Here is a 115,343-nt window from a genome sequence, read left to right on the forward strand (position 1 = left end):
AATAAACATCTTGATGTACAGTCTCGAAATCCTCATGTTCAGGATCTGTACAATATAATTTTAATTTTGCTTTTAAAGGAACACTATAAGTTAACCCCCTTTCAATACATTCTTCTATAGAATATCTGGGGGCATCGATAGAATATCCTTTAAATTCTAAAACGAAGGAGTTCCTCGCATCAGAAATAGGAAAATTCTCTGTAAAAGCTTTAAACAAACCTTCATTTTTTCGATTTTCTGGTTTTGTATCTAATTGAAAAAATTCCTTAAATGATTTTATTTGAATATCCAAGAAATCAGGATACTCTACTTGTTTTGCCACAGAGGCAAAAGTTATTCTTTCTGAGACATTTTCTGTGTTCACCAAATCTAACAGTAATTTTAACTTAAAAACAAAAAAATAAATTTTTATTTATCATTTCAATTCAACCTCAGCACCAATTTCTTCAAGTTTCTTTTTTAATTTTTCTGCTTCTTTCTTATCAACAGATTCTTTAATAACGTTTGGAACATTATCTACTAATTCCTTAGATTCTTTTAGTCCTTTTCCAGTGATCTCTTTAACTAATTTCACCACAGATAATTTAGAACTTCCTGATGATTTTAAGATTAAATTAAAAATATTTTTTTCTTCTTTTTCGGAAGACTCTTCCTTTTTTTTTGAAGAATCCATCACTAAAGTATTAGATGGTTCAATTCCATACTCATTTTTTAATAGATTAGATAATTCATTAACTTGTTGAACCGTCAAGTTCACCAATTGTTCTGCTAGCTTTTTTATCATTTTATTATTTATTGTTTTTTTTAGATATAGATAACGTTTTTAGAATTCTAAAAATTTGATTTTCTCCATATTTTATGGATAAAATAACCTGTTCAATAGGATATTGAAGCATTCTTAAAATATCTATTATGAGATCTTTTTTAGATTTAATATTAATTAATATATCTAAATCTTTATTCCCAAAATAAAAAGATTCTTCCATATATGCTCCTTTTAAATAAGGCTTTTCTACTTTTTCGTAAGAATGAAAATTTCTTATAATTTTTGACGGAATATTCCCTAAATCTGAATTGCAAGCTAAAACAGAAGTGTTTCCATTTAAAATAGAAAAAAAAGAATCTAATTTTTTATTTTTAATATTTTCTAAAGCTTTTTTCAATAAAGTATTTTTAACTACTTTCATTTGAATATTATATTCACAAAAATTCTTTCTTAGAATAGAAATTTGATTAGAATTTAAACCGGATATGTCAATTAAATATATTGTATCATTATCCGATAATATAGAAATTAATTTCGATAATTCTGTTCTTTTTTTTTCTTTCTTCATTTGTTTATAAAACTTTTATAATCGACTAAAAGACTACTACTCATAGTAGTCGATAAATAAATACTTTTTATATAAGATCCTTTAGATGAAGAAGGTTTACTACGAATAATTTGACTCATGAATGCTTTTGCATTATTCGATATATATTCATAATTAAAAGATACTTTTCCGATAGAAGCATGAATAATTCCATAACGATCCGCTTTAAAAGATATCTTTCCAGATTTAATTTCCTTAATAGAATTCCCTGGATTTGTAGAAACTGTATCCATTTGAGGATTTGGCATTAGCCCCCTTGGTCCTAATATTTTTGCTACAGAACTCAATTGAGTCATAACAGACGGCATAGCTACAATCACGTCAATATCTATCCATCCAGATTTAATTTTTTCTATATAATCTAGTCCTATATAATCCGCTCCAGCTTCTTTAGCTTCCAATTCTTTATCTTTTGTAACTAAAGCCAAAACATAAACATTTCTTCCTATTCCATGTGGTAATTGAACAGTTCCTCGTACCATTTGATTTGGAATACGTGTATCTATATTTAGATGAACAGAAATATCCACCGATGCGTCAAATTTAACAAAAGATATTTCTTTAAGAATAATAGATGCTTCATCAAGAGAATATTTCTTATGTTTATTAGTTTTTTCCAGAATTTTTTTTCTATTTCTTGTTAATTTATTTGACATAAGTATTTATTTATCAACTTCTATTCCCATAGAACGTGCAGTCCCAGCAATCATAGATATAGCAGAATCGATGGAAAAACAATTCATATCTTCCATTTTATTTTTTGCAATAATTCTAATTTGATCTAAACTTACTTTTCCAATTTTAGAACGATTTGGTTCTCTGGATCCTTTTTTTACTTTTATTATATTCATTAACTGAATAGATACCGGAGGTTTTTTAATTAAAAAAGAAAAAGATTTATCTTCATAAATAGTAATAATCACTGGACATATCTCTCCCTTCCATTTTTGAGTTCTAGAATTATATTGTTTACAGAATTCCATAATATTCACCCCTGAACTTCCTAAAATAGGACCAATAGGAGGTGCTGGATTGGCATTTCCTCCATTTATTTTTTGTATTTTGATTTTTTTTACTATTTTTTTTTGACTAACCATTATTCTATTTTAAATTTTTTCTATTTGTGTAAAATTCAATTCTAAAGGAGTTTTTCTTCCAAAAATCAAAACAGCTAATTCCAGTTTTCTTTTTTCTTCATTAATTTTTTCAATAGTTCCATTAAAACCACTAAAGGGACCATCTATGACTTTTATAGTTTCTCCAACCACAAAAGGAATGCTCAAATTTTCATAATTTTCGGATAGTTGATCTATTTTTCCTAACATTTTATTAACCTCTTCTTTTCTCATAGGAATGGCCGAACCACCTTTTCCTTCACTTAAAAAATTTATAACACCAGGAACATTCTTGATGGCATGGACGGCCTCTCCCTCAAGATGGGCTTCTATCATCACATATCCTGGAAAGTGAACTTTTTCCCTGTGGATTTTTTTCCCCTTCCTCATTTGTATAACTTTTTCAATGGGAACTAAAACCTTCCCTATATATTCTTGAAACCCATTATCTCTAATTTCATTCTCAATATAAGACTTTACCTTATTCTCTTGACCACTAATGGTTTTTAAAACATACCATTTTCTTTCCAAATCACTCATCGCTTTTATGTTTTATTTTAATGAAAATAATTTTTTAATAAAAAAAATAAAAAAAACATCTACTCCATATAGAAACAGAGATAAAAATATAGAAAAAAACGACACTACTATCGTAGTAACTTGTAAATCTCCCCACTTAGGCCAGGTTATGCAATAAACAAACTCATCGTAAATCTCCAAAAAAAAATTTCTTTTTTTCATGCTATATCTACGATTTTTGCACGGATGGTAAGAATCGAACTTACGACATTCGGTTTTGGAGACCGACGCTCTACCAACTGAGCTACATCCGTTTATTTTATGATTAATCCATAATATGAGTAACTTGCCCAGCACCTACAGTCTTTCCTCCTTCACGAATAGCAAAACGCAAATTTTCACTTAAAGCTACCGGCTGATGTAAATATACTTCCATAGAAATATTATCTCCAGGCATAACCATTTCTATTCCATCAGATAAATGAATTTCTCCTGTAACATCTGTCGTTCTCAAATAAAACTGTGGACGATATTTATCATGAAATGGTGTATGCCTTCCTCCTTCTTCTTTTGTAAGAATATATACTTCCGCTTTAAATTTCTTATGAGGTTTTATAGATCCTGGTTTTCCAATAACCATTCCACGTCGAATATCTTTTTTTTCTATTCCACGTAATAATAATCCTACATTATCTCCAGCCTGACCTTTATCTAGAATTTTACGAAACATTTCTACTCCTGTTACGGTAGACGATAATTTTTCTTCTCCCATCCCAATAATGTCAACTAAATCTCCTGTATGAATGATTCCACTTTCAATACGACCAGTAGCAACGGTCCCTCTTCCTGTAATTGTAAATACATCTTCTACAGGCATTAGAAATGCTTTATCCATTTCTCGAACAGGTTCTGGAATATATTCATCTAATACATCCATTAATTTTTGGATCTTTTCTACCCACTTTTTTTCTCCATTCAAAGCCCCTAAAGCAGATCCTTTAATCATAGGAATATTGTCTCCGTCATATTCATATTTAGAAAGCAACTCTCGGATTTCCATTTCTACCAATTCTAATAATTCTGGATCATCTACTTGATCTACTTTATTCATAAAAACGACTATTTTAGGAACCCCCACTTGACGTGCTAACAAAATATGCTCTCTTGTTTGAGGCATAGGTCCATCTGTAGCTGCAACTACTAAAATAGCTCCATCCATTTGAGCTGCTCCAGTAATCATATTTTTAATATAATCTGCATGTCCTGGACAATCTACATGAGCATAATGTCTTTTCACTGTTTCATATTCTACATGAGAAGTATTGATAGTTATCCCCCTAGCTTTTTCCTCTGGAGCATTATCAATTGCATCAAAACTTTTCTCTTCCGCCAATCCTATTTCTGATAATACTTTTGTTATGGCAGCTGTTAAAGTTGTTTTTCCATGATCAACGTGACCAGTTGTACCTATATTTAAATGTGGTTTGTCACGTTTAAATTTTTCTTTTGCCATGATGATAGTTTCTAAAATTTTTAATAATTCTTAATAAGAAAAAGCCAACGGCGGGAATTGAACCCGTGACCTCTTCCTTACCAAGGAAGTGCTCTACCTCTGAGCTACATTGGCCTTCATCCATAAGTAGAGCGGAAGACGGGATTCGAACCCGCGACATTCAACTTGGAAGGCTGATGCTCTACCAACTGAGCTACTTCCGCCTAAGATGCATAATAATATGGGGAGAGCAGGATTCGAACCTGCGAAGGCAAAGCCAACAGATTTACAGTCTGTCCTCGTTAACCAAACTTGAGTATCTCCCCAAAAGAAAGCCGGTGGAGGGATTCGAACCCACGACCCCGAGATTACAAATCACGTGCTCTAACCATCTGAGCTACACCGGCTGCTTTTGTCATATAGAATAAATAACTATTATTCACTAACTATGGAAATCAGGTAGGTACAAATCTATAGAGATTTTTATAAATCTCAAAAAAATAATGGGTATCAAAAAATTTTTGCATGTTTAATTTTATTTTTGAAAATAAACAATAAAACAACTCCAAGAAATATTACAAAATCAGATAAATTGAAAACTGGTTGAAAAAAATGAAAATGATCCCCACCAATAAATGGAATCCAAGTAGGAATATATGTATCTATTATGGGAAAATAAAACATGTCTACTACACATCCTTCCATGAAAGCGGCATATCCATTTGATAAATGAAAATTTATTTTAGATATTCCTGCATAAGATATCCATTTATGAGATTCTTTATCATAAATGGTTCCTGTATCAAATAACAATCCATATAATGCACTATCCAATAAATTACCTATAGCTCCCGATAAAATAAAAGTAGTAGGAATTATCAAATAATTAGAAGATTCTTTTTTGATCTTTTTGTAAATAAAAACAGATAGAAAAAAAACCAGAATAATACGAAAAACACTTAAAATAATTTTTCCTAAATATCCAGGAGCGAGATAAATGCCATAGGCCATCCCAGGATTTTCTACAAAAAAAATCCAAAAAAATGGAAATATATACACTCCGCTTCCCAATTCAAAATGAGTTTTTACATAAATTTTTAAAATTTGATCTACTAATAAAATAGAGAAAATACTTAAAAAAACTTTTTTCAAAAAATTAAAAATTTACTTTTTTTGTTCTTCAACTTGTCTTTTTCCTTCAATACTTAAAGTAGTATGTGGAACGGCCATTAAACGTGCTTTAGGAATCAATTTTTTTGTTATGCGACAAATTCCATAATCTTTGTTTTCAACTCTGATCAAAGCGGCATTCAAACTTCGTATAAATTTTTGTAAGTGTTCTATGATTTGAGCATTTTGTTCTTTACTAAGCGTTTCTGATCCTTCCTCAAAAGCTTTAAATGTAGGATACGTATCATCTGTTCCATTATTTTGATCATTAGCAAAGGATTCTTTAAGAATTAACAAATCTTTTTTTGCTTTTTCCAGTTTTTCAAGTATCAGTTTACGAAACTCATTCCTCTCTTCCATCGAATATCTTTGTTTTATTTTCATTTTTATATGTTTTCGACTTTCTGAATCAGTATATATATGGAATAATCTTCAAAATTAACCATTATTCCTTTTTTTTCTATATCTTCTTCTAACAAAAGATCTACAGCTAGAGTTTCTTGACAAATATAGTCTTTGTATTTCTGTATGAGAGATTTTATTTTTTGAATGGTATTTATATAGATTAATATCTTTTCTACAACTTCATAGTTGTACTTTTTTCTCAATTTCTGTATATACCTAATAAATTCTCTTATAAAGCCTTCTTCCCAAAGATAATTAGTAACACGAAGATCTAAAGCAATTGTCAATTCATTATCAAATATAATAGACCAATTTTTAATAATTTCAGTAGTAATTTTAACATCTTTTAAAAAAAGAACAACTTTTTCTCCTTCAAGAAAAAAAACATATTTTTTTTTAATTTCTATTTCTTGAATTTCCTCATGAGTGAATTTTTTAATGATTTCCGAAATTTTTTCAGTTTTATTTCCAAATCTAGGACCCAAAGATCTATAATTTGGTTGAATGCTCTTTTTCAATTCTAAAGATTTAGGAGAATCCGTATATTCAATTTCCTTTACATTAATTTCTTGTTTAAGAATTTCAGATATTTCTTGCAATCCGAAACGGATTTTCGGTTTTTTAACCAAAACAAGTAATTTTTGTAAAGGTTGACGAATTTTTATCCCATTTCTTTTTCTAATAGAAAAAACCATGGTAGTAATTTTTTGAACCATAACCATTCTTTCTTCCAATTCTTTATTTACAAAATTTGAATTATAAATTGGAAAATCCCCCAAATGAATACTCTCAAAATTTTCTTTTTTTGTAACGGAGTTTAAATCCATATATAATTTCTCTGAAAAAAATGGAGTAATAGGAGAAATTAATTTAGCAATTGTAATTAAACATTTATAAAGTATCTGATAGGCAGATATTTTATTTTTCGTATATTCTTCTTTCCAAAATCTTCTTCTACATAACCTAATATACCAATTACTTAACTTATTTAATACAAAAGAAAAAATAAAACGAGCGGCTTTAGTAGGATTATAATTTGAATAATGTTCATCTACTATTTTAATCATTGTATTTAATTCAGAAAGAATCCAAAAATCTAATTCTGTATTGTTTTTGTTTTCTAAATAACAATCTTCTTCTTTATAGGAAAACCTATCTATATTGGCATAGAGAACAAAGAAAGAATAAATATTGTAAAGGGTTCCAAAAAATTTATTGATCCCTATATGAATTTCTTTTATGTTAAATTTTAAATTATCCCAAGGTTCAGAATTAAATACAATATACCAACGAATAGCATCGGGTCCATAATTTTCTATCAAATTGAATGGATTTATGGTATTTCCTTTGCTTTTAGACATTTTATGTCCTTTTTCATCCAAAACTAAACCAGTAGATATAACATTTTTATATGCTGTAGAATTAAACAAAATAGAACTAATTACATGTAATGTAAAAAACCATCCTCTTGTTTGATCTATTCCTTCTGCAATAAAATCTGCGGGAAAAAACAATTTTTTATCTATAAAGTCTTTATTTTCAAATGGATAATGAAATTGAGCATATGGCATAGCTCCAGAATCAAACCACACATCTATTAAGTCAGGTTCTCGATTCATTGGTCTTCCTTGACCAGAAACTAATATTACATCATCTAAAAAATGTTTGTGTAAATCTATTTTTTCATAGTTTTCATCTGTCATATCACCTGGAGTAAAATGATTCCATGGTAGATGAGACATAAATCCATGTTCAATAGATTTCTGAATCTCTATAAATAATTCCTTAACAGATCCTATAACTATTTCTTCTTTTCCGTCTTTTGTTCTCCAAATGGGTAATGGAGTTCCCCAATATCTAGAACGTGATAAATTCCAATCTTTTACATTTTCTAGCCAAGATTCAAAACGTTTTTTTCCTATAAATTTTGGATGCCAATCGACTTTCTTATTTAAAAGAATCATCTTATTTTTTACTTTATTAGTATTTATAAACCATGAATCTAAAGGATAATAAAGTATAGGTTTTTCTGTTCTCCAACAATGTGGATAAAAATGTGTATACATTTCTACTTGAAAAACTTTTTTTTCTCTTTTAAGAAAAGAAACTATTTCTTGATCTACAGAAACTTTTTTTTTATTTTTTTTTGAATAAAAATCTTCTTTGACATATTTTCCACCAAATCCATGAGGAAAATTATTTAAAAATCTTCCTTGCGTATCTACTAGAGGAACTAGTTCTTTTTCTTGATTCAAGACTAACATAGATGGAATATCATGTTTTCTAGCTAATTTTAAATCTTCAATTCCAAATGTAGGAGCTACATGAACGATTCCTGTTCCTTCTATTGTATTTACATAACTTCCTTCTATAACTTGAAAGGCTTTTTCTTCTTCTTGATAAGGTTTAAACCATGGAAGTAATTGTTCATACCTACTTTGAATTAATTTTCTTCCTTTTAATTGATATTCAATAAAATAAGGTAATCTGTTTTTGTTTATTTTTATACGATCAAATTCACTAATATTTGAAACGGGATAGAATTTTTTTGGTAATAAAACTTTATGAATTAATTTTTTAGCAAAAATAATGTTTTCTTTTAAAAAAGTATATGGATTATAAATTCTTACTAAAAGATAATCTATGTTTGAACCTATAGCCAATGCAGTATTAGATGGAAGTGTCCAAGGTGTAGTCGTCCAAGATATAAAATAAATGTCTCCCAAAAAATTACGAATTTCTTTTGGAAGAGTTTCTTTTTTAGCTTTAAATTTTAAAGTAGGAGCTATTTGCTTTACTTCCTTATATGTTCCTGGCATGTTTAACTCATGATGACTTAATCCAGTTCCTGCAGCAGGGGAATATGGTTGAATTGTATAATCTTTATAAAGAATCTTTTTTTGATATAGTGTTTTGATTAACCACCATATACTTTCTATATATTTTGAATGATATGTGACGAATGGTTTTTTCATGTCTAACCAATATCCTATTTTGTCCGTAAATTTTATCCATTCTTTCATAGATTCGTTAACGAAACTTTCACAAATCCTATTATATTCTTCTACACTGATACTCTTTCCTATATTGTTTTTAGTGATTCCCATTTTTTTCTCTACATTCAGCTCAATAGGTAATCCATGAGTATCCCATCCTGCTTTTCTAATCACTTTTTTCCCTTTAATAGTATGATATCTACAAAATATATCTTTTATCGTTCTTGCTACCATATGGTGTAGTCCTGGACTTCCATTTAAAGAAGGCGGACCCTCATAAAAAATATAGGTAGATATTCTATTTCCAGATTGAAAACTTTTTTGAACAATATTGTTTTTTTTCCAATATTGATATATTTCTGCAGCGATCTTTTTAAGATCTAGGTTTTTATATTCTCTAAATATTTTTGACATAATGAATCAAAATTCAAAAAAAAAGGTTTTTATCCTTTCAATTAAACTTTTTTATAAAAAAATACCCTATTTTATTTAATTGCTACTCTTCAATATATTATGAAATTAATGACCGTTTTTTGAAAATAAAGCCCAAATTACTTTTATATATTATGAATAAAAACCAAAATTATAATTTTCAAAAGGAAGAAACTCCATTAGTCAAACAATATAATGATATAAAAGCTAAATATCCAGATACTATATTATTATTTCAAGTGGGAGATTTTTATGAAACTTTTGGAGAAGATGCTATAAAGTGTTCTAAAATATTAGATATAGCTTTAGCAAGAAGATCTAACAGTCATAAAAACAATCATTTAGCGGGATTCCCTTATCACTCTTTAAATACTTATTTGCCAAGACTAATACGCTCAGGACATCGTGTAGCTATTTGTGATCAATTAGAAGAACCAAAAAAAGGAAAAAATATTGTCAAGAGAGGAGTCATAGAACTAGTAACACCAGGAATAGCTATAGACGAAAATATTTTACAAACTAAATCCAATAATTTTTTAGCCTCTATTCATGCAGATAAAAAATACTTAGGATTAAGTTTTTTAGATATTTCCACAGGAGAATTTTTCATAGTAGAAGATGCCAAAGAAAATCTGATACACTATTTAAAACATTTTAATCCAAGTGAAATACTTTTTCAAAGAAGAGAAAAAAAGTATTTTGAGGAATTGTTTCAAAACAAGTATTATACCTTCATTATGGAAGATTGGATGTTTAATTATCCATTCGCATATGAAAAATTAATATCTCATTTTCAAACAAATTCTTTAAAAGGCTTTGGGATTGAAGATTTAAAATTAGGAATTATAGCATCCGGAGTTATATTAAGTTATTTATATGATACACAGCATTATAAAATAAAACACATTTCAAACATTAAAAGAATCAAAAAAGAGGAACACATGTGGATTGATGATTTTACTTTCCAAAACTTGGAAATATTTCATGGCCTGAATAAACAAGGAGTCTCCTTAATTGATATCATAGATCAAACCTTAACCCCTATGGGAAGTCGATTATTAAAACATTGGATTTATTTTCCTTTAATCAATATTGCTTCTATAAAAAAACGTCACCAAATAGTAGAAGAATTATTTTTGAATCTTTCAATTCTTGATTTTATCCAAAAAAAACTTAAAGAAGTCTATGATATCGAACGAATGATTTCAAAAATGGCCATTGGTAGAATTTCTCCACGTGAAATCATTACATTACATAAATCTTTGACAGCTATTTATGACATACAAAAAATTTTATTATCCAAACAATCTAAAATTCTCTCAGAAATAGGAAATTGCTTTCAAGATTGCCATATAATATCTAAAAAAATTACAGAAACTATCCACCTAGATCCTCCAAATCATATTGAAAAAGGAAATGTAATTGTAAAAGGATTTTCTCAAGAATTAGACAAGATTCGTTTTCTATGTTTTTCCAAAAAAGAATATCTCGAAAAACTCCGTTCTATTGAACAATTAAATACAGGGATTTCCAATTTAAAAATTGGTTATAATAACATTTTCGGATATTTTTTTGAAGTTAAAAGCACAAAAAAACACAAAGTTCCATCTCATTGGATACGAAAGCAAACATTGACTAATTCGGAAAGATATACTACTGAAGAATTAAAGAATTATGAATTGCAAATTCTAAATTCTGAACATAAAATTTTATCTCTTGAAAAAGAAATTTTCCATAATCTGATCAACCAACTATTAAAATATATAAAACCTTTACAGAAAAATGCAAAAATAATTGCAAAATTAGATGTGTTATGTTCATTTTCTATTTCTGCGTTAGAAAATAATTATATAAAACCGGAAATAACTCATTCTTTTAAACTATGTATAAAAAAAGGAAGACATCCGGTAATTGAAAGACAATTTATTTCTAAAATATCCTATATTCCTAATGATGTTTTTTTAGATAAAACAGATCAACAAATCATGATTATCACAGGACCGAATATGTCCGGAAAATCAGCTATTTTACGTCAAACAGCTATCATCATACTAATGGCTCACATTGGAAGTTTCGTTCCTGCTCAATATGCAAAAATTGGTTTAGTAGATAAAATGTTTAGCAGAGTTGGAGCCTCTGATAATATTTCTTTAGGAGAATCTACTTTTATGGTAGAAATGAATGAAACCGCAAACATATTAAACAATCTTTCTAAAAGAAGTTTTCTTATTTTAGATGAAATTGGACGAGGAACTAGTACATATGATGGAATATCTATTGCTTGGTCCATTGTTGAATTTTTACATGAAAACTCTTTTAGACCTTTAACTTTATTCGCTACTCATTATCATGAATTAAACAAGATGAGTTCTTTTTTCAAAAGAATTCAAAACTACCACATTTCTGTAAAGAAGATTAATGAAAATATTATTTTTATGCGAACATTGATTGATGGAGGTAGCGAACATAGCTTTGGAATTCATGTAGCAAAAATTTCAGGAATGCCTATAAAAGTCATCCACAGAGCGAAAGAAATATTAAAAACGTTAGATAAAAAAAATCAATTTTTTCAAGAAGAAAATCCTAAAATTTTCTTCAAGAAAAAAGCATTTGTTATCCTGAAAAAAATTATGAATTATTTCTTTAAAAGAAAATAAATTATTTGCGATATATATTAAAGTGTTTTTACCTTTATATAGTCATTTGTTTTTAACAAGCGAGAATAGCTCAGGTGGTAGAGTACGACCTTGCCAAGGTCGGGGTCGCGGGTTCGAATCCCGTTTCTCGCTTTTTTTTTACCACCCGGGTGGTGGAACTGGTAGACACACAGGACTTAAAATCCTGTGATCTGTAAGATCGTACGGGTTCGAATCCCGTCCCGGGTATTCTTTCTACTCTCCTATTTTTTTATAATTGAAATAATTTGGAGATTCCTTTGTAATGCTTACACTATGTGGATGATTTTCTTTTAATCCAGAATTAGTAATTGTTACAAATTTTCCCATTTCCATTAGTTCTGGAATAGTAGAAACTCCACAATATCCCATTCCCGAACGCAATCCTCCACAAATCTGATAAAGAACATCTTTCATTTTTCCTTGATAAGGAACTTTTGCTTCTATTCCTTCTGGAACAGATTTTTCATTAAATTGAAAATAACGATCTCTACTTCCTCTTTTCATAGCATCTAATGACCCCATTCCTACATAAGTTTTGAATTTTCTCCCTTGAAAAATTATTTCTTCACCTGGAGCCTCATCAGTTCCTGCAAACAAGCTACCAATCATTACAGAACTTGCTCCAGCAGCAATAGCTTTAACTACATCTCCAGAATACCTAATTCCTCCATCCGAAATGACATTTACATTTCTTTTTTTTGCATATTCACAAACATCTTGTATAGCAGTTATTTGTGGCATTCCTACTCCAGCAATAACTCTTGTTGTACAAATAGATCCGGAACCAATTCCAACTTTTAAAATAGTAGAACCAGCGTCTATTAAATCTTTAGCTGCTTCCATAGTAACTATATTTCCAGCTATTAAAACTATTTCTGGAAAACAAGTTCTGATGGATTTTATCATTTTTAACACACTGAGAGTATGACCATGAGCTGAATCTATGGAAATAAGATCTACTCCTACTTTTACTAAAGAATCTACCCGATCCAAAGTATTTTTGTCTATTCCTACAGCTGCTCCCACACGCAAACGTCCTCTAGAATCTTTGCAAGCATTGGGATATTCTATTAAATTATCTATATCTCTGATAGTAATTAGACCCACCAGTTTTTTCAAATCATCTACAATAGGTAGTTTTTCTATTCTTTCTTTCAAAAGAATATTTTTTGCCTCTTCTAAAGTTATGTTTCTTTTAGAAGTAATTAATTTTTCTTTGGTCATTACATCTTCAACTAAAGAATCTAAATCCATACGATATTTAATATCTCTATTAGTTATAATCCCTACTAAAACATGATCGTCATCAATTACAGGAAGTCCTGATATATGATACTTTTTCATAAGATATTGTGCATCTCTAAGTGTTGATTTCCTAGATAAAGTAATAGGATCATCTATCATTCCGCTTTCACTCCTTTTTACCTTGTAAACCTCTTCCGATTGGTTTTTTATATTCATATTTTTATGAATAATTCCCATACCACCTTCTCTAGCTATAGATATAGCTAGAGAAGATTCTGTTACAGTATCCATAGCCGCGCTCAATATGGGTATGTTAAGAGTTATATCAAATGTTAAGGAAGTCTTAAGAGATACTTCTGACGGAAGAATAGAAGAAAAGGATGGAACAAGTAATACATCATCAAAAGTTAATGCTTCCTTTAAAATTTTTTTATTTAAAGACATAATCTTGATTGTTTTTTTTAAAATATATGTAATTTTAAATAGTTAAGTGATTTAGGATGATCTAATATTCTTATTTTCAAACTAAATAAAAAAGAATAAGTTGGCATTCAATATGTCATTTTTCATTTTTTTTCAAAAAAAATCAAATAATGATATATTTTTTCATTCCAAATTTTTATATAAATTTGTCCAGAATATGTTATAACTGAAATACTATTGATTATGATGAAAAAATTAAGAATTACTGTAACCACAATTTTTTTAGCAATATTTTTATTTACAAGTAGTTGTAATAACAAATCTAAAAACGAAAATAGCAATCCTACTACAACAGAAGAGGAAAAAACAGCTAATACGAATGATAATACAACAAATTCTGCTCCTACTACTCCTCCTTCTACATCATCTAGTGAGGAAGAAACCTCCAATTCGAATTCAAAAAATGAAGATTCCACATCTAATAACAATAAAGAAAAAGACAAGGTAACTTCTGAAGAGAACGAAAAAAATAATAAATAAAAAAAAAACCAAAAGAGAGGAAAAGCTCAAGTTTTTTTCTCTTTTGGTTTTGCCGTTACCTACTTTTTACTCTTGCTTTCTTACCTCGAAGAAATCTAAAATAATAAATTTTTGATTTACGTACTTTTCCTTTTTTATTTATTACAATGCTTTTTATACTAGGTTGATTGAAAATAAATATACGTTCTATTCCTATTTCTCCACTCATTTTGCGAACAGTGAAAGTTTTTGTTAGTCCTTTTCCTTGTCTCTTAATAACCACTCCTTTAAAAGATTGAATTCTTTTTTTTTCTCCTTCTTTAATTTCAAAAAAAACAGTGATAGTATCTCCAGAACCAAATGGAGGGAAATAATTCTTTTGAATATATTTTTCTTCTATATATTTCACAAAATTTTCCTTTGACATTACGTTATAAAATTAATTATTATTTTTCATTTCATATAGAATCTGTTTTGTCAAAAAATCCGTTCTTTTTTTTGAGTAGCTTTCTATATGTAACCGAAGAATATTTTCGGTATTAGATTTTCTCACATGGATCCATTCATTATTTAGCAAATAAATCTTGATTCCATCTTCAAGATCCATATTTTTTCCTTTATATTTATCTTTCATTCTTTCTATAATTTCTCCAATTTTTTGATTGGAAGATAATCTAATTTTCCTTTTAGACATAAAGTAATTAGGATATCTTTTTTTTAATTTAGTTAACGATATTCTGGAAAGTTTAGCGACATGAGTTAAAAATAAAGCAATACCTACCAATGCATCTCTTCCATAACGTAAATCGGGGTAAATAACCCCTCCGTTACCTTCTCCTCCAATAATAGCTTTAACTTCTTTCATTTTCTTCACAACATGTACTTCTCCTACAGAAGTAGAATAATAGGGAGCTCCTTTATTGGTAGATAAATCTTTTAATGCATGAGAAGAAGATGAAGTAGAAACGATAGGTCCTATTTTATTTCCCAATAAATAATCTGCAATTGATACCAAAGTATATTCCTCTCCAAAGAAGTCTCCATTTTCACAAATAAATACCACTCTATCCACATCTGGATCTACAGAGATTCCTAAATCTGCTCTCATTTGTGGTACTTTTTTGCAAATTTCTTTTAAATTTTTCTCAATGGGTTCAGGATTATGAGTAAAATCTCCATGAGGATCACAATACATTTTTATTACTTTTACTCCCAAACATTTTAAAAGAATAGGAACTGCTATTCCTCCAGTAGAATTAATTCCATCCACAACAATTTTAAATCTAGCTTCTTTAATAATCTCTTTATCTACCAACGGTAAAGAAAGAATAGTATCTATATGTTTATGAATATAATTCTTTTTATATCGATGAGTACCTAATTTATTAAAAGAAACAAAATGGAAATACTCTTTTTCCACTATATGAAATACTTTTTGAAAGTCTTCTTCAGATAAAAATTCTCCTTGGGAATTAAACATCTTTAATCCATTCCAATTTTTTGGATTATGACTGGCTGTTAACATTATACCTCCATCTGCTTTTTCATTCATAACGGCTATCCCAACAGTAGGGGTTGTAGATAAACCAATGTCAATAACATCTACTCCAAGACTTTGAAAAGTTATAACCAAAAATCGTTGAAAAATGGAAGATGTCATACGTCCATCTCTGCCTAATACTATTAAATACTTATTTTTATTCTTATATTTCCTTTTCATCCAGGAAACATATCCCGCTGAAAATTTGATAATCTCTAGAGGAGAAAAACCTTCCCCTTTTTTTCCTCCCAGTGTACCTCTTATTCCAGATGAAGATTTTACAAGTGTCAAAAATTAATTGGATTTTTCTATATAACAAAAATACAAAATTAATTCTTGAAAATTACTCAAATTTAATCACTTTAATAGGAGGTATTTTATTAATAATAAATAAAGAAGGAAAAAAAACGGAAAAAAAACATACTGATATAATAGATATATTAACAAATAAAAAGTAATTTATATTTAAATGAATGGGAACAACATTGACATAATATTGTGTTTGATTTAATGATATCAATTGGAATTTTTGTTGTAGTATTAAAAACAAAAAACTAATACTATTTCCTATTATTAACGGAGGTATTAAAATATGTATAATATAATATAAAAATATTTTCTGTATGATTCTATTTCTAGCTCCTAAAGTTTTTAAAATACCTATGGTTTTCATTCTTTCTAAAAGAAGTATTAGAGAAAATACAATTATATTAAATATTATAGCTATAATAACAATAAAAATAATAACAAAAATATTAACATTAAAAACATTTAACCATTCCATAATATCTTTATGATATTGATCATATATAGTTTTAACTAGGAATTTATCAGAATATTTATGATCTATTTCTTTCTTTATAGATTCTATTCTATTAGGATCAATAGAAAATGTAAAAATTTCAAATCCTTCTACAAAATCATGTTTCCATCCATTAACACTCTGTATATGTCTCATATCGCCAATCAGATAAACATCATCAAATTCAGGAATTCCTGTTTCGTATAAACCACATACATAAAATTTTTTATAAAAAACAGAAGGTTTTCCATTTTTAATGGAAATAAAACCTATTAAAATAGAGGATCCTTTATTTAATCTCAATAAAATAGAATTTTTTTTGGATAAAAAAATTCCATAACTGGAAAACAAATTTTTCTTTGATCCTGATACTAAAAAATTTTTAAAAAAAACAGGATTATGATCTTTGGATATTCCTTTGAAAACAAATCTATCTATATCTTGTATTCCTTTATTTGTAGTACAAATTATTACTTCTTTTTCAGAAAAAGGAGAAATACAACTAACGGAATTAAAAAGAAACAAATTCTTCTTTTCTAAAGAAAGAAAACAGGTTTTTTTTTTCGGATTACTTGTGACAATAATTGGACCTTGAATATTTAAAAATTTCTCGTTGATTACTTTTTTAAACCCAAAACCTATAGAAAAAGTTAAAATACTTATAATTACACTAAATACTATAGTGTGTTGTGTCACTAAAACTATAGTACGTAATACTTTCTTTTTTCTGCAATCTTTCCAAATTGTTTTTCTGGAAAAAAACCATTCAAAATTCAATAAACTTTCATTTAAAATGAAAAAAAATCCTCATCTTTCAAAGAATCATTATTATAGTTAAAATTGTTTTCATGTTTGTCATTTTCTTCATTAGGAAGATATTCTATAAAACAATTTTCTTTTTCCAAAACATTTTTTTGATAATCTTCCTTCCATATTGGATTGTTCTCTTCCTTAAATTCCTCAAAATTCATAAATTTTGCTTGATCACTTATAAATTTTAAACGAAACCGATCCAGACCTCCATTTCTATGTTTAGCTATAATTATTTCTGCTTGACCTATACAAGACTCTTTATCCTCTGTATCCCAAGTATTAAATCCATAATATTCAGGTCTATAAATGAATAAAACGATATCTGCATCTTGTTCAATTGCCCCGGATTCACGTAAATCAGATAGCAATGGTCTTTTATTTCCACCTCTTATTTCTACTGCTCTAGACAACTGTGATAAAGCTATTATAGGAATGTCTAACTCTTTAGAAAGAGATTTTAAACTACGAGAAATTATGGATATTTCTTGTTCTCGATTTCTTAATTTTGAACCAGGATCACTAATACCCATTAATTGCATATAATCTATCATAACCAATTTTACTCCATGTTGAGAAATTAAACGACGACATTTTGCCCGTAAACTGAATATAGATAAAGATGGAGTATCGTCTATAAAAAGTGGAGCGTTTTTTAACTTTTTAGTTTTGTAAAATAAACGTTTCCAATCTAAATCAGAAAGACTAGCACTTTTAAGTTTTTCAGATGAAATACCAGTTTCTGAGGAAATTAATCTAGTGATTAATTGAATAGAAGACATTTCCAATGAAAAAATGACCACAGGAACTTTTTGTTGAATAACAATATTTCTAACCATAGATAACATAAAAGTAGTTTTTCCCATTCCAGGTCTAGAAGCAAGTATTATCAAATCTGAATTTTGCCATCCAGAAGTAACTTTATCCAAGTTGTGAAATCCAGATGGAATTCCACTCAAACCTTCTTTATTCTTTTCTATTTCTTTTATCCTATCAATAGCTTTTCTTATAAGACATTGAGTTGTTTCATACTTTTTTGTTCTTAAATATTTTTGATTTATTTCAAAAAGCTTGGATTCTGCTTTATCTAAAAGCTCGAAAACATCTGTACTATCTTCATAACAATGTTCTATAATATTTGAAGATATGCTAATTAATTTTCTTAGAATAAATTTTTGTTGTACAATCCGACTATGATATTCTATGTGAGCAGATGAAATAACTTTCTGTGTTAATTCTATCAAATAGAACTCTCCACCTGATTTTTCAAGTTGTCCATTTTTACGAAGTTGATTAGATACAGTATAAATATCTACAGGTTTAGAATTCTGATATAATTGCTGTATTGAACGAAATATTTCTTGATGTTCCTTTTTATAAAAGACTTCTGGAACAAGTATATCTATAATCTCATCTAATCCCTTTTTATCAATCATAACAGAACCTATAATCGCCTCTTCTAAATCCAATGCTTGAGGAGGTATTTTTCCATTTTTAATTTTCATAAAATTATGATTATGACAAGGGGTCCAATCTTGCTCTTGGATTATATCACTCATTGTTTTCATGATATATTTTTTACATTTATAGATAAGAGCGAATTGAAAAAAATTATTTTTTTTCTAATCATTAAAAACCCCTATGGAAATATACTTATTTTTTCGAACTATGATAAGTTCTTCTGTATCAATACAAGATAATTCTTTATGGTATTTTATTATTTTTTTTTTTATAGTTCTATAAGCTTGTTCTGGACGAAAATGCGCCCCTCCTAAGGGTTCCTTTATCACATCATCTATAAGATTTAATTTATGCATATCTTCTGCTGTTAGTTTTAATGCATCTGCAGATTTTTCCTTATTTTTCCAATTACCCCAAAGTATCGTAGAACAACTCTCAGGAGATATCACAGAATACCATGAATTTTCCATCATAGAAACTTTATCTCCTACTCCTATCCCCAATGCCCCACCACTAGCTCCTTCTCCTATAATTAGAACAATAATAGGAACTTTCATACACATCATTTCATAAATATTTTTTCCAATAGCCTCTCCTTGACCTCTTTTTTCTGCTTCTATTCCAGGATAAGCTCCTGGAGTATCTATAAATGTTACAATAGGTTTACGGAATTTTTCCGCTAATTTCATAAGACGCAGTGCTTTTCGATATCCTTCTGGATTAGGCATTCCGAATCTTCTATATTGTCTATCTTTCGTATTTTTTCCTTTTTGCGTTCCTATAAACATAAAAGTCTGATCTTCAATTTTTCCAAACCCACCTATCATAGCCTTATCATCTCCAATATAACGATCTCCATGCAATTCAATAAAAGACTCTTTTTTTGTAATAGACAATATATAATCTAAAGCATAAGGTCTATTAGGATGACGAGATAGTTGCACTCTTTGCCAAGGAGTTAAGTGGCTATGTAGTTTTTTTATAGTTTTTTCTAACTTATGTTGTAATTGATTACAGACTTCTTTCATATCCACACCACTCTTTTTTTCTATCATTAAACAATTAATATATTGATCATGAATTTCTTGTATGGGTTTTTCAAAATCTAAATATTCCATAATTATATAAAAGACTGAATATATTCTCTATTCATAAAAGAGATATTTTCTACAGAAATTCCTTTTGGACAATCAATTTCACAAGCTTGAGTATTAGTACAATTTCCAAAACCCTCTTCATCCATTTTTTTGACCATATTCAACACACGTTTTTTTCTTTCAATCTTTCCTTGAGGTAACAGAGCAAATTGTGCTACTTTTGCAGAAACAAATAACATGGCAGACCTATTTTTACATGTAGCTACACAAGCCCCGCAACCAATGCATACAGCTGCATCAAAAGCTTGATCTGCGTTTTCTTTTGGAATAAGTATCATATTTCCATCCACTGTCTTTCCAAAAGTATTTACAGAAATAAAACCACCTGATGTAATAATTCTATCGAAAGAAGATCTATCTACAACAAGATCCTTAATAATAGGAAAAGATTTAGCTCTCCAAGGTTCTATGTATATCGTTTCTCCATTATTAAAATGACGCATATGAAGTTGACATGTTGTAATCAAGTCTTGAGGTCCATGGGCTCTACCATTAATATATAAAGAACACATACCACAAATTCCTTCACGACAGTCATGATCAAATGAAATAGGGAGTTCTTTTTTTTTAGATAAAATTTGATTATTTAATAAATCTAACATCTCTAAAAAAGAACAATCAGGTGAAACATCATAAACTTTATAAGTTTTAAAATCACCTTTCTCTTTACTATTTTTTTGTCTCCATACTTTTAATACAAAATTGAGTAATCCTTTCATAATAATTTTTTCTATTTATAAGAACGCGATTGCGGTTGAACAAAACTAAAAGTTAAGTCTTCTTTATGCATAACTTCTTCACTAACAGATTTTCCTTTTTGATATTCCCATATAGAAACATATTTATAATGAATATCATCACGAAGAGCTTCTCCTTCTTTTGTTTGAAATTCTTCTCTGAAATGACTACCACAAGATTCTTTTCTATCTAGAGCATCCATTGCTATGAGTTCTCCCAATTCTAAAAAATCGGCTACACGTCCTGCTTTTTCCAATTCTGAATTAAATCCATCTTCAATATTTCCAGGAACAAAAACATTTATCCAAAATTCTTCACGAAGTTCTTGTATCTTTTTGATAGCCTCAGATAACCCCTTCTCATTTCTACTCATTCCAACATATTGCCACATAATATTTCCAAGTTTTTTATGGAAAAAATCAACAGATTCTTTTCCATTGGAATAAAAAAATTTTTTAATTCTTTCTTTTACATTCTTCTCGGATTTATCAAATTCTTTATGTTTTGTAGATATGTTTTTTGTCATATGTATATATCTAGACAAATAATCTGCTATGGTATAAGGTAAAATAAAATAACCATCAGCTAAACCTTGCATTAAAGCAGAAGCTCCAAGACGATTAGCACCATGATCGGAAAAATTTGCTTCTCCTATTATATAACATCCTGGAATAGAAGACATCAAGTTGTAATCAACCCATATACCTCCCATAGTATAATGAACAGCTGGATAAATCTTCATAGGAGTTTTATAAGGATTTTTATTTGTAATTTTTTCATACATGTGAAACAAATTCCCATATTTAGACTCTATAGATTCTTCTCCCCATTTTATAATTTCCATGTCATTTGAATTTTTTATTCCAAGTTCATTTGCCTTTTCTATTCCATATTTTTCTATGGAAGAATAAAAATCCAAAAAAACCCCTTCTTTTGTTTCATTATTTTCTATTCCAAAACCATTGTCACAACGTTCTTTAGCAGCTCTAGATGCTACATCTCTTGGAACAAGATTTCCAAATGAAGGATAACGTCTTTCAAGATAATAATCTCTTTCTTCTTCTCTAAGATCTTCAGGATTTTTTTTCCCATTTCGTATAGAAATAGCATCTTCTATTTTTTTTGGAACCCATATACGCCCATCATTTCTCAATGACTCTGACATTAATGTTAATTTAGATTGATAGTTGCCATGTACAGGAATACAAGTTGGATGGATTTGAGTATAACAAGGATTAGCAAAAAATCCTCCTTTTTTATGAACTTTCCATATAGCACTAGCATTAGATCCCATAGCATTAGTAGATAAAAAAAACACATTTCCATAACCTCCTGAGGCAATAACGACCGCATGAGCCGCATGGCGCTCAATTTCTCCAGTAATTAGATTTCTAGCAATAATGCCCCTAGCTAAACCTTCTATTACTACTAAATCTAACATTTCATGACGATTGTACATTTTTATCCTTCCTTTTCCTATTTGTCTAGACATGGCTGAATAGCAAGCAAGCAAAAGCTGTTGTCCTGTTTGTCCTTTTGCATAAAAAGTTCTTGAAACTTTAGTTCCACCAAAAGATCTATTTTCAAGATATCCTGCATAATCCCGAGCAAACGGAACCCCTTGTGCTACACATTGATCAATAATGTTGGAAGATATTTCTGACAAACGATAAACATTAGCCTCACGAGATCTATAATCTCCTCCTTTAATAGTATCATAAAAAAGTTGATAAACAGAATCATTATCTCCCTTATAATTTTTAGAAGCATTAATACCACCTTGAGCGGCTACAGAATGTGCTCTTCTTGGGGAATCTTGATAACAAAAAACTTTTACTTGATATCCTAATTCAGCTAGAGTAGCAGATGCTGATCCACCAGAAAGCCCTGTCCCAATTACAATAATCTCCATATTAGATCTGTTGTTTGGAGAAACTAATTCTAAAACAGATTTATGATTGATCCATTTATGAGTCAAAGGACCACTTGGAATTTTTGAATTTAATTTCAAAGAGTTTTTAGTCATTGAGATATATTAATTACCATTGAAAAAGAACCAAATAGCGATAATAGAAAAACCAGAACAAATAAACAAAAAATAAAAAAAACTAAACTTTCGTATCCAAAATAATTTCTTTTTATTAGATAACCCCAACGATTGAAAAGAAGATTGAAATCCATGATTTAAATGAAATCCTAAAACTAAGAAAGAAAAAACATAGATGAATGTATATACAGGATTTTTAAACAAAGAAGTAACCAAAATATAATCTGAAGCATGAGAATATTTCATGGGAATCATGAAATTCATTAAATGCAAGACTAAAAAACACAAGATTAAAACTCCTGTATGAATCATTGTACGACTACTAAATGTCGATATAGGTTTTTTCATTGCATAATCCATGTCTCCTTTTGATTTTTTATTCTTTGAATGTAATCTAATTCCAAAAATAATATGAATAATAAAACCTAAAGCAAGAACATATTCTAGCATTTTTACAAGAATATTTTTTCTCATAAAAGAGACAGCATTATTAAACGCTTCTTCCCCAGAAAAAAGAAAAAGATTAACACTTAAATGTAATAACAAAAAAGACATAAGGAAAACTCCCGTAGTTGCCATAACTACTTTTCTTCCAATAGAAGATTGAATAAAATGGGACTGAATCACTGATCAAATGTGTGAATTTTTATCTATCGTAAAGATATTTATTTTTTTTTAAAAAATTCTCAATTTTTTATTTTTTTAAAGGCTTCAATTAATAAATCGACATCTTTTTTTTCATTAAAAATTCCAAAAGAAATTCTTATAGGCATCATTTTTTTTAATAAATGTTTGCTGGCTATAGAAAGAATTACATGAGATACTTTTTTTAAATTTCTTGAGTGACAAGAACTTCCCTTAGAAATAGCTATTCCCATTAGATCTAAATGAAAATATAATAAATGATCTTTTTTTGGATAAAAAATATTTAATATATTAGGGATACTCTTATCCATAGATTCTGATAATCCATTAAAAATAATGTCTGGAATGATTTTTTTCAATTCGGAGATACAATATGATTTTAAATCCTTAATTTTTTCTATATGATTAGTAAAATCACAATAGGATAAATGTAAAGCTTCCGATAGTCCTACTATTCCATAAATATTTTCCGTTCCTGAACGAATGCCGTATTCTTGATAACCACCTGTAATAAATGATTTTATATTTTTTATAATTTTTTCTCTAATAAAAACAAAACCTATTCCTTTTGGTCCATAAAACTTATGTGCACTAGCAGTAGCAAAATCAAAAGGCAATTGTCTCATATTAACAGGTAAATTTCCGATGATTTGAATAGTGTCCGAATGAAAATAAGCTTTGTATTCTTTACAAAGAAATCCAACTTTTTCTACATCTAATAAATTTCCAATTTCATTGTTAGCGTACATTAAACTTACAAGTATTTTATTTGGATAATTTTTTTTTAATATTTTTTCAAGATGATTTAAGTCAATAACTCCTTTATCCTGTATTTGAATAAATTCTACAAAAACTTTATTTTTATGGACTAAATCTATAATAGTTTGTAATACAGAGTCATGTTCCAGTTGAGAAGTTAAAATATATTTGACTTTTAAATCAATAACAGAAGATCTCAAAACTATGTTGTTAGCTTCAGTACCACTAGATGTAAAAATTATCTCAGATGGAGAAGCATTTATATTCCTTGCTATACGTATTCTTGATTCTTCTATTATAGAACGTGCTAGCCTTCCATAACTATGTTGTGTGGAAGAAGGGTTTCCAAATGAATATTTTAATGTATTTACCATGACTTTGATCACTTCGCTCCTTATAGGAGTAGTAGCTGCATTATCCAAGTATGCTCTTTTCATGACAGAATTAAGTTGCATCGTTAGTCACAAAAATAGAAAATTATATCATAATTTATTCAAATTCCGTTGATTAATCAAATATACAAGAAAATGTACTCGTCATTAATTTTGTATATTTATCCTTGCTTAAAGTCTTTTTTTTATAAAACTTCTACTTATTATTTTTTGTTTTAAAAATGTTATTAAAATGTCTATTTTATTTTTATTTAAATTGAGTAAATATGAAAATAAATGTTGGATTTTCGGTTCTCATGGGGTTTATAATTGGAATTATTACATGTTATTTATTTGGAAAAAAAACCATCTTGAAAAGATATATTCATTTATTAGAAAAAGCTAAAATTCAAGCAAAAAAAATTATAAAACATGCAGAAAAGGAAGGAGAATCTATAAAAAAAAAGAAAATGCTTCAAGCAAAAGAAAAATTCATAGAACTGAAATATAAACATGAGAAAGATGTTCGTATTAGAGAAAAAAAAATAACGGATATAGAAAATAAAACAAGAGAAAAAGAATCTAGATTATCTAAAGAAATTGAAATTTATTTTAAAAGAAACAATCGTCTAGAAAATCAAATACATGATTATGAAAAAAAATTCAAAATTCTTCAAAAAAAACAAGAAGAATTTAAAAACATGCAGATAAAACAAGTAGAGATACTCGAAAAAATATCCAATTATTCTTCTGAAGAAGCTAAAAATGAATTAATTGAAATTTTTAAAGGAGAAGCTAAAGTAAAAGCACAAACACATATACAAAATATTATAGAAGAATCTCAACTGACTGCAAAAATAGAAGCAAGAAAAATAGTTATTCAAGCTATTCAAAGAATTGGGACAGAACAAGCAGTTGAGAATGCAGTTTCCGTCTTCAATATAGAATCAGATGACGTAAAAGGTCGAATCATTGGACGAGAAGGAAGAAATATAAGAGCTCTGGAAAAAGCTACAGGAGTAGAAATCATTGTAGATGATACTCCAGAAGCTATTCTGTTATCTTGTTTTAATCCTATACGTAGAGAAGTAGCAAGGTTATCGCTTCATAAGTTAGTAATAGATGGACGCATACATCCAGCAAGAATTGAAGAAATCGTAGCAAAAACTGAAAAACAAATTGAAGAAGAAATAGTAGAAATAGGAAAAAAAAACATAATCGATTTAGGAATTCATGGAATACATCCAGAATTAATTAGGATGATAGGGAGGATGAAATATCGTTCTTCTTATGGACAAAATCTATTACAACATTCCAGAGAAGTTGCTCATTTAGCAGCAATATTAGCTTCCGAATTAGGATTAAATGCAAAATTAGCTAAGCGTGCAGGTTTATTACATGATATAGGTAAAGTTCCTGAAACAGAATCCGAGCTTCCTCATGCTATTTTAGGAATGCAATGGGCTGAAAAATATGGAGAAAATATGGAAGTTTGTAATGCCATAGGGTCTCATCATGATGAAATAGAAATGAAAGTTCTAATATCTCCTATTGTGCAAGTATCGGATTCCATTAGTGGAGCTCGTCCTGGAGTAAGAAAAAATTCTTTTGAGTCTTATTCTAAAAGATTAAAAAATCTGGAAGATATCGCTTTAAGTTTTGATGGGGTAAATAAGGCATTTGCTATACAGGCAGGTAGAGAACTACGAGTTTTAGTAGAAAGCGAAAAAATAGATGATAAGAAAGCTTTTCAGTTATCTTGTGATATAACAGAGAAAATAAAAAACGAAATGACTTATCCTGGTCAAATAAAAGTTACAGTGATCCGAGAAACCAGAGCTGTACAAATAGCTAGATAAAATCTAATATCAACTATGAAAGATTCTATTACTTCATTCATTGAAAAATATTTTCTTCATTTTAATGCTCTAACTTTATCAGAAGCAGCTAAAGCTTATAAACATCACATTAAAAATAATGGAAAAATGATGATGACATTGGCAGGCGCCATGAGTACTGCAGAATTGGGAAAAATATTAGCGGAAATGATCCGAAAAGATAAAGTTCATATTATTTCTTGTACTGGTGCTAATTTAGAAGAAGATATAACGAATTTAATAGCTCATTCACATTATAAGAAAATTTCTAATTATAGAGATTTAACTCCTGATGAAGAAAAAAATTTTTTAAAAAAAGGATTTAACCGCGTTACAGATACTTGTATTCCAGAAGATAAAGCTTTTAAATTGCTACAAAAACATATTTTCAATATCTGGAAAAGAGCTAAGGAAAAATCTGAACGATATTTTCCACATGAATATATTTATCAATTATTATTAGAAAATATTTTAGAACCATATTATGATATCAATTCAAAAGATAGTTGGGTTTTGGCTGCTGCCAAAAAAAATTTACCCATGGTTGTTCCAGGTTGGGAAGACAGCACAATAGGAAATATCTTCGCTTCATATTGCATGAAAAAATTATTTCCACCAGTTCTTGTAAAAAATGGAATCGAATATATGATGTACTTAGCTAAATGGTATAAAAAAGAATCTGTAAAAAGTAAAATAGGATTTTTTCAGATAGGTGGAGGAATATCCGGTGACTTCCCTATTTGTGTAGTCCCCATGCTTTCCCAAGATATTGGATGGAACCGGACTCCTTTCTGGGCGTATTTTTGCCAAATTTCTGATTCTACTACTAGTTATGGATCCTATTCTGGAGCTATTCCTAATGAAAAAATAACTTGGGGGAAATTAGATAAGGACACTCCTAAGTTTATTATTGAGTCGGATGCTACTATTGTGGCACCATTAATTTTTGCTTATATATTAAATATGTAAATAAGCAGATTTGTATAACTTTATTAAATAAAATACTTTAATCATGAATAATTTATATGATCTTGTTGTTATAGGATCTGGTCCAGGAGGTTACATTTCCGCTATTCGTGCAAGTCAACTAGGACTTCAAACGGCTATTATAGAGAAATATGAAGATTTAGGCGGAACATGTTTAAATGTAGGTTGTATTCCTTCCAAATCTCTTTTATATTCTTCTAAATATTTTTTATTGGCCAAAAATCATCATCATTCCCATGGAATTATTTATGAGAAATTATCTTTAGATTTCGAAAAAATGATGAAAAGGAAAAATGAGATTGTGAAAAAAACAAATGAAGGAATAAAATATCTCATGAAAAAAAATAATATTGATTTATATAAAGGTATAGCTTCATTTAAAAAAAATAATGTGATTTCTATCACAGATAGAAAAACGTTAAAAAATATACAAGAAATACAATTTAAATATTGTATCATAGCTACAGGTTCTAAACCACTAAGTCTTCCATTATCAAATTTTGATATACGAAAAAAAATTATTTCCTCTACAGAGGCTCTTTCTATGGATGAAATTCCAAAAAAATTAATAATAATTGGAGGAGGAATAATCGGATTAGAATTAGCTTCTGTTTACCATAGGTTAGGAAGTAAAGTCACTATTATTGAAACCATGAATAGGATAATTGCAAATATGGATCGTTCTTTAAGTCAAGAGATTCAAAAAATATTAGAAAAATCTGGAATTCAAATAGAAACTTCCTTACTAATCCAGAATATAGTTCCATTAGATTCTAAGAAAATTTCAGTTTATGTGAAAAATAAAAATAATGGAAAAAAAATGAAATATATAGGGGATTATTGTCTCATATCAATTGGAAGAAAACCTTATACGGAAAATCTTGGATTAGAAAATATAGGAATTCAAAAAAATCAAAAAGGTTTCATTTTAGTTAATGATTTTTTACAAAGTTCTGTAGAAAATATCTATGCTATAGGAGATGTGATAGGCGGAAAAATGTTAGCACATAAAGCAGAGGAAGAAGGTTTATATGTAGCAGAACATCTAGCTGGACAAAAACCAAATAAAATAAACTATAATTTAGTCCCATCTGTCCTATATACTGATCCTGAAGTATCTAGTATTGGATTGACAGAACAAGAAATCCAAGAAAAAGGAATAGAATATAATATCGGTTTATTTCCTATGAGAATACTGGGAATATCTCGTGCTAGTGGATCTACAGAAGGTTTCGTAAAAATACTATCTCATCAAAAAACAGATGAAATATTAGGAGTTCATATGATGTGCGATCATGCTTCCGATATGATAATGGAAGCTGCTGTAGCTATGGAATTTCGTGCATCTTCAGAAGATATCTATAGAATTTGTCACCCACATCCTACTTTCAGCGAGTCTTTTAAAGAAGCTGCATTGTTGAGTTTTGAAAATAAAGCCATACATATGTAATTACCACATTATAGGTTTTTTTCCAATTTTTTTCAAAAACTGATTAGTTTTAAAAAAATGTTTAGATCCTAAAAAACCAAAATTTGCAGAAATAGGAGATGGATGTGATGTTTTTAATATATAATGATTATTAAAATTAATTATAGAAGCTTTTTTTTTGGCTAACTCTCCCCACAATAAAAAAACAATATGCTTTTTTTCATCCGAAATTATTTGAATAATTTTATCCGTAAAAATCTCCCAACCTTTATTTCTATGAGATCCAGGAAGTCCTTTCCTTACCGTTAAGACAGAATTAAGTAATAAAACACCTTGGTTTGCCCAAAAAATTAACGAACCACTAATAGGAAATGATTTTTTTTGAAAACAATTATTCACTTCTATAAAAATATTCTTTAAAGAAGGAGGAATCGCAATTCCATTCGGAACAGAAAAGGATAACCCATCAGCTTGATTTTCTTTATAATAAGGATCTTGCCCTAGAATAACTACTTTTAGTTTGGAAAAAGAACAATAATTGAAAGAAGAAAAAATATTCTTTTTTTCTGGAAAACAAACATAATTTTTATATTCCATCCTAAGGAATTTTAATAATTTTTGAAAATAAGGCTTATCCCATTCCTCTTTGATGAAAAAAAACCAATCATCATTTATGTTCAGAAATTTTTTTATTAATATTTCTTTTTTCATAAGATCTAAAACTTATCATTTTTTTATTTTCTTCATCCCAAAGTTTATATTTTGCGCATTTTAAACTTCCTGAAAAGTTCATTTTCGTTACATATTTATCGAAAATAGGATTTTGATTATGACAGTCAGGTAAATAATAAAATGGAATACTAGGAGCTAAATGATGGATGTGATGGTATCCAATATTTCCTGTGAACCAATGAATTATTTTAGGTAATTTGTAAAAAGAACTACCTTTTATAGCGGCTAGACAGTAATCCCAATTAGTTTTCCATTCTTTATAATTAGGATTGTGTTGATGTTGAACATAAAAAACCCATATAGCTACAATAGAAAAAAAAACAATAGTTGGAAATTGAATAAGTAATAATCTAAAAAAACCAATAAAACTCCCTATAAAAATATAAAAAAATAAAATACAAAAATTGCTGATCCAAAGATTTACTTTTGCTTTTTCCCAACCTTTTATATGAATTAATGGTAATCTATTGTGTATAAAAATATAATAGATAGGTCCTAAAAAAAACATGACGATGAAGGATCGATACATTCTATACTTGATTTTTTTCCAAAAATTCAATTTTTGATATTCCCTAACAGTTAAAATAGTTATATCACCTATATCTCTAAAATCTAATTGAGAATTATGTGCATGATGATAATTATGTGATTTAGCCCAATATTTAAACGGAATTAAAGTAAAAAGGCTACAAATAAAACCTATGATATTATTAATTTTTTTTGAAGATGTAAATGATTGATGTCCACAATCATGTTGAATAATGAATATTCTAATTAAAAAAAAGGAATTTAATATAGATAATAAAACTGTTAGACACTTTGAATAATTGAAAATACAACAGACTATTGTTATCCAAATGAAAATAAAAGGAAGAAAAGTATTTAAAATTTGAATAAAAGCTTTCCAATTATTTGGATAATAAAGTTTTGCTATATTTTTCCAATTTTTAAATGCATTTTTAATTTCTAAATATTGAGGATTCATTGAAATGAAAAATTCTTTCAAAAAGAATCATGCAAAAAATTTTTCTTTTTAAGAAGATCTTCTTTAGACTCTGCATGACTATCATCGATAACACAACAATTTATTGGACAGATCGTTACACATTGTGGCTCATTGTAAAACCCTACACATTCTGTACATTTTTCTGCTACTATAAAATAAATATCCTTCTTTTTTGGTTTCTGAGGATATATTGGATCTATAAAAAAAGTTTCTGACTTTTTTTTCTTCCACAAAGAAGTTCCATCTGACATTCTCCATACTTGTCCTCCTTCATAAATTGCATGATTAGGACATTCAGATTCACATGCTCCACAATTTATACATTCTTCCGTTATTTTTATAGACATTGTAAATTAAATTTAATGTAGATTCTATAATACAATAATACAATGAATAATCTGATTCAGACTTTTGACAATTTGGGTTTTTTCCTTAGAGAATTTAAGAAATTTTATGCACATGAAAAATATATTTCTGGAAATATGAAAAAATTTTTTTTTCCATTTCAGAATCTTATAAAAAAAATTCCCATTGTCAATAGCTGGTTTAGAACAGAAGATTTATTAATCACTATTGAACAATGGGGGAATATACTCACAAAAGAAAAACTAGAATATTGGTTAAATAAGTATCCTCTTATTGATAAAAAGAATCAAATAAAAACTATTTTAGTTATTATGCCGGGAAATATTCCTATAGTAGGATTTCATGATTTTTTATGTGTTCTTTTATCAGGACATCGCATTTTAATAAAATTGTCCGAAGAAGATAATTTGTTACTTCCTTTTTTATGCAGAATAATCACTTATATCAATCCTCTATTAGAAAAAAAAATAAAAATTTCTAAAAACTTTTTTAAAGAAGAATATGATTCTGTTATAGCCAGTTGTAGTAATAATACCGCTCGTTATTTTGAATACTACTTTAGAAAATATCCTATGATACTTCGAAGAAGACGAACTTCCATAGCTATTCTACAAGGAAATGAAAGTAAAAAAGATTTAATTTCTTTAAATAAAGATATTTTAACTTATTCTGGAAGAGGATGTAGAAATGTAGGTAAGTTATTCATTCCTAAAAATTATAATCTTCATCTTCTCTTAGATCAAAATTTATCTTCCTATATAATGAAAAATTATAAGTATATTGATAATTACAATTATTATCTTTCCATATACACTCTAAATAATATAGTCATTAAAAGAAATCCTATGATGATTCTAATAGAAAGCAAAAATTATCATAGTCCAATATCAGTGGTATATTATGAATTTTATTCCAATTTAAAAAAATTAAAAAAACTGATACACAAAAATAGAAAACATTTACAATGCTTAGTATCAAGAAATATTTGTAAAAACGAAGTTGAGTTTGGAAAAACTCAATCCCCTAAATTGTGGGATTATTCAGATAACATTGATACAATTAAGTTCCTTATAGAAAAAAATTAAAATGGAATTTTAATAATAAGTCTATCCTTTTCTTCTATATACATATTTTTTATAACTCTTCCATCTATTACAGGGGCCATTAATCCATTTTGCAGAAAAAGATTACAAATAAATATTCTGGATTCATCCCAAATATTTTCTTTGATAAAACTCTCTAAGGTAATTTTCCCTCCTTCTACAATTAGAGATAAAATATTTTTCTTATATAGATAATTTAAGATATTTTTTATAATATCTTTATCAAAAGAAATCTGAACAAATTCTGTATTTTTCTGATTTTCTTTTTTCTTTTCAGTAAAAACAATTGTTTTTTTCGTCCCGTCCAAAATAAAATAAGAAGTAGATATACTCAATTTTCTATCCATAAAAATTCTAATCGGATCATATCCGAACCATTCTCTAACATCTAATTTTGGATTATCATTAAACACGGTTTTTCTTCCTACTAAAATACTATCTTCTTCAGATCTCCATTTATGACTCAATTGTCTAGAATAAATTCCACTAATCCATGAAGGTTTTTTTTTATCCATTTTCAATGAATCCATAAAACCATCATTACTTTGTGCCCATTTTAATATAACATAAGGTCTCTTTTTTTTATAAAAAGTAAAAAAACGTTTATTTAAAATGCGACACTGATCCTTTAAAACATTTTCTATCACTTCTATTCCATTTTCTCTCAATTTTTGTATCCCCAAACCGTTAACCTTATTACAAGGATCTTGTATTCCTATTACCACTCTAGGTATATTACTTTTAATGATCAAATCAACACAAGGAGGGGTCTTTCCAAAATGTGCACATGGTTCTAACGTTACATAAAGGGTCGAATCAATTAATAAAGATAGATTTTCAACCCTATTGATAGCATTTACCTCTGCATGATCCATTCCTATTTTATAGTGCCATCCTTCTGATAAAATCAAACCATTTCTTTCTATTAAACATCCTACCAGTGGATTAGGAGAAGTGAATCCTAATCCATTTTTTGCTAGTTGAATAGCCCTATACATAAAGATTTCTTTACGGTTCATTTATCACAAACCTATTTTAATGAATTCCATATTTTCCAAGATTCTTCTGCTTGAATACGCAACATTTCTAAACCATTTCTGATCGTAGATCCTTTTTCTTCACCTTTTTTTAAGAACAAAGTTTTAGATGGGTTATAAACCAAATCATATAGATAGTGTTGAGAAGAAATGAATTGATAAGGTAAAGGTGGACATGAATGTATATTTGGAAAAGTCCCTAATGGAGTGCAGTTTATAATAATTTTATAATCTTCTAAAAGATATTGGTTCACTTCTTCATAAACCAAAAAATCTTTATTTTTCATTCTAGAAACATATTTGTATGGAATTCCCATTTTTTTTAGAACAAAGGAAATTGATCTAGATACCCCACCTGTTCCAAGAATCAAAGCCTTTGGATTTTTATATGATAATTTATTTATGTCCTTTTTGAAAGAAAACTCAAAACCTAAAACATCTGTATTATAACCAATAAAATGTCTTTTTTCATTGATATTTACTACATTAACAGATCCAATAGATTTTGCTTCTGGCATAAGTTTATTTAAAAATGGAATAATGCTCTTCTTATATGGAATAGTAATATTGCATCCTTTCAAGAATGGATTTTTAAAAATGGATAAAATATCTTCTATTTTTGGAATATCAAATATTTCATAAGTCACTTCATGAATAAATTCTTTTTTAAATTTTCTCATGAAATAGTCTTTTGAAAAAGAATAACTGATTCCTCTTCCTACCAATCCAAAAATGCGTTTGTAGTTTTTTTTACAGCTAGAATTTGTCATAGAATAAAGATGCATCTATATTTATTATTCCTCTTTCTTTAATCGCATACGTTCTCTATATCTAGCTCGTAAAATTTCATTTCTTCTACCTTCAGAAGGTTTGATATATTGTTGTTTTTCTCTAAATTCCTTTAAAATACGCGTTTTATCAAATTTTTTCTTGCATTTCTTCAAGGCTTTATCAATAGATTCTCCCTCTCTAACTGTTGTAATTAATACCATAAAAAAAAAATAATGTAATCATGTGGACACTATCGGATTTGAACCGACGACCTCTACTCTGTCAAAGTAGCGCTCTAAACCAACTGAGCTAAATGTCCATTTTTCAGGACAAAATTAAATATTTTTATTATTATTTATGCCAAAATCATTATCACATTATTATTTTAATGCAAGATATAATTTAAAAAAAATGTCACATAATGTATTAGAAAAATCTATAGAATATTTAAAGGGATTCAGTTTAAAAAAAACACGTTTATTTAATATAGAATTACAAATTCATACATATGAAGATTTACTTTTTTTTTATCCTAGAAAATATGTCCATTATTTTATATTAAATAATATATCAGAATTAACAAAAAAAAAAAATCCGACCGACAATACACTTATACAAATAACAGGAAAAATTACCCATTTAGAAGAAATAAACTATCAAAATAAAAAAGGAAAAATATTAGTAGCACGTTTAGAAGATGAAACAGGATATGTAGAATTAGTCTGGTTCAAGACAATCAATTTTTTTAGAAAAATCATCAAAAAAAACATGACAATAACAGTGCACGGGAGTGTAAAATATTTTCAAAGAAAAATTCAAATCATTCATCCAGATATTCAAAAATTTCAATTTTCAGAAAACAATTACTCTATATATCCGATATATTCCATCCCTAAAAAACTTAGAGAAAATGGAATAAATAATTCTTTCATGATAGAAATTTTGAAGAATCTAATAGAAGAATCAAAAAATGATATAGAAGAAATATTTCTTCAGGATATTATGAAAAAAGAATTAATGCAAAGGAAAGAAGCATTAATTCAAATACATTTTCCAAAATCTTTAGAAAAATTATTTCAAGCAAAACAACGTTTAAAATTCGAAGAATTATTTTTTTTAAAATTATTCCTTTTATCCAAAAAAAACATAAATGCATGTTATTCATCCAACAGTTATCCATTTCTAAGATTAGGAAAAAATTTTTACAACTTCTACAAGTATTGTTTACCATTTTCTTTAACAGAGGAACAAAAAAGAGTATTCAAAGAAATACGTAGTGATTTAAAAAAACCTATCCAAATGAACCGATTATTACAAGGTGATGTAGGGTGTGGAAAAACCATAATAGCTGTGTTATCCATGCTTCTTGCTTTAGATAATGGGTTTCAATCTTGTTTAATGGTTCCTACTGAGGTTTTAGCAATACAACATTATTCTTCTATAAAGAAAATGTTTTCTGAAATTGGAATTCAAATAGCTTTATTAACTAGTTCCACCCCTATTCAAATGCGAAAACGTATATATCATGATGTTTTTATAGGAAAAATATCCATTCTTATAGGCACACACACTTTGATTCAAGATACAGTCCATTTTAAAAATCTCGGATTAGCTATAATTGATGAGCAACAGCGTTTTGGAGTGGAACAGAGAGCTAAGATTTTGGAGAAAAACAACAAACGACCTCACATATTAATTATGACGGCCACTCCCATTCCTAGAACTTTAGCCATGACCCTTTATAATGACTTAAAGATATCCATCATAAAGGAATTACCCATGGATAGAAAACCTATTACAACTGTTCACTTTCGCAATAAACATAGATCTAAAGTCCTTGAAATTATAAGAAGTCAGATTCAAAAAGGAAGACAAATATACATTATTTATCCTACTATAGAAAAATTCAAAAAAAATGAATCTAAAAATTTAATGAAAGGTTATCAATTTATAAAAGAAAACTTCCCAAAGTTAGAAGATCGAATTGGAATTCTACATGGTAGAATGAATTATCAAGAAAAAAATATTCAAATGAATCGATTTTTACATGGAGAAACTAAAATTCTTGTCTCTACTACTGTTATAGAAGTAGGAGTAGATGTTCCTAATGCTTCAGTTATTTTAATAGAAAATGCAGATTGCTTTGGTTTATCTCAATTGCATCAATTAAGAGGAAGGGTCGGTAGAGGTCCACATCAAAGTTATTGTATTCTTATGACTAATGATAAAATTAGTGTAGAAAGCCACTTTAGAATGAAAATTATGTGCGAAACTAAAGATGGTTTAGAAATAGCGAAAAAAGATCTTAAATTAAGAGGAAGTGGAGATTTAATAGGAACTAAACAAAGCGGAAATGCTTATTTTCGAATTGCAAATCTACTTGAAGATTACAAATTAATAAAAGAAGTCATTCCTATTGCTAAAAAATTTTTTAGTAAAAATCCTAATTTTCTATTAAATCATAGAACCACTCAAAATCATTTCTATAAATACTACAAATCTTTTTGGGGTAAAATAAGCTAAAAATAAAAAATATGGATTATACATCATCACTTAATAGTTCCCAACGTAAAATTATAGAAACAATTCATGGTCCTGTTCTAGTAATTGCTGGAGCTGGATCCGGAAAAACCCGTGTTATCACACATCGTATAGTACACATGATCAATAATATAGGAATAAATCCATCTAGAATATTAGCTTTAACTTTTACTAATAAAGCAGCTAAGGAAATGAAAATTCGCATTTCAAATATGTTGAATCAAACGGATTTGAATCAGATATCCCTAGGGACTTTTCATTCTATATTTTCAGGTATCTTGCGAAAAGAATCTCATTGGCTTGGTTACAAATCAAATTACACTATTTACAATCAAAGAGACTCAGAAAATGTGATAAAAAAAATATTAGATGACTTCAATTTTAAAACATCTCTCAGCCCTACAAAAATTAGAAGAAAAATATCTGAATATAAAAATAACTTGAAATCCATAAACAATGAAAAATCATATCATGATATAAAAAAAATATATGAATATTATGTAAAACGTTGTTTTAAATCAGAAGCTTTAGATTTTGATGACATATTACTTCACACAAATTATTTATTTTTTCATTTTCCTAAAATACTACATAAATACCAAGAAAAATTCCAATATATATTAATCGATGAATATCAGGATACCAATTTTTCTCAAAATACAATCATTAAAAATTTATCTTCAAAACATAGAAATGTTTTTGCCGTAGGTGATGATGCTCAAAGTATATATGCTTTTCGTGGTGCGAATATCTCAAATATTTTAAATTTTCATACGGATTACAATGAAGCAAAAATTTTCCGTCTTGAACAAAATTATCGTTCTACAAATCACATAGTGCAGGCCTCTAATAAGATTATTTCTTTTAATAAAAATCAAATCTTTAAAAAAATTTGGACAAATAACGAAAAAGGAGATAAGGTCAAAATATATGGAGCTCATTCTGAAAAGGAAGAAGCGCAATACATTGCTTCTTACATAGATTTCACAAAGAAAAATACACAATTTAAAAATTTTGCTATTCTCTATAGAACAAACACACAATCAAATATCTTAGAACAGGCTCTAAAAGAAAAAAAAATACCATACAAAATATACGGATCCATATCCTTTTACAAACGTAAAGGGATTCTAGATTTTTTAGCTTTTTTAAAAATCATCACTAATCCCAACGAAGAAGAATCCTTATTACGTATAATAAAAAAAATAGTAAATAAAAAAGCTATTAAATTCATATTAAATTTATCTAAAAATGAGAATAAAACTCTTTATAATATTTTAAAAAATCTGATAAATTATTATCATTTCCTAAGAATTAATAAAAAAACAAAAGAAAAATTAGAAAATTTTATTTTAACAATAGAAAAATTTCGTTTAGAATTAAACAATAAAAACACCTATCCAATAGCAAAAAAAATAGCAAATTTTTTCTTAGAAGAAGATAAAAAAAATTATTATCATGCTGATGATTTTCAATATATATTAGAGAATATATTTCTATATCTTAAAGAACAAAAAATATTAAATAAAAATGGAGATATGAGTTTATCTGGATTTTTGCGATATTTTTCTTTAAAAGAAGGAACAGATGAGAAAAATGAAGAAAATCAGGTATCATTAATGACTATACATTTATCTAAAGGTTTAGAATTTTCCGTGGTTTTTATTGCAGGATTAGAAGAAAACTTATTTCCATCAAAATCTAGTTTAGAAAATCAATTGAAACTTGAAGAAGAACGCCGTCTATTCTATGTAGCAATAACAAGAGCTCAAAAAAAAGCTATATTAACATATGCAAAATATCGTTTTTTATGGGGAAAAAAAATCAGGACGGTTCCTAGTCGTTTTATTCAGGAAATAAGCGAAAAATTTATTGATAGAGAACATGGAATAATATTTAATAATCTAAATAAAGATAATCCGATATCTATTATATCGGATGAAAAAAAAACATTATCCATGTTAAAAAAAGGAGTGAAAGTATTTCATAAAAATTTTGGAATTGGAATGATACTAGACATTCAAAATGAAATAGCTATAATTAAATTTCAACAATTAGGAATAAAAAAAATTTTACTAAAATTAGCTAAACTTGTTATTTATTCCTAATCATTATCATTAAATCTCTTTTTATGGAAGATAAAAAGATGAAACTAAATTTTAGTCTACAAAAATTAATTTTTTTTGTAGCTATTCTTTTATTTTTCATTAAGTTAATTACTTGGTATATTACTTCTTCTCTTTCTATATTTAGTGACGCTATGGAAAGTATAACCAATATTATTAGTGGATTTATAGGCTTGTATAGCCTGTATATCTCCTCTTTACCCAAAGATCACAACCATCCATATGGTCATGGTAAAATAGAATTTATATCAACAGCTATAGAAGGATTCTTAATTTTTTTTGTAGGAATGGCTATTTGTATAAAAACTTTTATACATCTAAAACATCATGATCCTATTCTATTCAAATTAGATTATGGAATTCCTCTGATGTCATTCACCGCTATTGTTAATTATGGTTTAGGTTTTATCGCCTGTAAAATAGGAAATCAAAATGGAGCTTTAACGTTAATAGCTAGTGGGAAACATCTTCAAACAGATACTTATTCTACTTTTGGAATAGTGATAGGATTAATATTGTTAAATATCACAAAATGGATATGGATAGATCCTATTATTTCTATTATTTTTTCCTCTGTAATTTTATATACAGGATTAAAATTGTTAAGATATGCTACAGCTGGTATCATGGATGAATCGGATAAAGAACTTTTAAAAAAGTTATCTTTTTATATAAATGCAAAAAGAGACATTCATTGGATTGACCTTCACCATTTAAAAATTATTAAATATGGAAGTGCTTTACATGTTGATTGTCATTTAACTGTTCCATGGTTTTTTAATGTCAAAGAATCCAATAATGAAGTCCGAAAGTTGACAAATTTAACAAAAGACAAATTTGGACATAAAGTAGAATTATCTGTACATGTAGATGCATGCACAGATAATCATTGTATATCCTGTTTCAACACTTTCTGTAAGGTAAGAAAAAATTTTTTACATAAAACTTCTTATTTCCACAATAAACCTTAGAAGTAGAAAAGATCTTATTTTTATAAACAAAAAATCAATATGGAATATAATACTAATCGTTTCAAATTGGTTATCCCAGAATATGGTAGAAATATCCATAAGATGATTGCTTATGCAATACAAATAAAAAATAGGAAAAAACGTAATCGTTGCGCTTGGAGCATCATTAAATTAATGACGGATTCCAATCCTAAATTGAATAATCCATATTTTCAACATAAACTATGGAATCAATTATTTATTATGTCTAAATATCAATTAGATATTGATCCTCCTTTTCCAAAACCACATCCAGAAAAGATAAAAATTTTTTTTTATAAGAAAGTGGAATATCCTGAATATTTAACTGATTTCCGGTATTATGGAAAAATCATTAGAAATATGATACATGTAGCAATACATTGTAAGAATAGACAAAAAAAAGAAGGGTTATTTTATGCTATAGCAAATACTATGAAGAAAAATTATTTGAGATGGAATAAAAACCTTGTAGAAGATGATATTATCTTTAAAGATTTAAAAGAGCTTTCAAAAGGAAAAATATGTTTAATGAATAATACCGATCCGTTATTACAATGCTCCCATCTTTTAAATCCAAAAAGAAAAAAAAACTATATGAGAAAAAAGAAAATAGGATGAATTATGGCTACTTTTAAGATAGAAGGAGGATATCCTCTAAAAGGAGAAATTAAACCACAAGGAGCAAAAAATGAAGCTTTGCAAGTTTTGTGTGCCGTTTTGCTAACCTCCGATAAATTGAGAATAAAAAATATTCCAGAAATAGGAGATGTCAAATGTTTGATGCAAATACTTCAACACTTAGGAGTTTTAGTAAAAAAAAATGATATTGGAGATTTTACTTTTCAAGCTAAAAATATTTGTCTAGAATATTTGAATACGAAAAAATTTCGTGAATATGGAAAATGTATTAGAGGCTCTGTTATGATTGCAGGACCTTTGCTGGCTAGATTTGGAAAAGTTTGGATGCCCACACCAGGAGGAGATAGAATTGGTCGTAGACGTTTAGATGCTCATCTAAGAGGTTTTGAATCTTTAGGAAGTCATATAGATTATAATAGAGAAAATCAGTATTTCTATCTTACATCTAAATATTTAAAAGGAAAATTTGTTCTTCTAGAAGAAGCCTCTATAACAGCTACAGCTAATATTATCATGGCTGCGTCTTTAGCTAAAGGAAAAACAACTATTTATAATGCAGCTTGTGAACCTTATATTCAACAATTATGTAGACTATTAAATAGAATGGGAGCAAAAATAAAAGGGATAGGTTCTAATTTAATCAATGTTACCGGAGTTACAGAATTGGGAGGGTGTACCCATACTATTTTACCTGATATGGTAGAAATAGGAAGTTGGATCGGTTTAGCAGCTATTACTAGTTCTGAAATAAAAATTCGGAATGTTAGTTGGAAAAACTTAGGAATCATTCCGAACATATTCCAAAAAATGGGAATTTTATTAGAAAAGAAAAACGATGATATTTATATTCCATCTCAAAAATCATACCAGATAAAAAAGTTATTAAATAATGCTATATTAACAATTTCTGACGCTCCATGGCCAGGTTTAACTCCAGATTTACTAAGTATTTTAACTGTAGTAGCTACTCAAGCTAAAGGAAGTGTCTTAATACATCAAAAAATGTTCGAAAGCCGATTATTTTTTGTAGATAAATTAATTGAAATGGGAGCACAAATAATATTATGTGATCCACATAGAGCAACCGTTATTGGTTTGAATCATCAATCTTATTTACGAGGTTCTCTATTAAACTCTCCAGATATACGGGCTGGAATATCTCTTCTTATCGCTGCACTTTCTGCTAAAGGAACTAGTAGAATAAAAAATATAGAACAAATAGACCGAGGATATGAAAATATTGATCAAAGATTACGTCTTTTAGGGGCGAACATTGTAAGGATTGAATAATCTTTTTTTTCTCCAATCATAGGGATCTATAGGGTTATTTTTTTTCCATATTCCAATTTTTTGTTTTCTTGCTTGAGATTCAATTCTTTTATATGGAACATTTTTAGAAAATTTCCAAACCCAAGCTAATCCAGACTCTAGAATATCCTTTCCTAAATCTTTGTTTTTCTCATAAAATACCAATCCAACAATACGATTATATTTGTCTATTTTGATATTCTTGATTAAAACTGTTTGATTTAGAATTTTTTTTGTTAAAAAGTTTTTTGCTTCTCTTCCATAAGATTGATTTTTTTCTGGACAATCTATATCCGCAATTCTTATTCTATATTCTTCCATTTTTTTCGTTTCAATTCTGAAAGTATCTCCATCATAAATTTTCATCACTTTTCCCGTAATTGAAGATATGATGAACAATGAAATAATAAGAAAAAACTGAACAATAAACACTATATTTTTAAAATTTGTATAAATTCAATCAATTAAGAAAAAAACCTACATAATGTAGAAAACAAATAATTTACATAATAATTCACAAAATCAACTAACTTTATAATTGGATGAAAAGATCGAAAATAATAATGAAAAAATACTATGGAAAAAGAAAAATTCGAATATATCACTAAAGAGGGATTAAAAAAACTACAACAAGAAATAGAAAGATTAGAAAACATTGAAAGACCAAAAATATCAATGCAAATAGCAGAAGCAAGAGACAAAGGAGATCTTTCAGAAAATGCAGAATATGATGCTATAAAAGAAGCACAAGGATTTTTAGAAATGAACATAGCCAAATTAAAAAAAAAACTATCTAATGCAAGAATTATCGATGGATCACAAATAAATAGAACCAGAGTTTCTATTCTATCTACAGTCAGGGTAAAAAATTTAACATATGGAGGAGAACAAATATATACCTTAGTTCCAGAAGGAGAAGCAGATTTAAAATCTGGTAAAATTTCTATAAATACTCCTATATCTACAGGATTACTCGGGAAACAAGTAGGACAAATTGCTCATATTAAATTACCTAATAAAATGATACTTGATTACGAAATTTTAGAAATTGCATTTAGTGAATGAATCGGAAAAATATATTTACACATATAATAAAAAACGAAGTCCCTGCTTATAAAGTTGCAGAAAATTCTGAACATCTGGCTTTTTTAGATATTTATCCCATAAAAATTGGTCATACCTTAGTGATCCCAAAAAAAAATAATATAGAAAAAATTTTTTCTCTCACAGAAAAAGATTTTTTATCTATCATGTCTTTTACTAGAAAAGTAGCTATAGGCATTGAAAAAATAATCCCTTGTAATCGTGTTGGCATATTTGTAATGGGTTTTGAAATTCCCCATGTTCATATCCATTTAATCCCTATGGATAAAGAAAGTGATGGGGATTTTTCTAAGGAAAGAATATCTTTATCTGCAAATCATTTCAAGGTTTTATCAGAACAAATTAAAAAATCTATCGATTTGTAAATTAACATCCTCATATTCTATTTATTCCAATGAAATAGAATTTTTAAACCTTTTATTGTATGCAACTTATCTTTAAGATGAATTTTTTTAGTTAAAGGAGTATAAATATGAGAAAGTCCTCCTGTCGCTATAACAAAACAGTTTGTTTTTAATTCTTTATTAATCCGGTTAATGAGTCCTTCTACCATACTGATATATCCATAAATAATTCCACTTTGGATACATGTTTCAGTATACTGTCCTAATATACTAGGAGGTTTTTTTAATTCTATTTGCGATAGTTGAGCTGTATTACCTATCAATGCGGATAAAGAACTATTGACTCCTGGAGCAATAATAACTCCTTGAAGAGTTCCGTATTTATCTATGCATGTTAAACTTAAAGCCGTTCCAAAATCTACTACTAGAGTATTTTTTTTATTATGATATAATGTATATGCAGCTATAGCATTAGCATATAAATCTGTTCCTAATTGATGAGAATAATGTTTTATTGGAGAGGCGGAATATCTATCTACTATTATCGGTTTTATTTTATGAATTTCATATAAAGATTGTTCTACAATGTTTGTAAGAGGGGGGACAACGGATCCAATCACAATATTTTGTATTAATTTAGACAGGATTCCATATTGTTGGTAAATATTCCTAAATAATAAAATATATTCATCCAATGATCTATGTGGATTACTGTTAATAATCCATGAACAATCACATTTTAAATTATAATTATTATTAAATAGTCCAAAACGAAGACTTGAATTTCCAATATTTATAGTTAACAGCATTATTAACTTCATTTTTGAATAATAAAAAACGTAATTTTCATAATAAATAACTATATTTTTATTTAATATAAGAATATGTTCATATATTTTCATAATAAAAAAAATATCTATTATAAAACAAAAGGAAATGGAATATCCATGGTTTTTTTACATGGATTTATGGAAAGTTTAGAAATTTGGAATTATATATATGATATTTTTTCCAAGAAATATAAAGTCCTTTCAATTGATTTACCTGGTCATGGAAAAAGTTTTCTAGAAGCAAAAAATTTTTCCAATACCACTACCACAATGGAAGAAGTGGCTGATACTATTAAATTTATTTTACAAAAAGAGAATATAGAAAAAGCAGTTTTTATAGGTCATTCTATGGGAGGATATATAGCTTTAGCGCTTGCAGAAGAATATCCAGAAATATTTTTAGGTTTATGTTTACTTCATTCTACCGCAGAATCAGATACAAAAGAAAAAAAAAATAATCGTATTCGATCCATAAGATTCGCAATAGATAATTATCCATTATTTGTATCTACTAGTATTAAGACATTATTCAATCCTAATAAATTAAGTTCTTTACAAAAAGAACTAAAATTTTTAAAAAAAATAGCTATTTCAACTCCTGTTCACAGTGTAATATCTTTTTTGCGTGGAATGTCTATTCGTAGAGATAGAAGATTTTTATTAAAAAAAACTAAATTTCCAAAATTATATGTGGTCGGAGTATATGATTTAATACTTCCTGCAAAAAAACTTCGTGAAGAAGCAAAAATTGGATATAACAGTTATTGTGTTGATATCCAAACTGGTCACATGGGGGTAATAGAAAATCCTCAAGAAATAGTAAAAGTATTAGAAAGTTTCATGAAAATTGTAAAAAATAATGAATGAAAAAAAAGAATTACGAAGAAAATATCTTTTTTACAGAAAATCACTTACTAAAAAAGAAGTCTTGAGAAGTAGTTATGATATATTTATTCAATTCAAAAAACTTTTCTTGATATGGAATAAAACATATTATCATATTTTTTTGCCTATACAGAAATATAACGAAATCAATACATTCCTCATTACTAACTTTCTTTTTCAAAAAGGGAAATATATAACAGTTCCTTACTCCAATTTTCATCGTATATCCATAGATAATTGTCTTATTGATAGAAAAACTATCTTAAAGAATAACAAATATGGAATTCCTGAACCTGTACAAAAACATATTATTTCTCCTTCCTTTATTGAAGTGATATTTGTCCCTTTATTAGTTTTTGATTTAAAAGGATATCGTATTGGTTATGGAAAAGGATTTTATGATAGATTTCTTACACTATGCAAAAAAAATGTTCTAAAAATCGGATTGAGTTTTTTTAACCCCATAGATAGTATTCCATCAATACATAAAAATGATCTTATGATCGATATAGGAATTACTAGAAATAAAATATTTTTCCTTAAAAATTTTTTAAGAAAAAAAAACTTTAAAAATATCCCAAATAATAACCATAACCATCATCAAACTAATTATTAGAAATCCAATAATAGTGCAACGTTCAAAAATTCTTTCATTTATTCTTTTTTTAGTTATCATTTCTATCAGAATAAATAAGATATAACCTCCATCTAATGACGGAACAGGAAATAGATTTAAGAAAGCTAACCATATGGATAAAGTGGCAGTTAAAGTCCAAAAAATCCACCAATTCCATTGAGAAGGAAATTCTTTAGCCAAAGAAAAAAAACTCCCCACCTGTTTATAAGCTTTAGTTTCTATATGAAAAACGTTTTTCAAAAAAAATATTTGATTTTTTAAAACATCCCAAGTTCTTTTTGCTCCATAAAGAAAACTTTCAATTATGGAATAATTTTTTTTTTCGAATAAAAAAATATTATCCATTTCCATAAAATTTTTGAGAGAAACTCCTAAGATTCCTTTTTGATCTAAAAAAACTTCTTTTTGAAGTAGTCTACCATTTCTGTTAATAGAAATCAAAATAGTTTGGTTCTTATATTTTGATAACATATCTTTTAATTGATCGGAAAATAAAAGAAACTCTGAATTAATCGCTAAAATTTCATCATTATTTTTTAGTCCAGATTTATAAGCTTCTGAATTTTTTACTACGTAATTTATAATGGGGGGTACACGAGGCTTTATAAAAAAGCTGAATTCTTTTCTATCAAAAAAAAATCTTTTTTTATCATCATTTAATGATAAATGGATAACTTTTCCCATGCGATCTATAGTAATGGAATTACCTAAAATAATGGCTTTAGGAATATCATTAAAATAAGGGATATATTTTCCGTTGACAAGTAGAATATTGTCTCCATTTATTAAACCTATTTTTTTCCCTAAATAATCTACCTCAATTCCATATTTAACATTTTTTGTAGGAAGATATGTGTCTCCATATTTAAATAGCAAAAAAGAAAAAATAATAATAGAAAATAACACATTTGAAATAATTCCTCCGGATACAATCAATAGTCTTTTTGTTGCAGATTTTGAACGAAATTCCCAATCTTTTGCAGAAGAAGAATCTATCTCTTCATTTCTCATCATTCCAGATATTTTAACATATCCTCCTAATGGGATCCAACCTATTCCATAAATAGTTTGTCCTATTTTTTTTTTGAAAATAGAAAACCAAGGATCAAAAAACAAAAAAAATCTCTCTACACGTACTTTAAATGTTTTAGATAATAAAAAATGACCTAATTCATGAATAAGAATCAATATAGATATACTTAGTAGTAACTGTATGGATCTAACAAAAATAGACGTCATAAGTTATAACATATTTTTGAAGATAAATTTAAACCTTTATTTCATTTTTTTCTATCGATAAAAAGTAATTTTATTTGTTTTATAAAAAACAACATAAAAATATTCTTTCATTAAAGAAAGTATATTTAACGAAGAATATAATTTTAAATACATATAAATTTGAACTTATCTAATCTTAAAAAAGGAGAAAAAGGGATTATAAAGGGATATAAAAATGAAGATTTTCCTATCAAGTTGTTAGAATTAGGTGTTTTACCTGGTGTGAAATTTGAAATACTTTTTGTTTCTATTTTTTATGATCCACTATGTATTATTTATGATCAATCTTGTTTAGCTTTACGTAAGAAAGAAGCGGAAAATATTCTCATAGAACCTATTATTTAGCAATAATAATAATGCGACAAAGAATAATTAAATTAGCTCTTATTGGAAATCCAAATGTCGGAAAAACTTCTTTGTTTAATCAACTAACTGGACTAAACCAAAAAGTTGGAAATTATTTAGGAGTCACAGTAGATAAAAAAATCGGATTTTTTTATTATAAAAATATACACTATCAGATAATAGATCTTCCAGGAACCTATAGCATATATCCATCATCTGAAGATGAGGAAATAGTTTGTAAACTACTAAACAATATAGATGATATTGATTATCCAGATAAAATTATGGTTGTAGCTGACTCCTCGAATATTAAAAAAAGTCTTTTATTATTCAGACAGATACAAGATTTAGGTTTTCCTGTTCTCTTTATCTTGAATATGCTTGATGAAGCAAAAAAAAAGGGAGTTTTCATTGATCTAGAAAAACTTAAAAAACTTCTTATAACTGAAATCGTCTTAATCGATGCAAGAAAAGGAATAGGAATAGAGAATGTCAAACATACAATCAGTAGTCTGAACAATAAAAAAAATAAATTATCCTTCTTCTTTAATCCAGGATTATCTCATTCCATCGCTATTCAAGATGTCAAGGATGGTTATCATGTGAACTCTTATAGAGCTTGGTCTTATTTAGCAAATAATAAAAAATTCTTAAAAGATGATGGACTTTTGAATAAAATTAAGAAAAAACATAATATCATTTCTAAAAAATTACAAATCATAGAAACATTAGATAGATATGAAGAAATAGGAAAAATTTTTTCTAAAACAGTTTCTAAATTTATTTCAGATCAGAAAAAAAATTCTTTAGATTTTTCTAAAAAGATAGATAATTATTTATTATTACATCCTTTTTGGGGTTATTTCATTTTCTTTTTCTTGTTGTTTATTATATTTCAAAGTGTCTTTTTTTGGGCAGAAACTCCTAAAAAAATTATAGAATTTTTTTTTTCCATTCTTCAAAAAAAACTAGAAAATATTTATCCAGGTCCCATCAACAATTTTTTTGTACAAGGGTTTTTACCTGGAATTAGTACGATCATCACTTTTATTCCACAAATTTTTCTTTTATTATTTTTTCTTCTTCTTATGGAAGAAAGTGGTTATATAAGCAGAGTGATATTTTTAATGGATAGAATTATGCGTCCATTTGGATTAAATGGAAAAAGTGTAGTTCCTCTTATTTCTAGCGTAGCCTGTGCTATCCCTGCAATAATGTCTGCTAGACATATTGAAAACTATAGAGATCGTTTAATCACCATTTTAGTAACTCCTTTTATCACATGTTCTGCTCGATTACCTGTTTACATATTAATAATTTCTCTCATCATTCCGGATAAAAAATGGTATTTCATTCAGTTGAGAGGATTGGTACTTATGGGGATGTACCTTTTAGGTTTCTTTTCTGCTTTAAGTATATCCATGATTCTTCATCTATTTCTTAAAAAAGATTATCAAAGTCATCTTATTATGGAAATGCCTACTTATAAATATCCCATATTCGGGAATATATTGATTACTCTATGGATAAATATCAAATCTTTCATGTATAACGCGGGAAAAATAATTGTATTATTAAGTGTATTAATTTGGGTTTTAGGATCTTTTGGTCCAAAAAAAGATATTATTCCATACAGGAAATATTCTATTAGTTTTGAAAACATATTTGAAAAAAAAAAATTACCTAATTCTTATTTGGGTTTACTAGGAAAGAAAATGGAACCATTTATTCTTCCATTAGGATATGATTGGAAAATAGGAATAGGATTAATCTCTTCTCTTGTAGCAAGAGAAGTATTTGTTAGTACTATGGCTTCTGTATATAGTATAGAAAAAAATGGAAATTTTTTATTAAAAGAAAAAATGAAAAAAGAAATATTCTATGATACAGGAAAACCGGTTTACAATTTGGCTACAGGATTTTCTTTGCTCTTTTTCTATGCTTTTTCTATGCAATGTCTAAGTACCTTATCTATAGTAAAAAAAGAGACAAAGTCTTGGAAGTGGCCCATAATACAATTCTTTTTTATGACCACATTGGCTTATAGTTCTTCTTTTTTCATTTATCAAATATTAAAAACCTAAAATGTGAATGTGCAGTATATTATTATTGGTTTATTTTTTTTGTATTCCATATTTTATTTTATCAAAAATTTATTAAAATTTTTCTCTACTAAAACTAGTAGTCTTTGTAAAAAGAAATGTAAATGTAATTGTAGATTATAAATTTTTTTTCTTGAAAGATTCAATAGAATCGTATATATTCTTTTTAAATAACTCAGATAAAGATATCCCAGCTATTCTCAATTGTTTGGGAAGTATACTTTCTTCCGAAAGTCCAGGAATTGTATTAATTTCTAAAAAAAAAGGATCTCCGTTTACCAGTATATATTCCGATCTAGATATAGATGATAAATTTAAAATTTCATAAACTTTTTTTGCCAATTTTTGTATCTTTTTTTCAATACTTGGTAATAATCTAGCAGGTGTTATTTCTTGAGACTTTCCAGAATACTTCGATTCAAAATCGAAGAAATCATTTCTACTGATAATTTCTGTAATAGGCAAAACTTTAATTTCCTGATTCCATGAAATCACTCCTACTGAAACTTCAGTTCCTTTTAGAAATGATTCTACAATAATTTCTTGATCTTTTTTAAAAGCATGTTCTATCGCATGTGATAATTCTTTTTCTTGATATACTTTAGATATACCTAAACTAGATCCGGATCTATTAGGTTTTACAAAACATGGTAATCCTACTTTTTTTATAATTTCTTTTTCACAAAAAAATTGGTTTTTATTTAAAAAAAAGGAATGAGCTGTTTTGATACCAAATTCTTTCAAGAAGGTTAAACAATATTTTTTATTAAAAGTGATACTGGCATGATGAAAATGACATCCTGTATAGGGGATTCTTAGTAAATGAAAATAAGCTTGTAAAACTCCGTCTTCTCCTGGAGTTCCATGTATAGCATTAAAAACACAATCAAATTTCAAAATTTGATCATTTGTAATACAAACGGTAAAATCATGTTTATTTACAGGGTACTCTTTATTATTTTTATCCTTTAGAATCCATTTATCTATGAATAAATAGATTTTATAAACTTCAAATTCTTCTTGTTCTTTACTTAAATTTTTGTAAACGACTTCTCCACTTTTTAACGAAATAACAGATTCCTCTGTATAACCTCCCATCACAACAGCTATTTTTTTCATTATTATCTATTTTTTTTATATTAATTAGTTACATTTTATTTTATTCATTATTACATGAAGTATTCAAAATATTGTTTGATTTTACTTCTAAATTTGTTAATTGCTATATTTATTTTATATAAAATAACTAGTCTAGCATTAAAATGGGTGGATTTTTATACAAAACACGGATCTTACGTGATTGTTCCAAACCTCCGCTACTTAACTTTAAACCAATCTATATCTATTTTAAAAAAATTAGGATTAAAATATGATGTAGATACATCACATTACGATCCATCTTTTAAACCTTATCAAGTCCTTTCATTTTTTCCAGAAGCAGGAGACCCTGTGAAAGTAGGAAGATATATATACATACAAGCTAATGCAAAAAAATTTCAAACCACAGTTCTACCCAATATAATTAATAAAAACAAACGTATAGCGATCAAATTACTTCATGCCAATCATATCCTGGTGAAAGATATAAAATATGTAAATGATCTTTCTAAGGATACGGTTTTAAAAGTAGTTTATAAAGGAAAAATCATTCCATCTGGATCCATTCTTCCACATCAAGATGGAATCACATTAATAATCGGAAAAGGATACGAAAAAAATAATTATTCATATCCGGTTCCAAATGTGACTGGGATGTCTTTATCTAATGCCACCTATACTTTGAAAGAAAAATTATTTAACATCATTAATTTTTATTATGATGATCCATTGGATGATGATCCTACTGCTACGAAAGCAAAAGTATATCGTCAAGAACCTTCTCCTGGAAAAAAACAGGATAAAAACAAACCCATTTATCTATGGTTAACTACTAAACCTTTAGATAGTTTAATCAAAACATCTGAATCCAATGAATCAAACAAAAATTATTCAACAAAAAACATGGAAGAAGAAAAAACTCCAATAAACAAAGAAATTAATGAACAAAAGACAAAACCTTCTGTTTTTGGAAAACAATCTTAAAATCAAAAAAAATGTCTATAAAAAAATTTAAGTTTTTTGTAGATAAATATCAAAAAACCATTCGAATTGACAAATTTTTGAGGAAATACATTCAAAATATTAGCAGAAACCAAATTCAAAAGGCTACTAATTATGGAAAGATTTTAGTCAATCAATGTATTATAAAAAAAAATTATAAAATAAAACCTTTTGATCTTGTGGAAGCAGAGATTTCTTATCCTCCCATTTTAGATTCAGAATATAAAAATATTATTGCAGAAAACATCCCACTAAATATTATTTATGAAGATGAAGATATTATTGTTATCAACAAGACTGCAGGAATGGTAGTCCATCCAGGTTTTGGAAACGAAAAAGGAACATTAATTCATGGAATTAAATATCATTTTAAAAATAATCATCAATTATATCGATTAGGTTTAGTTCACCGAATAGATAAAGATACTACAGGTTTACTTGTTGTAGCTAAAAATGAATATGCACAAAAATATTTATTTAAACAATTTATTTCTAAAACGATTCAAAGAAAATATCTCGCATTAGTATGGGGAAACATACAAAAAAAAGAAGGAACGATAAGTGGTTTTATAGGAAGAGATCCTAATCATAGGAAAAGACAGACTCTTTTTCAAAGAGATTTTTCCAGAAGTAGATATTCCGTTACTCATTATAAAGTTTTGGAAAGATTTAAATATCTTACCTATGTTTCTTGTAATTTAGAAACAGGAAAAACGCATCAAATAAGAGTTCATTTCAAATATTTAGGACACCCATTGTTCAATGATTATACTTATGGTGGAGATAAAATATTTATGAAAAAATATTTACCGAAAAAATCGGTATCTTTTTTCAAAGAATGTTTAAATATTTTGAAAAGACAAGCTTTACATGCAGCATCCCTTTCTTTTATTCATCCAAAAAATGGAAAATGTCATTTCACCTGTTCAATACCTGAAGATTTGAAAAAAGTTATCCAAAAATTAAGAAATAAATTTTTATAACAAGGTCCCACGAAGAAGAATATAAGATATTGAAAAATATATAATCAACCCGACCACATCTACCAATGTTGCTACAAATGGAGCAGAAGAACTAGCTGGATCTCCTCTAAATTTTTTGATAATAAAAGGTAACATAGATCCACTAAATGTTCCCCATAGTACGACTCCAATTAAAGATAAAAAAAGAGTTAACCCCACTAATATACAATGAGGTCCATAATTAAAAAAATTTATCTTATGCCATGTCAAAACACGTATAAAACCCGTTAACCCCAAAATGCTTCCTAAAAAAAAACCACATATAATTTCTCTTCGCATCACGATCCACCAATCTTTCATTTTCACTTCTCCTAAAGCCATGGCTTGAATAATTAGACTTGCTGCTTGAGATCCACTATTTCCACCACTAGAAACAACCAAAGGAATAAATAAGGCTAAAACAACCGCTTTTTCTATAGCACTGGAAAAATACTGCATTACTGTGGTAGTGAACATCTCACCTATAAATAACAAAGTTAACCATCCTGCCCTTTTCTTAATGAGTTTGGATAAAGGAACATTCATATATGATTGATTCAACGCTTCCATTCCACCTATTTTTTGGATATCTTCTCTGTAATTTTCATTTACAACCCATAAAATATCATCTATAGTAACTATTCCAAGCAAAATTTTTTGATCATCTATTACAGGTAGTGATACTCTATTATTCATAGAAAATATCTTAGTAGCTTCTTCTTCAGTATCAGTAACACTTAAAGCGGCTGTGTATCGTCCATCCATCAAATCAACTACTTTTGTAGCTGGATCTACTAATAAAAATTCTTGTATTTTTATGTCGTCCACTAATTTTCCTTTTTGATTGACTATATAAACTATTTCTATCACATCACTATTTTTACCTTCTTTGCGTATATAGTCTAATACTTCTTGTACACTCCAAGTGTCTTGTACAGCAAGATAGTATGGAATCATTAGACGGCCTACACTGTTTTCAGGATATCCTAAAGAAACTAAGGTATTACGTTTTTCTTCCGGATTTAAATATTTAATTAAATCTTTCAAAGAATTTTTTGGAAGATTTTCCAAGAATGAAACACGATCGTCTACTGATAGTTTATTCAACAATTCCATCATTTTAATTGAAGGAAGACTTTCTATAATTTTTTTTTTTATAGGAAAATCTAAAACTTTAAAAACAGAAATTCCTCTATTTATTTTCAATAAAATGAATATGTCTACAACTTTATCCGGATAATTTTGAATTAATTTAACTAGGAAACTAATAGTTTGATTATTTAAAAACTTTTCGTTAATATGATTTTCTAAACAATCTTTATGGTGATTAAACATTTCTTTTCTTTTTTAGAAAAACTTTTTTTTCATTATCATCAAATTTTGAAATGAAAAATTTCATCCAGCTAGAAATTACTAAAATTACGTAATAAAATCATTGTATTTTTACAAAATTTAAAATAGAATAAACATGGAATATAATTTTCGTGAAATAGAAAAACGTTGGCAAATATTTTGGAAACAACATAATATTTTTCATACAAAAGAAAATAACGGAAATAAATCTTCCAAATACTATATATTAAATATGTTTCCTTATCCTTCTGGTTCAGGACTCCATATAGGACATTGTTTAGGATATATAGCTTCAGATATTTATGCACGATACAAACGTACAAAAGGTCATAACGTTTTATTTCCTATAGGATTTGATTCTTTTGGGCTTCCTGCAGAACAATATGCTATTCAAACTGGACAACATCCTTTTGAAACCACTCGTAAGAATGTAAAAAAATATCAAAGTCAAATGGATAAAATAGGACTTTCTTTTGATTGGAGTCGAAAATTATCTACTAGCGATCCAACTTATTATCGTTGGACTCAATGGATGTTTATCCAAATATTTAATTCTTGGTATGATAAAACTAGTGAAAAAGCTAAATCGATAGATCTTTTAGTAGAAGAATTTAATAAAAATGGAAATTTATTGGTAAATGCTAGTCATTCTTTCAACTATAAATTTGATTCAAAAATGTGGAAAGAATTCAGTTATTATAAAAAGGAATCTATTCTTTTGAATTATCGTTTGGCTTTTTTATGTAAAAACACAGTAAATTGGTGTCCAGAATTAGGAACAGTTTTAGCAAATGATGAAATTACAAATGGAAGGAGTCAAAGAGGTGGGTTTCCTATTCATAGAAAAAAAATGCTACAATGGCATATAAGAATTACCGCTTATATAGAAAGACTTTTAAAAGGATTAGAATCTGTGGATTGTTCCAAATCTTTAAAAAAATTACAATATAATTGGATAGGAAAAACATTAGGATATTCTATTTTTTTAGAACTTTTTTTACAGAAAGAGAATATGAAAAAAATAGAACTTTTCATCTCTCGTCCAGAAACTATATTTGGAATAACATTCATTATTTTATCTACGGATCATCCAATGGCAGAAAAAATCTCTATTTCCTATCATAAAAAAGATGTTTTTCTATACTGTCACAACAATATTGTAGAAGAAGAAAAAAAAAATATTTCTGGTGTTTTTACAGGAAATTATGTGATCCATCCTTTTATTAAAAGAAAGAAAATCCCTATTTATGTTAGTAATAGTTTTTCTGTAGATAATGAAACTCTATCTATGATAGGGATTCCTGGTCATGAAAAAATTAGCAGGAAATTTGCAAAAAATATGGGTTTAGAAATTTTATCTGTTATAACTCCTGAAAACAAAGAAGAGAATACTAATAATGAACTTTATGAAGGAAAAAATGGAATATGCATTAATTCTGATTTTTTAAATGGGTTAAAGGTTCAAGAAGCTAAAAGAAAAATTGTTCAAATATTGGAAGAAAAAAATATAGGGTTCAAAAAAAATAGTTATCGATTACGTGATGCTGTTTTTTCTAGACAAAGATATTGGGGGGAACCCATTCCTATTTATTTTAAAAATAAAATCCCGAAAACCATTCCCATTGAAAAACTTCCTTTACTTCTTCCAGAAGTAAATAATTATCATCCAAAAAATGGAAAATCTCCATTAAATAGAGTCAATAATTGGGCTTGGGACGAAATAAAAATGAAAATAGTTTCCAATACTCTTGTGGATAATAAATATATATTTCCAATAGAAACTAGTACTATGCCAAGTTGGGCTGGATCAAGTTGGTATTTTCTTCGTTATATGGATGTTCACAACAATCAATTCTTTTTGGATAAAAAAAAGGAACATTTTTGGAAAAATATAGATTTATATATAGGAGGAGCTGAACATTCTACGGGTCATTTGATTTATGCAAGATTTTGGCATAAATTTCTAAAAGATAGAGGATGGGTTAATACAGAAGAACCCTTTAAGAAAATATTCAATCAAGGAATGATTCTGAATTATTCAGCTACTATACTAAAAATTAGTGGAAAAAATATATTTATTTCCTATGGTTTAAGAAACTCTCATAATTATGGAGGAACTTTACAACAAGTATATGTAGATACATCTTTAATAAATTCTAATGATGAATTAGATATAAATAAATTTCAACAGTGTAGACCCGAATTTTATCAGTATAAATTTTTTTTAGAAAAAGGACGTTTTTTTTGTAAAAGAAAATTAGAAAAAATGTCCAAATCTAAATATAATGTCATCAATCCAGATCATATTTCTGAAAAATATGGATCAGATATATTTCGTCTTTATGAAATGTTTTTAGGCCCTATTATCGAATCAAAACCTTGGAATGATGAGAAAATAAATGGAATCAAAAATTTCTTAAATAAATTTTGGCGTTTATTTCATATAAATAAAGTATTTCAGGTTAGTGACTTAGATCCGACATTTCAAGAGCTAAAAATTTTACATTACACAATCAAAAAACTACAGGAAAAAATTAATTCATTTTCTTTTAATACATCCATTAGTTATTTGATGATGATGGTTAATCAATTAAGTATTTTAAAATGTAATAAAAGAAAAATATTGGAACCGTTAGTTAAATTAATAGCACCTTTTTCTCCTCATATAGCTGAAGAACTTTGGAGAAAACTAGGAAAAAAAAAATCTATTATTTTTTATCCTTTTCCTGTTTATGATCAAAAATTTCTTGTAAAAGAAAAAATTACTTATCCGATTATGTTTAATGGAAAATTAAAATTTCAGGAAACGTTTGAATCCAAACTAACCATTGATGAAATCAGAAAAAAAATTTTAAATCATCCTAAAATAAAGTTCATATTAAATGAAAAAGTATTACAAAAAATTATCATCATCCCAAAAAAAATAATAAATATTTTATTTATTTAAATCATATTTATAAAATATGTTCGATTCAAATTGTATTGTTATAAAACGTAGATTTGTATCTAGTCATCCGGCAGTCGTTTTGAATTTTTTTTCATTAAATGTGTAAAAACTTTTTTTATGTCAAAAAAAAACCAAAGTAAAGCTGATGCGTGTAGTTTTTTTAGTTGTATAGAAAAAAATTTTGATAAAGCGGCACGGTACATTCCTATTAAAAAAGGTCTTTTAGAGCAAATTAAAGCTTGTAATGCGGTATATCGCATGCATTTTCCTATAAAAATAGGAAAAAAAATTCAAGTAATTGAAGCATATAGGGTACAACACTCCCATCATAAACTTCCCTGCAAAGGAGGGATTAGATATAGCATAAAAGTAAACCAAGATGAAGTAATGACTTTAGCTGCATTGATGACGTATAAATGTGCTATAGTAGATGTTCCTTTTGGTGGAGCTAAAGGAGGAATTAAAATTGATCCACAAATTATCTCTGTAGAAAATATAGAAAAGATAACCCGTCGTTACACTTCTGAATTAATAAAAAAAAATTTTATAGGTCCAGGTATAGATGTTCCAGCACCTGATTATGGGACTGGAGAAAGAGAAATGAGTTGGATTTTTGACACATTTTTATCTCTTACTCATGGAGAAGTAGATGCTATAGCCTGTGTTACAGGAAAACCTGTTTCTCAAGGTGGAGTAAGAGGAAGAAAAGAAGCAACAGGATTGGGTGTATTTTATGGAATTAGAGAATTATGTCAGATGAAAGAAGAGATGTTATCTGTAGGTCTCGATGTAGGATTAAATGGAAAAAAAGTGATTGTACAAGGTCTAGGAAATGTCGGTTATCATGCCGCTAAATTTTTTCATGAAGCAGGAGCTATTATTGTTGCTTTAGCAGAAAGGGAAGGAGCTATTTACAATAAAAAAGGTTTGAATGTATCGAATGTGATTCTTCACTTAAAAAATACCGGATCCATATTGAATTTTCCAGAATCAAAAAATATAGAGGATACAGAAAAAGCCTTAGAATTAGAATGTGACATACTTATTCCAGCTGCATTAGAAAATGTGATCCATAAATATAATGCCAATCGGATTAAGGCAAAAATAATTGGAGAAGCAGCTAATGGACCAGTTACTCCTGAAGCTGATGATATATTAGGAAAAAATGGAGTAATTATAGTTCCAGATATTTATTTGAATGCTGGAGGCGTCACCGTTTCTTACTTTGAATGGTTAAAAAATTTAAGTCATGTTCGTTATGGACGCATGGAAAAACGTTTTAGTGAAAATATGAATACAGAACTGCTACAAGTAATCGAAAATAGTTGTAGAAAAAAAATTCCAATAGAAGAAAAAAAAATGATTTTAAGAGGACCAAGAGAAATAGATTTAGTACGTAGCGGACTAGAAGATACCATGATCAATGGATTTCATAAGATTCGTGATCTAAAAAAATCGTTGAAAATAGAAAACTTGCGTACGGCGGCATTTGTTCTTGCTATAAACAAAATCATAGATTCTTATGAAAAATTAGGTATTTTTCCATAATTTAAATATCTTTTTCATGAAGTACAAAAGATCCTTGTTGAAATTAAGCGGAGAAGCTCTTATGGGAAATAACGAATTCGGACTTCATTCTACTCGTCTTCAACAATACGCTGAAGAAGTCAAAAAAGTAGTAGAGATGGGAGCACAGGTAGCTATAGTGATTGGTGGAGGAAATATATTTAGAGGATTTTCTAGAATAAAGGAAAATACGATAGATCGTATAGGAGGAGATTACATGGGAATGTTAGCTACTGTTATCAACGGAATAGCTTTCCAATCTTACTTAAAAAATGTCGGAATATGTACTTCTATACAAACAGCTATTAGAATGGATCAAATAGCAGAACCATTTGTTAAAGATAAAGCGATTCATTATCTTGAAAAAGGAAGAGTGGTGATCTTCGTGGCAGGTTTAGGAAATCCATATTTTACCACAGATACAGCAGCCGTATTACGTGCTATAGAAATTAAAGCAGATGTTTTATTAAAAGGGACCAGAGTCGATGGAATCTATACCAAAGATCCAGAAAAAGATAAATATGCGAAAAGGTTTAAAAAGATATCCTTTGATATGGCTTATCAAATGGGAATCAAGGTGATGGATCAAACAGCTTTTATTTTAGGAAATGAAAATAATTTGCCTATTATTATTTTTGATATAAATAGAAAAGAAAATTTTAAAAAAGTAATTTCCGGAGAAGAGATAGGAACTCTGGTTTCTAACGAAAAATAGAAAAAATTATGGATGAATTAAATGAAATTTTTTTTTCTTGCAAAAAAGATATGGATAAAATTTTAAAAAAACTTCAAGAAGAAATTCATCGTATTCGATTAGGAAGTAAATCCGTTCTTCCCATTTTAGAAAAAATAAAAGTAAAGTGTTATGCTTCTTCTTTTCCTTTAATTGAAGTGGCAACAATTACCATTGTAGATAATATGAATCTGACGATTCATCCTTGGGATCGAGCTATCATCTCCTATATAGATAAAGCCATTATAGATGAAAATCTCGGTTTTATGCCAACAAATAAAGGAGAATACATTCACATTCGTATTCCTATTCTTACGGAAGAAGGGAGAAAGAATTTAATGAAAACAATTAAAACAAAAACAGAAAAAGCAAAAATATTCGTGAGAACAATACGAAAAAAGTATAACCAATCTATAAAAAGATTGAAAATATCCGAAGATTTATCTAAAACAGGAGAAAATCGTATACAAAAAATTACCAAGGGATCTATTGAAAAAATAGATGTTCTTTTTCTTTCCAAAGAAAAAGAAATATTAAGTATATAATTTTTTGATCCATGATAGAAAAATATTCAATTAAAGAATTATTGGGAAAAGGAAAAAAATTTTTAAATAAAAAAGTTTTAGTTGAAGGGTGGATTCGTTCTTTTCGAAATTCCATTTTCATCACATTAAATGATGGATCTACAATAAAAAATATTCAAATTGTTTTATCGAAAAATTTAGAAAAGAAGTTTTTAAAAAAAATTACTATTGGATGTTCCATTAAAGTTATAGGCATAGTCACAGAAAGTTTAGGAAAGAAACAATCTATAGAATTAAAATCTTTAGATATGATAATCTATGGAGAAGTCGACCTTAAAAGTTTTCAAAAAACTATTTTACAACCGAAAAAACATAGTTTAGAAACCTTACGTAAACAAGCACATCTACGTTTTCGTACAAATATTTTCAGTAGTATAATGCGTATACGTCATCATGTATCTTTTTCCATACATAAATATTTTCATGAACATGGGTTTTTTTACATAAATACTCCAATTATTACCACTTCAAATGCTGAAGGTGCTGGAAAAATGTTTCAGGTAACAACTATGGACTTAAAAAATATTCCATATGTAAGGGAAAATGTAGTAGATTATGCAAAAGATTTTTTTCAGTGCAAAACATATTTGAGTGTATCTGGACAATTAGAAGCAGAAACAGCCTCTTTAGCTTTAGGAAAAGTATATACATTTGGACCTGCTTTTCGTGCAGAAAATTCCAATACTTCACGACATTTATCTGAATTTTGGATGATAGAACCAGAAATGGCTTTTTATCATTTAGAAGAAAATATGGATATAGCTGAGGATTTTTTAAAATTTGTTATACGATATACCATTGAAAATTGCATAGAAGATCTATCCTTTTTAAAGGATCACATCAAAAAATGGAGTCAAAAACAGGAATCTACAACACTTTTAGAAAGATTAGAGCTTATATTAAAATTTCCATTTCAAAGAATTAGTTACACGGAAGTAATAAATATTCTAGAAAAAAGCATCCATAAAAAAATGGTAAAATTTGTTCATCCAGTTATTTGGGGAATGGATTTACAATCAGAACATGAACAATATCTGGTAAAAAAATATTTTCAATATCCTGTAATTGTTTTTGATTATCCTTCTTGTATTAAAGCCTTTTATATGCGTATAAATAATGATGAAAGAACAGTTAGAGCTATGGATATATTATTTCCAGAAATAGGAGAAATTATTGGAGGATCTCAACGGGAAGAACGTTATGATATTTTATTAAAGCGGATCAAGGATAAAAACATAGATGACAGGAAACTTTGGTGGTATTTAGACACACGTCGTTTTGGTTCTGTTCCTCATAGTGGATTTGGCCTAGGCTTTGATCGTTTAGTTCAATTCATTACAGGTATGAAAAATATTCGAGATGTTATTCCTTTTCCAAGAACTCCACATAATGCAGAATTCTAAAAAATGTTAAAACATAAACTGTTACAGAAAGGACAACAAAAACTTTCCCCACAGCAAATAAAACTGATGAAATTAGTGCAATTATCTACTTTGGATTTTGAACAAAGAGTAAAACAAGAATTGGAAGAAAATCCAGCATTAGAAGAGGAAATAGAAGATGAGACTACTTCTATAGAAGAGTCCGATACATCTGTCATTGACTTTGATCTTTCAGAACAAGAAGATAAATCCATAGATATTTCTGAAATAAACATAGATGAGTATTTAAGTGATGATGAGATTTTAGATTTTAAAAACAATAACCCCAATAATCACAATGAAGAAAAATATATACCCATAGTTTCTGGAATTTCTTTTCAAGAATATTTAAAAAGTCAATTACATACTTTTCGTTTAAATCAAGAAGATTTGTTAATTGCAGATTTTATATTAGGAAACATAGATGAAGATGGCTACATAAGAAGAAAGATTCCAGCTATCGTAGATGATATCCTTTTAATACTTGGGATTCCAGTAACTGAAGAAAAAGTAGAAAAACTACTTGTAAATTATATACAAAAACTAGAACCCATAGGAGTAGGAGCTAGAAATTTACAAGAATGTCTTTTTATACAATTAGAAAATAAAAAAAAATCACACGATGTAAACTTAGCTAAAAGGATAATCAGAAATAATTTCGAATCTTTTACAAAAAAACATTATCAAAAACTGCAAAATAAATTAGGAACAACAAAGAATGATTTACGGAAAGCTATCTATCAAATAGAAAAATTAAATCCAAAACCAGGAAAAATTTACTCTGGAAATCCTAGAAATTTAGATCATCTGATTCCAGATTTTACCATTTGTATTTCAGATGGAAAATTAGAATTATCTTTAAATCAAAGAAATACTCCAGAAATAAAAGTATCCTCCTTATATTTAAACATGTTAAAATATTATAAAAATTCAAAAGAAAGGAACATGAAAAAAAATGAAAATACTATTTTGTTTTTAAAAAAAAAAATAGATTCAGCAAAATGGTTTGTAGACGCTATAAAACAGCGTCAAAATACATTAATGTTAACAATGAACGCCATTATGGATTATCAAAAAGAATACTTTTTCACTGGAGATCCATATAAAATAAAACCGATGATTTTAAAAAATATATCTCAAAAAATAGGTGTAGGGATATCCACTGTATCTCGTGTTGCTAATAGTAAATATGTCAATACCCCATATGGAACTTTTTTGATCAAAAGTTTTTTTTCTGAAAAAATGATAAACGAAGAAGGGATGGAAATTTCTTCTATTGAAATAAAAAAGTTGTTGGGAGAATCTATTGCTAAAGAAAATAAAAGAAGACCATTAACTGACGAAAAATTATCGAAAATTCTCAAAAGAAAAGGTTATCTAGTGGCAAGACGTACTGTGGCTAAATATAGAGATCAAATGCAAATTCCAGTTGCAAGAATGAGAAAAATCCTTTGATAATCATTTGTTGATAATAATAGTTTTACAATTAGAAAACTCTTTAATAGATAGAACAGAGAGTTCTCTTCCATATCCAGATTTCTTTATTCCTCCAAAAGGAAAACGAGGATCAGATTTTACGATATCATTTACAAAAACCATACCTGTATTTATTTTCTTGGATAAAGATTCCGCTTTTTTTATGTCTTTAGTCCAAATAGAAGCACCTAGACCATAGCATGTGGCATTCACCATAGAATGAATTTCTTCTTCATTAGAAAAAGTATAAACAATTCCTATTGGTCCAAATATCTCCTCTTGATTGTAAGAAAAATTATTATCTTCTATTTTCAATAAACAAGGAGAAAAAAAATTTCCATCTCTTGTAGTTTGTAAACAGACTTTTCCTCCATTTGAAATAATATCTTGATATTGTTTATATAATTTTTCAGATAAATCTACACGAGAAATATACCCTATTTTAGTATATTCATCATGTACATCTCCCCTCTGATATTGTTTCATTTCTTGAATAACCAGATCTATAAAATCATCTACAATAAAATTATCTACTATAAATCTTTTAGCGGAAATACATGTTTGTCCTGTATTATTCAATCTAGATTCCGTAGCTAATTTAGCCGTTTTTTTTAAATCCTCTACATCTCTCATAACTACAAAAGCATCATTTCCTCCTAATTCTAAGACAGATTTTTTAATATATTTTCCAGATAAATATCCTATATGACTTCCAGCTAAATGACTTCCTGTGAAAGAAACACCTTGTATGATTGGATCAGCTATAACAGATTCTATTTTAGGTATATCCATTAAAAAAACTTGAAAAACTCCTTTTGGAAAACCAGATTCAATAAATATCTTTTCTAAAAGAAGAGAACATCCAGCTGTATTCGTAGCAGGTTTAAGTACTATTACATTTCCTAATAATATATTAGGGATGACAAATCTTATGGTTTGCCAAATAGGATAATTCCAAGGCATAATTCCTAATATGGATCCTATCGATTCAAATCGAATATAAGATTTTTCATATTCAGTAGATATATCTTGAAACAAGATCGATTCTTCTAAATGATAATAATACTCGCATAATTTGATACACTTTTTTACTTCCAAACGTGATTGAGTTATAGGTTTTCCCATTTCTTGAGTTATTAAATAGGCTATAATGTCTATGAGATCTTGCATGGAAGAAGATAATTTCATTATATATCCTATTCTAGAAGAAAAAGAAAAATCTTTCCATTTTTCATAAGCTTTTTGAGCTATAGAAAGTTTATCTCTAATATCCTTATTCTCTATAAAAGAATAAGTATTTAGTATATTATTATCAACAGGATTAATAGTATGAAACCTCATATTTTCTTTTTTTTTAGATAAAGAATGGTAAAATTTTTATGAAATTTTACCATTCAAGCTAACAGATAGTTTAGCATTAAAAGCAATGGCATACAACTTTATTTTTTTTAAAAATAAGAGTATCCCATTAGCTCGAATCGGAGATAAAAATGTTTGAAAGCCTATTTCATAAATAAAATTTGCCTTCGAAGAAACAATTTCAAAAGGAGAATTTCCAGAATAAACGCTAATCATAAGAGCAGCCATTCCTTTAGGTAACAATGCATCACTATCTGCATCAAAAAAAACCAGTTTTTCTTTTAATTTAGCATCTAACCAAACTTTAGATTGACATCCATAAATCAATTTATCTTCAGATCTAAATTTATCAGATTTTTTTGGTAATTTCCTTCCTAAATCTATCAGATATTCATATTTTTCTTCCCAATTTTTGAGAAAATAAAATTCTTTTTTGATTCTTTCTTCTCTATCCTGTAACGTCATTTCAAAGATTTTACACAAATTTGATAAGATCTTTTTCTATCTAATTTATGAATTTTTCTCTAGACTTTTTTGCTGCTTGTGTCATATTTTTAAGTGAAGGAATAACTTCCTCCCATTTTCTCGTTTTTAATCCACAATCTGGATTCACCCAAATATTTCTAATTGGCAATTTATTAGAAGCTTTTTGAATTAAATCAAATATTTCTTCTACAGTAGGAATTCTTGGAGAATGAATATCATATACTCCTGGTCCAATTTCATTAGGATAAGAAAATTCTGAAAAAGCCTGTAGCAGTTCCATTTTAGACCTTGAAGTTTCCATAGTAATGACATCTGCATCTAAATCTGCTATATGTTCTAATATATCATTAAATTCACTATAACACATATGTGTGTGAATTTGTGTTTCATCTTCTACTCCACTTGAAGAAATACGAAAAGCTTTAATAGACCAATCAAAATATCCTTTCCAATCCTTTCTTTTTAAGGGAAGCCCCTCTCTAAGAGCTGGTTCATCTATTTGAATTATTTGAATTCCAGATTTCTCTAAAGATTTTACTTCATCTCTAATAGCCCAGGCAATCTGATAAGCTGTAGTAGAAAGTGGTTGATCATCTCTGACAAAAGACCATTGTAATATAGTCACAGGTCCAGTTAACATTCCTTTCATTAACTTATTTGTTTTAGACTGTGCAAAAGATATCCATTTAACTGTCATATCATTAGATCTGCTAACATCTCCATAAATCACAGGAGGTTTCACACAACGACTTCCATAACTCTGAACCCATCCATTTTCAGTAGAAAGAAATCCTTTTAATTTTTCTGAAAAAAATTCTACCATATCATTTCTCTCAAACTCTCCATGTACCAAAACATCTAGATTTATTTCTTCTTGTTTTCGAATAAGATCGATAATAAATTCTTCAATTCTTTTTTCATATTCTTCTTTACTTAATTCGTTTCTGCGAAATTGACTCCTTAAAGTACGAATTTCTTTTGTTTGAGGAAAAGAACCGATTGTCGTAGTAGGAAACAATGGAAGACGAAACTTTTTATGCTGTTTCTTCTGACGTATTTTGAAAGAATTTTTTCTTTTTGTATCCTCATTTTTTACTTGTAAAACTCTTTTTTTTACCTCTTGATTATGAATAATTGAAGAATCTTTTGCTTTTTCCAAAGAATCCAAATTTTTCAATAAGATTCCCTGATTTCCTTTTATGATATTTTCTAAATCACTTAATTCATAAATTTTTTGTTTCGCAAAAGACATTCTGTTTTTTACATCTGGATGAATAGAACTCTCAGATTCTATATCTAAAGGAACATGTAAAAGAGAACAATTAGGTGCAATCATCACTCTTTCTTCTCCTAAAATTTTGATTGCTTTTTCTATGTGTTTAATGGAATTCATATAATTATTTTTCCAAATATTTCTTCCATCGATTAATCCTAAAGATAACATCATGTCTTTTTCTCTTAAAAAATTTAAGATATCTTCCAATTGCTCTGGATCTTCTATCAAATCAATATGTAAAGCTTTTATAGAAATATCCCTAAGAAAAAATAGATTTTCAGAAATTCCATTAAAATAAGATGTTAATAAAATATTAATTCCGGAAAAAATATTGGATATTTTTTGATATGCATATTGAAAAGCCTCTATTTCTTTTTTAGTTAAATCTAAAACTAAAATAGGTTCATCTATTTGAATCCAAACAGCCCCTTGATCTATCAATCTTTGTATTATTTGTATGTAAATAGGAAGAATATCCTCTATTAAATCCATTCTATGAAAAGATTTATTCTTCTCCTTTCCCAAAAAAAGAAAAGAAATAGGACCAATTAAAACTGGCTTTGGAATTCCATTCACTACAAATTTCTTAGCTTCTTCAAACTCTTCGAATACTTTTTTAGAGAAAACATGAAATTTTTGATCTTTTTGAAATTCTGGAACTATATAATGATAATTCGTGTTAAACCATTTAGTCATTTCCATGGCCTTTATATCCCAACCATTTTTTTGGAATCCTCTAGCCATAGAAAAATAAAGATCAATATTATCATGTATGATAGGAATTGAAGAATAAGATTCTGGTATTACTCCCAATAATAGAGACATATCCAATACATGATCATAAAAACTAAAATCATTACACGGAATCAAATCTAAACCAGATTTTTCTTGTATTTTCCAATTTTCTTCCCGTATCATTTTACCAATGTGGAATAATTCCTTATGAGGAATTTTATGATTCCAATAAGCTTCACAAGCTCTTTTTAATTCCCTTCGTATTCCTATGCGAGGATAACCTAAATTATGTTTCAGCATAAAATCATTTTATTTATTGTACAATCTAAACTAAATAACTAAAAAAAAATTAGGGTAGGGTTGATACAACCATTCTTCCTAAAAAAATAACAAATATATTTCATTCATACATAGAATTATATAAATATTCTAAAATATCCTTATCTGAAATAGAAAAAGAAACATTTCTCCTATTCATCATCCTATCAGCTGTTTCACATACTTTTTTAAAAGAAATTACTTTTCTTTCTTGTATGCCACCTAAAGTGAAAGAAGGAATGTATCTAGGTGGAAATCCATATCCAAAAATATTAGCATTGATGCCTACTATTGTAGCTGTATTGAATTGAGTATTAATCGAAGATTTCGAATAATCGCCCATAATCAAACCAAAAAATTGAACATCAATAGGAAAAAAATCTTTTTTTTCATAATTCCAAACTGTCACTTTAGAATAATCATTTCTTAAATTAGAGATATTGGTTCCAGCACCTAAATTACACCATTCTCCCAAAATAGAATTTCCCAAAAAACCATCATGAGCTTTATTAGAATAAGAAAATATTACAGAATTGATTATTTCTCCCCCTACTTTACAAAATGGACCAATAGTTGTAGATCCATACACTTTTGTTCCCATATTTAGTGTAGATTTTTGACAAATAGCTACCGGTCCTCTAATCATAGATCCTTCCATAATTTGAACTCCTCTTTCAAGGTATATTGGACCTAATTTTGCATTTAACACGATATTTTCTGCTATTATATCTTCTTCTAAAAATATCTTTTCTTTGAAAATGAGGTTATTATTTCCAAACAAAGAAAATGAATTTTTTCCTTTTGTTAAAAAAGAAAAATCTTGTTTCAATACAATTTCATTTTTTAGAAATATATCCCATGGATATTGAATATAAACCACTTGATTAATATGATATATTTTGTTATATTTTTTCATATGTGGAGTATCTATTCTATATCTATAATGAGATCTTCGTACTGCTACCATTTTTTCTTTGAAAAATATAGCTTCATCCTTTTTTAACTTATAGATTATTGGAATCAATTCTTCATTATTAGGAACAAATGAAGAATTGATGAGCAATATATTTTTAAATACGTTTTTAACCGTAATAGGATTTTTTTCCATTCCATATTTTTTTGAAAGATATGGCTTAGTAAGAACAAGAGCTTTTCCTCCAAGATATTTTTCCCATCTTTCTCTTATGGTTAATATTCCTAAACGAATTTCTGATATAGGCCTGGTCAAGGTAATAGGCCGCAAATTTTTCCATTCGGTACTTCCATCATATAATATAAAAAAATCCATTTATCCAATTTTTTTATATTTTTCATATTTTTTCTTAAATCTTTCTGCTGGTCCTGTTTTTCCCAAAAATCTCTTTTCTCCAGTAAAAAAAGGATGGGAATAGCTAGATATTTCCATTTTATATAGTGGATAGCTATTTCCGTCTATTTGAATAGTTTCTTTAGTTTTCACTGTAGATCTACAAATGAACATTTTTTCGTTATTAATATCTTTAAAGACTACAGGTCGATAATTTTCAGGATGTATTTTTTTTTTCATTATAATAATTTTTTTGTAGGAAAACGATAAATCATCCCATTGATATTCATTCCTGCTCCTAATGAAGCCATCATAATGGTATCTCCAGGTTTTATTTCATGAGGAGGCATCTTTCCTTGAAGAATCAAATCTAACAAAGTTGGAACCGTGGCTACAGAAGAATTTCCTAATTTTTGAATAGTCATAGGCATTAAATTTTTACAAAAATCTTTGTTATAAGATGAATAATCATACAATTTCAATAATCTTTTTAAGATAGCATAATCCATTTTTGCATTAGCTTGATGAATAAGAATTTTTTTTATATCCTTAAGATGTAAATTTGCACGATCTAATATCCTTTTTAGCATATTTGGAACTTCTGTTAATGCATATTCATAGATACGTCTTCCATTCATTCTAATATTTACTAAGGATTTTTTATAGTCAGGGTTTAAAGAATGTCCATTAGTCAAATAATGTAATTCTTCATTATTATTACATTGAGAGTCATAATAAAGAATTCCGTGATTTCCTTCTTTCATTTCAATAGCGGACAAAACGGCGGCTCCCGCTCCATCTGAAAAAATCATAGCATTTCTATCATGTGGATCTATTACTTTAGATAATGTTTCAGAACTAGTAATCAGTATATTTTTTGCGTATTTAGATCTTAATAATTGATCAGCTAATATCATTCCTTCTATCCATCCTGGACAACCAAAAATCATATCATAGGGACGACATTTTTTATTTCTTATTTGAAGTTTATTTTTCACTCTAGCAGCTAGAGAAGGCATTAAATCAGATTGAAAAGAAATAGGATGTATATCTCCATAATTATGAGCAGATATAATGTAATCTATTTTTTCTTTATAAATTTTTGAATTAACTAAAGCTCTTTTTGCAGCTATAGTGGCAATGTCAGAATTAAATAAAGTGTTGTTTATATATCTTCTTTCTTTTATCTCTGTAATTTTTTGAAACTTTTTAATAATATCTTCATTTGATTTATCAATTTTTAATCCATTCTTATTGTAAAACGTATGTTTTAAAAAATGATTACTTTTTATAACCTTTTCTGGCAAATAATGTCCAGTCCCTGTAATGATTGATCGAATCATTTTTTTATTTGTAAATAATAACTAAAAAGTAAAAAAATAAAATTCTTTGCAAAGAATCGTTTTTCTTAAGTAAATTATACATATAAATAATATTATGAACAAATATCCTTTCTCTTCGAAAGAAGAAGAATTAACAAAAATGTTTGATAATATTTCATCAAAATATGATTTTCTTAATCACCTTTTATCTTTTGGAATAGATTTCATATGGAGAAAAAAAGTAATAGAACTGCTAACTCGATTTAGTACAAAAAACATCCAAAAGGTATTAGATTTAGCTACAGGTACCGGAGATTTGGCTCTATTGATTGCTAAAAAATTTCACAAAACTTATGTTATTGGCTTGGATCCTTCTAAAGAAATGCTAAGAATAGCCAGAAATAAAATAAAAGATAATTTTTTAGAAAAAAGAATCCAATTTATTCAAGGATATTCACAAAATATGCCCTTTGAAAACGCTACTTTTGACGTAGTGACCATATCATTTGGAGTAAGAAATTTTCAGCACTTTCATCTTTCTTTCAAAGAGATACATAGAATTCTTAAACCAATGGGGTTTTTGGAAATATTAGAGTTTTCTAAACCATCAAATCCTTATATAAAAAAATTTTATCATTTTTATTCTCATTTTCTTATTCCTAGAATAGGAAGTTTTCTATCCAAAAATAATTTTGCTTACAATTACTTGCAAGAGTCTATTAAATCTTTTTCTTATTGTGGAAATAAAATGAAAAAATTTTTAAAATATTCCGGATTTAATCCCATACACTCACAAAAACTAACATTTGGAATTGTATCTATTTATTTATCCAAAAAAATAATCTAATATAATGAAGTATTTGTCTGGATATTTCACTTCTGTTTTTCTTAAAAGAAGAATAAAAAGAATAGAGTCGATCATTCGTCATCCAATAGAAATACAATACAAATTAATTCATCAACTGATTGCTTATGCTAAAAATACGGAATTTGGAAAAAAACATGGATTCCACGATATCAAAAAATATCAACAATTCTCTGAAAGAATACCTATATGCAAATATACCGATTTAAAACCTATAATTGAAAGAATTCGTAAAGGCGAAAAGAATCTATTATGGCCAGGAAAAGTAAAATGGTTTGCTAGATCTTCTGGAACTACAAGTACAAAAAGTAAGTATATTCCTGTCACAAAATTATCCATGCATGAATGTCACTATAAAGCGGGAAAAGATATGTTGTCTATATATATTCATAATCATCCAAAAACAAAAATATTCTTTGGAAAAGCTTTGCGTTTAGGAGGAAGTCACGAATTATATAGAAATTATAATACTTTTTATGGAGATTTGTCTTCTATTTTAATCAAGAATATGCCTTTTTGGGCAGAAAATATTAGTATTCCTAGAAAAAAAGTAGCTTTAATGAGTGAATGGGAAGATAAATTAAAAACTCTTGTTAGAGAAACTGCTCAAAAAGATGTTCGTATTTTATTAGGAGTTTGTTCTTGGGTGCTAATCTTTTTAAATTATTTATTAAAAAAAATTGACAAAAAAAAAATTGATGACATATGGCCACATATAGAGGTCATATTTCATGGAGGCGTAAGTTTTAAACCATATAGAGAACAATATAATGATTTATTTAGTCATTCTGTAAATTACTATGACGTATACAGTGCTTCAGAAGGATTTTTTGCTGTACAGGATCAAAAAAACGTAGAAGATCTTTTACTTTTATTGGATCATGGAATTTTTTATGAATTTATTCCTATGGAAGAGATTCATAATCCTTATCCAAAAATAATTCCCATTGAAAAAGTCGAATTAAAAAAAAATTACGCATTAGTGGTTTCCACCAATGCTGGACTTTGGAGATATATAGTTGGAGATACTATCAAATTTACCAGTTTATCTCCGTACAGGATTTCTATTTCTGGAAGAACGAACCACTATATTAATACTTTTGGAGAAGAATTAATCATAGAGAATGCAGAAAAAGCCTTAAATATAACTTGCATAAAAACAGATTCTATCATTCATGAATATACAGCTGGTCCCATTTATATGAATCAAAAAAATTCTGGGGCTCATGAATGGATTATCGAATTCAAAAAAAAACCAAAAGATTTATCTTATTTTCGGGATACTTTAGATAATGAATTAAAATCATTGAATTCTGATTATGAAATTAAAAGATATAAAAACATGATATTACGTCCTCCAGTAATATCCGTAGCTAGAAATGGATTATTTTACGATTGGTTAAAAAAACACAAAAAACTAGGTGGTCAAAATAAAATACCGCGTCTCTCTAATGATAGAAAATATATAGATTCTCTTTCTATGCTAAACATGAAATGATAGATATCATAAAAAAAACACATATTAGCAAAATATTTTTAACTTTATTATCCGTAAACGTAAAGAGATATTATATGTATGTATTTGACTGCAGAGAAAAAAAAAGAAATATTTAAGACTTATGGAACCTCTGTTTTCGACACAGGGTCTTCCAAAGCTCAAGTAGCTTTATTTACTTATCGTATTAATCATTTAAGTAAACATCTTAAGAATAACAAAAAGGATTTTAATACAGAAAGAGCACTAGTAAAATTGGTAGGAAAAAGAAAAAAATTATTGAAATATATAGAAAAAAAGGATATGAATAGTTATAAAAAAATTATTCAACTCCTAGGATTAAGAAAATGATCATTGCATGCATGTGATTGTGATTTCTTCTAATTGTTTCTTTTTGTTATAATAATCCATAAAGAATAAAATATGCCAGATACACTAAAAGAAATCATATCTTTAGAAGATGGTCGTACGATTGTTATAGAAACAGGAGAAATAGCTAGACAAGCAGATGGAGCTGCCGTCGTCCGGGCAAAAAACACCATACTATTAGCTACTGTAGTAATTTCTAAAGAAATAAAAAATGAGATTAATTTTTTACCATTAACAGTAGATTACAGAGAAAAATATTCTGCGGGTGGAAAAATTCCTGGTGGATTTATCAAAAGAGAAGGAAGACCTTCTGATGAGGAGATTTTGACAATGAGATTAGTTGATCGTGTATTAAGGCCTACTTTTTCAGAATTTTTTCGAAATGAAATACAAATCATGATCTCCCTATTATCATATGATAAAACGGTTTTACCAGATGAATTAGCTGGATTGGCCGCTTCCACAGCTTTATCCGTGGCTGGAATCCCATTCAATGGGCCTATATCAGAAATTCGTATTATCCGCGTAAATGGTAAATTCATTATAAATCCAAGTTTAGATCAATTGGAAAAAGCAGATATAGATTTAATAGTAGGAGCTTCTGAGCATTCCATTATCATGATAGAAGGGGAGATGAAAGAAATTACAGAGAAAGAATTTTTGCAAGCTATAAATATAGCTCATAATGCCATAAAACCTCAAATAGAAGCTCAAAAAAGATTGGTAAAAAAAATTCCAAAACATCGTTTTTTTGACTTTAAAGAGAACAATAGGATCTATCATTCATTAGAGAAGGAATTTTTAGAAAAAGAACTTTTTTCTTTTTCTTACGAAAAAATTTATGGAATTTACAAAGATTTTTTGGATAAAAAAACTAGGTCTATTCAAGAAAAAACTATTTTAAATAATTTTAAAAAAAATTTATCCATAGAAGAGAGGGATAAAAATGAAATTTTTATTGATCAATATTATGAAGAGATTAAAAAAAAAGTAGTCCGACATATGATCTTGGATGAAGGAATTCGACTAGATGGTCGAAATAACAAACAAATACGTTCTGTATGGGGGATTGTGGATTATCTTCCTGGAGTTCATGGGTCCGCTTTATTCTCGAGAGGAGAAACTCAATCGTTAACTACTGTAACATTAGGTTCATCTTTGGATGCCAATAAAATTGATAATGTGATTATGGAGAACCAGGAAAAATTTTATCTACATTATAATTTTCCTCCTTTTTCTACAGGAGAAATACGTCCAATTAGAGGAGTCTCTAGACGTGAAGTAGGCCATGGAAATTTAGCACAACGTGCCTTAAAAAATGTGATCCCTGATAATAATCCATATACAATTCGTGTAGTTTCGGATATTTTAGAATCTAATGGATCTTCTTCTATGGCAACAGTTTGTGCAGCTAGTTTAGCCTTAATGGATGCAGGTATAACTATTGAAAATCCTGTTTCCGGTATTGCTATGGGATTATTCACAGATAAAGAAAAAAAAGTTATTCTATCTGATATTATGGGAGATGAAGACGGATTTGGAGAACTTGATTTTAAAATAACAGGAACAAAAAATGGAATAACAGCATGTCAAATGGATGTAAAAAAAATACAAGGATTGACTAATGATCTTTTAAATCAGATTTTAATGCAAGCTTTAGAAGGTCGTCTGTTTATTCTAAAAAAAATGCTAGAAATTTTACCAAAATATAGAAATAAACTAAAACCTAACGCTCCTAAAATATATACTTTCAATATTCCTAAAGATTTCATAGGTGCGGTTATTGGTCCCGGTGGGAAAGTTATTCAAGAAATACAATCTTGTACAGATACCAGTATACTTATTGAAGAAAAAGGAGATATGGGGGCTATTGAAATTATAGGAAAAGATTATCAAAAAATGAAACAGGCCATTAATAGAATTAAAGAAATTACTTTTGTTCCTGAAATTGGAAAGGTTTATAAAGCAAAAGTAAAGTCTATAAAAGATTTTGGAGCTTTTGTAGAAATATCTAAAGGAGTGGAAGGCTTATTGCATATTTCTGAAATAGGATGGAAAAGATTAAATAATATAGAAGATGAATTGCATATTGGAGATATCATTGAAGTAAAATTTATGGGAATTGATGATAAAAACAAAAAAATGAAACTCTCTAGAAAAGTCCTTTTACCTCGTCCAAAAAAATGATTAAAAATAATAAAACTACATGAGACAACTTAAAATTACTAAACAAGTCACAAATCGTGAATCTGAATCATTAGATAAATACCTTCATGAAATAGGAAAAATTCCCCTATTGACTCCGGAAGAAGAAGTTGAATACGCTCGTAGAGCAAGAGAAGGGGATTCTTCTGCTATAGAAAAACTTGTTAATGCAAATTTACGTTTTGTAGTTTCTGTAGCTAAACAGTATCAAAATCAAGGATTAAGTTTATGTGATTTAATTAATGAAGGGAATTTAGGTTTAATAAAAGGAATTTTACGTTTTGATGAAACTAGAGGATTTAAATGTATTTCTTATGTGGTTTGGTGGATCAGGCAAGCTATTTTACAAGCTATAGCAGAACAGTCCCGTTCAATTCGTCAACCAACAAACAAATTAGCTTTATTGAACAAAATCCTCAAAACTCTAGCTCAATTAGAGCAAGAACTTCAAAGAACACCTTCTGCGAGAGAAATAGCAGAACATTTAGATATGAATGAAAAAGATGTGGAGGAGTCTATCAAAAATTCAGGAAGACATGTCTCTATGGATGCTCCTTTAATAGAAGGGGAGGATTCTAATTTGTATGATTTGGTAAGGTCCGATGAATCTCCTCGTCCAGATGAACATTTAGAAAAAGAATCTCTTCGTAAAGATATAAAAAGAATTTTGGAAACTTTAAGCGAAAGAGAACGTCGTGTTATCATATTACATTTTGGGTTGAATGGATCTCCACCTATGACTCTAGAAGAAGTTGGACAATCTTGCGATTTAACCAGAGAACGGGTAAGACAAATTGAGAGCATAGCTTTAAAAAGATTGAAACATTCTTCTAGAAGCAAAATACTTAAACCTTATTTAGGATAATAATTTCAATCTATGAGACCTCGAAGGGATTCGAACCCATAACCTTCTGATCCGTAGTCAGATGCTCTATCCTATTAAGCTACGAGGCCTATAAAAAAAACAAGAAGATATTAAGATTGAATAATTTTCAAAAATTTTTCGATTTCTAGTGAATAATTTCCTACAAGACCTCCATCTATATCTTCTTGATAAAAAAGATTTCTTGCATTAAGATCGTTTATACTTCCTCCATATAAAATAGACATTTTTTTTGAAACGGTTTCTCCATATTTATCTATAAATAAGGATCGAATATATCGATGCATGGTCTGTGCTTCTTCAGGAGAAGCTGTTTTTCCAGTTCCAATAGCCCATATAGGCTCATAAGCCATGATAAGATTACTAATTTCTTCTAAAGAACAATAAAAGACGGTTTCTTCCAATTGTTTTTTAACTATCAGAAATTGTTCGTTTTTTTCTCTTTCCAATGCAGTTTCTCCGATACAAAAAATAATATGAAAACCATATTTTAATGCTATTTTAATCTTTTTTAGTAAGATATCATTTGTTTCATAAAAATATTTTCTCCGCTCACTGTGTCCTAATATCACTTTATGAATTCCTATAGATTTTAGCATGGAAGCAGATACTTCTCCCGTATAAGATCCATTTTCCATTTGACAAATATTTTGTGCCGCAAGACTCAAAGAACTTCCCTGTAATATTTGATTTGAAATATGCAAGAAAGGAAAAGATGGAGCAATAATTATTTTTTTTTTGTCATTAATTTTTTTTTCAAAAAGAATTTTTAATAAATTTCTGAGAAAAAAAGTTGTCTCATAGAAATCATGATTCATTTTCCAATTCGCAATTACAATTTTTTTTTTCATTTATATTCTTAATTCTATTTATATCTATAACATAGATGAAAGATAATCCAATTTTAATTTCTTTTTTTAGGAATATTTATCATTGATAAAAATATAGTCATATTTAACATTTTTAAACAGATATTTTCTAATTTATTGTATAAAATTTTTGTTTCTTTTTGTTTCAAATACAAAATTTCTTCTAATAGGTTTTCTATTGAAATCCTTTCATTTTGGGTATGTTCACCATATAAATCTTTGAGTTGATCAAATTTTTGAATATAAATGTTCATGACTTCAGAATGAGAAACCTTTTTTTTAAAATCAATATTTAATTTTATTAATGTAATTACAATATAATTAATCACATCTATAAATGTATCTATAATTTTCTCTTCTTTTACTTCTTGAAATCCCCTTTTTTGAATATTTTGAATACGAACTACTTTCATAAAAATTTGATCTATTATAGAAGATATTTTGATCTCTTTCCATGAAAGATCATAAAATTTTAATTTTTCTTTAAATAATTCTTGACATTTTTTCATGATAAAATCAATATAAATATGATTCATATCATTTAATTATATATATATGTATGTAAGTGTAAAAATAGTTTTTTAATGACAATTAATTGTGGGGGGACCTTATTGTGTTTTAAAGAACCAAAAATTATGGGTATAGTTAATATCACTCCTGATTCTTTTTATGATGGAGGAAAGCTAAAATCCGAACTTCATATGCTAAGACATGTAGAAAATTTATTAAAAGAAGGATCTGATTTTATCGATGTTGGAGGTTGTTCTACTCGTCCATGGTCTAAATTTCCTACAGAAGAAGAAGAAATCAATAGGGTCATTCCGTCTATTCGTTCCATCCTAAAAACATTTCCAAATACTAGAATATCTATAGATACTTTCCGTAGTAAAGTAGCAAAAATAGCTGTAGAAGAAGGAGCTTTAATTATAAATGATGTTTCTGGAGGAAATCTAGATAAAAAAATGTTTTCCTTATTATCGAAACTTAGGATTCCATATATATTATGTCATATGAAGGGTATTCCTCTTAATATGCAAAAAGAACCATGTTATCAGAATACAATTATAGAAATAAACAACTTTTTTTCTCGAAAAATATCCATGTTGAAAAAACATGGAATCAATGATATCATTTTAGATCCTGGTTTTGGTTTTGGAAAAACATTACAACAAAATTTTCAATTATTAAAACATTTATCTTTGCTAGGATTTGGAGATTACCTAATTTTAGTGGGAATATCTAGAAAATCGATGATTCAAAACATTCTAAGTATTTCTTCCGAAGAATCTTTAAATGCTACTTCGATCATCCACACTATAGCTCTCTTGAAAAAAGCAAATTTTTTACGTGTACACGATGTAAAAGAAGCTGTAGAGTGTGTAAAATTGGTACAGTATTATAGGAATAATATTATATAATCTACTAAACTAATCAGTCTACATTAAAAAACGTATATTATTTTTGTTTTTATGAATCCGTTTTTTCATTATTATATTTTTTGAAAATTTCTTTCATTGATATTTTAGATGTTTTTCTGGTAGCCATCATTTTATTACAAGTATATAGACTTGTTTATAACACAGCGGCATTAAATATTTTTTACGGAATTATTGCGACTTTTGTTTTCTGGAAAATAGTAGAAGCATATGAAATGAAATACCTTAGTATAGTAATGAGTGCTTTTTTTAAAGGAGGTTTTTTAGCTTTAATCATTCTATTTCAACCAGAAATTAGAAAATTTCTTCTCATAGTTGGGAGCAAAATTTTTTTTAAAAAATTTATTATTTCTCTTTTTAGAAAATCCGGCGTTTCTGTGAAAACAGAAACAATAGATAGTATCGTAAAGGCTTGTGCTATTTTATCAGGAGATAAAACAGGAGTATTAATTGTTATTCAAATGCATCAAGATATAAAAGAATTTATCCAGAATGGAGATGAAATGGAAGCGAAAGTAAATATTCCAATTTTAGAAAGTATTTTTTATAAAAATAGTCCATTACATGATGGAGCTGTAGTTGTGATAGGAGATAAAATAGTAAGAACGAGAGCCATACTTCCCGTTTCTTACAACAAAGAAATTCCATCTCGTTTAGGTCTTCGTCACAGAGCTGCCATTGGGTTATCCGAAAAAACAGATGCAATCTGTCTGGTTATTTCCGAAGAAACAGGTTATATTTCTTATATTAAAGATCAAAAAAGAACAGTAATTACTAACATTAATAATTTAAAGATGAAACTGGAAAAGGATATTCTGTAGGAGGATCTATTCATTTTTACTAAATTAGATCTGTGAAAACACAAGATTTGTATAGAGTGTATACTATTTCTTCCGGGATAGAAATAAATAGTAAAAAAGTCAAAAATGGCTCCATTTTTTTTGCTTTAAAAGGAAACAATTTTGATGGAAATCAGTTTGCTCATGAGGCAATTTCAAATGGAGCCATGATGGCTATTGTAGATAATAAAAAATATTCTTTTCCTCATAAAAACATTTTTTTTGTAAAAAATGCTTTATGTTCTTTACAAAAATTGGCTCGATATCATCGATTACAACTTAATAGAGTACCCATTATTGCCATTACAGGAAGTAATGGGAAAACGACGACTAAAGAATTAACAACAGCTATTCTCTCTAAAAAATATAAAGTGGTTCATTCTACTAAAAAAAATTTCAACAATCATATAGGAATTCCATTAACCTTGTTATCTATGCCTAAAAATACACAAATTTCCGTTGTAGAAATTGGAGCAAATCAAGAAAAAGAAATACAAAAAATGTGTTCTATTATTCATCCAAACTATGGATATATAACGAATTTCGGAAAAGCTCATCTGGAAGGATTCAAAAATATGAAAGGAGTGATTCGTGGAAAATTGGAATTGTATAATTTTTTAAAAAAAAACAAAAAAAAAGTTTTTGTAAATGGAGATGATCCTATTCAATTAATTCATAGTTTAGGTATTGACAGATATATTTTTTCGGAAAGAGTTAATTCGGAAGTAGATGTCCCCATTAAATATTTTTGGAACAAAACTGATTTAAAATCGGTATTATGTATTAAAAACATGCAAATAGTTTCTTCATTGGTTGGTCCTTATAATTTGTATAATATAGCTTCTGCTATAACTATTGGAAATTATTTTCAAGTTCCTTTAAAAAAAATAAAAAAAGCTGTAGAAGACTATATTCCCAATAATCATCGTTCTCAAATTTTAGAAAGAGAAAATGTAAAAATTATAGTAGATTGTTATAATGCTAATCCTAGCAGTATGATAGGAACTCTTACATTTTTTAATCAAATTAAAGGAAATAAAATAGCTATATTAGGAGATATGTTAGAATTGGGGTCTTTTTCTAAGAATGAACATGCGAAAATCATTTCATTTTTAGAAAAAAGCAATATAAATACAATTTTCTTAATTGGAGAAATATTTTATAATACAAATAGAAATTCCTCTAATAGGATACGAAAATTTTTTCATAAAAATATTTTTATTCAATGGATTAAGAATAATTCTCTAAAAGCAGATTATATCTTAATTAAAGGATCTAGAAAAAATTCCTTAGAAAGTCTGATTCATTTCATCTAAATTCTTTGTAGATTTATATCTTAAAGATTAAATTTGTATACGATAATTTCATAAAGTTTATGAAAGAAATTACCACAGAAACTTACCTAAAGTGGTTTGAAGATATGTCTTTTTGGAGAAAATTTGAGGAAAAATGTCGTTCCCTATACTTAAAACGAAAAATTAGAGGATTTTTACATCTATATAATGGACAAGAAGCACTTCCTGCTGGGTTGACTCATGCTATGGATATGTCTAAAGATAAAATAATTACCGCTTATAGATGTCATATATTACCTATTTCTATGGGCGTAGACCCAAAAAAAGTGATGGCTGAACTCCTAGGAAAGGTCACCGGAACATCTCATGGAATGGGAGGATCAATGCATATTTTCAGCAAAAAACATCGTTTTTATGGTGGACATGGAATTGTAGGAGGACAAATTCCTCTAGGAGCTGGAATTGCTTTCGCAGATAAATATTTCAATAGAGATGCAGTCACGCTTACACTTATGGGAGATGGGGCTGTTAGACAAGGGGCTTTACATGAAACTTTTAACATGGCTATGATATGGAAACTTCCTGTTGTTTTTATATGTGAAAATAATCAATATGCTATGGGTACGTCCGTAAAAAGGAGTACAAATATAGAGGAAATTTATAAAATCGGTCATTCGTATGGAATGCCATCTTTTCCTGTAGATGGAATGGATCCTGAAAAAATAGCTAAAGCAGCTTATACAGCTATTGAAAGAGCTAGAAGTGGAAATGGATCTACATTTTTAGATATTAAAACTTATAGATATAGAGGACATTCTATGTCTGACGCGGAATCATATCGTAGTAAAGAAGAAGTTCATTCCTATAAAAAAAAGGATCCAATTTTGAAATTAAAAAAAATCATTATACAAAATAAGTGGGAAACCATAGAAAGATTAAATTCTATTGAAAATAAAATAAAAAAAGAAGTAGATTCTTGTGTCGAATTTGCAGAAAATTCGAATGATCCTTCTTTAGAACATATGTATGATGTTGTTTATAACGAATCAAATTATCCTTTTTTGGATAAAGTGATACCTTCCTGATTTTATATTATGTTACTTGTTTAATAAATATCTGAAAAATCATGGCGGAAATAATATCCATGCCCCAATTGAGTGATACAATGGAAGAGGGGACTGTAATCAAATGGAATAAAAAAGTAGGAGACAAAGTTTCCGAAGGAGACATTTTAGCAGAAATTGAAACGGATAAAGCTACTCAAGATTTTGAAATTGACGTTAGTGGAATTCTTCTTTTTATTGGCGTAAAAGAAGGGGAAAAAACACGAGTCAATGATATATTAGCCATTATTGGGAAAGAAGGAGAAGATATTAGCCATATTATTAAAAATTCAAAAGAAAAAAAAGAAAAAATCAAGGATGAAAATGTTGAAAAAATATTTTCTAATGAGAATAAAAAGAAAAATAAAGATAGGATTTTTATTTCTCCTTTAGCAAAAAAGATGGCCAAAGAAATAGGGATTTCTATCAATCAGATAAAAGGAAGTGGAGATCACGGTCGTATCATTAAAAGAGATATTGAAACATACGAAAAAACATTAGATGTAGATGTAGGTAATAATAGAAAAATCGTCTATGAAAAAATGGATGATAGACGGGTTATTCTTTCTTCTATGAGAAAAAAAATAGCTGAACATTTAACTAATTCTAAATTTACAGCTCCTCACTATTATCTCATTATTGAAATCGATGTAGAAAAAATGATACAATTAAGAAAAGATTTAAATAAAAAACTCTCTATCGAAGAAAAAATTTCTTTTAATGATATTATTATTAAAGCCGTTGCACTTTCTTTGAAAAAGAATCCTAATGTAAATACTTCATGGAAAGAAGAAGAAATAATCTATCATTCTTCCATTAATATTGGAGTTGCAGTAGCAGTCAAAGAAGGGCTGATTGTTCCAGTGATCCAAAATGCAGATCAAAAATCATTGCTACAAATATCTCAAGAAATCAAAGATAAAGTTTTACGTTCAAAGTCTAGAAAAATAAAACCAGAAGAAATAGAAAATAGTACATTTACAGTTTCAAATCTAGGGATGTATGGAATAGAATTTTTTACTTCTATCATTAATATTCCTAATTCTTCTATCCTTTCTATAGGAACTATTACAGAAAAACCCATTGTAAAAAATTCTGAAATTGCAATCGGATATGTCATGAAAGTGACTTTATCTTGTGATCACAGAATAATAGATGGATCTACAGGGAGTAATTTTCTTCAGCATTTAAAGAACCTGTTAGAAGATCCAATCCTCATATTAGTTTAATTTATTTTTTGTCGTAGAAAATATCCATGAAATAATCATTGGAAATAAAAATATAGCTACGGTAAGAAATGAAAAAAAACCCTCTAAAGAAAACGATAAAATTTTCATGGAATGAATAAAAGGAGATAATATAAGTTTTATTCCAAGTAATAAAATTACGGAAAATGCTGAATTTTTTAAGAATGGATATATATCCATGAGCTTCACAAATCCTTGAGCTGCAAATCTCATAGCTAATATTCCTATAAATACCCCTAAAAAAATTAATAAAAAGTTTTCTGATAAAGCGACAGCAGCAAATAGATTATCAATAGAAAAAGCCAAATCCATTATTTCTATAGAAAGAAGAACCATCCAAAAAGAATTTTTAAGTTTTCCATCCCTGTTTTTTTTAATAGAAGAATTCTTTGATAAAGATGAAAAAAAATGATTTAATCCAAGGTAAATTAAATATAGTCCTCCTAATGGTTTTAACCACCAAATTTTAATTAATAAAGAAGCGCATAAAAGCGCAATTCCTCTGAATAAATAAGCTCCAAAAATTCCGTATTTCAAAGCTCTTTTTCTATCTTCATCCTTCAGATCCATAATCATAGAAGCTAGCACAGCTGCATTATCTATTGATAAAATACTTTCTATAAAAAATAAATTTCCTATAATAGAAATGGAGATGATAGGATTTTCCACTATATCTAGAATATAATTTAACAAAAAGTCCTTCATTTTGATTATTAAAAACTTTGCAAAGAAAGTAAATTTCTGTAAGTCCCTTTTTTTGAAATTAAAACTTGATGTTTTCCTTGTTCTATTATTTTTCCTTTCTCTAATACGATAATATGATCTGCATTTTGGATAATAGTAGAAGATAATCGATGGGCTATAACTAATGAAGTTCTATTTTTCAACATCTTATTTAAAGCTTTTTGAACTACTATTTCGGATTCTGTATCGAGAGAATAAGTAGGTTCATCCAATATCATAATTGGAGGATTTTTTAACACCGTTCTAGCTATACAAATTCTTTGTCTTTGTCCCATAGATAATTTGTTCCCATTATATCCAATAATAGTATTATATCCTTTTGGCAATTTTTTTATGAAATCATGAGCATTAGCCATTTTAGCTGCTTGTATTACGGCTCTTGTAGAAGCTCTTTCTAAACCCAAAGCAATATTATTGAAAACAGAATCATTAAAAAGGACAGGTTCTTGCGTAACCATCCCTAATAATCTTCTATATTCTCTATTTTTTAAATATTTAATATTAATTCCGTCAATAGTTATTTCCCCTGATGAAACATCATAAAAATTAGCTAGTAAATTAGCTATAGTAGATTTTCCACTTCCAGATCTTCCTACTAAAACTATAGTTTGTCCTTTTTTTAAAGAAAAAGTTAAATTTTGAATTATAACTAATTTATTATATGTTAATGAAACATTACGAAATAAAATTTCATTTTTAAAGTGATAAATGGATTTAGACCGTGTTCGTTCTTTTGAAAGACATTTAGTATTTAATATTTCTACAATACGTTCTGCTGAAGCTTTTCCTTTTTGAATATTCGATATGGAATTAACTAAATTTTTTGCTGGATTAATAATTTGAAAAAATAATCCTACAAAAGAAAAAAGGGTTTCTGTAGCCATTCCTTTTTTTTCTAAAAAAAGTTTTCCTCCATACCAAACAATCAAAATCATTGTGATAGAACCTATAAACTCACTAACAGGAGAAGCTAATTCTTTTTTACGATTTACACGAGCGGAAAGTCTTCTTTGACATTCTGATATATTTTCAAAACGTTTTTGCATCTGATTTTCAACATTAAAAATATTTATAATTTTTGTATAATTTAAAGTTTCTTCTATTACAGAAAACAATTTTCCTAATTGATGTTGAGCTCCTATAGCGTCCTTTTTTAAACTTATACCTATAATAGATATTAAAGTTCCCATTAATGGAAGTATAACAAAGGCGTATAAAGTCAACTGATAACTCATAAAAGATAAAGTAAGCAAATGAAAAAAAACCATAATAGGAGAACTGATGATGTTAGCTAAAGAGTTAACAATAGACACTTCTATTTCATTTACATCATTAGATAATCTGGACATTAAATCTCCATTCTTTTTATCAGAAAAAAAAAATACGGGTAAAGACAATACTTTTTGATGAAAATCATTCCGAATATTTCGGACTATAGATGTTCTTATTCCTATCATGAAATATTCAGCTAAATACCTAAATATATTACGAATAAAAAAAAGAATAATGATAAAAATGCAGAATATTCCAAGCGTTTTTATTTTTCCATATTTATATGAGAAAATTTCTATATAGTAATGAAAATTTTTTTGAATAAAATTAAAAGAACCATCCAAAAAATTAATAAATGTAGTATGTTCTCCTTTTTTTTTATCAGAAACATCTAATAAAATACTCAATACAGGAGAAATAGATATTATTGATATGACTGAAAACAAAGAGTGTAAAAAATTACATGATATATTAAGAATATAATGATATTTATAAGATTTTGAATAAGCCAGAATTTTTCCAAGTGCATTCATTTAATTTCTTTAGAACACTAAACAAAGATAATTATAAAATTTTATAAGTAAACGAATAGCCAACAATATCAAAGGTTTATTTGATCTCTATTTTTTTATATTTTTACCGTAAAATCATGTAAATAGAATGCGTATAAGAAATTTTTTTACGATTTTTATCGTATCCTCACTTACTGTTATTTGTTTATACTACATTTTTTTTAGCCTTTATGTTTATAAATTAGAAAAAGATGCTTATGTGTATTCTAAAGGAAACTTAGAAATCGCAAAGAAATATCTTGAATCTAAAAAAAGAATAGGATTTATAAAATATAATCATTCTAGTGCAAAAAATAAAGTTTTAAATCTAGGCTTAGATTTAAAAGGAGGAATTAGCTTGATTTTAGAAATATCTGAAAAAGATTTATTAAAAAAATTTTCTAATAATCCAAAAAATTCTGTTTTTTTAAAAGCATTAAACCATGCAGATAAAGAAAAAGAGAAAAATCCCAATATCGATTATTTTTCTTCTTTTATAAACTTTTTTTATAGGGATAAAAAAAAATTTCAAACGAATTTTTCTATTTATGATTTATTTGATGTAGATGAAATAAACTACACAGATAAAGAACTTGAAAAGATTATTAGAAAAAAAATAGAACTATCTATTTTGGATACTTATAATATTCTTATATCTAGAATGAATAAATTTGGAGTAGTCCAACCCCATATACAAAGAATCAAGAATTCCAATCGGATTTTAATAGAATTACCTGGAATAGAAAATATAGATAGATTAAAAAATATTTTACAAAAAAAAGCAGAACTACACTTCTTCGAAATATACAATTTTCGAGAAATTCTTCCTTATTTTGAAAGAATAAATCAAATTTATTCAGTAAATGAAAAATTAGAACGATTTGAACAAAATAATTCTTCCTATGCAAGAAAAACTAGATCTTTCATAGAAATATTAAACATTTCCAAAATCAAAAAAATGGATAATAATCTTGTTGTAGGATTAGTCCATAAGAAGGATATAAACAAGATTACCAAGTTTTTAAACTCCATAGACGTTGTAGAATATTTACCATATGCTTTACGAGATGTAAAATTTTTATGGGGATCTAAATCCTATCAATATAATCATGAAAAATATACTCCATTATTTGCTGTAAAAGAAGAAAATAATTCTTTGAATGGGGATATTATTATTAGTGCATATAAATCTTTTGGCCCTTTCAACGAAATATTCATCAATATCAAAATGAATCAAGAAGGAGCTAAAAATTGGAAGATATTTACTGAAAAAAATATTGGACGAAACATAGCTATAATTCTTGATGATTTAGTTTATACAGTACCTTTTGTTAAATCAGTTATTCCTAATGGGATATCTCAAATATCTGGGAATTTATCTTTACAAGAAGCAGAAGATTTAGTTAATATACTAAGCACAGGTAGATTGCCGACTTCAGTCAAAATAATTCAATCAGAAGTGGTGGGTCCTTCTTTGGGAAAGGAAACTATACAAAAAGGAATATTTTCTTTTTGTATAGCTATTATTTTTATATTTATTTGGATGTTTTATTATTATAAAATTCCAGGAATATATGCAAACATCGCATTAATTTTTAATTTTGTATTTATACTCGGTATTCTTATTTCTATTAATTCTGTATTAACTTTTCCTGGAATTGCAGGCATTATATTAACATTAGCAATGTCCATGGATTCGTATGTTCTAATTTATGAAAGAATTAAAGAAAATATAAGAAATGGAATATCTATTTGTTCAGCTATACATAATAGTTACACTTTTCAAGGAGCTTTATCATCTATTATTGATGGACAAGTTACTACTTTATTATGCGGAATTATCTTATTTTTCTTTGGAATAGGACCTATTAAAGGATTTTCTACTACCTTAATTGTTGGAATTATTACCTCTTTTTTTTCTTCTATATGTTTGGGAAAATTATTTTTAGAGTGGCACTTAAATAAGTATAAAAAAATATCCATTAAAATATGGAGTCATAATAAAGTTTCATGGGATTTTTTATCTAAAAGAAAATTTGCTTATGCGATCTCCTTGATATGTATTTTAGGAAGTTTTATCTCCTTTTATTATAAAGGATTAAATCTTGGAATAGACTTTGTAGGAGGTCGTACTTATATCATTCGTTTTGATCGTAAGGTGATCCCAGATCATATTTCTTTTCTTTTATCTAAATATTTTATAGAAAATGGAAAACCTTCTTTTCCAAAAGTGCTTTCTTTTGGAGAAAAAAATAAAATGAAAATAGTAACTAAATACAAGATATGGAATGAAAATAACCAAGTAGATCAAGAAATTTTGGAAAAAATGTTTTTTGCATTAAAACCGTATTTTCGTACTATAGATTTCCATGATTTTAAAACTATAGATAAAGATAAATCTTTAGGAGTATTGTCATCCGAAAAAGTAGAACCTGTTATAGCAAAATATATAACTAAGAATGCTTTTATTTCAATACTTTTGTCTTTATTTGGAATGTTTTTTTATATTTTTATCAGATTTAAAAAATGGCAATTTGGATTAGGAGCTTTAGTTTCTTTGCTACATGATACAATAATTGTACTTGGTTTATTTTCTATATTTCATGAACGGTTTTATGTTTTAGAAATAGATCAAGCTTTTATCGCAGCATTGTTAACGATAATAGGTTATTCTATCAATGATACAGTAATTGTGTATGATAAAATTCGAAAATTTTCAAGTACTGAATCGTTTTCTATGAAAGAAATTATAAATAATGGGATTAATAGTTCTTTAACCAGAACCATGAATACATCGTTTATTACTATATGGGCCATATGTATTATTTTTTTCTTTGGAGGAACTACTATTCGTAGTTTTATGTTAGCTTTGTTATTTGGAGTAAGTATTGGAACTTATTCTTCTATATTTATAGCATCCTCTATTGTATATGATCTTTCTAAAAAAAAAGAAAAAAATGATAAATCCTTTATTTATTAGTTTCGAAGAAAGTTTTTTCATTATTCTCATAGCCATTATTATATTTGGTCCAAAAAAAATACCGGAGATAGCTCGTGGGATGGGAGAAGGAATAAGATATTTAAAAAATGCGAAAAATAAAATTCAGAATGATATAATACGGGGTAATATAGTAGAAAAAAAAAGATCTATTCTCAACAAAGAAAAAAAAATACATTCTTCTTCTATAAAACGTCATTGAAAATGTTTCCTGTAATCTTTTATTATTGATTTTTTGACTAATACATTTCCTATATTTTCTAACATTTTTTTTCTTAAAGAAACATTTAACATTTCTATTTCATGGGAAAAATAAGAAGGGTTCTTAGATGGATAAATATGTCTTGATGGTCTTACAAAAAAAATTCCTCTTTCTCCTAAAATGGGTTTAGATGTTTCATATAATCTTAAAGAAGAGGCAACTCCAACTACTTTTGGTTCTTGATGGTCATTAATCATAGACTCATAAAAGTTTATTTTGTAATTTTTTATGATTTTCTTGGAAAAAAAAGATGCTATTTCTTCTAAATTTAGAGTAAAAAATTTCCTTTTTTCCATATTGGATAAAAGCCTATTTATTTTTTCTCTTTTAAGAAAAGGAATCAAATTATTTTTGATTTCTTCCATAGGAAATCCTTCTTTTTGAATCTTGGAAAGATAAACGATAATATAGTCTTTATTAGAAGTAGAAAAAATATGACAGTCTCCTTCTTTTCTATTTTTATCAAAAGACCAATCAATGATTTCTTTATCGACTTCTGTTTTCAAATCATCTATATCCCATTGATTCGATCTAACATTTTTTAAAAATATAGTTTCATATCCTTCTTTTCTTGCATTATTAATAAATGTATTCAATTTATAATTTTTATTTTTTACAAAAAATTTTCTGATACGACTATAAAGTATATTTTCTGTTTTTTTAGATGGAATAAGAGTTTTTACAATTACAGCAAATTGATAAGCAGGTTGAGGGACACTTTTATTATCTATTCTAATAATATGATAACCGAATTTCGTTTCAGCAAGTCCTATCATTCCCTTTTTATTTTCCGAATCAAAAATATTAAATTTTCCAATAGAATTTTGTTCATGATATTTTAACCATCCCAAACTTCCTTGATTTTTTTTTGCATTAATTAAATCATCAGATTTTTTTATCACTAATTCATCAAATTTAGATGGATTATTTTGAATAATTTTATAAATTTGATTAGCTATCTTCTCCGCTTCTTTTTTAGTTCTTTTATTGGAAGAACGCATAGCATCTTTATGAGAAATCAATATATGACTAGATAAAACAGAATCAGAAATCATCTTTTTTCCAATTATTTTTGCCATCACATATCTATTATCTATAGGTATAGGACCAAACATACTTCCAATTTTATTATTTTTCACAACAAAATTTTGCAAAACAGGAGGAAGATTGTTTTTTAAATAGAAATTGGAATCAAAAGGTTTTTCAGACTGATTTGAAACAAATATAGAATTTTTATTGATCGATTTAAATTTATGAAATAATTTTTTCATTTTATTTTCCATATTTTTTTCATCTTCTAAAGATGGGATCGATCTAAGAATTGCAAAACTAAGACTCCTTAAATTTTCTTTCTTATAAAGAAACTTATGCTTTTTAATAAAATTTGTAATTTCATTTCTTCCTATTAAAAACATGTTATATTTATGTTCTATTTCTGAATAAGGAATGAAAATATAATCAATGATAGAAAAAAAGTTTTTTTCCTTATAATTTAATTCTCCTTCTATTAAAGAAGTATTTAATCCATACATTAACATTTCTACATATTTCTTTGCAAGAATTCTTTTGGGAATACTATTTTTTTCATAAGACCAAATATTCTTTTCTATTTCCATTTGAGAATGGGAAACGGTAGATATATTTTCTAATTTTTTTAAGTATAATTGTAATTTCTTAATATCTAAATTCCCAAAATTATCCTGTAATTCTGGAATATAACTATATATAGATTGTTTAGATATGGCATCCCAAAAATCTTTTTTTGTATTTTGTATTCCTAGTTTCATAGCTTGTTGATTTAACAATTTTTCATGAATCAATAAATTCCAAGTTTCTTTTTTTAAATGGGAATCTGATTCTCCTTGACGAAATTGTTTTAAAAATTGAAAACAATCAACATATTCTTTTATAGAAATATTTTCTCCGTTTACTTTTCCAATAATACTGGATTTTTCAGTAAAAAATTTAAATAAGACATTAGGATCTAATATAAAAGCCACCATAGCTATTCCTATAAGAAAAAATAAAACCCATGTATTTTTTCTAATTTTTTCTAAAAAACTCATCTATAAATTCTTTTTTCGAAGAAAAACTTCCTCTATTTTATTTTTAGAAACTTTTTTTATTTCAATATACAAAGTATCATTAATGATTATTTTTTCTCCATTTTTTGGAATATATCCTGTATGAAAAACAATTAGGCCACCTAAAGTTTCAAATTCTTCGTATTTAGGAATACCTAAGTTATATTTAGCATTAAGAAAATCAATTTCCAGACGAGCAGAAAATAAAAATTCATTATCATTGAATTTATTTTCCACAAATTTAATTTCATCATGTTCATCTTTTATATCTCCGAGAAATTCTTCTAGAATATCTTCTATCGTTATCATCCCAGCTGTTCCTCCATATTCATCTAATACAATGGCTATGCTTTTTTTTTTCTTAATAAGAAGATCCATTATCTCTCGAACAGGAGTAGTTACATGAACAAGTTCTACAGGTCTAATTATAGATTCTATATTCTTTGGTTTCTTTAAAATTTCTAAATAATGAATATATCCTATAATGTTGTCTATATTATTTTTATGAATCAAAATTTTTGAAAGTCCTTTTTCCGTAAATATATGACGAATCTTCTCAATAGAGGAAGTAGATATATTGGAAGAAACAATTTCTTTTCTAGGGACCATACACTCTCGTGCCTTTTTTTCAGAAAAATCTAAAGCTTTATGAAATATTTCCACTTCCGATTCTACTATGCCTTGAATGTTATTTTTTATGTTTTCTGAAACAAAATAACTTAAATCCTCTTTATCAAAAATTTTTGTTTTATCATCTTCTTTTTCTCCTAAAATTTTTAGAAAAACATTAGAAATACAAATAATAGAATTTGTGATAGGATAAAAAATTTTATATAGAATATATACTGGAACAATAAACAAACTTAACAATTCATTGGAATACACACTAAATATCATTTTAGGAATAAATTCTCCAATAATAAGAATAATAGTAGCGGATACTATTGTTTCTAATAACAAAATGCAGAAAGAATTATCGTGAATTAAAAACCATTTAGAAAGAATATATAAAAATAATTTTTCCATATAAATTCCATATATAACCAAAGATATCGTATTCCCAATTAACATTGTCGTGATAAATTTCTTTGATTGTTTAATACTTTCAGAAAGAAGTTTCGAACGCAAAGATCCTTTCTTTTTTTCTAATTCTATTTGAAACAAACTAGAAGAAATTATAGCCATTTCCATTCCAGAAAAAAAAGCAGATATAAGTATAGTAACAATAACTATACTAATATGAAAAATCATAGGATATAGGAAAAATTCCACTAATATTTTTTAGCCTAATTTCTTTGAAATCTTCAGACGCTTCCAATCCATTCATTGCATGTAATATTGTTCCGTCAGAACAATAGATAACTGTAGATAAGTTATTAAATATTTTTTTATGTCTTCTGTTCCAGTATATCTCCTCCGTTTTTAAAAAATCTCCATTTGGATTCATAATGATTATATTTCCTTTAAGATGATAAAAGAATTTTTCAGTTGATTTAACCCAATCTGCACTAAGATAAGTATACTTATTTTTTCCTTTTTCATAAATAAATAATTGCAATCCATTTGGAAACAACGTATAAATAGGATATTCTTCCATAATTGGAGAATAAATGAAAAACCGAACAAGACCTTTTTCTTTATATAAAATACTAGTACGAATAAAAATTCTATAAGGAATATCCTTTCTATTTTTTTTCTTGAAAATTTCTTTTTTTGTTTCATAACAAGAAAAAAGAGAAAGAAATAACAAAAAAAATATACTTATAAAACTTTTTAGTTTTTTACTTATTATTATTGTATTTTTGTTCTTTGGTTGGTATCTTAGCTCAGTTGGTAGAGCAAAGGACTGAAAATCCTTGTGTCCCCGGTTCGATTCCGGGAGATACCATTTAATCAAATACCTAATTCTTTCTTAACTTCTTCCGTTATGTCTACTCCTTTATTAACCAATACCCCTTTACCAGGACTACAATCATCAACTCGTATAATTGTTTGATCTTTATCCATAACTCTGTTAATAGCATTTTCTATTTTTTTATAGATAGGATTTAATAATTTATTTTGTTTTTTAGCTAGATCGTCTGCAGCGTTTTTCTGATATGCGTGAGCTCTAGCTTGTAATATCTCCAATTCTTTTTTAAGAATTGGATTTTTATTTTTCTGAAATTTTTCCGCTTTCTTATGGAATTCTTTTGCTAATTTTTCCAATGTATTCTCATGATTCTTACTTAATTTTTCCAGCTCTTTCTGAGCTACAGAAAATTCAGGCATTTTTTCTACAAGAATCAAACTATTAAGACAAACAATTTTCTGATTACATTCTTTGGAATGTAAAGAGTTTCCTTTTCCAAATATTCCAAACAACAAAAAAAACAATAAGCAATAAAAAATCGTGTTTTTTTTCATATAATTTTTGTATTTATTAATAGTTAATATAATTATAAATCTTGACCTATAATGAAATGGGTTTTCCATTTGGATTTAAGATTTTTTCCATCTATAGGATAACCTATATCTATTCCAAAAAAACCCATTGGTAACCAAAAAAGACGAAATCCAAATCCAAAGGATTTTTTCATTTTCAATGGGTTAAATTCTTGATAAGAATCACTAATATTTCCTCCTTCTATAAAAAAATTGGTCCATAATTTAGATAAATTAGAGAAATCCTTAATCAAATAACGAATTTCTAAAATTGATTTATTATAAATAACTCCACCATTCTTTGGTGTAATATAATCTGGATCATTTATATGAGAAGAATAACCCCTTAATGGAATATGATCTATATTTTCTACTAATTTAAAATTCATCGAATTTTTTATACCTCCCATATAAAATTTTTGAAATGAAAACAAGTTTTTTGTATAATACTTTCCTAATAAACCAAATTCTCCACCTATTTTCATTATCATTTTGTCTATAATTTTTTTATACCAATAAGAATTAATTTTCAATTTAAAAAACTCTACCCATTCGGATCTATTTTCTTTAAATAAAATGGAATGAGGAAGAGTAAATATACTATTCAATTGTATTTTTGATCCTCTTAAAGGGAAAACGAAATCAGGTTCACCTGAAAATCTTTGTAAAGATATTGAATAACTCAAATTATTTAATTTCAATAAATTTTTATCATAAGAAAATTTATCATAATTTATGGATAATTCTATTTTAGAATATGGATCTAAAAAGGTTAGAAGTTTATTTAACTTGACGGAAGTCCCTATTCTTTCTAAAAATCCATCATGAGAAATTTTTTCATTGGATAAAGGAAAAAAATCAATGTCCTCAGTTTGAATTGCATTTTTTTTGGAATACTTTATATTCAAAGCAAGGGAGGTCGGTTTGTCTTTTTCTATCCAAGGTTCTGTAAAAGAAAAACCATAAGATTGAAAATTTTTTCCAAATTGACAAGACAATATTAGTTTTTGTCCATCTCCTTGAGGAATTGGCTTCCATGATTTTAACTTAAAAAGATTGTTAATAGAAAAATTTCCAAAATTTAATTGTAGATTTCCAAGCAGTTTTTCCTTTCCATATCCTCCATACAATTGAATTTGGTTAGCGCTTTTTTCTGTAACACGCCATTCTAGATCTATGGTGTTGTTATTATTTGTTTGTATATAGGGATATATTCTCTTTTTATCAAAAAAATTTAAATTTATTAAACGAAATAAACTAGACTTTATTTTTTTAGGAGAAAAAAGATCACCTGGATAAATGTTTAATTCACGTCTAATAACATGATCCTTAGTAATCGTATTGCCTGATATGTGGACCTTATTTATATATACTGGTTTATTTTCTTCTATTTTTATTTCTAAATGAATTTTATTATCTTCGATCCTTTTTTCTACAGGGACTATTTTTATAAATAAATATCCTAAATCTAAATAATGTGAAATTATACTGGATATATTTGTATTTAAAATGTTATTATTAATTCCATTTTTGTCATAAATATCTCCTTTTTTATAGGATAAAATTTTTCTCAAAGAATCCGTTTTCACAATAGTATTTCCTATAAAATCAATATTTCCTATATAATATTTTTTTCCCTCAATTATCTTAATCTTTATTCCGTAATCTCCCGTATTATTTTTCCATATAGAATCTAAAATAATTTGAATATCTCTAAATCCCATTGATTGATATTTATATCGAATATTTTTGAAATCATCTTTGATATTTTCGTATACAAAATAGGAGGATTTTTCTATGATAGGAATATGGATTTTCTTTCTAGTTTTTTTCATTAGATTAAGTAATGTATTTTTAGAAAGTGATTGGTTCCCATCAAATAAAATATGTTCTATCCCAATTCTTTCTCCTTTTTTTACATATATATTTAATATGTTTTTATGATTATGAATAATGAATTGAGTTGTTATAGTCACTTCAGGATATCCTTGTTTTACATAATGATTTTTAATATCATTTTTGATATTTTGAATCAAATATTCCGGAATTTTATCTCCTGGATGTATTTTTTGTATAATAGGAAATATGGTATTTCCTATTCCTTCAACATTTATTTTATGAATTTCTATTAAATCTTCTAAATCAAAAAATAAATCAATTTCATTTTTAGAGATATTCTTTTTATATATGGATATTTTTCCAAAAAGATTACTCTTCCATAATTTTATGATAGCTTGATCGACCTTTTTTCCAGGTATATAAATTTCTTCTCCAGGAAAAATATGGGATAAACTTGAAACAAAAGAACTGTCATATTTCGTGTTGCCAATAACATAAATATTTTTTACCTTGAATTTATGATTTTCTTGATGGATCTCCATCAAATTACCCGTTATATTTTCTGTTTTAGAATAGGATATGTGCAGAAGAAAAAAAATTAACGAAAATAAGAATACATTTTTGAATTTTTTATCCAACTTTTCCAAAACGACGTTGTCTTTTTTGATAATTTATTATAGCTTTGAAAAAATCTTTTTTACGAAAATCTGGCCATAATACCTTCGTAAAATAAAGTTCCGCATAAGCAGATTGCCAAAGCAAAAAATTGCTAATTCTCTGTTCTCCACTGGTTCGAATAAGAAGATCTACATCCGGTATTTCTTTAGTATATAAATGACTTTTAAAAGAAGAGTTGTCTATGTCTCCCAAAGATAAGTGTCCCATACAAACTTTTTTAGCTATAGTTTTTGTAGCTCTTAAAATCTCTTCTCTAGCTCCATAACTTAATGCTAAAATTAATGTTACAGATGTATTATGCTTTGTTTTTTTTCTAAAAAAAAATAATTCTTCCTGAATGACATCAGAAAATTTTTCTACCTCTCCTATGGGAATAATTCTTACATTACTATCGTGTATTTCTTCTAAATGATTTTTTAAACTAGAATGAAATAAATGCATTAAATTATCTATTTCTTTTTTAGGACGATTCCAATTTTCTGAAGAAAAAACGTATAGAGTCATATAGGGGATTCCTAATTCTTTACATCCATTTATGGAATCCCTCACAGATTGCATTGCATTCTGATGTCCAAAAGTTCTTAATTTTCCTCTTTTTTCAGCCCAACGTCCGTTCCCATCCATAATGATGGCTACATGATGAGGAATATTATTTAAATCTATTTGTTCTAACAAATTTTTCATAAAAAATCATAATCCATCATTTTAATTAACAAATATAAAATAAAATAAAAAGTAAATAAATATGGCCTTCTTATTTTTTTTAATTTCTTTGATCCATCCCCCATAATAATTTTTCTCGTAAAGTTTTATAATATGTATGTTTTTCTTCTTGAAGAAGATATATGTAAAATGGAGCTTTTTTAATGTATAACTCATTATCCTTTTTTAAAGAAGTAAGTCGAGTATCCATAGATAAAGAATAATACTTGACACGACTATGTATTTTTAAATGCACTTTTTGATGATCCGAAATAATTAATGGACGGGAAAATAAATTATGTGGAGATATAGGGGTAAGAACAAAATTTTTATTTCCAGGAGTAATGATTGGTCCTCCGCAACTTAAAGAATATCCAGTAGAACCAGTAGGAGTAGAAATAATCAATCCATCAGCCCAATAAGAAGTTAAAAATTCATTATCGATATAAGCATCGATAGTGATCATAGAAACTGTTTCCTTACGGAGAATAACGATTTCATTTAATGCAAAATTAAAAAATTGATCATCATTCATGATAGAAGTTTCTAACCATAGCAAACTGCGAGGAATTAAATGAAATTTTTTATTAAAAATTTGATCCATTTTTTTTATAAAAACATCTTTGTTAAAAGTTGCTAAAAACCCTAATTTACCTGTATTCACTCCAACAATAGGAATTCCAGAATCTCTAATAAAAGTAATAGCCGACAATATGGTCCCATCTCCTCCAAAAGTGAACATTAAACTAAAATCCTTAGTTAATTCCTTGTGATGAGAAAAAACAGGAAAGTTTATATTTTTAAACTCTTCAAAGGAAGATAAAACATTAAAAAAGGATTTTTCAATGTAAATTTCTATAGAATGACTGGACACATAGCCAATGAACTGATTCATGTATGGGATATTTTTTTTTCCAAATTTTTGTCCATATAGGGCTATTTTCATTATAAATAATTAGTTTAAAATAATTTTATACAAAAAATATAAAAAGAATAACTACAAAATTAATTAACGTTGATCCAAAAAAAAGGATTACTTCATTTTTTGATTAAATTTGTTTCTCTAAAAATAAAAAATGAAACAATCTTTATTTCCTGCTAAAGTTCTCTTATTTGGAGAATACGGAATAATAGAAAATGCTAGTGGACTTTCCATTCCTCATAATTTTTATCAAGGATCTTTGAAATTCCATTCTAATTTATCTTTATCAACTAATAAAGAATTTTTACATTCTAATTCCCAATTGGAAAAATATTATAAATTTTTGTTGTTTTTGGAACAAAAAAAAAAAAACTTGGCAGAAATTGATCTTAAAAACTTATATGAAGATATTCAAAAGGGAATTTCTTTTCATTCTAATATTCCTCAAGGATATGGAATAGGAAGTTCAGGAGCATTAGTTGCCGCTGTTTATGATAAATATGCCAAAAATAAACTTTGTTTAAAAAATAAGAATATAATAATTCTAAAGAAAATATTTAGTCAAATGGAATCTTTTTTCCATGGAAAAAGTTCTGGAATAGATCCATTAATTTGTTACTTAAATCTTCCTATACTCATTCGTTCAGAAACAGATATTTCTTCCATAGGAATTCCTGAAAAGAATAATTTTCAAGGAAAAGGAGTAGGAGCGATTTTTTTAATCGATTCTGGTTTTCCCAGGAAAACATCTTCCATGATAGAATTTTTTTTCGGAAAATTAAAACACGACAGGTTTAAAAAAATATTAAAAGAAGAGTTTATGAAATACAATGAAAAATGCATTGATGCTTTTCTAAAAGGAGACTTCAAGATTTTACTTAAAAACGTTAAATTACTTTCTACTTGGGTTTTTCATCATTTTCGTCCTATGATTCCAAAAAATTTCTGGAAAATATGGGAAGAAGGTATTTTTACTAATCTTCATTATTTAAAATTATGTGGATCTGGAGGAGGAGGGTTTATCTTAGGTTTTACTCCAAATTATGAAATATCTAGAGAAAAATTAAAACAATATGCAACAGAAGTTCTTTTTCGTTTTTAATCAAAAATAATGAAAATGAATCAAAAAAAGATAGGAAAAGAAAAGTTTATCAGATTAAATCATTACTTATCTAATGCTGGTATTGCTTCTAGAAGAGAAGCAGATAAATTAATTCAATCAGGAATCATAGAAGTTAATGGAAAAATCGTCACAAAATTGGGAACTGTTGTACACAGAAGTGATGTCATCAAATTTCATGGAAATAGAATCAAAAACAAGAAAAAAATATATATACTCCTTAATAAACCTAAGGGTTATATTACTTCGACACGTGATCCTTTTAACAGAAAAACTGTCATGAATTTAATTCCAAATTTACAGGATTATAGAATTTATCCTGTTGGGAGATTGGATCGTTTAACTACAGGAGTTTTACTTCTTACTAACGATGGACTTATAACTGAAAAATTAACTCATCCAAAATATAAAGTACAAAAAATATATCTAGTTGTATTGAATAAAACCATACACTATCAAGATTTAGATATAATCAGACAAGGAAAAATATATCTGAATGAAGGAAAAGTAAAAATAGATTTTATCCATCAATATGCAAAAAATATAGTAAAAATTGGATTGCATATAGGATGGAATAGAGTAATTAGACGTATTTTTAAAAAACTTACCTATCAAGTAATTCAACTGGAAAGAGTTCATTTTGGAGGATTTACTAATAAAAATCTTAAAATAGGAAGCTGGTGTTTTTTAAGTAAACAAGAAGTAGATCATACTGTAAGAAATTTATTTCATGAAAAAAATAAGCATAATCAATGGTCCTAATTTAAATCTTTTGGGAAAAAGAGAGCCAGAATTATACGGAACCGTAAATTTTGTAGATTATTTAAACAAACTAAAAAAGAAAAAAATTTTTTCTGATATGGACATCACTTATTATCAAAGTAATCATGAAGGAAAAATTATAGATATTTTACATGCTATAGGTTTTCAATCAGATGGAATTGTTCTCAATGCAGGAGCTTATACTCATACTTCTTTGGGGATTGCTGATGCTATTAAATCTATTCCTGCCCCCGTTATAGAAATTCATATTTCTAATATTCATTCAAGGGAATCTTTCAGAAAAAAATCCTTTTTATCTTCTGTTTGTCAGGGAACTATTTTCGGTTTTGGATTAAAGTCTTATGAATTAGGGATATTCAGTTTTTACTCGTAAAATTTTTTTTATAAATATCATTAAGATTTTGAATATATTGGATGATTTTATCTCTTCCATTTCTATTTTTGATGGATACTTTAAAGTATTTCGGCATTGAAAAAAGGATTCTTTCAATTTGATTTTTACAAAAATCTATATTCTTATTAAGAATCATTGGATGGATTTTATCCGTTTTTGTAAAAACAATGCAAAAATGGATTTGGAAAATTTTCAATTTTTGTATGAAATATAGATCTAATTTCTGCATACATATCCTGCTATCTATCAATAGAAATATATTAACTAGATTTTTTCTATAAAAAATATAATCCATCATCAACTTTTGTGTTTGATCTTTTTTATTTTGACAGATTGAAGAATATCCGTATCCAGGTAAATCTATTAAATACCATTTATGATTGATTAAAAAAGGATTCACGAATTGTGTTCTTCCTGGAGTCGAAGAAACTTTAGCTAATTTCCTTCGATTAGTGATCCAATTAATTAAACTTGATTTACCTACATTAGAACGTCCAATAAAAGCATATTCAGGAAAATTATAAAGAAATAATTGATTGGATTGTATCTTACTTCCTTCAAATTTTACAGAAAAAATTTTCATGATTTAAATTAAATTTAGAAAGCCACTTTTCTAATATTTTTATAAATTCTTGAGGATGTTCCATCATAGGAACATGTCCACATTTATCTATCCAATATAATTCTGAATGAGGTAGTAACCTATGAAATTCTTCCGCGACTTCTGGTGGAGTAACATGATCTTGTTTTCCCCAAATCAAACAAATCGGCTGTTGAATAACAGATAAATCTTTAGACATGTTATATTTCATAGCACTCTTTGCAATATATAAAGTTTTCATCCCCTTTTTTTTATCATTAACAATATGAAAAACTTCATCTACTAATTCTTTGGTAGCTATTTTAGGATCATAAAAAACTTCTTGAGATTTTTTTCTGATATATTCATAATTTTCTCTTTTAGGAACAGCATCTCCAAAAGCTTTTTCAAATAAACCAGAACTTCCTGTAAGAACTACAGAATGTACTAAATCTATTCTTTTTTTTGCGACAATTAAAGCTATATGTCCTCCGAGAGAATTACCTATTAATGTAGCTTTTTCGATTCCTATTTCTATCAATAATTGAATAACATATTTAGATAAGTTAGAAATATTTGTAAGAAATAGAGGCATGTTATAAAGAGGGAGTCTAGGAATAATTACTTTGTATCCTTTTTTTGGAAAAAAATCTAAAAGAGCATTAAAATTACTTAAACCTCCCATCAATCCATGAAGCAATACCAATGGATGACCTGATCCCTCTTTGATATAAGAAAACTTTTTTTCTTTATTTAAAAATGAACATAACATATTATATAATATATATTCACAAATACAAAATATTAAGTATTTTCTTTACATTTTTTTTGAATAATAAAATAAGCAGCCTTTGCAGCCATTTCTTCCGATTTTTTTTTTGAAGAACCTCTTCCTTCCGTTTGAATTCCACATTCAGATATAGTAAATTCAGAAAAATAAGTGATCACATGTTTATTTTTTTCTTCAATTTTTTCTTTTTTCTCCCTAAAAGTGTTGAAATTTATAATAAATTTATTTTTTTGAGACCATTCGATTACCCAAACTTTATAACTAGAAATTTCCTTTTGTAATTGCGTGATATTTACATGATAATGTAATATTTTCTTATAGACAAAATTTTTACAACCTTGATATCCGATCTCCAAATAAATAAATCCTATTAAAGCTTCTAAAGTATTTCCCAATATATTCTCAGATATAATAGGTTGATTCTTTTGAAAAAAGACTTCTGTAAGGGTCAATTTTTTAGAAATTTCATTTAAATTTTTTCTGCATACAATTTTAGATCGAACTTGAGTTAATTCTCCTTCTTTTTTCTCAGGAAGTTTTTCACATAAAAAATGTGAAATAATAGAATTCAATACCGCATCTCCCAAAAATTCTAATCTTTGAAAATATAAAAAATGATTTTTATCCACAGTCTTTTTTTTTGTTGAAAAACTGTAGATGAATACATCTTTCAAAAGTTTTAAATTTTTTGGACAAAATCCTAATATTTTTTCCAATCTACTAACTAAAATAGAATTTTTTTCCTCTTCTTGAAAAAAAATATCATCAGATAACATCTATTTTCTTAAATAAAATACAAACATTATGTCCTCCAAAACCAAAAGTATTACATATGCTAATTTTCACTTCTCTCTTTATTGCCTCATTTGGAGTAAAACTAATTTTTTGATCTATTTTTTTGTCTACATGAAATAAGTTAATAGTTGGAGGTATGATTTTTTTACTTAAAGGAAGTATAGCCGCTATAGCTTCTATAGCTCCTGCAGCACCCAATAAATGACCTGTCATCGATTTAGTAGAATTGATATCAATATTATAGACATTATCATGAAAAACTTTTTGAATAGCTTTCACCTCAGCCAGATCTCCTAAAATCGTAGAAGTTCCATGTGCATTGATATGATCGACTTGCTCATCCCCAATTCCAGCATCTTCTATAGCCGTTTTCATCGCTATAACTATTCCTTTGCCTTCTGGGTGTGGAGCTGTAATATGATAAGCATCTCCAGACATGCCGACTCCCCCTATTTCTGCATATATATTGGCTCCTCTTCTTTTAGCATGTTTGTATTCTTCCAGAATAAGACATCCAGCACCTTCTCCTAAGACAAACCCATCTCTATTCCTATCAAAAGGACGTGAGGCTGTTTTATAATCATTATTTCTAGTGGACAATGCGTGTAGAGCATTAAAGCCTCCTACTCCACTTTGTGTGATAGCTGCTTCAGATCCACCAGTTACCATAATATCAGCTTTTCCTAAACATATTAAATGATAAGCATCTACAATAGCATTAGAAGACGATGCACAAGCGGATACAGTAGCGTAATTAGGACCGTGAAGTCCATAATTCATAGAAATAAAACCGGCCGTAATATCTATAAGCATTTTTGGAATGAAAAAAGGGCTAAATCTAGGATTTTTTCCTCCATTTACATAATCTGAAATAGATTCTTCTAAATTCAAAAGACCGCCTATTCCAGACGCCCAAATAACACCAATACGTTCTTTTTTTTCTTTAGAAAAATTTATTCCACTGTTTTTTATAGCTTCAGATGAGGCTACAATACCATACTGTGCGCAAGGATCCAATTTTCTTTGTTCTTTTTTACTGAAAAAAATATCTGGATCATAATTTTTTAACTCACAAGCAAATTTCGTTTTATATTTTTTAGTATCAAAATAGGTAATAGGTGCGGATCCGCTTTTTCCACTAATAAGAGATATCCAGTATTCTTCTACATTATTTCCTATTGGGGTAATAGAACCAATACCGGTAACTACTACTCTCTTTAATTTCTTCATCATAAATAAAGAAATAAATAATCAGGAATCTAATCAGAATGTATATTTTCCATTTTATTATGGTCATTTAATAGATCTTCTATAGCCTGTATAGCTTCACCTACAGTAGTGATCTTTTCTGCTTTTTCATCAGAAATACTAATATTAAATTCCTTTTCAAATTCCATAATCAGTTCCACTATATCTAAGGAATCTGCACCTAAATCGTTAGTAAAACTAGCAGTAGGAAGAATTTCGCTTTCTTCCACATTTAATTTTTCTACGATAAGGGCTTTGACTCTTGATGTAATATCCGACATAGGATCATAATTTTTGTTTTTTCTGGTACAAAATTAGTAAACTTTTGTAAATCATATATAAATTTGTCTTGGTAAGCAATAGTAGTTAGTAGTAGTAATACAATAGTATATGAGTTCTCTTTCTTTAGAAAATTATGGAATTTTGAATTCTTCAAACAACAATTGGCAATTATCCCCAGAAGAATTACAAAATATAGTCATCCAAAATGGAATGGGCCAAGAAACACAATCAGGAGTTTTAGCTGTTAATACCGGAATGTTCACCGGAAGATCCCCTAAAGATCGATTTATTGTAAAGGATAATATCACAGAAAAGAAAGTTTGGTGGGATGAAAAATTCAATCATCCTTTTGATCCAGAAAAATTTGATAATTTATATAAAAAAGTAGTCCGATACTTGTCTGGAAAACAATTATATGTAAGAGATGGATATCTTTGTTCAGACAAACGTTATCAACTAAACATTCGTTCTATTAGTGAATATCCATGGTCTGATCTATTTATATACAATCTTTTTTTTCGTATTTCAAAAATAGAAAACATTTTGCCAGATTGGTTATTATTGTGTGCTCCAGGATTTCAAGCTAATCCAAAAACAGATGGAACACGGGAAAAAAATTTTTCCATATTAAATTTTCAAAAAAAAATTGTCCTGATCGGTGGATCAGGATATACAGGAGAAATAAAAAAATCCATTTTTTCTGTTTTAAATTTTATACTTCCTACGTATAAAAACGTATTTCCTATGCATTGTGCAGCAAATATTGGAAAGCATACAAAAGACACCGCTATTTTTTTTGGATTGTCCGGAACCGGTAAAACCACTATTTCCAATGATGTGAATAGGAAATTAATAGGTGACGATGAACATGGATGGACATATGATGATATTATTTTCAATTTTGAAGGAGGTTGTTATGCAAAAATATTGGGTATCTCCAAAGAAAGAGAACCGATGATCTATCATGCTATAAAAAGGGGAGCCATGTTGGAAAACGTGGTTTTTAAAAAAGGAACTAAAGAAGTAGATTTTTTCAATGATTCTATCACGCAAAATATGCGAATAAGTTATCCTATTTATTTCATAAAAAATATTGAAAAAAAATTATTATCTTCCAATATAAGGAATATTTTTTTTCTAACTTATGATGCTTTTGGAGTATTACCTCCTATAGCTAAACTCAATAAAGAACAATCTGCCTATTATTTTTTATTGGGATATACTTCTAAAGTAGCTGGAACAGAATTAAATATAAAAAAACCACAAGCCACTTTTTCTTCTTGTTTTGGAGCTCCATTTATGCCGTTACATCCAGTTACATACACAAAAATGTTAATAGAAAAATTAAAAAATACAAAAATAAACGTATGGATGGTAAATACGGGATTAATATCTGGTGGAGAAACTTTAGGTTCTCGTATTAAATTAAAAGATACACGAAAACTTGTACAATGTGCTTTAGATGGATGTTTATCTAGAGTTCATTATGAAAAGTATCCGATTTTCAATTTTCAAATTCCTAAATATTGTCCAGGTATTTCTTCCGAAATATTAAATCCAAAAAACACTTGGAAAAATAAGAAACTATATCAAGATCAAGTAGAAAAACTAGTCAAGAAATTCATAAAAAATTTTGATACATATAGAAAATATGCGGATAAAAATATTTCTTATGAAGAACCAAAAATAGAACAATAAATATTATCATCGTTAGTCATAGTTTACTATTCGATTTCATATATTCCCTGACATACTTTCCAAGTATATCATATTCTATGTTAACAATATCTCCAATTTTCAGAAATTGGAGATTAGTTGTTTCATATGTATAAGGGATTATAGAAACATTAAATATATATCTTGTACATTTTATTATGGTTAAACTGATCCCATTTACAGCAATGGATCCTTTTTCTACAGCTAATCCAGCTAAATCTTTTTTGGACTTAAAAGAAAATAACCAACTTCCATTTTTATTTTCTATATCCAAAACTTCACCTGTGGTATCTACATGTCCTTGTACTATATGTCCATCAAATCTTTCATTAATTTTCATACTACGTTCTAAATTCACTTCATCTTTTATCTTTAAAATATTTAAATTAGTACAACGTAAAGTTTCTTCTGAAGCAATTACGGAATAATTTTTTTTTTGCACATCTGTAATGGTGAAACATACTCCGTTATGGGATATGCTTTGATTAATTTTTATCCTATCTGAAAATGGATTTTTAAAAGTAATACAAAGATTATTCTTTTGATGATCTAATCCATGTACGTGAGTCGTACATTCTATAATTCCAGTAAACATGATTGAAAATTATTCATAATTTTTTTAAATTAAAATATTTATTTCACATTTATATTATTCATGTGATGAATTATAGAAAAAATAAAATTAAAGTAGGTGTTTCCACAGGAGACATCAATGGGATAGGAATAGAAATTTTTTTAAAAGTATGTCGTAAAAAAAAACTTTTGGATTTTTTTACTCCTATATTATTTGGATCTACAAAATTATGTTCTTATTACAAAAAGATTCTAAATATTGAAGTAAATAACATACGAGAAATAAAAAATTTAAAAGATATTGTAGATTATAAAATAAATGTTCTAAATATTTGGAAGGGGGATATCAAATTTGATTTAATAAAAATTAACCAAGATTCAGGAAAATATCCGATTTCATCTTTAAAAAACGCAACAAAAGCTTTGAAAGAAGGAAAAATAGATGTTCTTGTTACAGCCCCTGTTAATAAAAATTGGATGAATTACAAAGGATTTTCTTTTTTTGGTCATACTGAATATTTGCAAAATATTTTAGAAGGGGAATCACTAATGCTCATGATTCATGATACTTTAAAAATTGCTTTAGTGACTAATCACTTGCCATTAAAAAATGTCACTCATGAAATTACTACAAAGAAAATTATAAAATCTATCAAAATTTTACATAAATCTTTAATAATAGATTTCGCTATAGAAAAACCTAAAATTGCAGTTTTAGGATGTAACCCTCATTCAGGTGAAAATGGATTAATAGGAGACGAAGAAACAACGAAGATAAAACCAGCTATTGATAGTTTATTTCAAAAACAAGGATTTTTAGTTTTTGGTCCATATTCTCCAGATGGCTTTTTTGGAAACCAACATTATCGAAATTTCGATGCTATTTTAGCTATGTATCACGATCAAGGTTTAATTCCTTTTAAAACATTAACTTTTAATGAAGGGGTTAATTTCACTGCAGGTCTTTCTCACATACGTACATCTCCAGATCATGGGGTAGCATATGATATAGCAAAAAAAGGTATTGCTAATGAAAATTCTTTTGAAGAAGCTATTTTTAGTGCTATAAAAATATTCAAAAATAGAAAAGAATATATGATGAATCAAAATGGAATATGATCTACAAAATAATAGAAACCATATTATTTTTTACTTGTAAGATTCCACCTGCTATTTGTATTTTCAAATTTTTTCCATCATAGAATGGTTTCAATTTTAATATTCCATCTTTTAATATAGAAATAAATGGAGCGTGATTTTCTAATATTTGAAAATAACCATTTAATCCAGGAGCTACAATAGATGTAGCTTTATCTCGATATAATATTTTTTCGAAATTTATAATTGTTACTTGCATAGAAAAAAGATTTATGAGGACAACATTTTTTTCCCAGTTTCTATAACTTGTTCAATGGTCCCTTTTAAATTAAAAGCCATTTCCGGAAAATTATCCAATTCTCCATCCATGATCATATTAAAACCTTTAATTGTATCTTCTATTTTCACAAATTCTCCTTCAATACCTGTAAACTGTTTTGCAACATGAAATGGTTGGGATAAAAAACGTTGAACGCGTCTAGCACGAGAAACTATTAATTTGTCTTCTTCACTAAGTTCCTCTATTCCTAAAATCGCAATAATATCTTGTAAAGAATTGTATTTCTGTAAAATTTCTTTCACGCGTAGAGCACAATCATAGTGATTTTGATTTATGATATCCGGAGATAAAATTCTAGAAGTGGAATCTAATGGATCTATAGCCGGATAAATTCCTAAAGAAGCTATTTTTCTTGAAAGAACAGTTGTGGCATCTAAGTGTGAAAATGTAATTGCAGGTGCTGGATCAGTTAAATCATCTGCAGGAACATAAACAGCCTGTACAGAAGTGATAGAACCATTTTTCGTAGAGGTTATTCTCTCTTGCATGGCTCCCATTTCAGATGACAAAGTAGGTTGATAACCCACAGATGAAGGAATTCTCCCCAACAATGCGGAAATCTCTGATCCAGCTTGAGTAAACCTAAATATATTATCTATAAAAAACAAAACATCTTGTCCTTTCTTTTCTCCAATATTTTGATCTCTATAGTATTCCGCTAAAGTTAATCCAGATAAAGCCACTCTAGCCCTCGCTCCAGGAGGTTCATTCATTTGTCCAAAAACAAAAGCGGCTTTAGATTCCTTTAAAACTTCTTTATCTACTTTAGAAATATCCCATCCTCCTTGTTTCATAGATTCCATAAATGAATCCCCATATTTTATAATTCCTGATTCTAACATTTCTCGTAATAAATCATTTCCCTCTCTAGTTCGTTCTCCTACACCAGCAAATACAGAACGTCCTCCATGTCCTTTAGCCACATTATTAATTAACTCTTGTATTAACACTGTTTTTCCTACCCCTGCTCCTCCAAATAACCCAATTTTACCTCCTTTTGGATAAGGTTCTATCAGATCAATTACTTTAATTCCTGTATATAATATTTCTGTATCTGTCGATAAATCCTTAAATGCTGGAGCATGGTTATGAATAGGTCTTACTTGAACTTGAGATCGATCCAAATTGCCTAATCCATCTATTGGATCTCCTAAAACATTAAAAACACGTCCATTAATACTTTCTCCTATAGGCATACTAATCGGTCCTCCTAAAAATTCTACTTCTTGACCTCTCTGTATTCTATCCGTAACATCCATAGATATACAACGAACACCATATTCTCCAATATGTTGTTGAACTTCTAATATTATTTTATTTTTTTTGGATAAATTTACGGCTAATGCATCGTAAATTTTAGGAAGAAAAGATCGCTCTTCAAATGAAACATCAATAACTGGTCCTACAATTTTAGTTATTTTTCCTTTTAACTTTTTTTTATCCATGTAATTTTTTTCAAAAAAAAGAACCCAGATATTATGAATCCTTTATCTTTGTAAAGGTAAGAGAAAAAGATAAAAATTTTGAAAATTTATTCATTTATTGATGAATTTTCTTCCTTTTCGCCATGTGTATTTACACTTGGTTTTTTTGATGGAGTTCATATTGGACATCAAAAAGTTATTCAAAATTTGGTTCTTAGAGCAAAAAAAGAAGGAGAATATTGCTCGGTTTTACTTACTTTTAATCCACATCCCAAAGAGGTGCTCAATCCAGGAAAAAAAATACTTTATTTAAATACTCTTTCTGAAAGGATATATCATTTACGAAAAACAGGAATAGAACATTTAATTATTCATCCTTTCACTAGAAATTTTTCAAAACTAAGCACAAAAGATTTTTTACAGAAAATCTTATTTTCCAAACTAAAAATTAAGCAAATTATTACGGGATATGATTCTCATCTTGGAAGAGATAGAGACGGATCTTCCCATCAACTAAAAAAGTTTTCTCAAATTTATGGATTCAAGCTTTATCAAGTAAGTCCTCGAAAACTAAAAAAAAAGATCATAAGTTCCACTTATATACGAAAATCTCTTATCAAAGGAAACATAGAATGGGCCAATCAAGCTTTAGGATATTTATATACCATTTCTGGGTATGTAATAAAAGGAAGAGGAATAGGAAAAACTTTAAATTTCCCAACTGCTAATATTCAAGTAGATAAAAAAAAACTCATTCCAAAAATCGGGGTGTATGCTGTAAGAATTAATTATTTGAATCAAATTTATCAAGGAATGATGAATATTGGGATATGTCCTACTATTCAATTATTTAACAATGAGATAAAAATAGAAGTACATATTTTTGATTTCCATCAAAATATATATGGGAAAAAAATTGATGTTTTAATCGTTCAAATTTTTCGTGATGAAATGAGATTTCAAACACTTCATGATTTAAAAAGACAAATATCCCAAGATAAAATGAAGATAAAAGATTTTTTCAAAAAAAAATTCTTTAACCCAAATTGTTTATTGTGATAAAAAAAATAGATATAATTATTCAAAATTTATTGCTTCAAGAAAAAAGCATGAAAAAAAAATTTCTATTAGTCTCATCGGATAACTTTATTGCAGAATATATTAGAAGAAAATATTATACGAATTTTAACAAAATTTCTGAAATTTATACAATGGAAAAACTTATGGAGAAAATTTCTGGTTTATCTCCATGTTCTATAAATCATATTCTTTTTTATTTTTTTCGTTTATTGAGAAAGGAAAATAGTGTTTTGGCTAAAAATTTAAACGATTTTTTGAATTGGGCACCTAATATCCTAAATGATTTTGAAGATTTAGATATTCATCTGATAAATATTGAGTGTTTTTTTTCTTACATCATTTCCACTGAGAAAATAAAAAAATGGCATATAAATCCTTTGGAAAAAGAGGATATAGAAGAAAAAAAAAATTCCTATTTTGGGAGGAAATTTATAAATATTACAACCTTTTTCAAGATAAACTATTAAGAAAAGGGATAGGTTATAAGGGACTATTATTTCGAATAGCTATTTCTCGTTTAAAAAAATTTTTATCCAAAAAAACGGATATAAAAATAATCCTACTGATTTACAAATTCAATCTGCTTACTGAATATGAAAAACTTTTTGTAAAAAAAATTCTTCAAATAAATCAAAAATCTATTCAATTCCATAGTTTATGCGACATACAGCTAAAAAATACTTATGATTTTTGTATTAATTCCCAGAATAAACCAATATATAATCAACTAAATAATAATTTAAAAATCATTAGCGTTTCTAACGAAATAGAACAAGTTAAAATAGTAGAAGAATTAATTTCTAAACTTATTAAAAATAGACAAAAACCATCTAAAATAGTTCTTATCTTAGGAGATGCCTATTTAACTTTCCCTTTATTACATTCTATAAAAAAAATTTCAGGAATCTATCCATCTATATCCATAGATTATCCTATAAAAAATCTTCCTATTCATTATACTTTAGATTCAATTTTTCAACTATTATTAAAAAAAGAAAAATTAAAAAATTTTTCGAAAAAAGATATACTAAGAGTTTTGTTAGATGGATACATCCAAAAATTATTCCTCAAAAAAGATCTTTCTTTTATAGAGAAATTAGAGATAGAAAATTCAAATTTTATTTCAGAAGAAAATATAAACAAATATTTATTCAAGAATAATCTAAATATCATTTTTCAAATCCCAACTCATAATGCTATGAAAGCTTTTTTTGGAATTATGAGTTTTATTAGAAAATTAAAAAATTTACTTTTCATCAATACAAAAAAACATCTGTTAGAATTAAAATTCCTATCGGATTTAGAAAATTATATGCAAAGAATAAAAATTTTAATCAGAAAAACAGAATATTCTTCTTTTGAAATAAAAGACTTATTTAATATTTATCAACAATTTATAAAAACAGAGAAAATTTCCTATATACAGAACAATCCAAAAGGAGTCCATGTAATAGGATTTTTAGGTTATTATTTTGGAAATGTTGAAACAACAATTATGACTTCCGTTAATGAAGGAATTATCCCCCCAGATAAAGAAGAAAATTATTATAAAACTTTGATCCCCTATGATATTCGTAAAAAATTTAACTTATCTGTTTCTCAAAACAATGATAATTTTTACTCTCATCATTTTAGAAATATTTTGCAAAATTCAAAAAATATTTACTTAATATATAAAAATAAACCTGATGAACTAAATTCTGGAGAAAAAAGCCGTTTCATTCATCAAATAGAAATGATTTCAAACTTCTCCATAAAAGAAAGAAAAAATCATTCACTTATTCTGAGTACTAAAACTAATAAAATCTCTCCTATTGTAATAAAAAAAACAAATTCCATGATTCAACGTTTACATGAACTAGCTACTCATGGTTTATCTCCTTCCTCTATACATTTATACAATTACAATCCTCTTCTTTTTTACTACAAAAAAGTACTTGGGTTAAGAAATATAGAAAAAATATCTATTAAACAGATAATAGGAAAAATTATACACAAAATATTGGAAGTTTTATATCATCCTATCAAGGGAAATTTTATTACTATAGATAGCATTGATACAATGAAAAAAAATTATGATTTTATTATAAAAAAGATAATATCAGAAAATAAAAAAAATCCTTTAATAGAAGAAAATAATCTGTTAATTAATTCAATAGTAAATAATTACATAAAAAATTTTATTTTATGGGAGGAAAAAACATTTCATAAAGGATATAAAATTTTTCTCAAAGAATTAGAATGCAGTGTATCAACTGCATTGGATATTGGATGCAATAAAAAAGTTAATTTATACGGGATCATAGATCGTATAGATGAATGTGATGGAATTACACGTATTCTTGATTATAAAATAGGAATATCCAAAATGAAGAAAATCCATATTTCTTTAAATAAAAGAGAAAAAATATTTCAAGATCCTCATTATGGAAATATTATGCAATTACTTATCTACATGTATTTATGGTTTAAATCATTTGATAGTTATAAAAAAAATCCTCCAGTTATAGCTATAGTTTCACCTGAAAAACATAAAAAAAATTCTATACTAACCATCCCTATAAATTTTTTTCATCAAATTACATATGAAAATTATGTAAAAGAATTTTTACCATATTTAATGAATAGAATTTATGAAATTTTGGATCCAAAAATTCCAATTGAAGAAAAAAAATTTAATGATTTTTAATGTATTTTTCTATATAATCTCCTACTTCTTCAGTAGAAGAATAATTTCTATCATCTAGAATAATATCTGGAGTGCATATTTTTTCTTGTATAGAGCTTTTCACGGCTTCTTCTAAAAGATTTTTTTCTTGATGCATTTCAAAATATTCTAACATCATAGATACGGAAAGGATACTACCTAATGGATTTGCTATATTTTTTCCTTTTGCTTGAGGATAAGATCCATGTATAGGTTCAAACAATGATTTTTGATTTCCAATAGAAGCAGATGGAAGTAGTCCTAAAGAACCAGTTAATATACTAGCTTCATCTGATAAAATATCTCCAAACATATTATCCGTTAAAATTACATCAAATTTTGTAGGATGAATAAGAATTTGCATAGCTGCATTATCTATATACAAGAATTCTAAATCCACATCAGAATAATCCAAAGACATTTCTTGAATAACTTCACGCCATAACCTAGATGTCTCTAATACATTAGCTTTATCTACCAAAGATATTTTTCTATTACGAGAACGTGCCGCTTTAAAAGACATTTCACCAATACGTTCAATTTCTTTTTTTGAATATACACAATAATCATATGCTTCTTTTCCATTTTTAGAACGACCTTTTTTCCCAAAATAAATTCCACCTGTTAATTCTCGATATATAACAAAATTAACTCCTTCTAATTTTTTTTCTTTTATAGGGGATTTATTAATTCCTGGATAAGTGACTATAGGACGAATGTTACAATATAAGTCCATTTTTTTTCTAAGTTTTAATAATCCGTCTTCCGGTCTCATTCCTCTTGGATAATAATCGTATTTTGGATCTCCTATAGATCCAAATAAAACAGCATCTGATTTCAAACAACTATCTATAGTTTCTTTTGGCATTGGGGATCCAAGCGTTTCTATGGCTTTAGCTCCTGCTAAAACATTTTGATAAGAAAACTCATGACCAAATCTATTACAAATTGAATTCAAAGCTTTTATAGATTGTTTGATAACTTCTGGTCCTATCCCATCACCTTCTATTACTACAATATTCTTTTTCATATTTTAAAAGGATTTGTTTTTTTCTCAAAATTCTCTATGTCTTTTTTGATGGAAACTAGAAAATCTATATCGTCATAACCATTGATAAAACAATTTTTTTTATATGGATGGATATAAAATTTTTCAAAAGATCCTGTCTCAATTATTGTAATAAATTGTTCTATTAAATCAACTTTAATATTCGTATCGGGTTTTTTATTAACTATATCAAATAACTTTTGCAAAAATTTTTCGGAGACTTCTACAGCAAGTAATCCATTATTTAATGCATTCTCCTTAAAAATATCAGCAAAAAAACTAGATATCACTACTTGAAACCCATAATCAACAATAGCCCAAGCCGCATGTTCCCGACTAGAACCGCAACCAAAATTTCTTCCTGATAAAAGGATTTTTCCAGAAAAAATGGGGTTATTTAAAATAAAATCTTTTTTCAAAGATCCATCGTTGGAATACCGCCAGTCTCTAAAAAGATGATTTCCACATTGGTCGCGTTTAGTTTCTTTCAAAAAACGAGCGGGAATAATTTGATCTGTATCTATATCATCTATAGCTAAAGGAATAGCTTTGCTTATTATTACAGTGAATTTTTTCATATATCATACATATTTTTTAATGTCTACAATTTTTCCTTCAATTGCTATGATAGAAGCAGTTAAAGGACTTACTAATAGGGTACGAACACCTGGCCCTTGTCTCCCTTCAAAATTTCTATTAGATGTAGAAACACAATACTCTCCAGAAGGAATTTTATCCTCATTCATTCCTAAACAAGCAGAACATCCTGGTTGACGAAATTCAAATCCAGCATTTTGAAAAATTTTATCTAATCCTTCTTTTTTAGCCTGTTTAATAACTCTTTGCGATCCAGGAACTACCATAACAGTTACATGACTAGCTTTTTTCTTTCCTTTGACCACAGAAGCCACTAATCGTAGATCTTCTATTCTAGAATTTGTACAACTTCCTATAAAAATATAATTAATGGGTTTCCCAATTAGTGATTCTCCGGGCCGAAATCCCATATAATTCAAAGATTTTTTTTGTTGCAATTCAGTTGATTTCGGGATACGATCAGAAATTTTCATCCCCATTCCAGGATTTGTTCCATAGGTAATCATAGGTTCAATATCTTCAGCATCTAGGATATATTCTTTATCAAAAACGGCATGATTATCTGTTTTTAATGTGCTCCAATACTCTAGATGTTTTTTATGATATTTTCTTTTTAGATAAGTATGATTTTTAAGATAATCAAAAGTTATTTCATCTGGAGCAATCAACCCCCCTTTTGCTCCCATTTCAATACTCATATTACAAATAGTCATTCGACCTTCCATACTCATATTTTTAATAATAGGCCCCGTATATTCTATAAAATGCCCAGTCCCTACATCTACACCAAGCTTCGAGATCATGTATAAAATAATATCTTTTGGAGTAACGCCTTTTTTTAAATATTTCCCTTTCAATTGTATTCTTATCTGTTTCGGTTTAGATACTAATAAACATTGACTAGCCATAACCATGGCTACTTGACTAGTTCCAATTCCAAAAGCAATACTTCCAAAAGCTCCATGAGTAGAAGTATGACTATCGCCACAAACAATGGTCATTCCAGGCAATGTTAAACCTAATTCTGGACCCAGAACATGAACAATTCCATGATTTTCATGTCCTAATCCATATAACGTGATTCCAAATTTTTTACAATTTTTGATTAATAAATCTATTTGTTTTTTAGAAAGAGGATCTGAAATAGGTAAATGTTGATTAATTGTAGGAACATTATGATCCGCTGTCGCTATAATTTTTTCTGGTCTAAAAACAGAAATCCCTCTTTTTTCTATTTCTAAAAAAGCTTGAGGACTAGTGACTTCATGAATATAATGTCTATCGATATACAGAACATCCACTCCATTTTCAAATCTTTTTACTGTATGTGTTTCCCAAATTTTATCAAACAATGATTTTGACATGACTAAACAACATTTATTCTTCCACTATTATGTAATATGCGTTTTTTCTTAATATTTGCTTTTTCTAAAATAATTTTTAACTCTTTATCTGCAATTTCTTTTTTTCTATCTGCATAACTTAAAAAAATAGAATAAACTAAATCCAAAGAATTTTTATTTAAAAAATATCCCAATTTTTTATAACGATAAGCTAAAGCTGCCCGACCACTCCTAGCTGTTAAAATTATTGAAGATTGATCAATTCCAACATCTTCTGGATTGATAATTTCATAAGTCTCTCTCTTTTTTATTACACCATCTTGATGAATTCCTGATGAATGAGAAAAAGCATTGACTCCTACAATCGCTTTATTAGCCTGAATTTTCATTCCTGTACATTCCGACACTAAATAACTTGTTTCAGAAATAAGCTTTGTTCTTATATTTGTAAATAAATTCAAATGAGAATTTTGTCTAATGATCATTACTATTTCTTCTAATGATGTATTTCCAGCTCTTTCCCCAATTCCATTAACGGTACATTCTACTTGTTGAGCCCCATTCATAATTCCAGCTAAAGAATTAGCTGTCGCTAATCCTAGATCATTGTGACAATGAGTAGATAATATAATTTTATGAATTCCTTTAACGTTTTCTTTCAAAAAACGAATTTTTCTTCCATATTCTTCCGGTAAACAATAACCTGTAGTATCTGGAATATTAATTACCGTAGCACCATATTTTATCACCGTTTCACAAATTTTTGCTAAAAATTCATTATTTGTACGTCCTGCATCTTCTGCATAAAATTCCACATCTTCTACAAATCTTTTTGCATATTGTACCGAAAGTTTTGCTCTTTCTATAATTTTTTCTGGAGTACTATTAAATTTATAACGAATATGACAATCAGAAGTTCCGATTCCAGTATGTATTCTAGCCCTTTTCGCATTTTTTAAAGCATGTCCAGCTATTTCTATATCTTTTTCTACGGCTCTAGACAATGCACAAATAATGGGTTCTGAAATAGATTTACAAATATCTTGTACAGATTTATAATCTCCTGGACTAGAAGTTGGAAATCCAGCTTCAATAACATCCACTCCCAAAGCTTCTAATTGTTTAGCTATTTTTACTTTTTCTTTAGTATTTAATTTGCATCCTGGAACTTGTTCTCCATCACGCAGTGTTGTGTCAAAAATTTGTATTCTTTTCTTTTCCATA

At 27.6% G+C, this 115,343-nt stretch carries 106 protein-coding genes and 10 tRNA genes (1 of these 116 running past the window's edge); 47 read left to right on the forward strand and 69 right to left on the reverse strand.

The annotated features are described in order from the left end of the window. The 16 genes from rpoB to ileS form a co-directional block, all read right to left on the reverse strand. Positions 1-364, reverse strand: partial view of a DNA-directed RNA polymerase subunit beta gene (rpoB, locus tag H0H60_RS02330; protein ID WP_394366734.1) — the beginning only. It extends 3,452 nt beyond the left edge of the window; 364 of the gene's 3,816 nt are visible here — the first part of the coding sequence; it begins with the start codon at positions 362-364; the stop codon falls past the left edge of the window. Between the two features lie 51 nt (positions 365-415). Then, on the reverse strand, positions 416-784 hold the full coding sequence (rplL, locus tag H0H60_RS02335) for a 50S ribosomal protein L7/L12 (protein ID WP_185862571.1): 369 nt from the start codon (positions 782-784) through the stop codon (positions 416-418). Positions 785-788: 4 nt separating this feature from the next. Next, complete coding sequence (gene rplJ / locus H0H60_RS02340) at positions 789-1,334, reverse strand: 50S ribosomal protein L10 (RefSeq protein WP_185862572.1); 546 nt, start codon at positions 1,332-1,334, stop codon at positions 789-791. Next, positions 1,331-2,029 (reverse strand): 50S ribosomal protein L1, encoded by a 699-nt coding sequence (gene rplA / locus H0H60_RS02345; protein ID WP_185862573.1) that lies wholly within the window; start codon positions 2,027-2,029, stop codon positions 1,331-1,333. The genes rplJ and rplA overlap by 4 nt, the downstream gene beginning before the upstream one ends. Before the next feature lie 6 nt (positions 2,030-2,035). Beyond that, positions 2,036-2,470 (reverse strand): 50S ribosomal protein L11, encoded by a 435-nt coding sequence (gene rplK / locus H0H60_RS02350; RefSeq protein ID WP_185862574.1) that lies wholly within the window; start codon positions 2,468-2,470, stop codon positions 2,036-2,038. Between the two features lie 9 nt (positions 2,471-2,479). After that, positions 2,480-3,028, reverse strand: coding sequence for a transcription termination/antitermination protein NusG (gene nusG / locus H0H60_RS02355; RefSeq protein ID WP_185849663.1), 549 nt, complete (start codon positions 3,026-3,028; stop codon positions 2,480-2,482). A gap of 12 nt (positions 3,029-3,040) precedes the next feature. Then, positions 3,041-3,229 (reverse strand): preprotein translocase subunit SecE, encoded by a 189-nt coding sequence (locus H0H60_RS03180; protein WP_185862575.1) that lies wholly within the window; start codon positions 3,227-3,229, stop codon positions 3,041-3,043. Positions 3,230-3,248: 19 nt separating this feature from the next. After that, positions 3,249-3,321, reverse strand: a tRNA-Trp gene (locus H0H60_RS02365). Positions 3,322-3,332: 11 nt separating this feature from the next. Continuing rightward, entirely contained in the window at positions 3,333-4,520 is a 1,188-nt protein-coding gene (gene tuf, locus H0H60_RS02370; RefSeq protein ID WP_185862576.1) for an elongation factor Tu, read from the reverse strand. 42 nt (positions 4,521-4,562) lie between these two features. Continuing rightward, positions 4,563-4,634, reverse strand: a tRNA-Thr gene (locus tag H0H60_RS02375). Positions 4,635-4,650: 16 nt separating this feature from the next. Beyond that, positions 4,651-4,723: transfer RNA gene (locus tag H0H60_RS02380), tRNA-Gly, on the reverse strand. 18 nt (positions 4,724-4,741) lie between these two features. Beyond that, positions 4,742-4,825 (reverse strand) — tRNA-Tyr (locus tag H0H60_RS02385). Between the two features lie 7 nt (positions 4,826-4,832). Then, positions 4,833-4,906, reverse strand: a tRNA-Thr gene (locus tag H0H60_RS02390). A gap of 103 nt (positions 4,907-5,009) precedes the next feature. Next, on the reverse strand, positions 5,010-5,651 hold the full coding sequence (locus H0H60_RS02395; RefSeq protein ID WP_185862577.1) for a lipoprotein signal peptidase: 642 nt from the start codon (positions 5,649-5,651) through the stop codon (positions 5,010-5,012). A gap of 12 nt (positions 5,652-5,663) precedes the next feature. Continuing rightward, a complete protein-coding gene (locus H0H60_RS02400) occupies positions 5,664-6,053 on the reverse strand; it encodes a TraR/DksA family transcriptional regulator (protein WP_185862578.1) in 390 nt (129 codons plus the stop codon). Positions 6,054-6,055: 2 nt separating this feature from the next. Beyond that, complete coding sequence (gene ileS / locus H0H60_RS02405; RefSeq protein WP_185862579.1) at positions 6,056-9,484, reverse strand: isoleucine--tRNA ligase; 3,429 nt, start codon at positions 9,482-9,484, stop codon at positions 6,056-6,058. A gap of 152 nt (positions 9,485-9,636) precedes the next feature. Between ileS and mutS the strand changes: the two genes are divergently transcribed. From mutS to H0H60_RS02420, 3 genes are all read left to right on the forward strand, one after another. Beyond that, the gene (gene mutS / locus H0H60_RS02410; protein ID WP_185862580.1) at positions 9,637-12,159 is read left to right on the forward strand and encodes a DNA mismatch repair protein MutS; all 2,523 of its coding nucleotides are present in this window, start codon (positions 9,637-9,639) and stop codon (positions 12,157-12,159) included. A gap of 59 nt (positions 12,160-12,218) precedes the next feature. Continuing rightward, positions 12,219-12,291 (forward strand) — tRNA-Gly (locus tag H0H60_RS02415). 11 nt (positions 12,292-12,302) lie between these two features. After that, positions 12,303-12,387 (forward strand) — tRNA-Leu (locus H0H60_RS02420). Between the two features lie 6 nt (positions 12,388-12,393). Here H0H60_RS02420 and guaB read toward each other — a convergent pair. From guaB to H0H60_RS02475, 11 genes are all read right to left on the reverse strand, one after another. Continuing rightward, positions 12,394-13,869: an IMP dehydrogenase gene (guaB, locus tag H0H60_RS02425; protein WP_185862581.1), complete on the reverse strand. Its 1,476-nt coding sequence runs from the start codon at positions 13,867-13,869 to the stop codon at positions 12,394-12,396. A gap of 122 nt (positions 13,870-13,991) precedes the next feature. Continuing rightward, the gene (locus H0H60_RS02430; RefSeq protein WP_185862582.1) at positions 13,992-14,351 is read right to left on the reverse strand and encodes a hypothetical protein; all 360 of its coding nucleotides are present in this window, start codon (positions 14,349-14,351) and stop codon (positions 13,992-13,994) included. 92 nt (positions 14,352-14,443) lie between these two features. Then, the gene (gene rplS, locus H0H60_RS02435; protein ID WP_185862583.1) at positions 14,444-14,794 is read right to left on the reverse strand and encodes a 50S ribosomal protein L19; all 351 of its coding nucleotides are present in this window, start codon (positions 14,792-14,794) and stop codon (positions 14,444-14,446) included. A 12-nt stretch (positions 14,795-14,806) separates the two neighbouring features. Then, positions 14,807-16,198: a phosphoglucosamine mutase gene (glmM, locus tag H0H60_RS02440; protein ID WP_185862584.1), complete on the reverse strand. Its 1,392-nt coding sequence runs from the start codon at positions 16,196-16,198 to the stop codon at positions 14,807-14,809. A 52-nt stretch (positions 16,199-16,250) separates the two neighbouring features. Then, complete coding sequence (locus H0H60_RS02445) at positions 16,251-17,486, reverse strand: ABC transporter permease (protein WP_185862585.1); 1,236 nt, start codon at positions 17,484-17,486, stop codon at positions 16,251-16,253. Positions 17,487-17,497: 11 nt separating this feature from the next. After that, positions 17,498-19,078 (reverse strand): replicative DNA helicase, encoded by a 1,581-nt coding sequence (dnaB, locus tag H0H60_RS02450; protein WP_238784888.1) that lies wholly within the window; start codon positions 19,076-19,078, stop codon positions 17,498-17,500. A 63-nt stretch (positions 19,079-19,141) separates the two neighbouring features. Beyond that, positions 19,142-20,098, reverse strand: a complete 957-nt coding sequence (locus H0H60_RS02455; RefSeq protein ID WP_185862587.1) for an acetyl-CoA carboxylase carboxyltransferase subunit alpha — start codon at positions 20,096-20,098, stop codon at positions 19,142-19,144. 2 nt (positions 20,099-20,100) lie between these two features. Then, entirely contained in the window at positions 20,101-20,856 is a 756-nt protein-coding gene (locus H0H60_RS02460; protein WP_185862588.1) for a succinate dehydrogenase/fumarate reductase iron-sulfur subunit, read from the reverse strand. 11 nt (positions 20,857-20,867) lie between these two features. Beyond that, positions 20,868-22,901 (reverse strand): fumarate reductase/succinate dehydrogenase flavoprotein subunit, encoded by a 2,034-nt coding sequence (locus H0H60_RS02465; RefSeq protein WP_185862589.1) that lies wholly within the window; start codon positions 22,899-22,901, stop codon positions 20,868-20,870. Between the two features lie 9 nt (positions 22,902-22,910). Continuing rightward, entirely contained in the window at positions 22,911-23,549 is a 639-nt protein-coding gene (locus H0H60_RS02470; RefSeq protein ID WP_185862590.1) for a succinate dehydrogenase cytochrome b subunit, read from the reverse strand. A gap of 59 nt (positions 23,550-23,608) precedes the next feature. Next, positions 23,609-24,763 carry a cysteine desulfurase family protein gene (locus H0H60_RS02475; protein WP_185862985.1) on the reverse strand — a complete coding sequence of 385 codons (1,155 nt, stop codon included), beginning with the start codon at positions 24,761-24,763 and terminating at the stop codon, positions 23,609-23,611. Positions 24,764-24,984: 221 nt separating this feature from the next. Between H0H60_RS02475 and rny the strand changes: the two genes are divergently transcribed. Genes rny through lpdA form a run of 3 tightly spaced genes read left to right on the forward strand, consistent with a single transcriptional unit; the run spans position 24,985 to position 29,011 of the window. After that, a complete protein-coding gene (rny, locus tag H0H60_RS02480; protein WP_185862591.1) occupies positions 24,985-26,556 on the forward strand; it encodes a ribonuclease Y in 1,572 nt (523 codons plus the stop codon). 15 nt (positions 26,557-26,571) lie between these two features. Next, positions 26,572-27,543, forward strand: coding sequence for a deoxyhypusine synthase family protein (locus H0H60_RS02485; protein ID WP_185862592.1), 972 nt, complete (start codon positions 26,572-26,574; stop codon positions 27,541-27,543). Positions 27,544-27,586: 43 nt separating this feature from the next. Beyond that, complete coding sequence (gene lpdA, locus H0H60_RS02490) at positions 27,587-29,011, forward strand: dihydrolipoyl dehydrogenase (RefSeq protein WP_185862593.1); 1,425 nt, start codon at positions 27,587-27,589, stop codon at positions 29,009-29,011. On the opposite strand, the gene ung is transcribed toward lpdA, so the two are convergent. From ung to H0H60_RS02505, 3 genes are read right to left on the reverse strand one after another with little or no spacing between them, the layout of a single operon-like run. After that, entirely contained in the window at positions 29,012-29,701 is a 690-nt protein-coding gene (ung, locus tag H0H60_RS02495) for a uracil-DNA glycosylase (RefSeq protein WP_185862594.1), read from the reverse strand. After that, the gene (locus tag H0H60_RS02500; protein WP_185862595.1) at positions 29,658-30,707 is read right to left on the reverse strand and encodes a fatty acid desaturase; all 1,050 of its coding nucleotides are present in this window, start codon (positions 30,705-30,707) and stop codon (positions 29,658-29,660) included. Before H0H60_RS02500 ends, ung begins: the two co-directional genes overlap by 44 nt. 17 nt (positions 30,708-30,724) lie before the next feature. Continuing rightward, positions 30,725-31,075: a 4Fe-4S binding protein gene (locus H0H60_RS02505; RefSeq protein WP_185862596.1), complete on the reverse strand. Its 351-nt coding sequence runs from the start codon at positions 31,073-31,075 to the stop codon at positions 30,725-30,727. Between the two features lie 42 nt (positions 31,076-31,117). Between H0H60_RS02505 and H0H60_RS02510 the strand changes: the two genes are divergently transcribed. Next, the gene (locus H0H60_RS02510) at positions 31,118-32,179 is read left to right on the forward strand and encodes an acyl-CoA reductase (protein WP_185862597.1); all 1,062 of its coding nucleotides are present in this window, start codon (positions 31,118-31,120) and stop codon (positions 32,177-32,179) included. On the opposite strand, the gene ribD is transcribed toward H0H60_RS02510, so the two are convergent. From ribD to H0H60_RS02530, 4 genes are all read right to left on the reverse strand, one after another. Further along, positions 32,176-33,216 (reverse strand): bifunctional diaminohydroxyphosphoribosylaminopyrimidine deaminase/5-amino-6-(5-phosphoribosylamino)uracil reductase RibD, encoded by a 1,041-nt coding sequence (ribD, locus tag H0H60_RS02515; protein WP_185862598.1) that lies wholly within the window; start codon positions 33,214-33,216, stop codon positions 32,176-32,178. The genes H0H60_RS02510 and ribD overlap by 4 nt on opposite strands. An 11-nt stretch (positions 33,217-33,227) precedes the next feature. Beyond that, a complete protein-coding gene (locus H0H60_RS02520) occupies positions 33,228-34,019 on the reverse strand; it encodes a shikimate dehydrogenase family protein (RefSeq protein ID WP_238784889.1) in 792 nt (263 codons plus the stop codon). 9 nt (positions 34,020-34,028) lie between these two features. Continuing rightward, on the reverse strand, positions 34,029-34,226 hold the full coding sequence (gene rpsU, locus H0H60_RS02525; RefSeq protein WP_045118242.1) for a 30S ribosomal protein S21: 198 nt from the start codon (positions 34,224-34,226) through the stop codon (positions 34,029-34,031). Positions 34,227-34,249: 23 nt separating this feature from the next. Beyond that, a tRNA-Val gene (locus H0H60_RS02530) sits at positions 34,250-34,324 on the reverse strand. Positions 34,325-34,416: 92 nt separating this feature from the next. Here H0H60_RS02530 and recG point away from each other — a divergent pair. Genes recG through murA form a run of 5 tightly spaced genes read left to right on the forward strand, consistent with a single transcriptional unit; the run spans position 34,417 to position 41,593 of the window. Next, positions 34,417-36,528, forward strand: a complete 2,112-nt coding sequence (gene recG / locus H0H60_RS02535) for an ATP-dependent DNA helicase RecG (protein WP_185862599.1) — start codon at positions 34,417-34,419, stop codon at positions 36,526-36,528. Positions 36,529-36,539: 11 nt separating this feature from the next. Beyond that, positions 36,540-38,654, forward strand: coding sequence for an ATP-dependent helicase (locus H0H60_RS02540; protein ID WP_185862600.1), 2,115 nt, complete (start codon positions 36,540-36,542; stop codon positions 38,652-38,654). A gap of 38 nt (positions 38,655-38,692) precedes the next feature. Next, a complete protein-coding gene (locus tag H0H60_RS02545) occupies positions 38,693-39,643 on the forward strand; it encodes a cation diffusion facilitator family transporter (protein ID WP_238784890.1) in 951 nt (316 codons plus the stop codon). A 39-nt stretch (positions 39,644-39,682) separates the two neighbouring features. After that, positions 39,683-40,282, forward strand: a complete 600-nt coding sequence (locus H0H60_RS02550) for a DUF4290 domain-containing protein (protein ID WP_185862602.1) — start codon at positions 39,683-39,685, stop codon at positions 40,280-40,282. Between the two features lie 3 nt (positions 40,283-40,285). Next, a complete protein-coding gene (murA, locus tag H0H60_RS02555) occupies positions 40,286-41,593 on the forward strand; it encodes a UDP-N-acetylglucosamine 1-carboxyvinyltransferase (RefSeq protein WP_185862603.1) in 1,308 nt (435 codons plus the stop codon). On the opposite strand, the gene H0H60_RS02560 is transcribed toward murA, so the two are convergent. Then, on the reverse strand, positions 41,564-41,977 hold the full coding sequence (locus H0H60_RS02560) for a thermonuclease family protein (RefSeq protein ID WP_238784891.1): 414 nt from the start codon (positions 41,975-41,977) through the stop codon (positions 41,564-41,566). The genes murA and H0H60_RS02560 overlap by 30 nt on opposite strands. Before the next feature lie 210 nt (positions 41,978-42,187). Here H0H60_RS02560 and greA point away from each other — a divergent pair, with 210 nt between their 5' ends. After that, positions 42,188-42,676 carry a transcription elongation factor GreA gene (gene greA / locus H0H60_RS02565; RefSeq protein ID WP_185849694.1) on the forward strand — a complete coding sequence of 163 codons (489 nt, stop codon included), beginning with the start codon at positions 42,188-42,190 and terminating at the stop codon, positions 42,674-42,676. After that, positions 42,673-43,080, forward strand: a complete 408-nt coding sequence (locus H0H60_RS02570; RefSeq protein WP_185862605.1) for an HIT family protein — start codon at positions 42,673-42,675, stop codon at positions 43,078-43,080. Before greA ends, H0H60_RS02570 begins: the two co-directional genes overlap by 4 nt. Before the next feature lie 17 nt (positions 43,081-43,097). Here the strand turns inward: H0H60_RS02570 and H0H60_RS02575 are convergent, their stop codons facing one another. Further along, positions 43,098-43,868 (reverse strand): type III pantothenate kinase, encoded by a 771-nt coding sequence (locus H0H60_RS02575; protein WP_185860196.1) that lies wholly within the window; start codon positions 43,866-43,868, stop codon positions 43,098-43,100. Between the two features lie 75 nt (positions 43,869-43,943). On the opposite strand from H0H60_RS02575, the gene H0H60_RS02580 reads away from it, so the two are divergent. Both H0H60_RS02580 and H0H60_RS02585 read left to right on the forward strand, forming a co-directional pair. After that, the gene (locus H0H60_RS02580) at positions 43,944-44,756 is read left to right on the forward strand and encodes an alpha/beta fold hydrolase (protein ID WP_185862606.1); all 813 of its coding nucleotides are present in this window, start codon (positions 43,944-43,946) and stop codon (positions 44,754-44,756) included. Continuing rightward, positions 44,749-45,390, forward strand: coding sequence for a 5-formyltetrahydrofolate cyclo-ligase (locus tag H0H60_RS02585; protein WP_185862607.1), 642 nt, complete (start codon positions 44,749-44,751; stop codon positions 45,388-45,390). Before H0H60_RS02580 ends, H0H60_RS02585 begins: the two co-directional genes overlap by 8 nt. Here the strand turns inward: H0H60_RS02585 and rseP are convergent. Then, positions 45,325-46,650: an RIP metalloprotease RseP gene (gene rseP, locus H0H60_RS02590; protein WP_185862608.1), complete on the reverse strand. Its 1,326-nt coding sequence runs from the start codon at positions 46,648-46,650 to the stop codon at positions 45,325-45,327. The two genes, H0H60_RS02585 and rseP, sit on opposite strands and share 66 nt — an antisense overlap. A 159-nt stretch (positions 46,651-46,809) precedes the next feature. Here rseP and H0H60_RS02595 point away from each other — a divergent pair, with 159 nt between their 5' ends. Further along, positions 46,810-47,034, forward strand: a complete 225-nt coding sequence (locus H0H60_RS02595) for a FeoA family protein (RefSeq protein WP_012821639.1) — start codon at positions 46,810-46,812, stop codon at positions 47,032-47,034. 11 nt (positions 47,035-47,045) lie between these two features. Then, a complete protein-coding gene (feoB, locus tag H0H60_RS02600) occupies positions 47,046-49,118 on the forward strand; it encodes a ferrous iron transport protein B (RefSeq protein ID WP_185862609.1) in 2,073 nt (690 codons plus the stop codon). 135 nt (positions 49,119-49,253) lie between these two features. Here the strand turns inward: feoB and H0H60_RS02605 are convergent, their stop codons facing one another. Next, positions 49,254-50,255 carry a D-alanine--D-alanine ligase gene (locus H0H60_RS02605; protein ID WP_185862610.1) on the reverse strand — a complete coding sequence of 334 codons (1,002 nt, stop codon included), beginning with the start codon at positions 50,253-50,255 and terminating at the stop codon, positions 49,254-49,256. 54 nt (positions 50,256-50,309) lie between these two features. Between H0H60_RS02605 and H0H60_RS02610 the strand changes: the two genes are divergently transcribed. Together H0H60_RS02610 and H0H60_RS02615 are read left to right on the forward strand one after the other, a co-directional pair. Further along, positions 50,310-51,218 (forward strand): PASTA domain-containing protein, encoded by a 909-nt coding sequence (locus H0H60_RS02610; protein WP_185862611.1) that lies wholly within the window; start codon positions 50,310-50,312, stop codon positions 51,216-51,218. Between the two features lie 11 nt (positions 51,219-51,229). Continuing rightward, entirely contained in the window at positions 51,230-52,219 is a 990-nt protein-coding gene (locus H0H60_RS02615) for an RluA family pseudouridine synthase (protein ID WP_185862612.1), read from the forward strand. Here the strand turns inward: H0H60_RS02615 and mgtE are convergent. Continuing rightward, positions 52,214-53,572 (reverse strand): magnesium transporter, encoded by a 1,359-nt coding sequence (mgtE, locus tag H0H60_RS02620; protein ID WP_185862613.1) that lies wholly within the window; start codon positions 53,570-53,572, stop codon positions 52,214-52,216. The two genes, H0H60_RS02615 and mgtE, sit on opposite strands and share 6 nt — an antisense overlap. Positions 53,573-53,705: 133 nt before the next feature. Between mgtE and leuS the strand changes: the two genes are divergently transcribed. The 6 genes from leuS to rpoN all read left to right on the forward strand — a co-directional run bounded on the left by leuS (position 53,706) and on the right by rpoN (position 62,296). Then, positions 53,706-56,537 (forward strand): leucine--tRNA ligase, encoded by a 2,832-nt coding sequence (leuS, locus tag H0H60_RS02625; RefSeq protein ID WP_185862614.1) that lies wholly within the window; start codon positions 53,706-53,708, stop codon positions 56,535-56,537. Positions 56,538-56,654: 117 nt separating this feature from the next. Beyond that, positions 56,655-58,085 carry a Glu/Leu/Phe/Val family dehydrogenase gene (locus H0H60_RS02630; RefSeq protein WP_185862615.1) on the forward strand — a complete coding sequence of 477 codons (1,431 nt, stop codon included), beginning with the start codon at positions 56,655-56,657 and terminating at the stop codon, positions 58,083-58,085. Positions 58,086-58,101: 16 nt separating this feature from the next. Further along, positions 58,102-58,818 (forward strand): UMP kinase, encoded by a 717-nt coding sequence (gene pyrH, locus H0H60_RS02635; RefSeq protein ID WP_185849707.1) that lies wholly within the window; start codon positions 58,102-58,104, stop codon positions 58,816-58,818. A gap of 8 nt (positions 58,819-58,826) precedes the next feature. After that, positions 58,827-59,381 carry a ribosome-recycling factor gene (locus tag H0H60_RS02640; protein ID WP_185862616.1) on the forward strand — a complete coding sequence of 185 codons (555 nt, stop codon included), beginning with the start codon at positions 58,827-58,829 and terminating at the stop codon, positions 59,379-59,381. 11 nt (positions 59,382-59,392) lie between these two features. Continuing rightward, positions 59,393-60,823, forward strand: coding sequence for an asparagine--tRNA ligase (gene asnS, locus H0H60_RS02645; RefSeq protein WP_185862617.1), 1,431 nt, complete (start codon positions 59,393-59,395; stop codon positions 60,821-60,823). Between the two features lie 3 nt (positions 60,824-60,826). Further along, positions 60,827-62,296 (forward strand): RNA polymerase factor sigma-54, encoded by a 1,470-nt coding sequence (gene rpoN, locus H0H60_RS02650; protein ID WP_185862618.1) that lies wholly within the window; start codon positions 60,827-60,829, stop codon positions 62,294-62,296. A gap of 3 nt (positions 62,297-62,299) precedes the next feature. Here rpoN and H0H60_RS02655 read toward each other — a convergent pair whose 3' ends face one another. The 6 genes from H0H60_RS02655 to H0H60_RS02680 all read right to left on the reverse strand — a co-directional run bounded on the left by H0H60_RS02655 (position 62,300) and on the right by H0H60_RS02680 (position 69,140). Next, complete coding sequence (locus tag H0H60_RS02655) at positions 62,300-63,658, reverse strand: aldehyde dehydrogenase family protein (RefSeq protein WP_185862619.1); 1,359 nt, start codon at positions 63,656-63,658, stop codon at positions 62,300-62,302. A 36-nt stretch (positions 63,659-63,694) separates the two neighbouring features. Continuing rightward, positions 63,695-64,141, reverse strand: coding sequence for a SufE family protein (locus tag H0H60_RS02660; protein WP_185862620.1), 447 nt, complete (start codon positions 64,139-64,141; stop codon positions 63,695-63,697). Between the two features lie 40 nt (positions 64,142-64,181). Further along, the gene (gene metE / locus H0H60_RS02665) at positions 64,182-66,473 is read right to left on the reverse strand and encodes a 5-methyltetrahydropteroyltriglutamate--homocysteine S-methyltransferase (protein ID WP_185862621.1); all 2,292 of its coding nucleotides are present in this window, start codon (positions 66,471-66,473) and stop codon (positions 64,182-64,184) included. A 100-nt stretch (positions 66,474-66,573) separates the two neighbouring features. Beyond that, on the reverse strand, positions 66,574-67,779 hold the full coding sequence (locus tag H0H60_RS02670; RefSeq protein ID WP_185862622.1) for a putative sugar nucleotidyl transferase: 1,206 nt from the start codon (positions 67,777-67,779) through the stop codon (positions 66,574-66,576). Next, positions 67,780-68,037: a type B 50S ribosomal protein L31 gene (locus H0H60_RS02675; RefSeq protein WP_185862623.1), complete on the reverse strand. Its 258-nt coding sequence runs from the start codon at positions 68,035-68,037 to the stop codon at positions 67,780-67,782. After that, positions 68,037-69,140: a 3-oxoacyl-ACP synthase III family protein gene (locus H0H60_RS02680; RefSeq protein ID WP_185862624.1), complete on the reverse strand. Its 1,104-nt coding sequence runs from the start codon at positions 69,138-69,140 to the stop codon at positions 68,037-68,039. The genes H0H60_RS02675 and H0H60_RS02680 overlap by 1 nt, the downstream gene beginning before the upstream one ends. A 94-nt stretch (positions 69,141-69,234) precedes the next feature. Between H0H60_RS02680 and ubiE the strand changes: the two genes are divergently transcribed. From ubiE to H0H60_RS02705, 5 genes are all read left to right on the forward strand, one after another. Then, positions 69,235-69,966: a bifunctional demethylmenaquinone methyltransferase/2-methoxy-6-polyprenyl-1,4-benzoquinol methylase UbiE gene (gene ubiE / locus H0H60_RS02685; protein ID WP_185862625.1), complete on the forward strand. Its 732-nt coding sequence runs from the start codon at positions 69,235-69,237 to the stop codon at positions 69,964-69,966. A 4-nt stretch (positions 69,967-69,970) separates the two neighbouring features. Then, entirely contained in the window at positions 69,971-71,482 is a 1,512-nt protein-coding gene (locus tag H0H60_RS02690; RefSeq protein WP_185862626.1) for a GH3 auxin-responsive promoter family protein, read from the forward strand. Positions 71,483-71,560: 78 nt separating this feature from the next. Beyond that, entirely contained in the window at positions 71,561-71,830 is a 270-nt protein-coding gene (gene rpsO, locus H0H60_RS02695; RefSeq protein ID WP_185849719.1) for a 30S ribosomal protein S15, read from the forward strand. A 72-nt stretch (positions 71,831-71,902) separates the two neighbouring features. After that, complete coding sequence (locus H0H60_RS02700; protein WP_185862627.1) at positions 71,903-74,035, forward strand: polyribonucleotide nucleotidyltransferase; 2,133 nt, start codon at positions 71,903-71,905, stop codon at positions 74,033-74,035. A 19-nt stretch (positions 74,036-74,054) separates the two neighbouring features. After that, positions 74,055-74,918 (forward strand): sigma-70 family RNA polymerase sigma factor, encoded by an 864-nt coding sequence (locus H0H60_RS02705; protein WP_185849721.1) that lies wholly within the window; start codon positions 74,055-74,057, stop codon positions 74,916-74,918. Positions 74,919-74,933: 15 nt separating this feature from the next. On the opposite strand, the gene H0H60_RS02710 is transcribed toward H0H60_RS02705, so the two are convergent. The 3 genes from H0H60_RS02710 to H0H60_RS02720 all read right to left on the reverse strand — a co-directional run bounded on the left by H0H60_RS02710 (position 74,934) and on the right by H0H60_RS02720 (position 76,341). Continuing rightward, positions 74,934-75,007, reverse strand: a tRNA-Arg gene (locus tag H0H60_RS02710). Between the two features lie 21 nt (positions 75,008-75,028). Further along, on the reverse strand, positions 75,029-75,787 hold the full coding sequence (tpiA, locus tag H0H60_RS02715; RefSeq protein ID WP_185862628.1) for a triose-phosphate isomerase: 759 nt from the start codon (positions 75,785-75,787) through the stop codon (positions 75,029-75,031). A gap of 53 nt (positions 75,788-75,840) precedes the next feature. After that, entirely contained in the window at positions 75,841-76,341 is a 501-nt protein-coding gene (locus tag H0H60_RS02720) for a DUF1599 domain-containing protein (RefSeq protein WP_185862629.1), read from the reverse strand. Positions 76,342-76,389: 48 nt separating this feature from the next. On the opposite strand from H0H60_RS02720, the gene folP reads away from it, so the two are divergent. The 5 genes from folP to H0H60_RS02745 all read left to right on the forward strand — a co-directional run bounded on the left by folP (position 76,390) and on the right by H0H60_RS02745 (position 81,707). Further along, positions 76,390-77,223 carry a dihydropteroate synthase gene (gene folP / locus H0H60_RS02725; protein WP_185862630.1) on the forward strand — a complete coding sequence of 278 codons (834 nt, stop codon included), beginning with the start codon at positions 76,390-76,392 and terminating at the stop codon, positions 77,221-77,223. An 80-nt stretch (positions 77,224-77,303) separates the two neighbouring features. After that, positions 77,304-78,062, forward strand: coding sequence for a diadenylate cyclase (locus tag H0H60_RS02730; RefSeq protein WP_185862631.1), 759 nt, complete (start codon positions 77,304-77,306; stop codon positions 78,060-78,062). 32 nt (positions 78,063-78,094) lie between these two features. Next, complete coding sequence (locus H0H60_RS02735) at positions 78,095-79,396, forward strand: UDP-N-acetylmuramoyl-tripeptide--D-alanyl-D-alanine ligase (protein WP_185862632.1); 1,302 nt, start codon at positions 78,095-78,097, stop codon at positions 79,394-79,396. Positions 79,397-79,455: 59 nt separating this feature from the next. After that, positions 79,456-80,460: a pyruvate dehydrogenase (acetyl-transferring) E1 component subunit alpha gene (pdhA, locus tag H0H60_RS02740; protein WP_185849727.1), complete on the forward strand. Its 1,005-nt coding sequence runs from the start codon at positions 79,456-79,458 to the stop codon at positions 80,458-80,460. Between the two features lie 41 nt (positions 80,461-80,501). Then, positions 80,502-81,707 carry a dihydrolipoamide acetyltransferase family protein gene (locus tag H0H60_RS02745; protein WP_185862633.1) on the forward strand — a complete coding sequence of 402 codons (1,206 nt, stop codon included), beginning with the start codon at positions 80,502-80,504 and terminating at the stop codon, positions 81,705-81,707. Here the strand turns inward: H0H60_RS02745 and H0H60_RS02750 are convergent. Together H0H60_RS02750 and H0H60_RS02755 are read right to left on the reverse strand one after the other, a co-directional pair. Continuing rightward, positions 81,699-82,430, reverse strand: a complete 732-nt coding sequence (locus tag H0H60_RS02750; protein WP_185862634.1) for a TerC family protein — start codon at positions 82,428-82,430, stop codon at positions 81,699-81,701. The genes H0H60_RS02745 and H0H60_RS02750 overlap by 9 nt on opposite strands. Positions 82,431-82,438: 8 nt before the next feature. After that, complete coding sequence (locus tag H0H60_RS02755; RefSeq protein ID WP_185862635.1) at positions 82,439-84,274, reverse strand: ABC transporter ATP-binding protein; 1,836 nt, start codon at positions 84,272-84,274, stop codon at positions 82,439-82,441. A gap of 127 nt (positions 84,275-84,401) precedes the next feature. Here H0H60_RS02755 and secD point away from each other — a divergent pair, with 127 nt between their 5' ends. After that, complete coding sequence (secD, locus tag H0H60_RS02760; protein WP_185862636.1) at positions 84,402-87,272, forward strand: protein translocase subunit SecD; 2,871 nt, start codon at positions 84,402-84,404, stop codon at positions 87,270-87,272. Beyond that, positions 87,250-87,492 carry a Sec-independent protein translocase subunit TatA/TatB gene (locus H0H60_RS02765; RefSeq protein WP_185862637.1) on the forward strand — a complete coding sequence of 81 codons (243 nt, stop codon included), beginning with the start codon at positions 87,250-87,252 and terminating at the stop codon, positions 87,490-87,492. The genes secD and H0H60_RS02765 overlap by 23 nt, the downstream gene beginning before the upstream one ends. Here H0H60_RS02765 and H0H60_RS02770 read toward each other — a convergent pair. The 3 genes from H0H60_RS02770 to H0H60_RS02780 are packed head-to-tail and all read right to left on the reverse strand — an operon-like array spanning position 87,486 to position 91,386. Further along, positions 87,486-89,618: a peptidylprolyl isomerase gene (locus tag H0H60_RS02770; RefSeq protein ID WP_185862638.1), complete on the reverse strand. Its 2,133-nt coding sequence runs from the start codon at positions 89,616-89,618 to the stop codon at positions 87,486-87,488. The genes H0H60_RS02765 and H0H60_RS02770 overlap by 7 nt on opposite strands. Continuing rightward, entirely contained in the window at positions 89,619-90,887 is a 1,269-nt protein-coding gene (locus tag H0H60_RS02775) for a hemolysin family protein (protein WP_185862639.1), read from the reverse strand. It abuts the gene before it with no gap. Beyond that, on the reverse strand, positions 90,871-91,386 hold the full coding sequence (locus H0H60_RS02780) for a hypothetical protein (RefSeq protein ID WP_185862640.1): 516 nt from the start codon (positions 91,384-91,386) through the stop codon (positions 90,871-90,873). The genes H0H60_RS02775 and H0H60_RS02780 overlap by 17 nt, the downstream gene beginning before the upstream one ends. A gap of 65 nt (positions 91,387-91,451) precedes the next feature. On the opposite strand from H0H60_RS02780, the gene H0H60_RS02785 reads away from it, so the two are divergent. Beyond that, positions 91,452-91,524, forward strand: a tRNA-Phe gene (locus H0H60_RS02785). Positions 91,525-91,529: 5 nt separating this feature from the next. Here H0H60_RS02785 and H0H60_RS02790 read toward each other — a convergent pair. The 4 genes from H0H60_RS02790 to H0H60_RS02805 form a co-directional block, all read right to left on the reverse strand. Then, positions 91,530-92,042, reverse strand: coding sequence for an OmpH family outer membrane protein (locus tag H0H60_RS02790; RefSeq protein WP_185862641.1), 513 nt, complete (start codon positions 92,040-92,042; stop codon positions 91,530-91,532). Positions 92,043-92,074: 32 nt separating this feature from the next. After that, entirely contained in the window at positions 92,075-94,546 is a 2,472-nt protein-coding gene (gene bamA / locus H0H60_RS02795; protein WP_238784892.1) for an outer membrane protein assembly factor BamA, read from the reverse strand. Further along, positions 94,530-95,261: an isoprenyl transferase gene (locus H0H60_RS02800; protein WP_185849738.1), complete on the reverse strand. Its 732-nt coding sequence runs from the start codon at positions 95,259-95,261 to the stop codon at positions 94,530-94,532. The genes bamA and H0H60_RS02800 overlap by 17 nt, the downstream gene beginning before the upstream one ends. Before the next feature lie 79 nt (positions 95,262-95,340). After that, positions 95,341-96,225 (reverse strand): NAD kinase, encoded by an 885-nt coding sequence (locus H0H60_RS02805; RefSeq protein ID WP_185862642.1) that lies wholly within the window; start codon positions 96,223-96,225, stop codon positions 95,341-95,343. Between the two features lie 130 nt (positions 96,226-96,355). On the opposite strand from H0H60_RS02805, the gene H0H60_RS02810 reads away from it, so the two are divergent. The 3 genes from H0H60_RS02810 to aroQ are packed head-to-tail and all read left to right on the forward strand — an operon-like array spanning position 96,356 to position 98,477. After that, on the forward strand, positions 96,356-97,303 hold the full coding sequence (locus H0H60_RS02810) for a GHMP family kinase ATP-binding protein (protein WP_185862643.1): 948 nt from the start codon (positions 96,356-96,358) through the stop codon (positions 97,301-97,303). A gap of 15 nt (positions 97,304-97,318) precedes the next feature. Further along, a complete protein-coding gene (locus H0H60_RS02815; protein WP_185862644.1) occupies positions 97,319-98,083 on the forward strand; it encodes a pseudouridine synthase in 765 nt (254 codons plus the stop codon). Then, positions 98,052-98,477, forward strand: a complete 426-nt coding sequence (gene aroQ, locus H0H60_RS02820) for a type II 3-dehydroquinate dehydratase (RefSeq protein WP_185862645.1) — start codon at positions 98,052-98,054, stop codon at positions 98,475-98,477. Before H0H60_RS02815 ends, aroQ begins: the two co-directional genes overlap by 32 nt. On the opposite strand, the gene yihA is transcribed toward aroQ, so the two are convergent. Genes yihA through H0H60_RS02845 form a run of 5 tightly spaced genes read right to left on the reverse strand, consistent with a single transcriptional unit; the run spans position 98,461 to position 102,192 of the window. Then, the gene (gene yihA, locus H0H60_RS02825) at positions 98,461-99,081 is read right to left on the reverse strand and encodes a ribosome biogenesis GTP-binding protein YihA/YsxC (protein WP_185862646.1); all 621 of its coding nucleotides are present in this window, start codon (positions 99,079-99,081) and stop codon (positions 98,461-98,463) included. The two genes, aroQ and yihA, sit on opposite strands and share 17 nt — an antisense overlap. Beyond that, positions 99,056-99,850, reverse strand: a complete 795-nt coding sequence (locus tag H0H60_RS02830; RefSeq protein ID WP_185862647.1) for an alpha/beta fold hydrolase — start codon at positions 99,848-99,850, stop codon at positions 99,056-99,058. Before H0H60_RS02830 ends, yihA begins: the two co-directional genes overlap by 26 nt. Before the next feature lie 32 nt (positions 99,851-99,882). Continuing rightward, on the reverse strand, positions 99,883-100,644 hold the full coding sequence (locus H0H60_RS02835; protein WP_185862648.1) for a ribonuclease III family protein: 762 nt from the start codon (positions 100,642-100,644) through the stop codon (positions 99,883-99,885). Next, on the reverse strand, positions 100,634-101,896 hold the full coding sequence (gene fabF, locus H0H60_RS02840; RefSeq protein WP_185862649.1) for a beta-ketoacyl-ACP synthase II: 1,263 nt from the start codon (positions 101,894-101,896) through the stop codon (positions 100,634-100,636). The genes H0H60_RS02835 and fabF overlap by 11 nt, the downstream gene beginning before the upstream one ends. Positions 101,897-101,922: 26 nt before the next feature. Continuing rightward, positions 101,923-102,192, reverse strand: a complete 270-nt coding sequence (locus H0H60_RS02845; protein ID WP_185862650.1) for an acyl carrier protein — start codon at positions 102,190-102,192, stop codon at positions 101,923-101,925. Positions 102,193-102,301: 109 nt separating this feature from the next. Between H0H60_RS02845 and pckA the strand changes: the two genes are divergently transcribed. Next, positions 102,302-103,891, forward strand: a complete 1,590-nt coding sequence (pckA, locus tag H0H60_RS02850; RefSeq protein ID WP_185862651.1) for a phosphoenolpyruvate carboxykinase (ATP) — start codon at positions 102,302-102,304, stop codon at positions 103,889-103,891. A 16-nt stretch (positions 103,892-103,907) separates the two neighbouring features. Here pckA and H0H60_RS02855 read toward each other — a convergent pair whose 3' ends face one another. Further along, a complete protein-coding gene (locus tag H0H60_RS02855; RefSeq protein ID WP_185862652.1) occupies positions 103,908-104,504 on the reverse strand; it encodes a riboflavin synthase in 597 nt (198 codons plus the stop codon). Positions 104,505-104,569: 65 nt separating this feature from the next. On the opposite strand from H0H60_RS02855, the gene pdxA reads away from it, so the two are divergent. Beyond that, positions 104,570-105,601: a 4-hydroxythreonine-4-phosphate dehydrogenase PdxA gene (pdxA, locus tag H0H60_RS02860; RefSeq protein WP_185862653.1), complete on the forward strand. Its 1,032-nt coding sequence runs from the start codon at positions 104,570-104,572 to the stop codon at positions 105,599-105,601. Position 105,602: 1 nt separating this feature from the next. Here pdxA and H0H60_RS02865 read toward each other — a convergent pair whose 3' ends face one another. After that, entirely contained in the window at positions 105,603-105,839 is a 237-nt protein-coding gene (locus H0H60_RS02865) for a F0F1 ATP synthase subunit epsilon (protein ID WP_185849750.1), read from the reverse strand. Between the two features lie 11 nt (positions 105,840-105,850). Next, the gene (atpD, locus tag H0H60_RS02870) at positions 105,851-107,365 is read right to left on the reverse strand and encodes a F0F1 ATP synthase subunit beta (RefSeq protein ID WP_185862654.1); all 1,515 of its coding nucleotides are present in this window, start codon (positions 107,363-107,365) and stop codon (positions 105,851-105,853) included. A 78-nt stretch (positions 107,366-107,443) separates the two neighbouring features. On the opposite strand from atpD, the gene H0H60_RS02875 reads away from it, so the two are divergent. Genes H0H60_RS02875 through H0H60_RS02880 form a run of 3 tightly spaced genes read left to right on the forward strand, consistent with a single transcriptional unit; the run spans position 107,444 to position 111,113 of the window. Beyond that, positions 107,444-108,403: a bifunctional riboflavin kinase/FAD synthetase gene (locus tag H0H60_RS02875; RefSeq protein WP_185862655.1), complete on the forward strand. Its 960-nt coding sequence runs from the start codon at positions 107,444-107,446 to the stop codon at positions 108,401-108,403. A gap of 50 nt (positions 108,404-108,453) precedes the next feature. Then, entirely contained in the window at positions 108,454-108,891 is a 438-nt protein-coding gene (locus H0H60_RS03165) for a hypothetical protein (protein WP_238784893.1), read from the forward strand. Then, complete coding sequence (locus H0H60_RS02880; RefSeq protein WP_238784894.1) at positions 108,786-111,113, forward strand: PD-(D/E)XK nuclease family protein; 2,328 nt, start codon at positions 108,786-108,788, stop codon at positions 111,111-111,113. Before H0H60_RS03165 ends, H0H60_RS02880 begins: the two co-directional genes overlap by 106 nt. Here the strand turns inward: H0H60_RS02880 and leuB are convergent. From leuB to H0H60_RS02900, 4 genes are read right to left on the reverse strand one after another with little or no spacing between them, the layout of a single operon-like run. Then, on the reverse strand, positions 111,100-112,161 hold the full coding sequence (gene leuB, locus H0H60_RS02885) for a 3-isopropylmalate dehydrogenase (RefSeq protein WP_185862656.1): 1,062 nt from the start codon (positions 112,159-112,161) through the stop codon (positions 111,100-111,102). The genes H0H60_RS02880 and leuB overlap by 14 nt on opposite strands. Beyond that, positions 112,158-112,757 (reverse strand): 3-isopropylmalate dehydratase small subunit, encoded by a 600-nt coding sequence (leuD, locus tag H0H60_RS02890; RefSeq protein WP_185862657.1) that lies wholly within the window; start codon positions 112,755-112,757, stop codon positions 112,158-112,160. The genes leuB and leuD overlap by 4 nt, the downstream gene beginning before the upstream one ends. Before the next feature lie 3 nt (positions 112,758-112,760). Continuing rightward, positions 112,761-114,140 (reverse strand): 3-isopropylmalate dehydratase large subunit, encoded by a 1,380-nt coding sequence (leuC, locus tag H0H60_RS02895; protein ID WP_185862658.1) that lies wholly within the window; start codon positions 114,138-114,140, stop codon positions 112,761-112,763. Positions 114,141-114,142: 2 nt separating this feature from the next. Beyond that, positions 114,143-115,342, reverse strand: coding sequence for a 2-isopropylmalate synthase (locus H0H60_RS02900; RefSeq protein ID WP_185862988.1), 1,200 nt, complete (start codon positions 115,340-115,342; stop codon positions 114,143-114,145). Between the last annotated feature and the right edge of the window lies 1 nt (position 115,343).

It is taken from the genome of Blattabacterium cuenoti (genome assembly GCF_014251735.1).
Lineage (GTDB): Bacteria > Bacteroidota > Bacteroidia > Flavobacteriales > Blattabacteriaceae > Blattabacterium > Blattabacterium cuenoti_C.

Excerpts from the sequence above, each read along its gene's own strand:
- rplL (WP_185862571.1), bottom strand. The coding sequence starts at position 784 with ATGATAAAAAAGCTAGCAGAACAATTGGTGAACTTGACGGTTCAACAA.
- rplJ (WP_185862572.1), bottom strand. The coding sequence starts at position 1,334 with ATGAAGAAAGAAAAAAAAAGAACAGAATTATCGAAATTAATTTCTATA.
- rplA (WP_185862573.1), bottom strand. The coding sequence starts at position 2,029 with ATGTCAAATAAATTAACAAGAAATAGAAAAAAAATTCTGGAAAAAACT.
- rplK (WP_185862574.1), bottom strand. The coding sequence starts at position 2,470 with ATGGTTAGTCAAAAAAAAATAGTAAAAAAAATCAAAATACAAAAAATA.
- nusG (WP_185849663.1), bottom strand. The coding sequence starts at position 3,028 with ATGAGTGATTTGGAAAGAAAATGGTATGTTTTAAAAACCATTAGTGGT.
- H0H60_RS03180 (WP_185862575.1), bottom strand. The coding sequence starts at position 3,229 with ATGAAAAAAAGAAATTTTTTTTTGGAGATTTACGATGAGTTTGTTTAT.
- tuf (WP_185862576.1), bottom strand. The coding sequence starts at position 4,520 with ATGGCAAAAGAAAAATTTAAACGTGACAAACCACATTTAAATATAGGT.
- H0H60_RS02400 (WP_185862578.1), bottom strand. The coding sequence starts at position 6,053 with ATGAAAATAAAACAAAGATATTCGATGGAAGAGAGGAATGAGTTTCGT.
- ileS (WP_185862579.1), bottom strand. The coding sequence starts at position 9,484 with ATGTCAAAAATATTTAGAGAATATAAAAACCTAGATCTTAAAAAGATC.
- mutS (WP_185862580.1), top strand. The coding sequence starts at position 9,637 with ATGAATAAAAACCAAAATTATAATTTTCAAAAGGAAGAAACTCCATTA.
- guaB (WP_185862581.1), bottom strand. The coding sequence starts at position 13,869 with ATGTCTTTAAATAAAAAAATTTTAAAGGAAGCATTAACTTTTGATGAT.
- rplS (WP_185862583.1), bottom strand. The coding sequence starts at position 14,794 with ATGTCAAAGGAAAATTTTGTGAAATATATAGAAGAAAAATATATTCAA.
- dnaB (WP_238784888.1), bottom strand. The coding sequence starts at position 19,078 with ATGAGTGATATAATCCAAGAGCAAGATTGGACCCCTTGTCATAATCAT.
- H0H60_RS02455 (WP_185862587.1), bottom strand. The coding sequence starts at position 20,098 with ATGGAATATTTAGATTTTGAAAAACCCATACAAGAAATTCATGATCAA.
- H0H60_RS02460 (WP_185862588.1), bottom strand. The coding sequence starts at position 20,856 with ATGAAAGGATTACTCAATTTTGTATTAAAAGTATGGAGACAAAAAAAT.
- H0H60_RS02465 (WP_185862589.1), bottom strand. The coding sequence starts at position 22,901 with ATGACTAAAAACTCTTTGAAATTAAATTCAAAAATTCCAAGTGGTCCT.
- H0H60_RS02475 (WP_185862985.1), bottom strand. The coding sequence starts at position 24,763 with ATGAAAAGAGCATACTTGGATAATGCAGCTACTACTCCTATAAGGAGC.
- rny (WP_185862591.1), top strand. The coding sequence starts at position 24,985 with ATGAAAATAAATGTTGGATTTTCGGTTCTCATGGGGTTTATAATTGGA.
- H0H60_RS02485 (WP_185862592.1), top strand. The coding sequence starts at position 26,572 with ATGAAAGATTCTATTACTTCATTCATTGAAAAATATTTTCTTCATTTT.
- lpdA (WP_185862593.1), top strand. The coding sequence starts at position 27,587 with ATGAATAATTTATATGATCTTGTTGTTATAGGATCTGGTCCAGGAGGT.
- ung (WP_185862594.1), bottom strand. The coding sequence starts at position 29,701 with ATGAAAAAAGAAATATTAATAAAAAAATTTCTGAACATAAATGATGAT.
- H0H60_RS02500 (WP_185862595.1), bottom strand. The coding sequence starts at position 30,707 with ATGAATCCTCAATATTTAGAAATTAAAAATGCATTTAAAAATTGGAAA.
- H0H60_RS02505 (WP_185862596.1), bottom strand. The coding sequence starts at position 31,075 with ATGTCTATAAAAATAACGGAAGAATGTATAAATTGTGGAGCATGTGAA.
- H0H60_RS02510 (WP_185862597.1), top strand. The coding sequence starts at position 31,118 with ATGAATAATCTGATTCAGACTTTTGACAATTTGGGTTTTTTCCTTAGA.
- ribD (WP_185862598.1), bottom strand. The coding sequence starts at position 33,216 with ATGAACCGTAAAGAAATCTTTATGTATAGGGCTATTCAACTAGCAAAA.
- H0H60_RS02520 (WP_238784889.1), bottom strand. The coding sequence starts at position 34,019 with ATGCATCTTTATTCTATGACAAATTCTAGCTGTAAAAAAAACTACAAA.
- rpsU (WP_045118242.1), bottom strand. The coding sequence starts at position 34,226 with ATGGTATTAATTACAACAGTTAGAGAGGGAGAATCTATTGATAAAGCC.
- recG (WP_185862599.1), top strand. The coding sequence starts at position 34,417 with ATGTCACATAATGTATTAGAAAAATCTATAGAATATTTAAAGGGATTC.
- H0H60_RS02540 (WP_185862600.1), top strand. The coding sequence starts at position 36,540 with ATGGATTATACATCATCACTTAATAGTTCCCAACGTAAAATTATAGAA.
- H0H60_RS02545 (WP_238784890.1), top strand. The coding sequence starts at position 38,693 with ATGAAACTAAATTTTAGTCTACAAAAATTAATTTTTTTTGTAGCTATT.
- H0H60_RS02550 (WP_185862602.1), top strand. The coding sequence starts at position 39,683 with ATGGAATATAATACTAATCGTTTCAAATTGGTTATCCCAGAATATGGT.
- murA (WP_185862603.1), top strand. The coding sequence starts at position 40,286 with ATGGCTACTTTTAAGATAGAAGGAGGATATCCTCTAAAAGGAGAAATT.
- H0H60_RS02560 (WP_238784891.1), bottom strand. The coding sequence starts at position 41,977 with ATGAAAATTTATGATGGAGATACTTTCAGAATTGAAACGAAAAAAATG.
- greA (WP_185849694.1), top strand. The coding sequence starts at position 42,188 with ATGGAAAAAGAAAAATTCGAATATATCACTAAAGAGGGATTAAAAAAA.
- H0H60_RS02570 (WP_185862605.1), top strand. The coding sequence starts at position 42,673 with ATGAATCGGAAAAATATATTTACACATATAATAAAAAACGAAGTCCCT.
- H0H60_RS02575 (WP_185860196.1), bottom strand. The coding sequence starts at position 43,868 with ATGCTGTTAACTATAAATATTGGAAATTCAAGTCTTCGTTTTGGACTA.
- H0H60_RS02580 (WP_185862606.1), top strand. The coding sequence starts at position 43,944 with ATGTTCATATATTTTCATAATAAAAAAAATATCTATTATAAAACAAAA.
- H0H60_RS02585 (WP_185862607.1), top strand. The coding sequence starts at position 44,749 with ATGAATGAAAAAAAAGAATTACGAAGAAAATATCTTTTTTACAGAAAA.
- rseP (WP_185862608.1), bottom strand. The coding sequence starts at position 46,650 with ATGACGTCTATTTTTGTTAGATCCATACAGTTACTACTAAGTATATCT.
- feoB (WP_185862609.1), top strand. The coding sequence starts at position 47,046 with ATGCGACAAAGAATAATTAAATTAGCTCTTATTGGAAATCCAAATGTC.
- H0H60_RS02605 (WP_185862610.1), bottom strand. The coding sequence starts at position 50,255 with ATGAAAAAAATAGCTGTTGTGATGGGAGGTTATACAGAGGAATCTGTT.
- H0H60_RS02610 (WP_185862611.1), top strand. The coding sequence starts at position 50,310 with ATGAAGTATTCAAAATATTGTTTGATTTTACTTCTAAATTTGTTAATT.
- H0H60_RS02615 (WP_185862612.1), top strand. The coding sequence starts at position 51,230 with ATGTCTATAAAAAAATTTAAGTTTTTTGTAGATAAATATCAAAAAACC.
- mgtE (WP_185862613.1), bottom strand. The coding sequence starts at position 53,572 with ATGTTTAATCACCATAAAGATTGTTTAGAAAATCATATTAACGAAAAG.
- leuS (WP_185862614.1), top strand. The coding sequence starts at position 53,706 with ATGGAATATAATTTTCGTGAAATAGAAAAACGTTGGCAAATATTTTGG.
- H0H60_RS02630 (WP_185862615.1), top strand. The coding sequence starts at position 56,655 with ATGTCAAAAAAAAACCAAAGTAAAGCTGATGCGTGTAGTTTTTTTAGT.
- pyrH (WP_185849707.1), top strand. The coding sequence starts at position 58,102 with ATGAAGTACAAAAGATCCTTGTTGAAATTAAGCGGAGAAGCTCTTATG.
- H0H60_RS02640 (WP_185862616.1), top strand. The coding sequence starts at position 58,827 with ATGGATGAATTAAATGAAATTTTTTTTTCTTGCAAAAAAGATATGGAT.
- asnS (WP_185862617.1), top strand. The coding sequence starts at position 59,393 with ATGATAGAAAAATATTCAATTAAAGAATTATTGGGAAAAGGAAAAAAA.
- rpoN (WP_185862618.1), top strand. The coding sequence starts at position 60,827 with ATGTTAAAACATAAACTGTTACAGAAAGGACAACAAAAACTTTCCCCA.
- H0H60_RS02655 (WP_185862619.1), bottom strand. The coding sequence starts at position 63,658 with ATGAGGTTTCATACTATTAATCCTGTTGATAATAATATACTAAATACT.
- H0H60_RS02660 (WP_185862620.1), bottom strand. The coding sequence starts at position 64,141 with ATGACGTTACAGGATAGAGAAGAAAGAATCAAAAAAGAATTTTATTTT.
- metE (WP_185862621.1), bottom strand. The coding sequence starts at position 66,473 with ATGCTGAAACATAATTTAGGTTATCCTCGCATAGGAATACGAAGGGAA.
- H0H60_RS02670 (WP_185862622.1), bottom strand. The coding sequence starts at position 67,779 with ATGGATTTTTTTATATTATATGATGGAAGTACCGAATGGAAAAATTTG.
- H0H60_RS02675 (WP_185862623.1), bottom strand. The coding sequence starts at position 68,037 with ATGAAAAAAAAAATACATCCTGAAAATTATCGACCTGTAGTCTTTAAA.
- H0H60_RS02680 (WP_185862624.1), bottom strand. The coding sequence starts at position 69,140 with ATGATTCGATCAATCATTACAGGGACTGGACATTATTTGCCAGAAAAG.
- ubiE (WP_185862625.1), top strand. The coding sequence starts at position 69,235 with ATGAACAAATATCCTTTCTCTTCGAAAGAAGAAGAATTAACAAAAATG.
- H0H60_RS02690 (WP_185862626.1), top strand. The coding sequence starts at position 69,971 with ATGAAGTATTTGTCTGGATATTTCACTTCTGTTTTTCTTAAAAGAAGA.
- rpsO (WP_185849719.1), top strand. The coding sequence starts at position 71,561 with ATGTATTTGACTGCAGAGAAAAAAAAAGAAATATTTAAGACTTATGGA.
- H0H60_RS02700 (WP_185862627.1), top strand. The coding sequence starts at position 71,903 with ATGCCAGATACACTAAAAGAAATCATATCTTTAGAAGATGGTCGTACG.
- H0H60_RS02705 (WP_185849721.1), top strand. The coding sequence starts at position 74,055 with ATGAGACAACTTAAAATTACTAAACAAGTCACAAATCGTGAATCTGAA.
- tpiA (WP_185862628.1), bottom strand. The coding sequence starts at position 75,787 with ATGAAAAAAAAAATTGTAATTGCGAATTGGAAAATGAATCATGATTTC.
- H0H60_RS02720 (WP_185862629.1), bottom strand. The coding sequence starts at position 76,341 with ATGAATCATATTTATATTGATTTTATCATGAAAAAATGTCAAGAATTA.
- folP (WP_185862630.1), top strand. The coding sequence starts at position 76,390 with ATGACAATTAATTGTGGGGGGACCTTATTGTGTTTTAAAGAACCAAAA.
- pdhA (WP_185849727.1), top strand. The coding sequence starts at position 79,456 with ATGAAAGAAATTACCACAGAAACTTACCTAAAGTGGTTTGAAGATATG.
- H0H60_RS02745 (WP_185862633.1), top strand. The coding sequence starts at position 80,502 with ATGGCGGAAATAATATCCATGCCCCAATTGAGTGATACAATGGAAGAG.
- H0H60_RS02750 (WP_185862634.1), bottom strand. The coding sequence starts at position 82,430 with ATGAAGGACTTTTTGTTAAATTATATTCTAGATATAGTGGAAAATCCT.
- H0H60_RS02755 (WP_185862635.1), bottom strand. The coding sequence starts at position 84,274 with ATGAATGCACTTGGAAAAATTCTGGCTTATTCAAAATCTTATAAATAT.
- secD (WP_185862636.1), top strand. The coding sequence starts at position 84,402 with ATGCGTATAAGAAATTTTTTTACGATTTTTATCGTATCCTCACTTACT.
- H0H60_RS02765 (WP_185862637.1), top strand. The coding sequence starts at position 87,250 with ATGATAAATCCTTTATTTATTAGTTTCGAAGAAAGTTTTTTCATTATT.
- H0H60_RS02770 (WP_185862638.1), bottom strand. The coding sequence starts at position 89,618 with ATGAGTTTTTTAGAAAAAATTAGAAAAAATACATGGGTTTTATTTTTT.
- H0H60_RS02775 (WP_185862639.1), bottom strand. The coding sequence starts at position 90,887 with ATGATTTTTCATATTAGTATAGTTATTGTTACTATACTTATATCTGCT.
- H0H60_RS02790 (WP_185862641.1), bottom strand. The coding sequence starts at position 92,042 with ATGAAAAAAAACACGATTTTTTATTGCTTATTGTTTTTTTTGTTGTTT.
- H0H60_RS02800 (WP_185849738.1), bottom strand. The coding sequence starts at position 95,261 with ATGAAAAATTTGTTAGAACAAATAGATTTAAATAATATTCCTCATCAT.
- H0H60_RS02805 (WP_185862642.1), bottom strand. The coding sequence starts at position 96,225 with ATGAAAATAGCCCTATATGGACAAAAATTTGGAAAAAAAAATATCCCA.
- H0H60_RS02810 (WP_185862643.1), top strand. The coding sequence starts at position 96,356 with ATGAAACAATCTTTATTTCCTGCTAAAGTTCTCTTATTTGGAGAATAC.
- H0H60_RS02815 (WP_185862644.1), top strand. The coding sequence starts at position 97,319 with ATGAATCAAAAAAAGATAGGAAAAGAAAAGTTTATCAGATTAAATCAT.
- aroQ (WP_185862645.1), top strand. The coding sequence starts at position 98,052 with ATGAAAAAAATAAGCATAATCAATGGTCCTAATTTAAATCTTTTGGGA.
- yihA (WP_185862646.1), bottom strand. The coding sequence starts at position 99,081 with ATGAAAATTTTTTCTGTAAAATTTGAAGGAAGTAAGATACAATCCAAT.
- H0H60_RS02830 (WP_185862647.1), bottom strand. The coding sequence starts at position 99,850 with ATGTTATGTTCATTTTTAAATAAAGAAAAAAAGTTTTCTTATATCAAA.
- H0H60_RS02835 (WP_185862648.1), bottom strand. The coding sequence starts at position 100,644 with ATGTTATCTGATGATATTTTTTTTCAAGAAGAGGAAAAAAATTCTATT.
- fabF (WP_185862649.1), bottom strand. The coding sequence starts at position 101,896 with ATGATGAAGAAATTAAAGAGAGTAGTAGTTACCGGTATTGGTTCTATT.
- H0H60_RS02845 (WP_185862650.1), bottom strand. The coding sequence starts at position 102,192 with ATGTCGGATATTACATCAAGAGTCAAAGCCCTTATCGTAGAAAAATTA.
- pckA (WP_185862651.1), top strand. The coding sequence starts at position 102,302 with ATGAGTTCTCTTTCTTTAGAAAATTATGGAATTTTGAATTCTTCAAAC.
- H0H60_RS02855 (WP_185862652.1), bottom strand. The coding sequence starts at position 104,504 with ATGTTTACTGGAATTATAGAATGTACGACTCACGTACATGGATTAGAT.
- pdxA (WP_185862653.1), top strand. The coding sequence starts at position 104,570 with ATGAATTATAGAAAAAATAAAATTAAAGTAGGTGTTTCCACAGGAGAC.
- H0H60_RS02865 (WP_185849750.1), bottom strand. The coding sequence starts at position 105,839 with ATGCAAGTAACAATTATAAATTTCGAAAAAATATTATATCGAGATAAA.
- atpD (WP_185862654.1), bottom strand. The coding sequence starts at position 107,365 with ATGGATAAAAAAAAGTTAAAAGGAAAAATAACTAAAATTGTAGGACCA.
- H0H60_RS03165 (WP_238784893.1), top strand. The coding sequence starts at position 108,454 with ATGAAAAAAAAATTTCTATTAGTCTCATCGGATAACTTTATTGCAGAA.
- H0H60_RS02880 (WP_238784894.1), top strand. The coding sequence starts at position 108,786 with ATGGCATATAAATCCTTTGGAAAAAGAGGATATAGAAGAAAAAAAAAA.
- leuB (WP_185862656.1), bottom strand. The coding sequence starts at position 112,161 with ATGAAAAAGAATATTGTAGTAATAGAAGGTGATGGGATAGGACCAGAA.
- leuD (WP_185862657.1), bottom strand. The coding sequence starts at position 112,757 with ATGAAAAAATTCACTGTAATAATAAGCAAAGCTATTCCTTTAGCTATA.
- leuC (WP_185862658.1), bottom strand. The coding sequence starts at position 114,140 with ATGTCAAAATCATTGTTTGATAAAATTTGGGAAACACATACAGTAAAA.
- H0H60_RS02900 (WP_185862988.1), bottom strand. The coding sequence starts at position 115,342 with ATGGAAAAGAAAAGAATACAAATTTTTGACACAACACTGCGTGATGGA.